Consider the following 113750-nt stretch of genomic DNA (forward strand, 5'->3'; position numbering starts at 1 on the left):
GCCCGCAGCCCCCCCCGCCGGCGGCGCCGGCGCCGACCACCTTGTTCGGGCCGGGAAGCAGATCCTCGGGCGCCAATTGTATGCCAATGGCCGTCTTTCCATCCGAAGCCTGCGTCAAGGAGCTCGACGCGCCGCCGCCACCACCGATGGATTGCGCGAAGATGCCGTGCGACATCACACCGAGGGTGGTGATGTCGCCGTAATTCGTGACCCGCACGGTGCCGCCGTCGGAGCCCCCGGCGCCGGTGCCGCCGAGTTGCACGGTCACGGTTGTATCACCGCCCTTGGCCTGGCTGTTGCCCGCGCCGGCCGACCCGCCGCCGCCGCCCACGGATTGAGCGAAAATGCCGTCCGCATTGTCACCGGCGGTCGTTATGACGCCCCGCGCGTTGTTGGTGACCGTTACGTCGCCACCCTTGCCACCCTTGCCGCCCTTGCCGCTGAGGGAGGCGGCGATCTGATATTCCGCCTCCTCGCTGGTGGTACCCGCAGCTCCGCCACTGCCACCGCCACCGCCTATGGATTGCGCCTGGATGCCATGCGATCCATGACCGGTGCGCGCGCCGGTCAACAGATCTAGAGTCCCGGTCGTGATGATGCCGGAATTCTCGACGATCACGTCGCCGCCGCGACCGCCGCCATCGGCAAAGCCGCCGACGACCAGATTGACGGTCAGTGTATCGCCGGAGCCTCGGCTCTCGCCACCGCCGCCAGCGCCGCCGCTGCCGCCGATCGATTGTGCGAAGATACCGACGGACCTATTGCCCAAGGTGCGGATTTCGGCAGTGTCCGTGTTGGTGACGTGAACGAAACCACCGATACCCGCGGCGCCGCCGAAGCCACCCACCGAACCGCCAATCGCATACTCGGCCTCGACCCCCGAGGATGCCGCGCCGCCGATACCGCCGCCGCCGCCAACGGAACTCGCGGTAACGCCATTCGATTCGTCGCCGTCCGTTTGGATCTTGACGGCGTTTTTCACTTCGATCTCGCCGCCATTGCCTGCGTCGCCGCCCGCCAGTCCGATGCCCGCACCGACCGAGACGGTCGCGCTGCCGCCATATTTGCCCTCGCTGCCCGCGGCCGCCGCGCCGGCCACACCGCCACCGCCGCCAACAGACTGCGCCACGATACCGGCTGATCCATAGCCGCGCGTATGGATGTTGCCGGAGTTGTCCACCTTCACTTTCATGCCGCTGCTGCCGGCATCCACCCCAAGTGCATAGGTGCCCCATTCCGCTCCATTGGTGACACCGTCGCCGTCCCGGTCGCCGTTGGCATCGCCGCCGCCGCCGCCGATTGCGAGGTTCGCGTCGACCGTGGTTCCCTCGCTGCTGCCGAGGTTGAGCGCCTTGGCATCGGCCGACCCGCCGGCGCCGCCGCCGCCCCCGATCGACTGCGCGAGGATGCCGTTGGAGAAATCGCCGTACGTCTCGAGCACACCAGAATTTATGACGGTGACCGCGCCGCCATTGTTGCCATCACCACCTTGGCCGCCGATCGCCACATTGGCATTGACGTTGACATTCGAGCCCGAGTTGATCGAGGCGGTCGTACCGCTGGCCGAGCCGCCGGAACCACCGCCGCCGCCAATCGACTGGGCGAGGATCGCGTTGCTGGTATTGCCGCCTGTCGTGATCGTCGCGGCATTGGTGACATTGACCGTGCCGCCGGTGTTGCCCGAGCCTCCCCAGCCACCAACAGTCACGGTGGCGTTGACGGTAACGGTGCCGCCGAGGCCTCCGGCGCCCGCCATGGAATCGCCGCCATTGCCGCCGCCGCCGCCGACCGACTGGGCGAGGATGCCGTGCGAATTGTTGCCCGTGGTCACGATCGAACTTGTCGGGTCGGAAAGGCCGTAGTTGACGGTAACGGTGTTGCCGCCGCCGCCGCCGCCGCCCTTGCCGCCGATCGAGGCGCCCAGATTGATACTCACCGTTGGGCTGAAACTGCCGGAATAGGTGCGGCTGCGCCCGCCGTCGCCACCGCGGCCACCGACCGACTGCGCCAGTATGCCCCCGCTGTTGTCGGGATTGATCGGCTTGCCATCGTCACCAACCACCGCGGGATTCGGGATCGATGCGATATGGCCGTTCCCGTCAACCTCCACCGTCCCGGCATTACCGCCCGCACCGCCGGAACCGCCGACGGACACCGAAAGCGCGCCTGCGGGATAGGGATACACATTTGCCGCCGCGGCGAGCGCGAACGCGTCGCCGCCGCTGCCGCCGTTCCCGCCTACCGACTGGGCGAAGATGCCCTTGGCGCCGCCGCCACTGACGGTGATGTCGCCCGTATGACGAACAATCACATTGCCGCCGACGCCGCCGCCACCGCCACCGCCACCGATCGAAACGGATATCGCGGCCAAACCGGCCGACACCGAATTCGAGGCGCCGCCATTGCCGCCGCCACCACCGACAGACTGTGCGAGAATGCCGTGCGAAAGGCCGCCATAAGTCCTGATGTTGGCATTGTTGGTAACGTCGACCAGCTTGCCGTCGCCACCCTTCCCGCCACCGCCACCAACCGACACGGCCGCGGTCGTGCCGACCGCATAGCTGAAGCCGCCATCGCCGCCGCCGCCGCCGACCGATTGCGCGAAGAGGCCTATCGAACCATATTTGAGCGTCGTGATGTTGTTGGTGTTGATTGCACGAACCTCGCCACCGCTGCCGCCACCATCGCCGCTGCCCGCGACCGATACAGCCGGCCCGAGACCAGCCGCGATGGAGAATCCGCCGGAACCGCCGCCGCCGCCCACGGACTGCGCCAGGAAGCCGTGCGAGAAAATACCGTCCGTTTTCAACTCCGCGCCATTCGACGCGGTGACGTTGAGTCCGATGCCGCCAACGCTTCCACTGCCACCGACGCCGACATTGACGCCCAGCCCGGCTGCGATCGTCGAGCCTCCGGCACCGCCGCCGCCGCCAATGGATTGGGCGACAAAGGCGTGGGAATATTCGCCTGAAGTCGAGATGCTGCCGCCATGAATCGTGGCGACGACCTCGCCACCGTTGCCGCCGCCAGCGCCTTTGCCGCCTATGCCGACCGATACGGCCAGGGATCCCGCAAGCGTGAAGCCGCCACTGCCGCCGCCGCCGCCAACCGACTGGGCAAGAACGCCTATCGCGCGGTCGCCACCAGTGACGATCGTGGCGGTACCGACATCGACGTCGACGCGTTCGCCATTGCTGCCTTTGCTGGAGTTACCTCCGACACCGACAGCAACCCCGGCCGAGATATTGACCGAGAAGCCGCCATTGCCGCCGCCGCCGCCGATCGACTGAACGATGAGACCGGCGGAATCGTTGCCGCGCGTGGTGATCGTGGTGGTGTTGGACGTGTACTTGGCCGTGCTGGTGGCGCCGCCCACACCGCCATTGCCGCCAATGCCGACCGCAACCGCGAAGCTGCCCGTGAACGCGCCGCCGCCATTGCCGCCGCCGCCGCCGACCGACTGCACGATGATGCCCGCCGATCGGTCCTGAAACGTATCGACAGTGCCGTTGAAAGTGGCGTCCGCGGCCATCGACTTGCCGCCGCCGGCACCGTCGCCGCCAACCGACACCGCCGCGGCGACACCGACCGTCCCGGAGAAGCCGCCATTGCCGCCGCCGCCGCCAATCGACTGCACGATCAATCCGGCCGAATCCGTCCCGTGCGTTTCGATGTTCTGGAGGCCGTCGGCCACCGTGCGGAAAAACACCTGGCCGCCATCACTGCCTAAGGCGCCGCTTCCGCCAACGCCGATCGCCGCGCCGAGGCTGCCTGCGATGCTGAAGCCGCCATTGCCGCCGCCGCCGCCTATCGACTGTGCGATCAACCCGGCAGACCGGTCACCACCGGTCTTGATCGACCCGCCACTGGTGACATCGACCAGCTTGGCGCTGCCGCCGGCGCTGCCGCTGCCGCCGACGCCCACGGCCACGCCAAGCGATCCGCTTATGGCGAACCCGCCATTGCCGCCGCCACCGCCAACCGATTGCGCAACCACACCAGCGGAATCAGCGCCAACTGTCGTGACGGTCGCATTGCCAACATTGTAGCGCACCTCGCCACCGTCGCCGCCACGTGAGCCCGAACCGCCAATGGCGACCGAAGCGATACCGGCGGCGGCGAACGCGCCACCGCCATTTCCGCCGCCGCCTCCGACTGACTGGGCCAATATGCCAATGGCGGACCGCCCCGAAGTGGCTACGGTTGGTCCGGCACCTGTGGATTGGTTTACGTTTACGGCCCTGCCTTCACCGGCAGTGCCGCCGCTGCCGCCGATGCTGACCGACACCGAGGTCGGATTGATCGAGAGGGCAAACCCACCATTGCCGCCGCCGCCGCCAACCGATTGGATCAGTACCCCATGTGCGCCATCCCCGCCGGTGGTGACCGAACCCCCAAGGTTTGCGGTCGCGGCGCCCGCATTGCCGCCGCCGCCGCCGCTGCCGCCGACCGACACCACTCCGATGGCATTGCCACCATCGCCGCCGCCACCGCCAACGGACTCGACCAGCATGCCTATGGCTGCAAGTCCGTGGGTCGTGATGTTGCCCGTGTTGGTGCCGGTTGCCGACTTGCCGTCATTGCCGTCAGCACCAGAACCGCCACCGCCCCATGCGCCGAAACCGCTGCCGCCATCGCCGCCGCCGCCGCCGACGGACTGCACGACCATGCCACCGGCGAAATTCCCATAGGTGAATATGTCGCCCGAGTTGACGCCCGTCGCGTCGCCACCGACGGTTGGTGAACCACCATTGCCACCGTCACCGATAATCAGGCCGCCGCCGCTGGCGCCGCCACCGCCGACACCACCCGCCGCGCGCACGAAAAGACCGCGCGCGAAATCGCCCCTCGTTTCGATGAAGCCCTGGTTCTCGCCATATGCGGTGCCTCCGCTACCGCCGCGCCCGCCCTCACCGCCATCGCCGGAGCCGAACGATCCGCCAACGCCGCCGTCGCCTCCATTGCCGCCACTGGCATTGACGAGAATGCCGTGCGCGGAGTTGCCGGTTGTACGTATCTGACTGACTGTCGTGGCGACGGCGCGCGCGCTGCCCCCATTGCCACCATTGCCGCCGGCTCCACCATCCGTAAGGAAGAAGTCCGCCGCCCAACCGCCGTTACCGCCCTTGCCGCCCGACGCGTCGGCGTTCATGCCGTATGATTCTGTACCGGTCGTCCTCAGATCGCCGCTATTGGTTATGTCGACGGTCCCGCCGGGGCCGCCGTCACCGCCATCACCGCCGTCCACGGTCGGCGTCGGCACGCAAAATGGTGGAGGACCGCCGATGCACTGGATCGTCGCGACGGTCCCGCCATCACCGCCATCACCGCCTCGCGCATCGCCGAAATAGGCCGTCACGCCCGAATTGACCGTCGCCGCATTCTGGTGGGGCGGCACATTTGGGCCAGCTACGCCGTCATCGGCGTTCGCGTTGCCGAGGACGTTTGATCCATCGTCGGCCTTGGCCGGTTTTCCGCCAATCACGACCTGAGCAAAGGCAGGTGACGCCAGAGTATACGCGAGCACTCCAAAAACGACTGATCGCGCAACAATGCGCCCTGAAAACAAAGCCATACACTTGCCCCCGTTTGCAGACATCCTGACCCGCCCCCGGGCTTGGCGCCGCAACCACATCTACGTATGCAATGGATATGCAATAAGAATGCTGGCAATCTGCAGTAAGCTCGATGCATCAAGGCCGGTGCTCTTGCGAGTGGTCGAGGAGCGCAGGCCTTTTTTAGAATATACTAACTTGCAACAGATGGAACCGAAAGTTGCGTTTAGGCGATACGCGGGCGGCTGGCATCAGCCATTTGGTGGAGGTCTCCGCAGCTGAAGATACTACGGCCACATCCGTCGGTTCATAGTCGTCATATGACGGTAATGCTCGGATTATACGTCCGAATATGACGGCAACCGCTTGCCGTCCGGTGCGCGGCATCAAATCCATTCTTTTTAGCCATGAAACATCGCATCGCCAGACAGGCGCCCTATATACTGGGGATGAATAGGATCTTTTCGCGGAACGAGCGGATGTCTTTGCGTAGCCCATCGATGATTCTGGCATCGGCAGTGCTGGCCACGCTGGTTCTGGCTGGTGTGCCCGCCTCCGCCGAGGTGTTCATTCCCTCGGCAAACGGCAATGCCCAGATGCAGCAGAACGACCTGCAGGCCTTGCAGAACCGGGTTCAGCGGCAGCAATTTCAGCAGCAGCAGCAGCAGTATCGTGCCCAGGATCGCGTCATCGTCCAGCCGCCGCCGCCTGTCGTTCCGCAGGTCAGGCCGAGTTGCCAGACACAGATAATCGGCAACACCGCCGTCAGCACCTGCCGCTGACAGGTAAAGTCCACTTTTATTTAGCCGACTTACATGATAGGGGCCATTGGGTATCCCTGCGGCAGTTTGCATTTTGCAAAGGCGCCGCATCACGCTATGGGGCATTGCACCGTCTGGATTTTTGCGAATGGTAGCCACCAAGAAAAAGGCTGTACGCCGCGCCAAGAAGGGCGAACGAATCCGCCAGGTGGCGGCGATCCCCTTTCGGCGCAATGCGCATGGCGGCATCGAGGTGATGCTGGTCACATCGAGGACGACGCAGCGCTTCATCGTCCCCAAGGGATGGCCGATGAAAGGCAAGAGCGGCCGCAAGGCAGCCACCATCGAGGCGATGGAAGAAGCCGGCGTGCTCGGCAAGACCCTGAAGGAGCCCGCGGGCACCTACTCCTACTGGAAACGGCTGGCCAACAACTTCATTCGTGTCGACGTCATCGTCTATCTCCTCGAGGTGACCGAGGAACTCGCCAACTGGCAGGAAGCCAGGCGGCGGCAGCGGGCCTGGCTGGCGCCCGCCGACGCGGCAATGCTGATCGACGAGCCGGACCTCTCGACGCTGGTGGCGACATTGACCATTCCGCGACCTGCGCCGATCGGCGCTGCCTGAGGCAGGCTTATCCGCCCTTGCCGTCATCTTCCGGAAAAGGCCGCGCCGGCGGGCCACCATAGGCCCACAGCCATTCGCGCGGCAACGGCCCCTTGTTCCGCTCGGCCTGCTGCGATTGCTCCCAGGCATGCGCCAGGATGCCAACCGACCGCGCCAGCACGAAGAGCCCGCGCGTCAGCGGCGGCGGAAAACCGAGTTCGCCATAGATGACGGCGGTGGCGCCATCGATGTTGAGCGGGATTTTTTTGCCCTTGCGCCGCCCGACGTCGGCCTCGACCGCCTCGGCGATGTCGGCGAAGCGGCCATTGATCACGCCGCGCACGGCAAAATCTCTGACCAGTTCCAGCAGACGCGGCGCGCGCGGATCGACAGGATGGAAGCGATGGCCAAACCCCGGCACATAGCCCTCTTCCTCCGCGAAGAACCGGTCAAGACGTGTCGAGACCGCTTCGTTGAGGGCAATGCCGCCCTCGAGCGCCACGGCAACATCGCCATAGATGGAAAGCGCCTGCTCGCCGGCGCCGCCATGCACGTCGCCAAGCACGTTGATGGCGGAGGCCATGGCGCTGTTGATACCGACGCCGCAGGTCGCAGCCATGCGGGCAATGGCGATCGACGGCGCCTGCGGCCCGTGGTCGACGGCCGCCCCCAAAGCAATGCCGAGCAGTGCCGCCTGGTCCTCGCTGGGCAGTTCGCCACGCAGCATCAGCCAGATCATGGCGGGGAAGCTGACACGGCCGATCAGGTCCTGGATCTCATAGCCGCGCAGCCGGATCACGCCGGGGCTCATCTCGATGATGTCGGTCCGCCACCACTCCTCGCCGCGCTCGCGGCCTGTTTTCCTCTCCACGCCGCTCATGCCCTGGCCTTTGCCTTGGTGCGTGGCGGCAGGCCGGCGAACACCTCGTCCATATGCTCCCCCAGCACCGGCGGCGGCCGTGTCGGCAACGGTGCCGTGCCATCCACCATGAAGCCACCGCGCAGAACGGTGAGCGGCCCGTCCATGCCGGCCACATCGTCGAAACGGGCCGTCACCTGGCGTTCGAGCACTTGGGGTTCGGCCAGCACTTGCGGGATCGTCAGAACCCTGCCCGCCGGCACGCCGGCTCGATTGAGCGTTTCTTCCCAAACCGCCGCAGCAGCGCTGGCCAGAGCGTCCTCGATCTCGACCTTGAGTGCGGCGCGGTTCTTCTTGCGCGTCTCGCGCTCGGCAAAGCGCTGGTCCGACGCCAGTTCCGGCCGCCCGATCAGCACGCACAGCGTCACGAACTGCTCCTGCTTGTTGGCGGCGATGTTGATGAGCCCGTCGCCGGTACGGAAAGCGCCTGATGGAGCCGCCGTCATATTCTCATTGCCCATCGGCTTGGGATCGACCCCTGCCGTCAGATAGTTGGAGACCGGCCAGCCAAGCGCGGAGAGCGTGCATTCCAGCATCGACACGTCGAGGAACGCACCCTCGCCCGACGTCTTCTGCCTGACCAACGCGGCCGCGATCGAGAACGCCCCGACCAGGCCGCCCAGCGTGTCGGCAACGGGATAGCCGACGCGCAACGGCGCGGTTTCCGGCGTGCCGGTTATGCTCATGATCCCGGAAAGGCCCTGGATGATCTGGTCATAGGCGGGGTTGTCGCGCATCGGCCCGCTCTGGCCGAAACCCGATATCGCGCAATAGACAAGGCCGGGCCGTACTGCCTTGAGCTCGTCGTAACCGAGGCCGAGGCGTTTCATCACGCCGGGACGAAAATTCTCGACCAGCGCATCGGCGCTGGCAACCAGGTCGAGGAAGCGCTCGCGATCCGTCGCCTGCTTGAGGTCGAGCATGACGGATCGTTTGCCGGCGTTCTGCGCCAGGAACGACGCGCCCATGCCGGCACCGTTGAGCTTTGGCGAGCCGCCGAGCTGGCGCGCGAGGTCGCCACCTTGCGGCCCTTCGACCTTGATCACGTCGGCTCCCAGCAAGGCCAGTTGATAAGCACAATAAGGTCCGGCGAGCACATTGGTCAGGTCGAGGACGCGGATACCGGAAAGCAGGTCTGTCATATCTTCTCAAATCGCTCAGGCATCGCCCGGCACATGTTCGGGCCCGCGCCGACGCCGATGCTCGATGAAGGCCCAGATATGCGGGCCGGCGAGGCCGATGAAGGCAAGAGTCAACAGGATCAGCGACAGCTTGTGTGTGTAGAACACCGACCAGTCGCCGTTCGAGATGGTCATGGCGCGACGGAACTGCGTTTCGGCGAGCGGCCCCAGGATCATGCCGATAATGACAGGCGCGGTCGGGAAATCGAAGCGCCGCATCAGGAAGCCGGCGGCCCCCAGGAGATAGAGGATGACGAGGTCGATCGGCGACTGCGAAATGCCATAGGTGCCGACGGTGGCGAACACCAGAATCCCGGCATAGAGCTGCGGCGCCGGGATTTTCAAGAGCCGAACCCACAGGCCGATCAGCGGCAGGTTGAGGATGACCAGGATGACGTTGGCGATGAATAGGCTGGCGATCAGGCCCCAGACAAGGTTGGCCTGTGTCGTCAGGAGCAGCGGTCCGGGGTTGATGCCGTAGCTCTGGAAGGCCGACAGCATGATCGCCGCCGTCGCCGAGGTCGGCAGGCCGAGCGTCAGCATCGGCACCAGCACACCGGCGGCGGATGCATTGTTGGCGGCCTCGGGGCCGGCAACGCCCTCGATGGCGCCGACCGTGCCGAATTCCTGCTTGTGCTTCGACAGTTTCTTCTCGATGGCATAGGACAGGAAGGTCGGGATCTCGGCGCCGCCGGCCGGCATGGCGCCGATCGGAAAGCCGATCGCCGCACCCCGCAGCCAGGCCTTCCAGGAGCGCCCCCATTCGGCCGCCGTCATGTAGAGCGAGCCTTTCAGCGGCACGATCTCGTCCTTGCCGGCATAGCGGCGCGAGGCCATGTAGAGTGTCTCGCCGACCGCGAACAGGCCAACGGCGGCGATGATGACGTCGACGCCGTCGAGCAGCTCGGTCATGCCGAAAGTGAATCGCGGCTGGCCCGTCTGCAGATCGACGCCGATCATCCCGATGACAAAGCCGGCAAACAGGCTGGTCAGGCCGCGCACCGAGGACGAGCCGAGCACGGCCGAAACGGTGATGAAGGCCAGCACCATCAGCGAGAAATATTCGGCCGGACCGAAAGCCAGCGCGAACTTGACCACGATCGGCGCCAAAAAGGCGACGCCCAGCGTGCCGAGCGTGCCCGCGACAAAGGAGCCGATCGCCGAGGTGGCGAGCGCGGCGCCGCCGCGACCGGACCGGGCCATCTTGTTGCCTTCCAGCGCGGTGACGATCGTGGCGCTCTCGCCGGGCGTGTTGAGCAGGATAGATGTCGTCGAGCCGCCATACATGGCGCCATAATAGATGCCGGCGAACAGGATAAAGGACGCCTCCGGCGCCACCTGATAGGTGATCGGCAAGAGCAGCGCGATGGTCAGTGCCGGCCCCAGGCCAGGCAGCACGCCGATGGCCGTACCGAGCGTGGTGCCAAGCAGGCACCACATCAGATTGGTCGGGGTGAACGCGACGGCGAACCCGTGTGCGAGATGGCTGAGCGTATCCATGGTCTCAGCCTCCCAGCGTGCTGGTGAAGGCATCGATCACCGTGTTCAGCTGGTTCTCGACGAAACCGGCGCCGATATTGACGCCGAGCGCCTTGGCAAAGCCGAAATAGGCGGCCAGCGCCAGCACCAGGCCGGTCAGCACATCGCGCAGCGTGTGCCGGCTGCCGAAGCCGTAGCAGACGAGAACGAACATGATGACCGAGGCGGCCGTGAAGCCGAGCGGCTGGATGAGCAGAAGATTGGCCACAAGACCGATGACGACGAAGCCCATCGCCTTCCAGTCGGTCGGCGTTTCCTTTTCCTCCTCCGGCTGCCAGCCGCCACGCAATGCGGCGAGGATCAGCAGCAGCGAAAGCACAACCAGGCCGACCATGGTGAGATAGGGAAAGACGGTCGGCCCGACCTTGGAATAGAGCGGCGATACCGGGATCGCCAGCGTCTGCCAGGCGACGGCCCCGGCACAGGCCAGAAGGCCGATGCCGATCAGCAATTCCGGCACGGCAAGGCGAGAGGGCGCCGCCGGCTGGTTGATGGTGCTCATGAACGTCCTCCCCGTTATGGCTGGCCCGTTATGGCTGGCCCGGTACGGTTGGCCGACGCCGGCGGCAGCCCGCGGCCAGCCTTCACCGTACCTCTAGGTGCCGATCGCCTCCCTGCGGCCGGCTGCTATTGAAAAATGAGGGACGGCTCGCGCCGTCCCCCTGGGGAAAATCAGGCGAGGCCGAGATCCTTGAGAATGGCCTCGATGCGAGCCGTGTCCTCGGTGACGAATTTCGCATAGTCGTCGCCGGTGAGCAGGATGGGCGTCCAGTTGCGGTTCTTGCATTCGGTTGCCCAGGCATCGCTCTTGGCCATGGTCTCGACCAGGGTGATCATCGCCGCCTTGTCCGCGTCGGAAACGCCGGGCGGCGCGAAAACGCCACGCCAGTTGAACAGTTCGACATCGATGCCGGCTTCCTTCAGCGTCGGCGCGTCGATGCCATCCTGGCGCTTGTCGGCCGAGATGGCGAGCAGCCTGAGCGCGCCCGCCTTGACCTGTTCGGAGAACTCGCCGAAACCAGAAATGCCGGCCGCCACCTGGTTGCCGAGCAGCGCCGACAAGGCCTCGCCGCCGCCGGCGAACGGCACATAGGAAAGGCTGGGAGCCGGAACGCCAACCGTCTTGGCGATCAGGCCGAACAGGATGTGGTCCGAGCCTCCGGCGGAACCACCCGCGACTGGAACCTTCGTCGGATCGGCCTTGAGCGCGGCGACGAAATCGGCCGCCGTCTTGAACGGCGAGTCCGCCGGCACGACGAGTGCCTCGAACTCACCGGTGAGCCGCGCGATCGGCGTGACTTGCGTCAGATTGTTGGCTGCCTTGTTGGCGATGATGGCGCCGACCATGACCATGCCCGCGACCATCAGCGAATTGCCCTTACCGTTCCACTGGCTGATGAACTGCGGCAGCCCGACAGTGCCGCCCGCGCCACCGACATTGGTGATCTGCGAGCCGGAGATGAGCTTCTCGCTGCGCAGCACCTGATCCATCGTGCGCCCTGTCTGGTCCCAGCCGCCGCCGGGTGCCGCCGGCACGAAAATCTGGATCTGCGGCGCGCCTTCGGCGAAAGCGGGCGTGAAATGAAGTCCTGCGAGGCCGGCGGCGCCGACGGCCGCCGTCCCCGTCAAAAATCTGCGTCTGTTCAGCATGGGATTCCTCCAGATCACGACACCTCCTCCGGTGCCTGCCAAACGCGCCTGAGTTCAGGCCCGTGATCGAGTTCAAGCAGATGTTACCAAGTTCTGTCAACGGGAACGATATTCTGCTGGACAGAACATTCAGGCGGCGCGACACAGTCGCTCCGTTCGGCCTTCTTCGAATTGGGAACCGCAATGGACTTGGCAGGCAAATCGGCTGACGCGGAAATCCGGCGAGCGCCCGCCGAAGGTGTTGCCGCACTCGATCGGGCGGTCGCCATCCTCGACGCCTTCACCACGGCAGACCGCTCGCTCAGCCTGGCTGAAATCGCGACGCGCACCGGTCTCTACAAGAGCACGATCCTGCGGCTGGCGAATTCGCTGCTGCGCGGACAATTGCTCGAGCGCCTGGACGATGGCCGCTACCGCGTCGGACCCGCGACTTTCCGGCTCGGCGCACTCTACCAGCGCTCGGTCGTGGCGGTCGATATCCTGCTGCCGATCATGCGCGATCTCTCCGAAAGAAGCTGGGAGAGCGTTGCCTTCTACGTCCGCTCGGGGGACGTGCGCACCTGTCTCTACCGGGTCGAATCCAAGCATCCGATCCGCTACACGATACGCGAAGGCGACGTATTGCCTTTGCTGGTCGGCTCCGGCGGCCGCGTGCTGGCGGCGTTTTCGGGACAGCAGGGCGAACCCTACGAAACCATCCGCAAAACCTGCAACTGCCTCGCCGTGGGCGATCGCGACCCCGAGACGGCGGGCGTGTCGGCACCGGTTTTCGGGCCGGGACGTGTGCTCCTCGGCGCCTTGACGCTGGCTGGTCCAAGCACGCGCGTCGACGCCGCGTTCCTGCAGCGCATGAAGCGCCCGCTGCTTGAGGCGGCGGCCCGCGCCACCCGTGCCTTCGGCGAGGATGCCACCATGCTGGAGCAGGCGAGTCTCGCGGTCTAGCGCCCGCCAAGTATCGAATACAAACTGATTCAACTAGATATTCAGGACAGCCGCTCCAGCAGGATCATCGGGGCGTCGTGATAGAGGGTTCGCACCACTTCCCGGTAGCCGCATTTCGTCGCGACGTTCAAGGAGGCGGCATTCTCGGGATCGATGATGCAAACGGTTCTGGAGCGCCCGAACGTCTCTTCGCCCCATGCCAGGACACGGCCGACCACCTCGGTGGCAAGGCCCGTCCCGTGCACCGACGGCGCCAGCGCCCATCCTGCTTCGGGGGTGCCTTCGATCGACGGCTCGATATCGCGCTTCAGATCGTGGAACCCGGCCTCGCCGACGAAGCGGCCGGTCGCTTTCTCCTCGATGGCCCAGAAGCCGTAGCCGAGCAGCGACCACAGGCCGGCGTGACGCAGGAAGCGCATCCAGCTTTCCTCACGCGTGCGCGGTTTGCCGCCGATGAAACGGGTGACGACCGGATCGGCCCACATCGTGACATAGGCGTCGAAATCGCCCAGCCGGTGTGCCCGCAGGATGGTTCGCGGCGTCTCGATGACCGGGGCGATGACGGCCTGCGTCGTGCTCATTGGATTTGCCTCGCGTTGCCGCCTGCGGTTAGCAAATCGCCGGCGCGGTGCAAGAGCCAGGGAACAGGGGACCATCATCCAGCACCAAACGCAAACTCCGGCAGCGCTTCACGACATCCAAGCCACGCTATGGGATTTTTGCGCAGGGGTGTTATTTTCGACGTGGGCTGATTCAGCACGCCCGAATTTTGAGGCGCCGGCCGGTGCCGCCGATCCAGGGAAATCCGCATGGACACCACGGACCTCGTGCTCGCCATCATCCACCATCTGCTGGTGTTCTCGCTGGCGGCCATCATAGGCGCCGAATTCGTGCTGATCCGTGGCGACCTGCCCGCAGCGACGCTCAAGCGGCTCGCCGGCATCGACCGCCACTACGGCATCATCGCCGCGCTCATCATCATCGTCGGCATCGGCCGCGTCTTCTGGGGCCTAAAGGGCTGGGAGTTCTACGTCCACAACTGGGTGTTCTGGGCCAAGATGGCGGCGTTCGGCATTGTCGGCCTGCTGTCGATCATCCCGACCGTGCGTTTTATCTCCTGGAACAGGCAGGCCAGCACCAATCCCGCCTTCGCCGTGCCGGCGGCCGAACTGGCCTCGGTGAAGTCCTATATCCGCGCCGAAGGAGCCATCTTCCTCTTGATCCCTGTCTTCGCCGCGGCGATGGCGCGCGGCTACGGAAGCTGATCTTCGGCGGCCGTTTCGAGCGGAGCGATCGGCACCAGCGGCGCCGGAATGCTGGTCGTCTTCACCGCTGCCTTGCAGATATCGGCGATGACGCAGGCCGGGCAATCCGGCTTGCGCGCCTTGCAGACATAGCGGCCATGCAGGATCAGCCAGTGATGCGCGTGGCGCATATATTCGTCCGGGATGATCCTCAACAATCCCTGCTCGACCTGTTCCGGCGTCTTGCCGGGCGCCAGGCCTAGCCGGTTGCCGATGCGCAAGATGTGCGTGTCGACCGCCATCGTATGTTGGCCGAAGGCCATGTTCAGCACGACATTGGCGGTCTTGCGCCCGACACCTGGCAGCTTGACCAGCTCATCGCGGTCGTCCGGCACCTCGCCGCCATGGTCGCGGATCAGCGCCTGCGATAGCGCGATGACGTTCTTGGCCTTGTTGCGCCAGAGGCCGATGGTCCTGATATGGTCGCCAACCTCGGCTTCACCCAGCGCCAGCATCTTTTGCGGCGTATCGGCGGCCTTGAACAAAGCCCGCGTCGCCTTGTTGACGCCGGCATCGGTTGCTTGCGCCGAAAGCACCACCGCCACCAGCAGCGTGAAGGCGTTGACATGTTCGAGCTCGCCCTTCGGCTCCGGCCGTTGCACCGAAAAGCGCCGGAAGATCTCGTGCACTTCCGCCGGGCTGTAGAGCGAACTTGACCGCGCGGGCCTGGGGCGCGGTTTGGCGTTCGAGCCGTCACGGCGTCCGGGCAACGGTTCACTTTTGGGCAGGGACGAATCTTTGGACTTGGGGCGCGCCATTTCCCTCCTATAATAGTCTGTCATGAGCGACACAAACGCCTCGTTTCAGGCTGACGAGCCCTTCTTCCACGCCTTGCTGACCCCACACCGGTCGCTGGGCAGGACGGGCTTCCTGATCCTGATGGGCGCGCTGATGTTCGGCTGGCTGGTGACGGGCGCGTTTTTCCTGTCGCGCGGCGCCTGGCCGGTGTTCGGTTTCTTCGGCCTCGATGTGATCGCCGTCTACATCGCCTTCCGCGTCAACTATCGGGCCGCCCGCGCCCGCGAGGAAGTATCGGTCTCGCGAACCAGCCTCGATATCCGCAAGACCGCCCCCTCGGGAAAGTCGGAAGCGCACCGCTTCAATCCGTTCTGGGCACGGTTTTCGGTCGCCCGGCACGCAGAGATCGGCATCACCAGGATGACCGTGGAAGCACAGGGCCAGAACGTGCCGATCGGCGGCTTCCTCGATCCCGAGTCCCGCGAGAGCTTCGCCACCGCCTTCGCGCGCGCGCTGGCGACCGCCAAGGCGCGCTGATCCCTGCACGCGTGCGCACCGGCCCTTTTATCCCTCGATGGAATTTGCTCGTTCGTCAGCCATCGCCCCCAAGAAGGCAAGTTTCGGGTGGCGATCGGCGCCCCAAGGGGCGATATTCCAGCCCAAGGAGACAGGTCCATGAGCACACACACGGCAGTCCTTAGGAAGGACATCACGCCCGAGGGCAGCGACTACGAAATCGTGCGCCGCGCCATCGAGAAGATCAGCCTCGACTATCGCGACCAGCCATCCCTGGAAGAACTGGCCGAAGAGGTCGGCGAGACGCCGACCGGCCTGCAAAAACTCTTCACCCGCTGGGCCGGCCTGTCGCCCAAGGCCTTTCTGCAGGCGGTGACGCTGGACCATGCGCGCAAGCTGCTCGATTCCGGCATGCCGCTGCTCGAAACCTCTTTTGAACTGGGCATGTCCGGTCCCGGCCGGCTGCACGACCTGTTCGTCACCCATGAGGCGATGTCGCCTGGCGACTACAAGACGCGCGGCGCTGGCCTCACCATCCGCTACGGCTATCACCCCTCCCCGTTCGGCACCGCCCTGATCATGGCCACGGACCGCGGGCTTGCCGGCCTCGCCTTCTGCGACGCCGGCGAGGAGCGCACCGCCTTCGCCGACATGTCGGGCCGCTGGCCCAACGCCCTCTATGCCGAGGACAGGGAAGCGACAGGCCCCTATGCCGCGCGCATCTTCGAGCCGACGCTGTGGCGCGCCGACCAGCCGCTGCACGTCGTCATGATCGGCACCGACTTCCAGGTCCGTGTCTGGGAAGCCTTGCTGCAAATCCCGATGGGCAAGGCCCGCACCTATTCCTCGATCGCCGCCAGCATCGGCGCGCCGAGCGCCAGCCGCGCGGTCGGCGCCGCCAACGGCGCCAATCCGCTCTCTTTCGTGGTGCCTTGCCACCGCGCCATCGGCAAATCAGGCGATCTCACCGGCTATCACTGGGGCCTTACCCGCAAGCGCGCCATCCTGGGCTGGGAAGCGGGGCAGATTTCGGCCTGAATGTCGATATTTGTATTTTCACTCAAGAAATATATCAATCTTCCCCGTTACGAAGTATTCGTGCGGCTTATATTCGGATTTTCTGGATACAACCGGGGACAACCATCGGTTTATTTATCGCTTTTGCTCCAGAGCGTTATTTCAGTTTACGCTAAATTAACCATGATAAAGCGATGATGACCCATATTAAATCGGGCGATCCGACTTAATAGGAGGGTCTCGATGAAGTTGTTTCGCACCACCGTCGGTGCTGCCTTGCTTGCCGTGTGCCTGGACCACGCCGCGATGGCCACGACGCAGAACGTCATTTTCAACGGCACGGTCACCGCGACCTGCACCCTTGTTGTCGGCACCAACGGCACGATGACGGTAAGCGCGGACTTGCAGTCGCTGAGCTCTCACAACAGTGGCGGATCGGCTGGAACTGTCACGCTTACCACCACCGGGGGCGTCTCGCTGAGCGTCGATCCGGTGACCCTCACCACCGTGCCTGCCGCCGACAGCACGGCCACCACCTGGACACCGACCTATTCGGCCAGCGGCGCCCATACGATCGCGGAAACGGGATCCGCCACCGCCCTGGCTGCCCCCGGCGCCGACCTTGTCTCGGTCCATCTTGCCGGCGCCAAGGGCGGCAGCAACCGCTTCGCCTCCGGAAACTACCAGGCAACGGTAACACTGCGCTGCGAATAGGCGGTCGCGAAGGAGGGATCCTTGAAATATGCCCGAATCCTGGCGACGGCCCTGGCTGTCGGCCTGCCGACCATTGCCGCCAAGGCCCAGTCGATGTCGCCGATGCGCGGCGAGGTCAACAGTTTCACGGACGTCTTCGCGGTCCGCGTTTTTCCCGCCAATCCATACGACCAGAAGATCAAGGTTGAGATCCACGTCTACGATCAGGATTTTCAGCCGGTGGACGCCAAGATCTCTCCGAGTGTCTTCCAACTGGGGTCGCAGGCTTCCCGCCCAGTCCTTGTGGTCGTGCCCTTCGGCGGCGCCGCCGAGCGTAAAGTGCGTATCTGTACCGAGAGCATCCCCTTTCCCAATCAACAGACGCAGATAAGGGCACAAATATGCGGAAAGTTTTTTGGGCACCGCAAGTCCTGACAGCCGCGTTTGCGGCAATCATGGTGGGGATTTCGCCGGCTCTGGCCGAGGATGTCTACAATCTCAATCAGAACGAGAGCGGCTTCAACCTGCCTGGCGTGACGTTGCCCCAGGGGCAGGACGAGGTCCACGCATCGGACGGCACCACCTGCCGCTCCGCCGTATCGGGCACCGGCGCCTATTTCGACCTCGGTATCATCAGAGGCAACAACCAGTCCAACAATGACGTCGCCACATATGGCCGCGTGGTGATCCCGATCGGGCGGACGCCGAAGCGCGTCGATTGCAGCCGCCTCTACGAGCTCGAGGTCGAGCGCCTGCAACTGGAGCTGAAGCTCCTCAAGATGGGCCTCGGTGCCGACGGTCCGACGGCGAGCGTGACCACCAGCGCTCCCGCTGCCGCGCCCACGGCCGCGTCGCCCGGATGGGCCAACGAAGGCTGGAGCATCAGGACCGGAAATGGCGATGGCAAGAAAAAGAAGAAGAAATAACCACGCGCAGCTCGCGGTGGCGGTACTTGCCGGTTTCTGCTTTCCGGCGCATGCGGCGATCATCGGCACCTGCACCATCATGGTCGGCGCATCGGGCACGATGACGACGAATCCGGCCATCGGCATACTGGGCTCCAAGCAGGCGGGCGGATCAAGTGCCAGCGCCACCGTGGTGGCAAGCTCCCTGCTGTGCTCAATCCTCAACTTGCTTGACTGCTATTCGGTTTCAGCGCCGGCGCCTGCCGCATTCTCGTCCGCGCCGAGCGGCGGCGGCACCAACGTGACCTTCGTCTCGGTCTTCCGCCTCGATGGCTCGGGGGTCGACAACAACGGCAGCGTGCCGCAAAGGGTCGCCAACGGCACCCACCCCATGCAGATCGATCTCACGGCCACCAAGTCGAGCGGTATCTTTCCCGCCGGCAGCTATCAGGGCACGGTCACCGTGCGTTGCGAGTGAGGCGGTAATCGTGCTGGACCATTCGCGTGGTCTGGCATCGAACCGCTTGGCAGGATAGCTTCCGTGCATTCAGCAGGAGGCATTTCTTGATTATCGTAGTCGGCTCGATCAACCTAGACCTCATCGCCAAAGTTGAGCGCTTGCCGAGCCCCGGTGAAACGGTGAGCGGCTCTGGTTTCTCGACGGCGCCTGGCGGCAAGGGGGCCAACCAGGCGCTGGCCGCCGCGCGTGCCGGCGCTCCGGTGCGCATGGTCGGCGCCGTCGGCAAGGACAATTTCGCATCCGAAGCCCTGGCGTTGCTGCGCGAGGCCAAGGTCGACCTGTCGGGCGTGGGAGAAACCTTCGCCTCGACAGGCACGGCCCTGATCATGGTCGGCGATGACGGCGAAAACATCATCGCCGTGGTGCCCGGCGCCAACGCTTCCGTAGTGCCCGGCGACCTCTCCAAGGCTTTTCTGAAGAAGGGCGACGTCGTGCTGCTGCAGCATGAAATTCCGCTCGCCACGGTCGATGCGGCCCTCGACCAGGCAAGGCCGGCCGGGGCGGTCACCGTGCTCAACACGGCCCCGTTCCACGCCGAAGCGTCCGGCTTCCTCGGCAAGGCTGATTACGTCGTCGCCAACGAAACCGAGTTCGACCTCTATGGCGAGGCCCTGGCGCTTAGCGGCCGCGACCGGGCGGCGCGCATGCGCGATTTTGCGGGGAAAACCGGACGCGCCATCGTCGTCACGCTTGGCGGCGAAGGCGTGATGGCGGCGACGCCGAGCGATTTCCTGACTGTTCCCGCGTTGAAGATCACGCCGGTCGACACGGTCGGCGCCGGCGACACTTTCTGCGGCTATTTCGCCGCCGGCCTGTCGGCGGGCCTCGCGCTCGAACAGGCACTTGCGCGTGCCGGCGCCGCCGGCTCGCTCGCTTGCCTCAAGCCCGGCGCTCAGCCGGCGATCCCGCTGGCGAAAGACGTCGACCAGGCCTTGCAAGAGGCCGGTTGATGCGCCCCCGCACGAAGCATGCCGTGCCCGCGGCCAGCGATATCTGCCGCCTGTCGGCTGTAGAACTCGCCGGCGCGATCCGCCGAAAAAAGCTCTCCGTGCGCGAGGTGGTGACGGCGTTCCTCGATCGCATCGATGCGGTCAACCCGCTGGTCAACGCCATCGTCTCGCTGCGCGACCGCGCCGACATCCTGCGCGAGGCCGGCGCCGCCGATGCCGGGCGCACGGATGGAGCCGGCGCCCTCTTCGGCCTTCCCATCGCCATCAAGGACCTTGCCTCCACAACGGGCCTCAGAACCTCGTTCGGCTCGCCCATCTTCGCCGATTTCGTCCCGCAAGAAGACGATTTCTTCGTCGAACGCATCCGCGACGCCGGCGCCATCATCATCGGCAAGACCAACGTTCCCGAATTCGGGCTTGGCTCCAACACCTACAACACCGTTTTCGGGCCGACGCTGAACGCTTTCGATCCGGCGCTCACCGCTGGCGGCTCGAGCGGCGGGGCGGCGGTGGCGCTGGCGCTGGACATGCTGCCCGTCGCCGATGGCAGCGATTTCGGCGGCTCGCTGCGTAACCCGGCGGCCTGGAACAATGTCTACGGCTTTCGGCCCTCGCAGGGGCTGGTGCCCGGCGGTCCCGACGTCGAGGTCTTCCACGCGCAGATGGGCGTCGAAGGGCCGATGGGCCGCAATGTCCGTGACATGGCGCTGTTGCTCGACGTGCAGGCCGGGTACCATCCGCAAGCGCCTCTCTCCTATGAGAAGCCGGGATCCTTCCTTGACGGGCTCACGACGGCGACCACCGGCGGCCGCGTCGCCTGGCTTGGCGATCTCGGCGGCCATCTGCCGGTCGAGCCCGGCATCCTCGACCTGTGCGAGGCGGCGCTCGCACGATTCGCGGATGCATCCTTCGTGACCGAGCCCTTGCTGCCGGACTTCGATGTCGAGGCGCTGTGGCAGGCCTTCGTGACCTTGCGCCAGGCCAGCAGCGGCTGCGCGCTGAAAGTGCACTATGACGATCCGGCCAGGCGTGGCCTGCTGAAGCCGGAAGCCATCTGGGAAGTGGAAAACGCCATGCGGCTAACGGCGCCGCAAATCCGCGCGGCCTCGGTCGTGCGCACCTCCTGGCACCGGACGCTATTATCGATCTTCGAACGCTTCGACCTCATCGCGCTGCCGACCGCGCAGGTCTTCCCCTTCGATGTCGGCACCCATTGGCCGCGCGAGGTCGCCGGGCGGGGAATGGATAGCTATCATCGCTGGATGCAGGTTTCGGCCTTCGCCACCTTGGGCGGTTGTCCGGCGGTCAACGTCCCGGTCGGCTTCGACGACAGCGGCCGGCCGATGGGCATGCAGCTCATCGGCCGCCCCCGCGGCGACCTCGCCGTGTTGCAGGCCGCGGCCGCCTACGAGGCGACGCTGCCCTGGCCGGCAGGGGCTTGAACCCAGCGCGTCGCGCCAGCTTGCGTCGTCCTCACCACTATGCATTGATTGCCCGAAGCCGCCGCATCGACGGCGCGCCCGAGGGAAAATCATGTCGCTGGAACTCTACGCCGCCTATGTTCTTGCCTGCATCGTCATCATCCTGGTGCCGGGGCCGACGGTCACCTTGATCATCGCCAATAGCATCCGTCACGGTTCCCGCGCCGGTCTCGCCAATGTCGCCGGCACGCAAGCCGGCCTTGCCGTCATGATCGCCATCGTCGGCATCGGCCTCAACACGCTGATCTCGGGCATGGGACATTGGTTCGAATGGGTGCGGCTGATCGGCGCCGCCTACCTGATCTGGATGGGCGTTCAGATGTTCCGCGCCAAGGGCACGCTGAACGCCGACGGCACCGCCCGGAAACCGCGTGGCGGCTTCTTCCTGCAGGGCTTGGCCGTGGCGCTGAGCAATCCAAAGACGCTGATCTTCTTCGGCGCCTTTTTCCCACAGTTCATCTCTCCCGTCGGCAACTACCCGCTGCAGATCGTCATCATGGGCCTCACCGCCATGATCTTCGCCGCCATGTCGGACTCGACCTATGCACTGGCCGCCGGCCGCGCCGGCCGCATGCTGTCGGCCAGCCGCATCAAGCTACTGTCCAGGATCAGCGGCAGCTTCATGATCGGCGGCGGCCTGTGGCTGGCGTTTTCAAGGTCCAAGTAACGGCAGCCGAGGCCGGCGCCGCGTTAAAGCTGCGTCGCCGGCTGATTGAAAGTCTACTTTCCAGCTACCACATGAATCGACATTGAGGGATCATGCATCCACCGTCGGCTTATGAGGGTTTGAAGAGGAACGCGCCTAGCGTGGTCTTCTTCGCCGGTTTTTTTGCGATAATGTTCATATTGGCCCAGAGTGAGTGGGAGAATGACGCAGCGCCGATTCGATCAATTGACCCGATCGACGCTACGATCGAAGGCGTTTACTGGCACAGGACCAGCACGTCTCAATATGGATTGTTCCTAGAGAACAATGCTCTGGTTTTCGTTGACGACGATCGACCCCGCCTGATTGGCTCCCGTGTCAAAATTGAGCGCGTCACCCGCGACAATGGCTCCGTCTTCTACCGGTTTGCCGATTGAGGGGCGGTTCGTCGTGTGCCGACACGCCATGAACTACCAGGTCAGACTACTCAATCGCCGAGAATGGGGCTCTAAAGCCGCTCCAATCTCTCCACCAGCAGCGCGAAAAACCCATCATGGTCGATGTCGCGCATCACCATGGCGTTCTTTTCCCGCTTGGTGACGCCCCACCAGTCGACCACGGTCATGCCCATGGTCAGTTCCGAGGCGGTCTCCACGCTGACGTTGCAGTGGCGCCCCTTGAACAGCTCCGGCTTCAAGAGATAGGCGATGACGCAGGGGTCGTGCAGCGGCCCGCCGTCTGTGCCGTATTTGCCCTCGTCGTAGCGTTCGAAGAATTCCAGCATCTCGGCGGTCGCGGTGCCGACCTTGGTGCCCAGCGCGCGAAAAGCCTGTATGCGCTTGGTGGTGGTCAGCGCCTTGTGGGTGACGTCGAGCGGCATCATCACGATCGGGATACCGGACTTGAACACCAGGTCGGCGGCCTGTGGATCGACATAGATGTTGAATTCGGCCGCCGGAGTGACGTTGCCGCCTTCGAAGAAACCGCCGCCCATCAGCACGATTTCCTTGATGCGCGGCGCGATGCGCGGCTCGCGGATCAGCGCCAGCGCGATGTTTGTCAGCGGCCCGAGCGGGCACAGCGTAATCGTGCCGCTCTCTTCTCGCATCAGCGTCTCGACGATGAAGTCTACCGCATACTGGTCCTGAAGCTTCATCGTCGGCTCCGGCAATTCCGGCCCGTTGAGGCCGGTCTTGCCATGCACTTCCTCGGCGGTGACCAGTTCGCGCGCCAACGGACGGATGGCGCCGGCATAGACCTTGACGGCCGGCCGGCCGGCCAGTTCGCAGATCTTGCGGGCGTTCTTTTCGGTCAGTTTCAGCGGCACGTTGCCGGCAACGGCGGTAATGCCGACGATGTCCAGTTCGCTACTGCCGAGCGCCAGCAGAATGGCGACGGCGTCATCCTGGCCGGGATCCGTGTCGATGATGATCTTTCGGGATTGGGGCATTTCAATTCCTTGTTTGGCTGGCCGCGAGCTCACCGGGCCGGTCGCACGCCTGGAGGGCGACCTTGGCGCTTCTCCTTGCATCCGAGCGCCGTTTCAAGCGCCATGTCGATTATTCCTGTGAGTCCACGACCTGATCCTTTTTTGGCTATTCCTGTGAGTCCAAGGCCGGGTCTTTTGGGCGGGTCTTCCGATGGCTTGAACTTGGTCGCGGGGCGGACCATATCAAGACCATCGGGAAAAATGCCATTTGGGTTTTTCCAGTTTATGTCGCTCTTGAGAGGACAGTGTAACATGAGCCGAATGACGCCTTTCTCCAGCCCGCTTCTCCTGGGTTTCGACGCCATGGAAAAGACGCTGGAGCGCCTGGCGAAGTCCGGCGACAGCTACCCTCCCTACAACATCGAGCGCCTCAGCGGTGCCGACGGCAAGGCCGAAAGGCTGCGTATAACACTCGCCGTCGCCGGTTTCGCCGAAAGCGATCTCGATGTGACTACGGAGGAAAACCAACTGGTCGTGCGCGGCCGCCAGACCGACGACACCGAGCGCGAATTCCTTCATCGCGGCATTGCCGCACGCCAGTTCCAGCGCTGTTTCGTGCTGGCCGACGGCATGCGCGTGATCGCGGCGGAACTGAAGAACGGTCTTTTGTCGATCGATCTCGATCGGCCGGAGTCCGAACGGCTGGTACGGAAAATAAATATATCGGTGAAAGACTGATCTTCACCGATGGCTCTCATGCGGGATGGCCTTGAGCGGCGTCCTCGCGCCAAGGAGGCTTGAAATGACCAGAACTGACGAAACCATCACCATGACCAGCGGCGAGTTCGCCCATCTCGGCGAAGGCTCTGTCGCCTATCTGCGCAAGGTCTCGAGCGACGAACTGCTCGGCCGCTTCCCCAACATCGGCGAAATTGCGCCCGGCATGGAACTGTGGGCCCTGTTTGCCGCCAACGGCCAGCCGATCCTGCTGTCCGATGCGCGCGACCGTGCCCTGGCCGGCGCCATGGAAAACGACCTGACCACCGTCGCCATTCATTAAAGGCGGTTGGCAGGCTGAAACGAGAAGGGCCGCTCACAGCGGCCCTTGGAGTGGTCTCTTAAAAAAGATGGCTTCAGGCCGCGTGCGAGGCCTGCGTGTCCGACAACAGCGCGTGGATCGCCGTGGCATCACGTGTTCCCCTGATCTTAGCCACCGTGTCGGCGTCGCGCAGCACGCGCGCGATGCGCGACAGCGCCTTGAGGTGATCGGCACCCGCGCCTTCCGGCGCCAGCAGCAGAAACACCAGATCGACCGGCTGGTCATCCAGCGATTCGAAATCGACCGGCGTTTCCAGCCGCGCGAAAACGCCGGCGATGCGCTTCACGCCGGCAAGCTTGCCATGCGGGATGGCGATGCCATTGCCGACGCCGGTCGAGCCCAGGCGCTCGCGCTGCAGGATGGTGTCGAACACTTCCCGCTCCGGAATGCCTGAAATCGCCGCGGCCCTTTCGGAAAGCAATTGCAGAAGCTGCTTCTTCGAGTTCGCCTTCAACGCCGGCAAAATCGCCGGAACGCTGATAAGATCGCTCAGATCCATGCTTGAAAATCCTTGTTCGCCTGCCGCGCCAGTCCCCACCCCTCGTGCGGCTGGCTTTTATCCCTGTGCGACTTTGGTCGTGGATGGGTCGATCCAGCCGATATTTCCGTCGGGCCGGCGATAGACGATGTTGAGATGGTCGGTTCCGGCATTGCGGAAAACGAACACCGGGCTGTCCTTGGTGTCGAGTTCGATGACGGCCGAGGCCACCGACATGGTCTTCAGCGTCATGGTCGATTCGGCGACGATGGCGGGCGCGAAATCCTCCGGGATTTCCTCGTCGTCATCGGCAAGCGGCGCCATCACCGTATAGGCGATGTCGGTCAACTCGCCATTGCCATTGCCGGAATTGTGGGATTTCAGACGGCGCTTGTAGCGCCGAAGCCGGGTCTCCAGCCGATCGGCCGCGGCCTCGAAGGCGAGCGTCGGATCCTGGGCATCGCCGGTGGCCTGCAGCGAGGCGCCGGAATCCAGCCGGATCATGCAGTCCGCCTGATAGCGCGAGCCCGATTTGATGACGGTGACATGCCCCGCGAAGCCCCGATCGAAATATTTGCCGATCGCTTCACCGACACGATCGTTGATGCGTGTGCGGAACGCATCGCCGATATCCATGTGCTTTCCCGATATGCGCAGATTCATCTGAAAACTGACCTTCCTTGCTCAGGCTTCAAACTGGCCCGAGTTTATACTCGTGATCCGTGCGCACAAGCTTTGCGGCGTCACTCGCGCCGATTTAAATCCGAACTTTCCGGTTGATCACAAGCCGCCTTCTTGACCGTCCCGAGGCCATTGTCGTGACGGACCATCCGCTAGCGGGCAACAGCCCGTCTCATGCGGGCGGGCTTCTAGCCACTTCACCGCAGCTTGTCAATGAAACTCGAAAGCTGTGGAAATCGCAACCGTATCGAGCTGTCCATCGTTTCACGGAAACGCAGAACCGCTCCATCTCTTTGTCTTGGCGCTTTTCCCAAGGGAAAGCGCCATGCGCTTTCCCTGGATTGCTAGCGGCCGGCGCTGGCGAGTGCCCGTTTCTCGCGCCGGCGCTGTACCGACGAGGGAATATTCATGCCTTCCCGGTATTTGGCGACCGTGCGCCGGGCGATATCGACGCCGCTTTCTTTCAGCATGTCGACGATGGCGTCGTCCGACAGCACGTCGACCGGCTTCTCCTCGTCGATCATCTGCTTGATGCGGTCGCGCACCGCTTCGGAGGAATGCGCGTCGCCGCCTCCCGAGGCGGCGATCGAGGCGGTGAAGAAATAGCGCAGTTCGAACACGCCGCGCGGGGTGAGCATGTATTTGTTCGCGGTGACCCGGCTGACGGTCGATTCGTGCATGCCGATGGCGTCGGCCACGGTGCGCAGGTTGAGCGGCTTCAGCTGGCGTACGCCATGGACGAGGAAGGCGTCCTGCTGGCGCACGATTTCCGAGGCCACTTTGAGGATCGTCTTTGCCCGCTGGTCCAGGCTGCGCGTCAGCCAGTTGGCGTTCTGCAGGCACTCGGCCAGGAAGTCCTTTTCAGCCTGGTTCTTCGCCTGCGGCGACACCTGGGCGAAATAGATATGGTGGACCAGCACGCGCGGCAGCGTTTCGGCATTGAGTTCGACGGTCCAGCTGCCGTCATTGGCCGCGCGAACCTCGACATCGGCGACAATGGCGTCGCTGGCACCGCCCGAGAACGCCATGCCAGGCCGCGGGTCGAGCGCCCGGATTTCGGCCAGCATGTCGAGCAGATCCTCCTCGTCGACGCCGCAGAGCCGCTTCAGCGCCTGGAAATCGCGCCGTGCCAGCAGCTCCAGATTGGCGACCAACGCCTTCATCGCCGGATCGAGACGGTCGCGCACGGCAAGCTGCAGCGAAAGACATTCGGCAAGATCGCGGGCGAACAGGCCGGACGGCTCGAACGTCTGGCACACCGCCAGCACCTTGCCCACGGCGGCGGCGTCGGTGCCCAGGCGCGCGGCTATCTCCGCCGTATCCGCGCGCATGTAGCCGGTTTCGTCGAGGCCATCGGCGAGTTCCCCGGCGATCAGCCGCGCGGCAGGATTGGTGAAGGCGAGCGCGACCTGCTCGCCGACATGGTCGCGCAGCGTAATGGCGCTCGCCGCCATGTCGCCGGCGTCGAGCCCCTCGGACGAGGAGCCGCCGCCATTGCCCGAAGCCGATTTCCATTGCGCCGTCAGGTCGGGCCCGAGCCGCTCGCTGGTGCCTGGATCATCGGGAAACAGATTTTCCAGCGATGTGTCGAGCTTTTCCGAGATTGCCTCGGCACTCCATCCCGCCTCGCTCTCGAACCAGTCGCCGCCATCGGCGGCCGCTTGTGGCTCCGCCTCGGGCTTTTGCGCCTGGTCGCTCGCGGCATCGTCCTGCGGCTCGGCGCGCTCCAGGAGGGGATTGCGCTCGATCTCCTCGTCGATGAAGTGCTCGAGTTCCGTATGGGTGAATTGCAGCAGTCGAATCGACTGCATCAGCTGCGGCGTCATCACCAGCGACTGCGACTGTCGGAGCTGTAGTTTCGCCGCCAACGCCATGGCTAGGTTTCAAACGCCTCCTGAACGCGTCCGGACTTCCGGAATGAATTTCACGGCGGGCATAGAAACTGGCCCGGCTTTTGCTTGTCAAGGCAAAGCCTAGCAAAACCCGCTTACCGGAGCGTTATCCCGGAGCAAAATCGCGGAAAAACAGGCCGCACCGCCCAAAAAATCGTGTCAGGAAACAAATTTCACGCTCAGGCCGATTCCGGCGGCGGGAAAACTCCGACCGGAATTCCCTAAAAAGAGACGGAGCCGTTCGCGGTTTCAGGCCGTGAACCGCTCAGAGCGTGAAGCCCTCGCCGAGATAAAGCCGCCGCACGTCGGGATTTGCCACCACTTCGTCGGCGCGGCCATGGGTCAGCACCTGGCCGGCATGGATGATATAGGCCCGGTCGATCAGGCCGAGCGTCTCGCGCACATTGTGGTCGGTGATGAGGACACCGATGCCGCGCGCCGTCAGGTGACGCACCAATTGCTGGATATCGGCGACGGCAATCGGATCGATACCGGCGAAGGGTTCGTCGAGCAGCATGTAGGCCGGACGCGTCGCCAGCGCGCGCGCGATTTCCAGGCGCCGCCTTTCGCCACCGGAGAGCGACATGGATGGCGCCTTGCGCAAATGGCTGATGTGGAACTCCTCGAGCAGTTCGTCGAGGTTGCGCTCGCGGACCTTGCGGTCCTTTTCGACCACTTCGAGCACGGCGCGGATGTTCTGCTCGACATTCAGGCCACGGAAAATCGAAGCCTCCTGGGGCAGATAGCCGATGCCGAGGCGCGCGCGGCGGTACATCGGCATCGAGGTGACGTCGAAGCCGTCTATCTCGATCGTGCCTTCATCCACCGGCACCAGGCCGGTGACCATGTAGAAGCAGGTCGTCTTGCCTGCGCCGTTGGGGCCGAGCAGACCGACGGCCTCGCCGGCGCGCACGCCGATGGTGACGCCACTGACGACCTTGCGGCCCTTGTAGCTCTTGGTCAGGCCCTTGGCGATCAGGGTTCCCTTGAATTTCCCTGCATCGACGGTGACCGTGGCCGGCGCAGAAACCTTGCCGGCGGCACGTCCCGGAAGACGCGCCGTCAGCGATGACAGGCTGGCCATCAGGGGTTCGTCGCTCCCGATTTCGATGCATCCGATTTCGGCGGTGGTGTGATCGACATCTGGACACGCTGTCCGGCGCATGGATCGACCTGGGCCAGCCCGCTTTTCATCTGCACGGTGAGCTTGCAGCCGACCAGGACATTGTCGTTCTGCGACAGGACGACCTTTTTGCCCGACAGCACCAGCACCTGGCTCTTCATGTCGAAACTGCCCTGATCGCCGGTGGCGACCTGCTGGTCCGACTTGATGTAGACCTTGTCGGAGATCTCCAGGTGGTCGATGTTGGCCGAACCGGTCATGGCGGCCGCCCCGGCGGCTTCAGCGCCCTTGGCGCCCGCGTTGGGATCCTTGACGTAGTAGACCAGCATCTTGCCGGCTTTCATCAGCGTCGGCCCCTGGACGACGGTGACGTTGCCCGTGAAGATGGCGACGCTGTCGGCCTGGCGGACTTCCAGCTTGTCGCTTTCGATCTGGATCGGCTTGTCGCCGGCCAGTTTGAGACCCGACACCTGGCTGGCCGCCCCGGACTGCGCCAGCGACGGCGTCAGGCTGAGCAGGAACAGCGCCGAAGTTGCGGCCGCAAGCCGTGTCGAACTATTGAGCCACATTCGCTTCTTCGCCCTTTGCCTCAGCCGCCTTCAGAACGGCGGGATCAATGTTGACACGCACTTTGTTCTCGAACACCAGGATCTTGCCATTGTCCTGGACCGACATCGAAGCCGCCGTGATCTGTGACCCGCCACGGCTGACATCGACCGGATCATCCGTCTTCATAGTGCCTTTGCCCATGTCGAGGAAGACCGATTTGAACTTGGCTTGCAGCCCGTCGGTCGTGGTGATGGTGACGTCGCTGTTCAGTTTCATCGTATTGCCGTCGCGGTCGTAGGTGCCGCGCGAGGCTTTCACGGCCGCGACATTGTCGGGAGCGATCGGCACCTTGGCGTCGATGCCCTCGAGTTCGATGATGCCTTGCGTGCTCACATCCTGTATGGCCCGCAGCGCCGTCATCGAATAGGGCTGCTTCAGCTTGGTGAAACCGTTGAGCTTGGGATTGGCCATCACCAGCTTGCCATTGGAAAAGGCCGTACCTTCCGCCTGCACCGCGACGGAGGCGGGCGCGGCGAGATAGGAATAGACGGGAAAGGCGACGGCGATCAGCGCCGCGGCCAAGGGCAACGCGAATTTGAGCACGCGCACGCGGCGCGAATGACGCTGCGCGCGGTCGAAGGCCTCGCCACGCGTCCAGCCATCCGCCGGGGGATCCAACTCCGTCTCCGGGCTGGTCGGTTCGTTCGGTCGCGCTAACATGACTGCTTTCTTCTAAAACCCTGCCCCCGGGAGCACCGCCTATAGGTGGGACGCCAGCGCCCTCAAGCAAGCACAAGCCGACGAAAACCGCAAAAATGTGACAGCTGCCGTTGCACAAACGAAACCCGGGTCAGCGCAACAGCCAGTGCTTCATAGCAGAAATCGACGCCCTTGCGTCATTTTTCCTCACCGAAGTTCTTCCCACTTACCTTGGGTCCCTCGTACAGGCCAGTAACAAAATAGACAGCATGGGAACGCTCGCGCGCGGATTGCCGCGCCATGCGCGGGACGGAACTGCTTCCCGATGAGGACATCATGGTCTAAAAGCGTCTCTTCCCGCTGACTGTGAGGCTGACGATGGCATTGAGAGCCGACGACCTGATCGACCGACGCCGCTTGCGGCGCAAGCTGACTTTCTGGCGTGTCGCGGCCTTTGCCGTCGTGGCGCTCGGCGTGATTGCACTGTCGGCCTGGTTCTATCGCGACGATCTCGGCGGCTCCGCCGTCGACCACATCGCCAAGGTCAGGATCGAAGGCACCATCACCGAGGACGACGAACTGATCAAGCGGCTGGAGACGATCCGTCAGTCGTCGAAGGTCAAAGGCGTGATCCTTGTGATCGATTCTCCTGGCGGCACCACCGTCGGTGGCGAATCGATCTACGAGGAGGTGCGCAAGGTGGCCGCCGACAAGCCGGTCGTGGCCGAGGTCGGCACGCTCGCCGCGTCGGCGGGCTACATGATCGCAAGTGCCGCCGACCATATTGTCGCCCGCAAGACCTCGATCGTCGGCTCGATCGGGGTGCTGATCCAGTATCCTGACGTCAGCGGCCTGATGGACAAGCTCGGCGTCAAGCTGGAGGAGGTTAAATCCTCGCCGCTGAAAGCCTCACCCTCGCCCTTCAAGCCGACCAATGACGATGAGCGCGCCATGGTCCGCAAGCTCATCCTCGACAGCTACGACTGGTTCGTCGGCATCGTCGCGGAGCGCCGCAAGATGACCCGCGAACAGGCGCTGGCGCTCGCCGACGGTTCGATCTTCACCGGCCGCCAGGGTGTTGCCAACGGGCTGATCGACGCTGTCGGCGGCGAGTCCGTGGCGATCGACTGGCTGGCGACCAAGGGTGTCGATGCCAAACTCAAGGTCGTCGAGTGGAAGGACACGGAACGGCGCGGCGGCTTCCTGTTCTCGAAGGCGATGGCACGAACGGTCGCCGGCGCGCTCGGCCTGCCGGACTCCGGCGGCGACGTCATCCATGAACTTGGCGCCGACCGCTTGTTTCTTGACGGTCTCGTTTCCGTCTGGCACCCTTGAGACGCGTTGGGACAGCTGAAAAAGCAAATAAAATCATCCTGATAAATTGACCGAACTGCTTTCACGGGGACCCGTCTGATGATCAAGTCCGAGCTTGTGCAGATTATTGCCACGCGCAATCCGCATCTTTTCCTGCGCGACGTCGAAAACATCGTCGGCGCGATCTTCGATGAAATCACCGACGCGCTTGCCGAGGGCAACCGGGTCGAATTGCGCGGTTTCGGCGCTTTTTCGGTGAAGAACAGACCCGCCCGCACCGGCCGCAACCCGCGCACCGGCGAATCCGTCGAGGTCGAGGAGAAATGGGTGCCGTTCTTCAAGACCGGCAAGGAACTGCGTGAAAGGCTGAACGGCGGCAAGTAGGCGCGTCGGCGCCGGACGGCCTTATCGCGGCACGCTTGCGACGGAAAATATCATGCTCAATCGTTTCATGCTCATCGTGGTCTTCGTGCCCCTGGCGATCATTCTGATCGCGCTGGCCGTCGCCAACCGCGAACTCGTCGCCTTCACGCTGGATCCTTTCAATCCCGGCAATCCGAAGCTGACGCTGACCTTGCCGCTGTTCATCTTCCTGTTCGTGGCGCTCGCCATCGGCATGATCGTCGGCAGCCTGGCAACCTGGGTCAAGCAGGGCCGCTACCGCAAGCTGGCGCGCCAGCGTGGCGTCGAGGCGGAAAATCTGCGCCAGGCAGTCAGCCGCGCGCCGACGGCGCCGCAGGCCCCGGTCCAAGGGCAGGCATTGCCGAAGCCGACCAGTTGAAGCGCAGGCCGGCGCGGTTCTTTTCACGGAGCCTTTCATGCTGACCATTTCGGCCGCCGAGGTCGATCGTGCGCTGACCTTTCCTGGACTGGTCGAGACGCTGCGCACGGCTTTTCGCGACGGCGCGGTGCAGCCGTTCAGGCATCATCACGCGGTGGAAAGGCCGGATGGCGCGGCGTCGACCTTGCTGCTGATGCCGGCCTGGACCGATTTTCACGCCGCCGGCGGTTCGGCCGGTGGTCATATCGGCGTCAAGATCGTGACCGTCTCGCCCGACAACAATGCCATCGGCAAGCCCGCCGTGATGGGGCTCTATCTCCTGCTCGATGGCGGCACCGGCGAACCGGAGGCCCTGATCGACGGCCAGCGGCTGACGCAGTGGCGCACGGCCTGCGCTTCGGCGCTGGCGGCATCCTATCTCGCGCGCGCCGACGCCTCGCGGCTGCTCGTGGTCGGCGCCGGCGCGCTGTCGCCCTTCCTCGCCAGGGCGCACAGCGCCGTGCGGCCGATCAAGACCATCCGCATCTGGAACCGCACCCCGGGCAACGCCGAGAAAGTCGCGGCCGATCTGCGCGCCGAAGGTTTCGCCGCCAGCGCCGCGACCGATCTCGATGCCGAGCTTGGCCAGGCCGACATCGTCTCCTCGGCGACGATCACCACCACGCCGCTGGTCAAGGGTGCGCTGCTGCTGCCGGGAACCCATGTCGATCTGGTTGGCGGCTTCACCCCGACGATGCGCGAAAGCGATGACGACGCGATCAGGTGCGCCCGCGTCTATGTCGACACCCGCGCCGGCGCCACCAAGGAAGCGGGCGACATCGTCCAGCCACTGGCCTCCGGCGTGCTGAAGCCGGAAGCCATCGTCGCCGACCTGCACGAACTGGCGCGCGGCCAGAAGCAAGGCCGCGGCGGCGCCGACGAGATCACGCTCTTCAAATCGGTTGGCGCGGCACTAGAGGACTTGGCCGCCGGCATTGCCGTCTACGAAGCGCTCAAGCGATAGCGCCCACAAGCTTCGCCGCAACGCTCATGGCGTCGGCGATCAGATGAAAATCATGCGCGGCGATTTCGAAAAGACCAAAGCGCAGCTGGTAACCCCAGTTCGATTTGCCAGCGGTGAACTCCAGCCTGTCGAGTAACGGCTTGATCGGCGTTTCCTGCGCCTGCGCCCAATCGACATCGCGGCGGTATGGCGTGAAGCCGCCGCCCATGATGCCTTGATAGGGCTCTCCTTCCCGCACGATGCCGATCGCCGTGAACGCCTGCAAACCGTCTTTCTCGCCCAGGACCGTGGTTGGCGAGTAATAGACGATGCCATCGCCGGGCCTGATGCGGCGCAACGGTGCGGCCTTGCCGTGATTGACCTGCATGAAACCGTCGTTGCGGCCGCGCCGCACATGCTGCGCCGACGCGACCGCGATCCAGCAGGCGTTCATGCCTGTTCTCCGTCGTTCAGCCAATAAACGCGCAGACGGTGATTGTCGGGATCGAGCGCGACGAAAGTGCGGCCGAAATCCATGTCGGTCGGCGCCTGCAATATTTTCAGGCCGCGCCCGGCCCAGTCGGCATGCGTGGCGTCGACCGCGGCAGGCGTCTCCAGCGCAAACACGATCTCGGAACCGCCACCGGCCGCTTCTGCCGCCGGCTCGACCGTATGGCGCGACCACAGCCCGAGCTTGAAGCCGCCATCGAGCACGAACAGCACGAAGGTCGGCGCGCTTTCGACCGGCTCCCGTCCCAGCAGCGCGCTGTAGAAGGCGCCGCTCTCGAGCGGCCGGTCGACATAGAGAATGACGAAGTTCGGGCTGGTCATGTCTGATCTCCAAGGGTCAGCGTTTCGATTGGCAGACCCTAGAACAGGCTACTGTCAGATTCTGGCAGTAGCCATCATGAGCCGCGCGGCTTGTCGAGCGTTGCCCGCCATTCCTTGAGCATCGCCTGGCGTCGGCGTGGATAGCGTGTATCGATCGGCGTCAGCTCGGCGATGCGATCCGTGCGAAAATGCCGGAAATCCTGCCGCGTCTCGCACCATGCCACCACGACCCGCACCTTGTCGAAGAAGCCGAGCGCGAACGGCCAGACGACGCGCTGCGAAGCGGCGCCGCCCGCGTCGCGGTAGCGGAAAGCGAGCTTGCGTTCATTGCGGATGGCCTGTCGCACCAGGCCGAGATCGATGCCCTCGATGACTGCGGCCGGCGGCCCGACCAGCAGCGTCGAGGCGTCGAGATCCTCACGCAAATCGTCCGGCAGCACGGCCGCGATCTTGGCCAGCGCATTGGCGGCGGCGGCAGAAAGACGCCGGTCCGGCTGCTTGGCCACCCAGCGCGAGCCGAGCACGATGGCTTCGATCTCCTCGTCGCTGAACATCAGCGGCGGCAGCATGAAGCCAGGCTTGAGCACATAGCCAAGCCCTGCCTCGCCTTCGATCGGCGCGCCTTGCCCCTGCAACGTTACGATATCGCGGTAGAGCGTGCGGATCGAGATCCCGAGTTCATCCGCCAATGCTTGCCCGCTCACCGGCCGGCGGTGCCGGCGAAGCGACTGGATCAGATCAAGCAGGCGTTCGGAGCGCGACATCCGGCAGATTTGCCTGTTTCTTTGACATTGGTCCATCGCTTGCCGACATGAACGAGAAGCACGGCGAAGCGGACTTGGTTGCGAAGCCGGTTGCCCTATGCCAAAAGCGGCCACGCCGCTCGGAGATGCTCCCGCTTGAAGTCTTTTCGCGACAAACGCCGCGACAGCCGCCCGCCTGCGAAAGGCGGTGCGCAACAGGCGCGTCCGCACGACCGCGCGGCGGCAAGGCCGCAAGCAAAGCCACGCGAAGAACAGACCGGCAAGCCGGACAACCAGTCCGCACCGAAATCCGCCCCGCGCAACCTTGCCCGTCGCGACGGAGCGCTGCCGGCCGAACACCTGCCGCTGATCCTCGAAGTGGCGCCGAACGCCGATTATGCGTTGCTCGACAGCGGCGCCGGACAAAAACTCGAACAATACGGCCCCTACCGCATCGTGCGCCCCGAGGGCCAGGCGATCTGGCAGAAGGCTCTGCCGGCCAAGGACTGGGAGCGTGCCGACGCGATCTTTACCGGCGACACCGACGAGGAAGGCATCGGTCGCTGGCGTTTTCCCAAGACGCCACTCGGCGAAACCTGGCCGATGAAGCATGACGGCATCGACTATCTCGGCCGTTTCACCTCGTTTCGCCATGTCGGCGTCTTTCCCGAGCAGGCCTCGCACTGGGACCATATGGCAGGGCTGATCGCGGCGGCCAGGCGGCCCGTCAAGGTGCTGAACCTGTTCGGCTATACCGGTCTCGCCTCGCTGGTGGCGGCGCGTGCGGGCGCTGAGGTCACCCATGTCGACGCCTCGAAAAAGGCGATCGGCTGGGCCCGCGAAAACCAGGAGATGGCCGGGCTTGGCGGCAAGCCGATCCGCTGGATCGTCGACGACGCGGTGAAGTTCGCCGAGCGCGAGGAGCGTCGCGGCAGCCGCTACGACATCATCCTGTTCGATCCGCCGGCCTATGGCCGCGGTCCCAAGGGCGAGGTCTGGCAGTTGTTCGAGGACCTGCCTGATCTGACCGACCTCTGCCGCTCGATCCTGACGCCGAAACCGCTTGCCGTGGTGCTGACCGCCTATTCGATTCGCGCCTCCTTCTTCGCCATCCACGCCCTGATGCGCGACACCTTTGCCGGCATGGGCGGCAAGGTTGAATCGGGTGAGTTGATCATCCGTGAGAAGTCCGCCGGCCGGGCGCTTTCGACTTCACTGTTTTCGCGCTGGGTGGCCTGACATGAACGAACGGCATGCCGGCGCACCCGGCCAGGTGAAGGAAGTCACCAGCCTCGCCAATCCGCTGGTCAAGGACATCAAGGCACTCGCCTTGAAGAAATTCCGCGACCAGCAGAACGCCTTCATGGCCGAAGGGCTGAAGCTGGTCATCGATGCGCTCGACCTGGGCTGGCAGATCAGGACGCTTGTGTTCGCCAAGGCCGGACGCGGCAATCCGGCCGTGGAAAAGGTCGCGGCGCGCACGGTCGCCGCCGGCGGCATGGTGCTCGAAGTCTCGGAAAAAGTGCTTGTCGCCATCACCCGCCGCGACAATCCGCAGATGGTGGTCGGCGTCTTCTCGCAGAAATTCCTGGCACTGAAGGACATCCGTGCCGACAATGGCGATGTCTGGGTCGCGCTCGACCGGGTGCGCGATCCCGGCAATCTCGGCACCGTCATCCGCACCGTCGATGCCGTCGGCGCCAAGGGCGTCATCCTGGTCGGCGACACCACCGACCCTTTTTCCGTCGAGACGGTGCGCGCTACCATGGGGTCGATCTTCGCCGTGCCGGTTGCAAGGGCGACGACCGAGGCATTCCTCGCCTGGCGCGGTGGCTTTTCGGGCCTCGTCGCCGGCACGCATCTGAAAGGCGCTGTCGACTACCGCTCGGTCGATTTTTCTCGTGGACCGGTGCTGCTGATGATGGGCAACGAGCAGCAGGGACTGCCCGAAAGCCTGGCGGCGAGCTGCGACAGGCTGCTCAGGATACCGCAGGCGGGCCGCGCCGATTCGCTCAACCTCGCGGTCGCCACCGGCATCATGCTGTTCGAGATCCGGCGCGGCGCGCTGAAACTCGAACCAATTCCGGACCAGCAATGAAGGTTGCCCAATCGTGAAATCATGGTCTCCCTACGCGCTGCTCGTCATCGTGGCCATCGCGCTCGACCAATGGATAAAGACGCTGGTCGAGGCCGGCCTGCCCTTCCAGGAGAAGCTCGACCTCCTGCCCTTCCTGGCGCTGTTTCGCACCTACAACACCGGCATCGCCTTTTCGATGTTCTCCTCCTTCGGCGACACCGGCCTCGTGGTCATCGCCGTCCTGGTCGTCGCTTTCGTGCTTTACCTTGCCACGCGCACGCCTGCGGGCCATGTCATCGCCCGCATCGGCTTTGCGCTGATCATCGGCGGCGCGCTGGGCAATCTGATCGACCGTGCCGTCTACGGCCATGTCATCGATTACATCCTGTTCCACACGCCGGTCTGGTCCTTCGCCGTCTTCAACCTCGCGGACGCCTTCATTTCCGTCGGCGCGGCGCTGGTCGTCTTCGACGAACTCATCGGCTGGCGGCGCGAATCCACGCCTCCGAACGCCAAGCCTTCCAAGGATTGACCCCGCGCGACCGTCGCCGCACAGTCAGACGCCAAGCAAGTTCGCGGAGAGAAAGATGCCCGAAACCTTCAAAGCCATCCTCGTTTCGCGCGACGCCGAGAAAAAACAGTCGGTCGCCGTGACCGATCTCACCGACGCCGATCTGATGGAGGGCGACGTCACCATCGCGGTCGAGGCGACGACGGTGAACTACAAGGATGGATTGGCCATATCGGGCAAGGCGCCGGTGATCCGCCGATGGCCGCTTGTGCCGGGCATCGACCTCGCCGGCACCGTCATCTCCTCTTCCAATCCCGACTGGCGCAAGGGCGACAAGGTCATCCTGAATGGCTGGGGCGTTGGCGAAACCCATTTCGGCGCCTATGCCGGGCGCGCCCGTGTTAAGGGCGACTGGCTGGTGCCCTTGCCGGAAGGCATGAGCGCGCATGACGCCATGGCGGTCGGCACCGCCGGCTACACGGCCATGCTCTGTGTCATGGCGCTGGAGCGGCACGGCATCGTGCCCGATCGCGGCCCTGTCGTGGTGACGGGCGCTGCCGGCGGCGTCGGGTCGGTCGCGGTCTCGATCCTGTCCAGCCTCGGCTACCATGTCATTGCCTCGACCGGCCGCAACGCCGAAAGCCCTTATCTGATCAACCTTGGCGCCGCCGAGGTGATATCGCGCGACGAACTCAACCAGCCCGCCAAGCCGTTGGCCAAGGAGCGCTGGGCCGGAGGCATCGATTCGGTCGGCAGCCACACGCTGGCCAACGTGCTGTCTATGACGTCCTATGGTGGCGCGGTCGCGGCCTGCGGCCTGGCGGGCGGCATGGATCTGCCGTCGAGCGTGGCGCCCTTCATCCTGCGCGGCGTCTCGCTCCTCGGCATCGATTCGGTGATGGCGCCGAAGGCCGTGCGCCTCGAAGCCTGGCGGCGCATCGGCTCCGATCTTGATGTGGACAAGCTCGCCAGCCTGTCCACGACCATCGGCTTTGACGGCATCATCGGTGCCGCACGCGACATCGTCGACGGCAAGATCCGCGGCCGCGTCGTCGTCGACATGTGACGGCTTAGGGATCGCAGGCAGCGGACGGAATTGCCACATCGGCCGGCAAATCCGTCGCCGCGGGGCAAAAACGCGCTATCCGCTAAAATTCGAACGATCCCCCGCAATTTTCCATAATCTCTGTCTGGCAAAGGATTTCGCATGATCGCGGAATCCGACAGCCAACAGGCCGACGCTGGCGACGACATCGATGCGGCACCGGCGCACGCGTCGGCATCGGTGCGACGGTTTATCGCCGCGCCCCCGCTGGTGCCCGATCAGCAACCGGTCAAGCGCGAGGGCCTGCCGATCCTGGCCTTCGTTGTCATGGCGCTGGCCGGCCTCTCCTACCTGACCGGGGCGCCGCCCTTCATCAGCCTTGCCTTGCTGGCAACAGGCCTTGCCGGCTTGGCCATGCATCTGCACGCCAGGCGCGGCGTACGCCACACAACGGTCCTGCTCGACGAGACCACCGCTCGCAACCGCGCCGAGATCGAGACGCTGGCCGACCGCATGTGGGAGATGCAGGAAAGCGAGGAGCGCTTTCGCGGTCTCATCGACGCCCTCGGCGACCTCGTCATCCATCGCGACCGCGACGGTCACATCGTCTATGCCAACAAGGTGTTCGCCGACCTCGTCGAAACCGATCAGCGCGACCTTGCCGGCAAGACGTTGGCCGAGCTCGGCATCGAGGTCGGCATCGTTCCCGATGCCGCTTTCTCAGACCATGAGTGCCTGAGTTCCACCGACGTCGCCATCCGCACGCCCACCGGCCCGCGCTGGTTCTCGTGGATCGAACTGTCGGTGCGCGACAAGGACAGCGGTGCCGTCTCGCATCGCGCCATCGCGCGCGACATCACCGCCCGCAAACGGGCCGAATCGTCCATGATCACCGCGCGCGAGCGGGCCGAGTTCGCAAGCCAGGCCAAGTCGCGCTTCCTGGCCACCGTCAGCCACGAGATCCGTACGCCGATGAACGGCATCATGGGCATGGCCAGGCTGCTCGCCGACACCAGCCTGTCGCCGGAGCAGCAGACCTATGTCGGCGCCATCTCGACCTCGGCCAGCGCCTTGCTGGCCCTGATCGAGGACCTGCTCGACTATTCCAAGATCGAGGCCGGGCGCTTCGATCCCGAACCGCAGCCCATGTCGGTGCGCGAGATCGCCGACAACATCATCGAGTTGATGGCCGCGCGCGCCTTCGCCAAGAATATCGGCCTCGGCTGCCATGTCGAACCGGATGTGCCGCAATTGATCACCGCCGATCCAGGCCGGGTCAGGCAGGTGCTGCTCAACCTCATCGGCAACGCCATCAAGTTCACCGACAGCGGCGGCGTGCTGGTCACCGTCGCGCGCGCCCGAACCGAGACCACCGACCGCATCTGCTTCACCATCGCCGATACCGGTCCCGGCATGCGCGACGAGGACATGGAGCGCATCTTCGAGGAGTTCGAGCAGGCCGACGGCACCTCGACGCGCACGCATGGCGGTGCCGGACTGGGACTTGCCATCTCCAGGCGCCTGGTGGCCGCCATGGGCGGCACGATTTCGGTTTCCAGCCGGCTTGGCCAGGGATCGGAGTTCGTCTTCGAGATCCCCGCCATATCAGCCACCGAACCGCCGCAGGGCCGGATGAACGCGCTTGCCGGCCGACGCGCCGTGATCCTGTCCAAGAATACCGTCGAAGCCGACGCCATCGCCCTCACCATCCGCGCCAATGGCGGCGCGGCCGGCATCGCCACCACCGTGGCCCAGGCAGCGTCCTTCGCCGACGGCTGCGACGTGCTTCTGGTCGACGCAGCCATGGAGGAGAGTGACGGAAGGCTGCTCAAACGGCTCCGCCAGCATGGGTTTTCCGATTGCGAAGCCGTCACGCTGATCGCCCCCACCGACCGCGGCATGCTTGGCGAGTTTCGCGCCAGCGGCTACGCGACATTCCTTGCCCGGCCGGTGCGTGGGGGAACACTTTTGCGTGTCCTTTTGAGCAGCCATGCACCGGTGCAGGCCCCACCGCAGTCGGAAAAACGCCGCGCACCGGCACATCGTGCCGCGGGCGAACGCCAGCAGGGCCTGTCCGTGCTGATCGCCGAGGACAACGACATCAACGCCATGCTGGCCCGCGCAACGCTGTTGAAGGCCGGGCATCGCGTCAAGGTGGTCGGCAACGGCAAGGCCGCCGTCGAGGCGGTCACCGGCGCCGGGCACAACCGCCGCTTCGACGTGGTGCTGATGGACCTGCATATGCCGGTCATGGACGGGTTGGACGCCATTGCCGCGATCCGCCGCCATGAAGAGGAAACCTCCGTGCCGCCGGTGCCGATCATGGTTCTGTCGGCGGACAGCCAGGAAAAGACCCGCCATACGGTGCTTGCCCACGGCGCCAGCGGCTTCGTCACCAAGCCGCTCGATCCCGACGCGCTGGTCAGTGCCGTCGAGGGCCAGGTCGCCGCTTAGCCACCTTTTCCCGGTGCGTGGCTGACAAGACCACCAAAAAAGCAGCCCGGTTTCGGCGCCCGCGAACGCAAAGCGCATAGGGCTCTTGTGACGCAACATAGCCGGTTGACCGTTTTCGCCAGCCGACGAAGTATTGCCCGCGACGCCGTATCACGGTACTGTCACAATCCTGTTGCACCTACACCGTATCCCCGTGCCAAGAGGGATGGCTCGAAGGAGAATCACTCGTGCATACAGTTATGCCGGAATGTGACACTCGGCCGAACGCCAGCAGCGCCTTGCTCGCCGGACGTAATGTCGATTCCGTCATAAAAGGCGCGGCACTCGGCCGTATCGGCAATCTCGAAGTGCGGCTCGCCCGCAACGAGGCCGAGATCGCGGCCGCGCAGGAAGTGCGTTACCGCGTATTCTATGACGAGCTTGGCGCCAGGAAAGACCTTTTCCAGGCGCAGGATCGCCGCGATGCCGATCGCTTCGATCCGCTCTGCGATCATCTGCTCGTCCTCGATACCTCGCTTTCCGGCCCCGAGCATCGCCGCATCGTCGGCACCTACCGCTTGCTGCGGCAAGAAATCGCGGCAACCGCCGGAGGCTTCTATTCCGAAGGCGAATTCGAGTTGACCAAGCTCATCGCCCGTCACCCCGGCCAGCGTTTTCTCGAACTCGGCCGCTCCTGCGTTTTGCCGCAATATCGTTCGAAGCGCACCATCGAAGCGCTGTGGCAAGGCATCTGGGCCTACATCAACCACTACGAAATCGGTGTGATGACCGGCTGTGCCTCCTTCCACGGCACCGTACCGGCGGCGCATGCAGAGGCACTGACCTATCTCGCCCATCACTGCCGCACCAATTCGGCCTGGGATGTGCGCGCCGTGTCGGGGCGTTATTGCTCGATGGACCTGATGCCGATCGAGGCGGTCAACACCAAGGCGGCGATCGCGGCGATGCCGCCTCTGGTCAAGGGCTATCTGCGGGTCGGCGCCCGCATCGGCGATGGTTGCGTCATCGACCGCGAATTCTCGACCGTCGACGTCTTCGTCGTGATGCCGGTCAAGGAGATCGGCGCCCGCTACGTCAACTATTATGGCGGGGAAGCGCAGCGCTTCGCGGCTTGAAGTGAGTGGTGCGTGATGAACGCTACGCAGCGACATCACGGACTGGCTACTGACTACTGACTATTCCCTACCCACTCACGGAATGTCTTCGGGCCGCCGGCCGGGGCGGCTCTTGTAGGATGGGAACGTCCAACCGAAACGCAGCGCACCGCCACGCACCGCGAAGGCAGCGGCGAAGCCGGCCACCTCCGAAACGATCGGCGGCAATCCCGCGACGTCGCCAGCCGTGAAGATGGCGGCGCCTACCAGAGCCGCGGTAACGTAGATTTCCGGTCTCAGCAGCACAGAGGGTTCGCCGGCCAGCAGATCGCGCAGGATGCCACCAAACGTGGCGGTGAGCACGCCGGTGATGACGGAGACAACCGGTGAGCCGGTAATTGCCAGCCCCTTGGCCGCCCCCATCACCGAAAAGGCCGCCAGCCCGATCGCGTCGAGCCACAGCAGCCATTTCCACCGGGATTCGACACGATGCGCACCAAAGAACACCAACACCGCGACCGCCGCGCAGATTAGCACGTAGCTGGAGTTGGCGACCCAGAAGACCGGCAGATTGAGGATCACGTCGCGAAGCGTGCCACCGCCGATGCCGGTGACGCTGGCCAGGAACAGGAAGCCGATAATATCGAGCTGTTTGCGCGAAGCCGCCAATGCCCCGGTCGCCGCGAAGACGGCAACGCCGGCATAGTCGAGAAGGGCGATGGGATTCATGGAGTGAGTAGTGAAGTAGTCGGTAGTGAATGGCAATTGGCGAAGCAGGCGCTACCCGACCCGGTCCTTGCTACTCACTACTCTCTATTCGCTACTCACGCATCCTTCTCCGCCTGCTCATTGACCGGCCCCGGCTCGACCGGCGCCTCGGCGGCGATTTTGGGGCCTCCCTTGGCGACGCCGACCATGGCCGGGCGCAGCACCCGCTCGCCGATCGAATAGCCCGGCTGCACGACCTGGACCACGGTGTTGGCCGGGACATCCGGATTGGGCACTTCGAACATGGCCTGGTGGAAATTGGGATCGAACTTCTCGCCTTCCGGGGCGAGTTTCTTGACCCCATGCCGTTCCAGCGCCGACAGCATGGCGCGTTCGGTGAGATCGACGCCTTCGATCAGCGCCTTGAAGCCGGCGTCGCCCGACGCCTTGGCCTCGGCGGGAATGGCATCCAGCGCGCGGCGCAGATTGTCCGACACCGACAGCATGTCGCGGGCGAAATTCGCCACGGCATAGGTGCGCGCGTCATGCACGTCGCGCGCGGTGCGGCGGCGCAGGTTCTCCATCTCGGCCGCGACGCGCAGCGCGCGGTCCTTCAGCTCTTCATTTTCCTTCAGCAGCCGCACAAGCGCTTCGTAGTCGCCGTCGATCCCGCCTTCCGTGCGCTCGGCATTGGCCTCGGCCGTCTCGGCTTCACTGGGCGCGCGTTCGTCTTTTGCCTGGTCGCTCATCGCCGTTTCCCGTCATCTCGAATGGTGTGGATTTTGTGCCCGATATCGAGGTTCGCAGGCCAAAAATCAAGGGGAAAGCGACCGCAAGGCCCTTTGAACGGACCTGGAAGGCATCAGGACGATGCTTCGATTTTAATTCAAATTTTACCGTACTTGCCGGCTTTGCTTGCCCCAAGGGCGTGATGGGGGAACCATTCCCTTGCTGGAGGAGTTTCGGAGCCGACGCAGGATTTTTGAGATGATGACCCGCAACAAGCTTGAAAAAGGCGAAGGGCTCGCCGCGGAGGTTCGGCGCCAGCTCGGTGCCGAGACGATGGCGCGCTTTGTGCGCACCTTGCCAACCTTCCGCGCCGAGACCGACATACCCGATCGATTCAGGCAATTGCTCGACCGCCTTGACCGGGTCGAGAACGGCGACGTCTGGCGGCGGCAATAGCCTCGTCGTCCGGCCTTACGCGACAATTACGCACAGTAACTTTACGTGATGGCCGGCTTGCGGCGGCGGCGCGCCCTGCCTATGCTTCCTGATGAACATGATTTCCCCTGAAGTGGCGGCCAACAGCAAGCGCGCCTGGCTCAAGATTCTGGCACGCTACAAGAAGCCTGACAGGCGGCGCAGCGCGCTCGAACTCGCCATTACCCTCATCCCTTTCGCCACACTGTGGGCTCTGTCTTCCGCCGCCTATGCGTACGGCCATTGGTGGGGGCTGGTCCTCATCCTGCCCGCGGCCGGCTTCCTGGTGCGGATCTTCATGATCCAGCACGATTGCGGCCATGGCTCGTTCTTCGCCAATCGCATCGCCGACGACTGGATCGGCCGTGCGCTTGGCGTCCTGACGCTGACGCCCTACGATTGCTGGCGGCGTGCCCACGCCGTGCATCATGCCAGCGCCGGCAATCTCGACGAGCGCGGCATGGGCGACATCACGACGCTGACCGTCGCGGAGTACCGGCGCATGTCCTGGCGCGGCCGCCTGGCCTATCGCCTCTACCGCCATCCGCTGGTGATGTTCGGCCTCGGGCCGATCTGGCTGTTCATCTTCTCGCAAAGGCTGCCGATCGGCATGATGCGTGGCGGACTGACACCTTGGGTGTCGTCGATGACCACCAATCTCGCCATTGCGCTCGCGGCGGCATTGCTTGTCTGGGCCGTCGGTCCAGGCGCGTTCCTGATCGTCCATCTGCCGATCGTCATCCTCGCCGGTTCGGCCGGCATCTGGCTGTTCTACGTCCAGCATCAGTTCGAGGAGACGGAATGGGCGAAGGATGAGGAATGGCAGTTCCAGCATGCCGCCCTGCACGGCTCGTCCTACTACGACCTGCCTCCGGTGCTGAACTGGTTCACCGGCAATATCGGCGTCCACCACGTCCACCATCTCTCCGCCAAGGTCCCCGGCTACCGCCTGCAGGAAGTGCTGCGCGATTATCCGGAACTGCGCGGTATCGGCCGCGTCACGCTGCTCGACAGCCTGCGCTGCGTCAAACTGGCCTTGTGGGACGAAAACCGCCGCAAGCTGGTATCGTTCCGCGAGGCACACGCGGCCCTGTAGAGCAATCCCGGAACCACGGGCACGGTTTTTGTCCGCGGTTGCGCAACACCAGCAGAAAAGCGGGGCAGCGTTTCCGTGAAACGGCGACCCGCTCAGGGATCAGCGCCGCGCCGCGGGCGCGGCGGGCCCGGCGACGCCGCTGTGTTCACGCTGCTTGCCGCTCTTCGCGCATCAGGATCTCGCCATGGCGGATCTCCGTGCCCAACACCTTCAGGCGTTCGCGGATGAAATTGGACAGGCCCGGCCAGCCCTTGGCCGACACCAGATTGCCGTCGACATGGGCCCCCGTCGGCGCGACGTCGATATAGATGCCGCCGGCCAGCGTGACTTCCGGCTCGCAATAGTGAAGCGCCGCCACTTCCCTGCCCCGCACCACGCCGTCGACCGCGATCAGGATCTGCACGCCATGGCAGATGGTGAAGATCGGCTTGCCGGTCTCATGGAAGTGCCGCACCAGCGCCTGCACGCGCTTGTCGATACGGATGTATTCGGGGCCGCGTCCGCCCGCTGCGTAGACGGCATCGTACTGGGCCGGGTCCACCTCGGAAAACGTCTTATTCAGGATATAGTCGTGGCCGAGCTTTTCCGTATAGGTCTGGTGGCCCTCGAAATCATGCAGCGAGGTCTTCAGCACGTCGCCGGCCTTCTTGTCCGGGCACACGACATGCACCGTGTGACCAACGGCATGCATGGCCTGTTCAAAGACGAAAATCTCATACTCCTCGCTGAACTCGCCAACGAGCATCAATATCTTCTTGCCAGCCATTCCCGGATCCTCCCTTGTGGCCATTTATTTCGGATCGCGAAATAAATGCCCTATGCTAAGGGCAGGATGATGAAAGGGAAAGCGCAAATCGCTCTATTGGTAAGCGATAGCACAAGGCTCCTGTTGCTCGGCGACCCGCAACGGCCCATCGCCGCCATGCAAGGCATCCGCGCCGCGCTGGTTGCCCTCGGAGCGCCGGAAATAGGGCAGCACCTCGTCCCATGACCACCCGTCGCAGCCAAGATCGGCCCATTCGTCATAGTCGCGGCGATGGCCGCGTGCGTAGAGCATGGCGTTGATGGCACTGGAGCCGCCCAGCGCCTTGCCGCGCGGCTGGTACCCCTTGCGGCCGCCAAGCCCCTGCTGCGGCACCGTTTCGAACGCCCAGTTGTTGATCTTCGGCCGACCCGGCAGCAGCGCGATGACGCCAGCGGGCGCCCGGATCAGCAGACTCTTGCCGGCGCCGCCTGCTTCGATCAGGCAAACCGTTTTCGACGAATCTTCGGAGAGGCGCGCGGCAAGCGCGCAGCCGGCGGAGCCGCCGCCGGCGATGACGTAGTCGTAGCCATGAAGACCCCTCCCGACCGTCAGGCGGATATCTCTATCCGGACGACCAGAAAAGGCCCGATCGCGGGCGATGTAAAGACGTACGGAACTGCCCCCGCGTCAGCTGGTGCGAAGGCGCCGCCAGGAATATTTCGGTCCCTTGGGCTCCGCTATGGCGGCCGGCTGGTAGTAAAGCCCCAAGCCACCGGTACGGCCCTCTTCCAGGCGCTTCAGAAGCACCGGATTCGAGATCTCGAATTCGTCGAAGCCGAGCCGCAGCATATGCGGCAACGGGTCGACCAGGACCTGCCCGGTGGCACGCAGTGCGCCTGTGAAGTGATAGCGGTTGCGCAGCAATTCGCCCTTGGAGAAGGACCGGCCGTCGCCGAAAGCCGGGAAGGCCAGCGCCACCAGCGACAGCTGGTCGAGCAGGCCGGCGATCTTCTCGAGCTGATCGCCGGGTTGCAGCACGACGCCGAGCCGCTCCTTCGCCGAGCGGCGCACCTCCGGATCGAGATCGAGGAACGCCTGCAGCGGCAGGATGAAGCGGCCATTGCCGGAAAGCGCGTCCGCGCTCTCGGCATGCGTCCACTCATCCTCGCGGAAACCCGTCGGGGTCCAGAGGCGGGTTTCCGGTGTCGTCGGTTCAGTCATCAAAATTCCTAAAGATTCAAAGCTCAGCGTGTTGAGGTCCAGGTCAACCGGAGCGGAGCGTACTTGAAGTACATAAGCACCGGAAGCGCAGGAAGCCGCCGTGCGCAGACCGGCTGACCTGAATTGTAACATACCTATAGTGATGCGTCGGTCAGCGACACTTCCAGCCCCGACAGGTGAATGCCGCACTCGGTCTTGGCGTGGCCGGCCCAGCGGCCGCTGCGCGCGTCCTCGCCCGGCTGCACCGGCTGCGTGCACGGGAAACAGCCTATCGACAGATAGCCATAGGCGACCAGCGGATTTTCGCGCAGCGCATGCGCGCGCATGTAATCCGCCTGGTCCGACGTCGTCCAGCGTGCCAGCGGATTGATGCGAATGCGCGGTCCCACCGCCTCGAACACAGGCAGTGCCGCCCGTGTCGAGGCCTGGAAGCGCTTGCGGCCGGTGAACCAGGCGCGGAACGGCGCCACGCCCCGTGCCAGCGGCTCGACCTTGCGCACATTGCAGCAGGCATCGGTGTCGCTCTGGTGCAGATCGCCGGTCGGGTCGATCCGTTCGAGCGCCGCATCCTCGGGCTTGATGACCTGGATGTTGGTCAGCCCGAAATCGGCGACCAGCGCGTCACGATAGCCCAGCGTTTCCTCGAAATGCTTGCCGGTGTCGAGGAAAATGACCGGCAGCGTGCGGTCGATCTCGGCGATCATGTGCAGCAGCACGGCGGAATCCGCACCGAAGGAGGATACGGCGGCAATCTCGTCGTGGAAAAATTCGCGGGCCGACCGTTCAATGATTTCGAGCGGCTTCAGGTGACCGTAGAGCGCGTCAAGGCCCGCCGCCTTGGCGGCGGCGCCGTCATCGACGTCGGCAATATGGTCAAGCGGCCTTGGCTTCGCCAGCATAGAGCGCCTCCTTGAACGGCGCGGGACCGACACGGCGGTAGGCGTCGATGAATATTTCCTGAGGGTTGAGCCGAAGGCCGAGATAGGTATCGACGATTGTCTCGATGGCGTCGGTGATCTCCTCCGACGAGAAGCCGCGGCCGATGATCTCGCCGACGGAGGTGTTTTCGTCGGCCGAACCGCCGAGCGTCACCTGGTAGAGTTCGGAGCCTTTCTTCTCGACCCCGAGGATGCCGATATGGCCGACATGGTGATGGCCGCAGGCATTGATGCAGCCGGAAATCTTGAGCTTGAGCTCGCCGATCTCGCGCTGTCGCTCCAGCGAGGCGAAGCGTTGCGAGATTTCCTGCGCGATCGGGATCGAACGCGCCGTCGCCAGCGCGCAATAGTCGAGGCCCGGGCACGAGATGATGTCGGAGATCAGGTTGGAATTGGCCGTCGCCAACCCGATATCGACCAGCGCGTCATAGACGGCCTTGAGATCGGCGCGCGCCACATGCGGCAGGATCAGGTTCTGCTCGTGGCTGACGCGAAGCTCATCGAAGGCATATTTCTCGGCAATGTCGGCCACCGCTTCCATCTGGCTGTCCGAGGCATCGCCCGGCACCTCGCCGATACCCTTGAGCGAAATCGTCACCGCCGCGTAGTCGGGGTGGCGGTGTGTCACAACGTTCTGGTCGAGCCACTCGGAGAAGCCCTTGGAATCCAGCCGCGCCACCTTCACGGCCGCGTCGCCATCGGGCCGTATCGTCAAGGCCGGCGGTGCGAAATAGGCCTCGATGGCGCGGATATCCGCCTCCGGCAGCTTCAGTTCCGCGTCCTTCAGCTCCTGCCACTCGGCCTCGACCTGGCGGGTGATTTCCTCGACGCCGGTCTCATGGACCAGGATCTTGATGCGCGCCTTGTACTTGTTGTCGCGGCGGCCATAGAGATTGTAAACGCGCAGGATCGCCGTGCAGTAGGACAGAAGGTCGGCCTCCGGCAGGAAGTCGCGGATCTTGCGCGCCACCATCGGCGTGCGGCCCTGGCCGCCACCGACATAGACGGCGAAGCCAAGCTCGCCGGCTGCGTTCTTCTTCAGGTGCAGGCCAATGTCATGCGTCTGGATGGCGGCGCGATCGCGCTCGGCTCCCGTCACCGCGATCTTGAACTTGCGCGGCAGGAACGAGAATTCCGGATGCACCGAGGACCACTGCCGCAGGATTTCCGCATAGGGACGCGGATCGGCGACCTCGTCGGCTGCAGCCCCGGCAAAATGGTCGGCGGTGACATTGCGGATGCAGTTGCCGCTGGTCTGGATGGCGTGCATCTCCACGCTTGCCAGGTCCGCCAGGATCGCCGGAATGTCCGACAATGCCGGCCAGTTGAACTGGATGTTCTGGCGCGTGGTAAAATGACCATAGCCCTTGTCGTATTTGCGGGCGATGTGGCCGAGCATGCGCAGCTGCTTGCCGTTCAGCGTGCCGTAGGGCACGGCGATGCGCAGCATGTAGGCGTGCAGCTGCAGGTAGACGCCGTTCATCAGCCGCAACGGCCGGAACTGGTCCTCGGTGATCTCGCCGGACAGCCGGCGCTCGACCTGATCGCTGAACTCGGCAACGCGGGCCTGGACAAAATCGTGGTCGAACTCATCGTAACGGTACATGCTTCGTCTTTCAGGGCGCGTCCGCCCATGCCTGGTGTCTTGTCAGGCTGCGTGCGCAGCCTGCTTGCCGAGATCGTTGCGGATGGTGGGACCGGCGGCGCGGATCTTCTCGCGCAAGCGCAAAGGTTCGACGACGCCGCCGACGACTTCCGCGTCGATCAGATTGACGTCGACCACTTCATTGTCGGCATAGGCCTTGGCGCCGATCGCCTCCAGCCGATCCTCGGCGGCCTTGTCATGGGCAAGGTCGGCCTGGCCAACTGTTTCCGCCCAGCCGCCATCGGCGTACCACACGGCAATGCCGTCGGTGAGGCGGTTTGCGGTCAGTATCTTCATGGTTCGACCTCCACGGCAGCCACGTTGGCGGCGCTCTCATGAGTATGTGCCGCGAGCGGCTCTGAACGTTCAAAGTTGGCGCCGGCAACCGCGTCGCCAATGATGGTCATCACCGGGCCGGTGAGATCGACTCGTGCTTCAAGCGACGGCAAATCGGCCAGCGTGCCGTGGAAACGGCGGCGGTTCCGCAGGCTGGCGTTCTCGACGACGGCGACCGCCGTGTCCGGCGACAGGCCGGCTTCGATCAGCCGGCCGGCGACTTCGGCCGCGACCGAACGGCCCATATAGACCGCAACGGTGGCGCCGGAAATGGCGAGCTTGGCCCAGTCGGGCAATGAATTGCCCTTGAGATCGTGGCCGGTCGTGAACACCATCGAGGACGAAACGCCGCGCAGCGTCAGCGGCAGTTCGAAATCGGCGGCGGCGGCGAAGGCTGCGGTGACACCCGGAACCACCTCATAGGCGATGCCGGCATCGCGAAGTGCGGCCATCTCCTCGCCGGCGCGACCGAACACCAGCGGGTCGCCCGATTTCAGCCGCACCACACGTTTGCCCGCACGGCCAAGCTCCACCAGCAACGCATTGATTTCGGCCTGGCTCTTGGTGTGGCAGCCCTTGCGTTTTCCCACCGGCAGACGCTCGGCATCGCGGCGCCCCATGGCGACTACCGCCTCCGGGACCAGCGCGTCATGGACGATGACGTCGGCCTCCATCAGCAGGCGATGCGCCCGCAGCGTCAAGAGATCCTCGGCACCGGGACCGGCGCCCACCAGGGCGATGTGGCCCGAGGCGGGTACATTTGAGAGCAGCAGATCGGTCGCGGCTTCGCGCGCCCGCGAAAATTCGCCGGCCTCGACAGCGCGCGCCGGCGCTCCGCCGAAGAAGTCACTCCAGAAACGGCGGCGTACATTGCCCCTGGGCAATCTCTCGGCGGCATTGCGGAACGACGCGGCGAGCGCCGCCAGCGGCCCGAGCGACGGCGAAAGCATGCGGTCGATGCGGCCGCGCAGCATCTGGGCAAGCACCGGGCCGGCGCCTTCCGTACCGATCGCCACCGCGACCGGTGCGCGGTTGACCAGCGCGGGCGTGAAGAAATCGCAGAGCTCCGGCCGGTCGACGGCGTTGACCGGAATGCCCAGCCGGCGCGCGTCGGCGACGACGCGACGATCGAGCGTCTCGTCGCCGCTGGCGGCAAACACCATCACGGCGCCTCCGAGCCGCGAAGCGTCATAGGCGGCGGCTACATGGTTCGCGCCGGTCTCGGCGATGAAAGCCAACAGCTCCGGCTCGGCATTCGCGGCGATGATATGCAGGACCGCGCTCGACTGGGCGATCAGCCGCGCCTTGGCCAGGGCTTCCTCGCCGCCGCCGACAATGGCCACGGCTTCGCCCTCGACCCGCACGAAGACGGGAAAGGCATTGAGCTTGGTGGTGTCTTGCGGCATCAGAAAAGCAATCCGGAAACAGTATCGCAGTTTTACGCCCGGGCGTAAAAAAGCAGAAGCAAAGCACTCGCGCATCCGGTGATGGCAGGCAATCGCTTTTTCGCAACCGCGAAAGGCAGGAGAAAAATATTCCACCCCCGCGCATTGGGCGCGCTCCGACCGCTGAAACGGGCCTTGATTTCAGGTGCTTTTAACCGCCAGCGATCCATCCGACAAAACAGTTTTTTCTATTTTCTACCAATTTAGTAGATTAAAGTCGTCCAGCGGCGATCGTCCCTTCAGGCCTGTCCGCACAACCGTCCGGTCTCGCCATATCGGTGGAACGTTGACGGGCCAGAACGCGTTCCCGGCATAGCCACTATTCAACAAGGAGCGTTCCCATGAACACGATCAAACTGAAGCATGGCATTTGGGTTTTGGTGGCCGACGGCGAAAAGGCGCTCCTGCTCAAGAACGCCGGCGACACCAAGTTTCCCAACCTTGAAGTCGTGCAGGTGATGGAACAGGAGAACCCGCCCACACGCGAACAGGGAAGCGATAGCCCCGGTCGATACAATGACGGCCCATCCGTGCATCGCAGCGCGGTCGAGGAGACCGACTGGCATCGCATCGGCAAGGAGCGCTTCGCCGAGGAGATTGCCGCCCGCCTCTACAGGCTTGCACATGAGGGTGCATTCGACAGCCTTGTGCTTGTCGCCCCGCCAATGGTGCTCGGCGCGATGCGCAAGAAGCTGCATAAAGAGGTTGGCGACAAGGTGACGGCCGAAATCCCGAAGACCATGACCAACCACGCCATCTTCGAGATCGAGGCCCTGCTGCAGGCAGCCTGACCACGGGCGGCGAAGGGGCGCAGCACGGTTACCACTGAACCCAGGCACTTGCCGGCAGTCACTCAGCTGCCGGCCAAGTTTTTTCCGTCTCGACGTTGATTTCGCGGCTTTGCGGGTTGCATCGCCGACACCCCGTCCACCATATTGCAAACGGGCGGCGGCTTAGGGCGGCGCATATCCGACATCGCTAGCTTGAAAGGCGCTCCATAGACAATGCCGCATGACACGCCCCTTATCGCCACCATCGTCGCCGGTCTGGGGCTGGCTTTCGTCTTCGGCGCTCTCGCCAATCGTTTCCGCATTCCCCCATTGGTGGGCTATCTCGTAGCCGGCGTGCTGGTCGGGCCGAACACGCCCGGCTTCGTCGCCGACGCGGGCCTTGCCAACGAACTGGCCGAGATCGGCGTCATCCTGCTGATGTTCGGCGTCGGGCTGCATTTCTCGCTGAAGGACCTGCTGTCGGTCCGTGCCATCGCCGTGCCAGGCGCCATCGTGCAGATCGGCTTTGCCACCGCGCTCGGCGCCGGGCTCTCCTGGATGCTCGGCTGGTCGATGGGCGCGGGCCTGGTGTTCGGGCTTGCGCTGTCGGTCGCCTCGACCGTGGTGCTGCTGCGCGCGCTTCAGGAGCGCCGCATGATCGAGACGGAGCGCGGCCGCATCGCCGTCGGCTGGCTGATCGTCGAGGATCTGGCCATGGTGCTGGCGCTGGTGCTGTTGCCGGCCCTTGCCGGCGTGCTCGGCGGCCAGGAACAGGCCGAAGCCCATTCGAGCGGTTTGCTGTCGCTGCCGGCCAGTTACGGCATCTGGGGCGTCGTCGGCATCACGCTGGCCAAGGTCGCCGCTTTTGTCGTCGTCATGCTGGTGGTCGGCCGCAGGGTCATTCCCTGGATCCTGCACTATGTTGCCCATACCGGGTCGCGCGAACTCTTCCGGCTCTCGGTGCTCGCCATCGCGCTCGGCGTCGCCTTCGGCGCGGCAAAACTGTTCGGCGTCTCGCTGGCGCTGGGTGCCTTCTTCGCCGGCATGATCATGAGCGAATCCGAACTCAGCCACCGTGCGGCGGAAGAATCGCTGCCGCTGCGCGATGCCTTCTCGGTGCTGTTCTTCGTCTCCGTCGGCATGCTGTTCGACCCATTCAGCCTGTTCAGCAACGGCCTGCCGATCCTGGCGACGCTGGCCATCATCGTCATCGGCAAGTCGCTGGCGGCGTTCGTCATCGTCGTCGCCTTCGGCTATCCGCTGGCCACGGCCTTGATGATTTCGGCCAGCCTCGCCCAGATCGGCGAATTCTCCTTCATCCTGGCCGAACTCGGCGTCGGGCTGAAACTTCTGCCGGAACAGGGACGAGACCTCATTCTGGCCGGCGCCATCCTGTCGATCGTGCTCAACCCGCTGATGTTCCTGATCATCGATTGGATGAAGCCGTGGCTCGAGGCCCGCGCCGCCAGGACGGCACCACCGGCGGACGCCAAGCCGGTTGGTCCAGCGACGGAACCGGGCCAGGTCGCCTCGGTCGCCGTAGCGTCCAAAAAGGAAGACGGCCCGCCACCAAGGACGGCGCTCACAGGTCATGCCATCCTGATCGGCTACGGCCGCGTCGGCGGCCTCGTCGGCGCGGCGTTGAAAGAAGCAGCACGGCCTTTCCTTGTCATCGAGGACGCCGACAAGACGCTGGCGAGGCTGAAAGCAGACGGCATCGAAACCGTCGCCGGCAACGCCGCCAACGCCGAAGTCTTCGCTGCCGCCAATCCCGAAGGCGCCACACGGCTGATCCTTGCCATCCCCAATGCCTTCGAGGCCGGCCAGATCGTGCTGAGGGCGCGCGCCGCCAATCCCAACATCAACGTCGTCGCCCGCGCCCATTCCGATGCCGAGGTCGAGCATCTGAAGGTGCTCGGTGCCGATACGGTGATCATGGGCGAGCGCGAGATCGCCCGCGGCATTGTCGAAGAGGTGCTTGGCCACAAGCAACAGGTGGCTGAGCCGTCCGCTGCCTGAGCCAACCCGCCCACGGGCGTATTGATCAAGCCACGAAGGCCCAGCCGCCGTTTTGCGCGACACTGCCGAGGTATTTTGCTGGCGGCGTGCCAAGCGCCTTCTTGAACATGGTGATGAAGGCGGTGACCGAGCCATAGCCGAGATCGCCCGAAACCTGCTGCACGCTGGCGCCGGCGGCGAGTTCCCGAATGGCGACGATCAGGTGCAATTGCTGGCGCCAGCGCCCGAAGCTCAAGCCAGTCTCCTTGACGACGAGGCGAGCCAGACTGCTTTCGCTGAGCGCGACGCGCTTTGCCCATTCGGCAAGCGTGCTGCGATCGGCCGGGTTCTGCGACAATGCGGTGGCGATCCGGCTGAGGCGCGGCTCGGATGAAATCGGCAGATGCAGCTGCTGTACGGGCATGCGCGGCAGCTCGTTGAGCAGCGTCGTCGTCAAGAGCTCATCCCTTGCCTGGTCGTCCCGCACGCTGTCGGCCAACTCGATGATCAGTTCGCGCAGCAGCGGCGAGATCGAAAGCGTGCAGCATCGGTCGGGCAAATCGGCCGCTCCCGGCTCGATGTAGACGAAGAAAATCCGGGCATTGGCCGTCGCGATGTTGCTGTGCTCCATGGCGCCGGGGATCCACACCCCGCAATGCGGCGGCACCATCCACAGTCCGCTCGGAACGCGGCATGTGACGCCGCCTCCGAGCGCGAAGACGAGCTGGCCCTTGCGGTGCCAATGAGCCGGCACCTCCGCTCTGGTCTCGGTGACGTCGACACGAACGGCGATGGCCGGCGCCACCACATCATCGACATCGAAATTGAGCCAAGGGTAGCGAAGGGGCTGTCTCATGATGACTGCTTTTAGCGATTAAATGCCATGATAGCTAAATTTTTCCAGCTGCGAAGTCGATAAGATCCGATGACCAGCAAGGAGGTACGTGCCCATGCTCGCCTTAGTCATATCTTCCGACAGTGCCACGCGATTGAGGCTAGCCGAGGTGGAAGAGCCTCGGCCCCTCGCGGACGAAGCGCTCGTCTCGGTTCACGCGACCTCGCTGAACCGCGGCGAACTGCGCCTGCTCACCATCCGCCCCAACGGTTGGATACCCGGCCAGGATATCGTTGGAATTGTCGAACGCGCAGCCGCCGATGGCTCCGGGCCGGCAGCGGGCACGCGCGTCGCGGCTCTGGTCGACCAGGCCGGCTGGGCTGAACGCGTCGCCGTTCCGACCGACCGCCTCGCCGGCCTGCCGGAGGAGGTCGGTTTCGTCTCGGCAGCCACGGTCCCGGTGGCGGGCACGACGGCGCTCAGGACTTTGCGCCATGGCGGCGATCTGGCCGGCCTAAAGGTCCTGATCACCGGGGCAAGTGGTGCCGTCGGCCGCTTCCAGATCCAGATCGCCCGCGAGCAGGGTGCTTCGGTGACCGCCATCGCCGCCGCCCGGCACCATGAGGACCTGCGTGGACTGGGAGCCGAGCGGATTGTCGAAGCGATCGAGCAGGCGGAAGCGCCGTTTTCCCTGATCACCGAGTCGGTTGGCGGCAAAAGCCTCGCCGACGCGATCGAACGCGTCGCCCCTGGCGGGACAATCGTCATCTTCGGGTCGAGCAGCGGCGAACTCACGCCGGTCGGGTTCCGTCAGTTCGTTCCGGGTCACGAGGGGGCGAGGCTGCAGACATTCGCCTACTACACGTCAGGCTCGGCCATCGGCGCGGATATCGCCGCGCTGCTCGCGCTGGTCGCCGCTGGTAGGTTGGAAACCCGCGTGGCGATGACCGTGCCGTGGACGGACATCGGCCAAGCCCTGGACGCACTGCGCCAGCGAAGCTTCAGCGGCAAGGCCGTCCTCACCCTCACCGGATGAGCGGGCCTTGGCTCGACCGGCTCACACGTGCTGGCCGCCATTGATGTGGATTTCCGAGCCGGACACATAGGACGACTGGGCCGAGCACAGGAAGAAGATGATGTCGGCGACCTCCGCCGTGGTGCCCAATCGTCTCAGTGGAATCGTCTCGACGATTTTTTCCGTGCCCGGCGACAGGATCGCGGTGTCGATCTCGCCGGGCGCAATGGCGTTGACGCGGATGCCGTGCGGGCCGAAATCATGCGCCATTTCGCGCGTCAGCGAGCCGAGTGCGGCCTTCGACGTCGCATAGGCGGTGCCGGCGAAGGGATGCACGCGGGTGCCGGCGATCGAGGTGACGTTGACGATCGAGCCCTTGGCCGAAGCCAACTCCTTGAACAGGCCGCGTGCCAGCATGATAGGCGCGAAGAAATTGACCTGGAACACGTCGCGCCAGACATGCATCGGCGTGTCGATCGAGTTCATCCGGCTGTTGCCGTCCTTGAGCTTGGGCGAAATGCCGGCATTGTTGACCAGCGCATTGAGCTGGCCCCCATGCGCCTCCAGCCGGTGACGAATCTCAGACACCGCGATGCCGACATCTTCCTGATCGGCGAGATCGACCTTGATGTGGTCTTCGGGGCCGGCCGGCCACGGGCAATCCTCGGCAAAGGCCTGGCGCGAGCACGTAATGACGCGCCAGCCCTCGCGCGAAAAGCGCTTGACCGTGGCGTGGCCGATGCCGCGGCTGGCGCCGGTCAGCACGATGGTTTTTCGGGTGTCGAGTTCAGCCATGTCGCGGTCTCCGGCCGGAGGTGTAGCCGAACACCGTGGCGCTGGCGAGAGGCGGATTGACGCTCAGCCGCCACCGAGAATGTCGAGGATCGAGGTCCGCTTCTTCTTCAACGGACCACCAACGCTGCCGGGCGGCACCGGATGGCCGACGGAAGCAGTCGTGCCGGAATCGCTTGGCATGTTGAAGTCGCCATCGGCATCGACGGTCTGGGCAGGCCGCGCCGCGCGGACCGGCGCAGGCGTCGCCGGTGCTGTCGCCTGCGCGGCCGGCGCCTGCTGGCCGACGGGCGCCGACGGGACAGGTGCCGGCTGGTTGTTGTCGGCCGAGGGAATGTCGTCGGGCACGACCGTGTCGGGCGGCGTCGACTTCCAGGTGCCGGGCAGCGGCCGAACCGGCACGCCCTCATGCGCGGCGACCATGAACTCATGCCAGGCCTGCGCCGGCAGCGCGCCGCCGGTGACCTTCTTCATCGCCGTGCCATCATCATTGCCGAACCACACGCCGGTGGTGAGATTGGCGGTATAGCCGACGAACCAGGCGTCGCGCGAATTCTGGCTGGTGCCGGTCTTGCCCGCCGACGGCCAGGCGAAAGCCGCCTTCTTGGCCGTGCCGACCTCGACCGTGCCGGTCATCATCGAATTCATCATGCCGACGATTTCGGGCTTGATCACGCGCGGTGCGCTGCCGCCGGCGCTGTCATAGAGCACCTTGCCGTCCGACGTCGTCACGCGGCGGATGAAATGGATGTCGGGCTTGTAGCCGCCATTGGCAAAGGGCACATAGGCCGAGGTCAGCTCCAGCGGCGTCACCTCCGAGGTGCCGAGCGCGATCGAGGTGTTGGCCTGCAGATCGGACTGGATGCCCATGCGATGCGCGGCTTCCACCACCGCGTTCGGCCCGACTTCCATGGTCAACTGCGCAGCCACCGAGTTCAGCGACTTGGCCAGCGCGGTCGCCAAGGTGACCTTGCCGAAATACTTGCCGCCGTAATTGTCGGGCGTCCAGTTGCCGATCTTGATCGGCGCGTCGTTGCGCACGCTGTCGGGCGTACGGCCGGCCTCGAGCGCGGCCATGTAGACGAACGGCTTGAACGCCGAGCCGGGCTGGCGGCGCGCCTCGGAGGCGCGGTCGAACTGGCTGGTCGAATAGTCGTAGCCGCCGACCATGGCGCGCACCGCGCCGGAATCGTCGATCGACACCAGCGCGCCCTGGGTGACGTTGAGCTTCTTGCCGCTTTCATCGATCAGCCGGCGGATCGACTGTTCGGCGAGCTTCTGCAGGTTGAGGTCGACTGTAGAATCGATGACGATATCGCCGCGCACGTCGCCGATCAGGTCGGGCAGTTCTTCCATGATGGTGTCAGCGACATAGTTTTCCGAGCCGGTCCAGTAGGATGGCGAGCGCGTCGCCGGTGCGCTCAGCGCCGTCTTCAGCTCCTTCTCGCTGATCTTGCCCTCCTCGCGCATGGCGGCGAGCACCAGCTGCGAGCGCTCCTCGGCGGCCTTGGGATCGCGCGCCGGCGACAGCCGCGAGGGCGCCTTCAACAGGCCGGCCAGCAACGCGGCTTCCGACAGGGTGACGTCGCGCGCGCTCTTGCCGAAATAGCGCCGCGAGGCCGCCTCGACGCCATAGGCGCCGGAGCCGAAATACACCCGATTGAGGTACATTTCGAGGATCTGGTCCTTGCTGTGCTTGTGCTCCAGCCACAGCGCCAAAAGCACCTCCTGCACCTTGCGCTCCAGCGTACGGTCTGGCTTCAGGAACAGGTTTTTCGCCAATTGCTGCGTCAGCGTCGAACCGCCCTGCGAGAAATGCCCGCCGAGCACGTTGGTCACCATGGCGCGCGACAGGCCGATCGGATCGACGCCGAAATGCGAATAGAAACGGCGGTCCTCGATGGCGATCACTGCCTCGGGAATATAGGGCGACATCTCGTGCAGCCCGACGGCCTCGCCACCGCTCATGCCGCGATTGGCGAGCAGCTGCCCATCGGCCGAGACGATCTTGATGTTGGGGGCGCGGTCAGGGATCGACCAGGTCGTGGCCGCCGGCATCTTGGCGCCGTAGTAGATGACGACACCCGCCACCGCGATGCCGCCCCAAATGGCGAGCACGAAGCACCAGTAGACCAGCCGGCCGAGCACGCCGAACAGGCCACGCCCGCTTCCGCCGCGCCTGCCCCGTGACGATTTCGCCTTCGATGATTTGCGTTTGGCGGAGGCTTTGCGATTGCTCGGCACGACGCGGTCCTCCTCGCTCACCGACAGACCCGTCTGGGATTTCGCCCGTGGCGGTCCCTCGAAGCTGGGTTCGATGCGACTGTCTCTGCGGTTCGCCATGCGCTGCGCTGATATCCCCGGTGCCAATGGCGCTCGGGTTGAAGAGTAGATGCGGCGATTTAAGGGCGGGTTAAGCAGGCCTTCGGCCAACCCGTTGAATTTCGTTAGGAATTTGTTAATCCTGTGGGCCGCGACCGGATGACAGCCGGCTTACGCGACGCCAAGTCCGCCGGACCTCATGGCCGCCATGAACGCCTCGTTTGCCTTCTTGACGGTTTTCGATCTCATAGGTCAGCCATCGGCAGAACATGCCGACGATCGACGCCGCGGCGCCGAAAAGTAGACAAATGGTCAGCAGCGGGCTTTTGGAAGCGCTCGACCAGCTGACGATGGCCAGCAACACAACACTCAAGGTTGAAATCAGATAACCCACGCCCTTGAGCAAGTGCAAAGAGGCTTTTGTCATACCTGAAATCTCCTCGGCCTGCCCTTCGGAACATTCATTACGCCTTGGAGTTCCATCCCGGACCAACCCGGAATGCGACAGAGCAACCTCATGCCCGACTATCTCAAGTTGCCAACGACGACGAAGGGTCTTGTCAGGGTCGTCATCGAAACACCGCGTGGCGCCGCGGCCAAGGTCGCCTATGAGCCGGCTACGCAGGTATTCGGCTATGTCCGCCCTTTGCCCGTCGGGATGATCTATCCCTACGATTGGGGGTTTATCCCCTCCACGTTGGGGGAGGATGGCGATCCACTGGACGGACTTGTCATCCATCAGGCCGCCACGGGTTCGGGCGTCGTCATCAAATGCGACTTACTGGGCGCGCTGCGGGTTGAGCAGACGGATCAGGGCGGTAAGCCGCTCCGCAACGACCGCTACGTTTTCTGCCCTCACAGGGAGGATGCGGTGGACGAGCCCGTGGCGGCGGACCAAGTGCCCGAGCATCTCAGGCGCGAGATCGAACAGTTCTTTTTGTCGTCGGTGCTTGGAACGGGCAAAACCATCAAATTCAAAGGCTGGCAGGATGCCGATGAAGCGCACAGGGCGATCAAAAAGGGCATGAAGGCCTTTGCCGCCAGGCCGCGGAAGTAGGCATGGTCGCTTTCTGGCGCCTTGTTGCATTCGGTCGGATGCTCAAGGGGCCAAGCCCGGCCCGATCCCCGACCCCAAGACCGACGCCAGCGGATAGAAGGCCAGCGCCTGCTCCTCGCATGTGACCGCAATGACACTGTTCGAGCGGTCGATGTCGAGGCCCTTCGGCCCGCCTTCCTCGACACTGGCCCTGCCGCGCTGGAAGGTCTCCTCGTCGAGCACGCCGACTGACCGCGCCGGGCCGCGACGCCCGGTCCAGCTGTCGCCGCGTTCATAGACGTGCACCGCCGGACTGCCGGCATCGGCCACGATGATATGCCGGTCATCCCCGGTGAAGCGCAGGCCATGTGGAAAGCCGGCGTCTTGCAGGGTGCCGACCGGCTCGGTCTTCGGCCCAAGCGATGGGGACGTCCGGTAAAGCTTCACGTCCCTGGTGCCATGGCTGCTCACGGCAATCCATTGGCCGTCATGGCTGATTGCGATGCCGTCGGGTATGTCGAGGCCGTTGCCGAGCAATGGCTGGTCCTGACCGTCCGGTAGCCCAGCCAGCGGATGGCCACGTGCCGGGTCACCAGATGCGTATAATTGTTGCACACCAGCAGGCTGACGCGGCCGCCGGACTCGCGCCGGGCAACCACCGATCCGGGTGTCCTGAGTTTGCAGAAAGGCTTGCCGTCGATCCGCCGCAGCGCGGTGATTTCCCGATGCTGGCCCGCCATGCTTTCAACGGGCAGGGCAAAGATCGCAAGCTGTCCATCGCGATTGGCGACCACCAGGGTCCGGTCATCGATGAAGTCGAGGCCATGGACCTCGCCTATGCCGTCCGACCTCAGTTCCACGAAATCATGGATGGTGATGCCGGGACCATCGGGGCGCATCTCGATATCGATGCGCAGGAGCAGGCAGCGCTTGCGCGCGAAGCCCGCGATCGCCAGCAGCCGGTTGTCGGGCGAAAAGCGCAAATCCTCGGTGCGTCCGAGCGCCGAAAGCGCTGCCCGAACGGCTTGGCTGGCCCTGAACGCGACGGGAGGTATGGTCATGCGCTTCCCGCCGGGATCGAGCGTTGGAGGATCGGTCTCGCAGGCCCGTTCCATCGGCGAATTCCTGCCTCGTTTCGATAGGGTGTCAGAGGCCCGCCGCCTTCGCCAGATACGGCGCCAGCGCCAGCGCGTAAGTCGCCGTCATGTGGTGATAGTCACGCCAGACGATGATGTTGCCGACGACCGCGGCGCACGTTTCCTTGCCACACAGCGCGTCGTTCATGTCGACCACTCTTACATGGTCCAGCGACGCCGCGGCCAGCGCGAGGATATTGATACGCTCGCCGTCTTTTCGCGGGGTGGCACATTTGTCCGGATTGGCGGCCAGGCAGTCGCCCGGGTCAAATCTTATGAAAGGGGTGTTGCGTATGGCGATGGTCCGCACACCTTCCTTGCCGAGTTCGCCCCAGACGCTGCGCAGCCCTTCGACCATCACATCCTGTGGGACGTTGTCATAGTTGGACTGGCTGGTGAACATCAGCGCCGGTCGCAGCTTGCTTATCTCGGCCAGAACGTTGTCGCGCCATTGCGCGCAGGCTGGATAGGGCTTGCCATTATCGGTCACCGGGGCACGGGTGAAGGGGCAGGCCGCCTTGGTGAAGGTGACCAGTTTCCATCCACGCTCCCTGGCGATCCTGTCGATGGCTGGAATCCATTGCGCCGCGTGAGAATCCCCGGTGACGACAACGGTCCTGGTTCCCCGGGGGTCGCCAAGGATGCAACTCGCCGGCACGGTGCTGTCCTGCCCCTGGTGGCATTTCAGGACGTAGACGATCGGCATGTCCCGCTTCAGCTTGCCAAGCGGCGGAAGCAGCTCCACGCCGGCCGGAACGGCGGCATTGGCAAGCAGCGCGGCGGGTCCCGGATATCGGGCGGTTCCAATCAGGCTGACATCGACGCCTTGACGGTCGAGCGCGTAGCCGAGCCCGCCGGATGCCGCCACGCAGACGGCAATCGCCATCGAACCATAGGCCAGCGGGCGCCATTCCGCGCCGGCCAACGGCCGGCGGTAGCGCTGTTCGACAAAGCGGTATGACAGCTCCGAGACGCCCAGCGTCAGCGCCATCAGTGCAAGGCCCGCAAGCAATCCGACAGCCGGGCGATGCGCCGTATAGAAGACGATCAGCGGCCAGTGCCAGAGATAGATGGAGTAGGAGCGGTCGCCTATGGCGCGCAGGATCGCGACGTCGAGGCCACGGAACCGGCCAAGCCGGATGCTACCGGCGGCTATGACCAGCACGGCGCCCAGTGTCGGCGGCAAGGCGTGGAGGCCCGGAAAAGGCGTTGCGTCGGAAAACAGCAGCGCCGAAGCCACTATGGCGCCGATGCCCGCCGCCATCATGGCAAGGCGCAACCGCGCGGCTGGCGAAACCCGCTCCCCAGCCAGCGCCAGCAGCCCGCCAAGCGCCAGTTCCCAAAGGCGTGTGTGGGTGACGAAATAAGCCCAGGCCGGATCAGCCTGGGTGACGACCACCGAAGCGGCCAGTGACCCAGCGAAAACAAGCGCCAGCGCCACGATCAATGCACCCTTCGGGGGATATCCGAAACGCCGCGCCAGCCAGATGGCGGCCGCCATCAGCAATGGCCAGACGACATAGAACTGCTCTTCGATCGACAGCGACCAGTAGTGCTGCACCGGGCTTGGCGCTTCCGCCGCGCCGAGATAGTCGACCGCCTGCAAGGCAAGCCACCAGTTCTGCACATGCAGCGCACTGGCCGCGACCTGGATCGCCGTTTCCTCCCATCGCGCCTTGGACAGAAACAACAGCGTCCCGGCAAGCGTGACGAGAAGGGCCAGGATAGCCGCCGGCAAAAGGCGCCGCACCCGTCGCGAATAGAATGCAAGGAGCCAGGCGTGGCCACCGGCGGTCGCCATGCGGGCGAGCAGACCGGTGATGAGAAAGCCCGAGATGACGAAGAACACGTCCACCCCGACATAGCCGCCGGGAAGCGCCGCCGGCCAGAGGTGGAAAACCACCACCAGGGCGACGGCAACCCCGCGCAGCCCCTGGATTTCGGGCCGCCAACCATGCTCCTCGCGCTTGTCGATCAAGGCTGCCCGCCATCCGGAGAATCAAACGACATGCCAATCGGTCGCAGCCTCAATTCTGCTGGATCGAAATACCCTTGTCGTCGATCTTGAGTTCGACGCCCTTCGGCCTGGTCTGCTCGCGATAGACATAGACGCCGAGTGCGATGACCGCGACGACGAGCGCGCCAATGATGAGATAGAGCGTGTTCTGCTTCATGGCGCGTCCTTTGTCGTACCGAGCCTCACGCTCGCTTCAGCACTTTGACCAGTACCAGAAGGATGATGGCGCCAATCGTTGCATGGATGATGGAGGCGAGAACGCCGCCGCCTATGGAAAAGCCGATCCGAGGGAACAGCCAGCCGGCGATGAACGCGCCGACGATGCCGACAATGATGTTGCCGATCAGGCCGAAGCCGAAGCCGGAAACGATGAGACCAGCAAGCCAGCCGGCAATGGCACCAATGATGATGAAGACGAGAAGGCTTTCGGCGCCCATGGCGATTTCCTCCGAGCAAGAGGGCGACAACGGAGCGGAAAGCTCCGAATCGGCCTCGATATCAACGATTTCAAGCTATTCGAAAGCAGGCTGCGCCGCCAGCGGCACACCTATTCGTCGTCTTCACCGGAAGCAGGCCGCCAGCTGGTCGGCTGCACCTTCTTCTGCGTGTCGCTGTCGGTGTAGACCCACCAGCCGTCGTCGCGGTATTGCGCGATGGATTCGTTGAGGACGCCGTCACTGTCCTTCCAGGTAACGCTGACCTTGGAACCGTCGGTCGGCGCCGTCGATATCGGCTTTCTGTCCGCCATGTCATCCCCCTCAGAGCAATTCCAGTGTGTAGCGGTTTTCGTCCGGAACTGCGCAAACCAAGTCGTTCGAGCCGACAAACGCGACGGCTGGCACCTGGTTCCAAACCGGCGGCGAGACGCAGGTCGTCGCCAGGACGTCAGCTGTGGGCGAAGATATCCTCTTCGGCCCAGCCCATCAGGTCAAGCTTGGACCGCGTCGGCAGGAAGCGGAAACAGGCGTCCGCCTCCTTGGTGCGTCCCTCGCGCGCCAGCCGCCCGGCCAGCGCATCGCGCAACCGATGCAGATAGAGCACATCGGAGGCGGCGTATTCGAGCTGTTCGGGCGACAAGGTTTCGGCCGCCCAATCGGACGATTGCTGCGCCTTGGACAGGCCGACACCGAGAAGCTCGAAACATATGTCCTTCAGCCCGTGCCGGTCGGTGTAGGTGCGCGTCAGCCGCGAAGCGATCTTGGTGCAGAACACCGGCTCGGCCATGACCCCAAACGCATTGTAGAGCACCGCGATATCGAAGCGTCCGTAGTGGAACAGCTTGGTGATGGCGCGGTTTCTCAACAGACTGACGAGGTTCGGCGCCTTTTTCTGGCCCGGCGCGATCTGGATGACATCGGCGCTGCCGTCGCCAGGCGAGATCTGTACGACGCAGAGCCGGTCGCGATGCGGGTTGAGGCCCAGCGTTTCCGTGTCGATGGCCACCGCCCCGACATTGTAAAGCGAGAGGTCGGGCAGATCGTTCTTATGGAAACGGATGTCGGCCATTGTCTTCTCCGGTCGAGCCTCGGGTATCCCTTGCCACGCAAGGGATACCCGACATTTTTGTCTCGTGGCCCGTCCTCGCCGCGATCCGATGAAAAATCAACAGGAAACGTTATTTCCCGCCGTTTCAGCGCGTCAGCGCATCCAGAATGCGCGCCCAGGAGCGCTGGCCCTTGTGGAAGGAGCTGAGTTCGTATTTTTCGTTGGGCGAGTGGATGCGGTCGTCGTCGAGGCCAAAGCCGACCAACAGGGATTCCATGCCGAGATAGGTCTGGAAGTCGCCCACCACTGGAATGGAGCCGCCGCTGCCGGTCGTCACAGCGGGCTTTGGCCATTCGTCGGAAAGTGCGGTCTTGGCCTTGGCCAGGAAGGGCGAGTCGTAGGACAGCTGGATTGCCGGCGAGCCGCCATGGGCGTGGAATTCGACCGAACAATCGGCCGGAATGCGCTCCTCGACGAATTTGCGGAAGGCCGCGCGGATCTTCTTCGGATCCTGCCTGTGGACGAGGCGGAACGAAACCTTGGCCGACGCCTCCGCCGCGATGACGGTCTTGAAGCCCTTGCCTGTATAACCGCCGATGATGCCGTTGAACTCAGCGGTCGGCCGCGCCCAGGTCAGTTCCAGCACCGAACGGCCCTTTTCGCCCGAAGGGATCGACAGGCCGACAGGTCCGAGGAAGGTCTCGGCCGTCTCGCCCAGCGTCTCCCATGATTGCAGCACCTGCGAGGGCGTCTCCTCGACGCCGTCATAGAAGCCCGGGATGGTGATATGGCCGTCCTTGTCGTGGATGTCGGCCAGCACCTTGGCTAGGATGCGGATCGGATTGGCGGCAGCGCCGCCATAGAGACCCGAATGCAGGTCGCGGTCGGCTGCCTTCACCGTGATCTCCTCGCCGACCAGACCGCGCAGCCCGACGCAGATCGACGGCGTGTCGCGGTCCCACATGCTGGTATCGCAGACCAGCGCGAAATCGGCCTTGAGCTCCTCGGCATTGGCCTCGAGGAACGGCTTCAGCGAAGGCGAGCCGGATTCTTCCTCGCCTTCGAACAGGATGGTGATGCGGCATGGCAGACTGCCATGCACCTGTTTCCACGCGCGGCAGGCTTCGACGAAGGTCATCAGCTGGCCCTTGTCGTCGGCCGAGCCGCGCCCGGTGATCACCTTGTGACCGGGTGCGACGTCCTTGAGCGCGGGTGCGAAGGGGTCGTTTTCCCACAGTTCGATCGGGTCGACCGGCTGAACGTCGTAGTGGCCGTAGAAGAGCACATGCGGCGCGCCCGCCGGCCCATCATGATGCGCAACCACCATCGGGTGGCCTGGCGTGTCGCGCACGCTGGCCTCGAAGCCGATCAGCCTGAGTTCCGCCACCAGCCATTCCGCCGCCTTGCGGCAGTCGGCGGCATAGGCCGGATCGGTGGAGATCGACTTGATCTTGAGCAGTCCGAAGAGCCGCTCCAGGCTCTGGTCGAGATTTTGGTCGAGACGGTCGAGGACGGGGGAGATTGCGGACATTTGGCGAGCCTTTCGATTCAGTGCCGGAACCGTAAAGGCAGAGCGGCGAAACGAAAAGCCCGGGACGATTGGACCACGGCCCGCATGGCGCCATCGGGCAAAAAAATGCCGCCGTGGTGGAGGGGGGACCACGGCGGCGTTTTACTCGAAACGATGCGGCAGCCCGGAGAGGGGGGATAGGCTGCCGCAGTTGTCCGGGATAGGCGGGGGACGGGCCTTGCTCCGGACTCGGCGAAAACTGCCGATGACGTGTATTTGGGTCTCTGAACGTGGCGATTCAAGGGCGTCAACGTTACACTTTTGTAACGTGACCGTGAGCAGGCCTGCGGAACCCGATCTGTCAGGGTGTTGACGGAACCTATATCGCGCGATGTCTTTGGCATGGACCAAGCCATCGTGCCGCGCTATCCCTGCCGGCATGAAAAAAGGCGATCATCTCTTCCTCATTGACGGCTCCGGCTACATCTTCCGTGCCTACCACGCATTGCCGCCTCTGACCCGCAAGTCGGACGGCCTGCCGGTCGGTGCCGTTTCGGGCTTCTGCAACATGCTGTGGAAGCTGATGCAGGATGCCCGCAACACCGATGTGGGGATCGTGCCGACGCATTTCGCCGTCGTCTTCGACTATTCCTCGAAAACCTTCCGCAACGATCTCTATCCCGAATACAAGGCCAACCGTTCGGCGCCACCCGAGGATCTGATCCCTCAGTTCGGCCTGATCCGACAGGCAACCAGGGCATTCAACCTGCCTTGCGTCGAGATGGAGGGCTTCGAGGCCGACGATCTCATCGCCACCTATTGCCGCCTGGCCTGCGAGGCCGGCGGCGACACCACCATCATCTCCTCCGACAAGGATCTGATGCAGTTGGTTGGCGACACGGTCGGCATGTACGACCCGATGAAGGACCGTCAGATCGGCATTCCCGAAGTCATCGAGAAATGGGGCGTGCCGCCGGAAAAGATGATCGACCTGCAGGCGCTGACCGGCGATTCCGTCGACAATGTGCCTGGCGTGCCCGGAATTGGCCCAAAGACCGCGGCGCAACTGCTCGAGCAGTTCGGCGATCTGGACGGATTGCTCGCCCGCGCCGGCGAGATCAAGCAGGAGAAAAGGCGTGAATCGATCATCGCCAACGCCGACAAGGCGCGCATCTCGCGCCAGTTGGTGACGCTGAAGAACGACGTGTCGGTGGCCGAGGGGCTGGACGATTTCGTGCTGCATGCCCCCGACGGGCCGAAGCTGATCGGCTTCCTCAAGACCATGGAATTCACCTCGCTGACCCGCCGCGTCGCGGAAGCGACCGGCACGGAGGCCGGCGTCGTCCAGGCCGCGGCGGTCACCGTCGAACGCGCCGACAATGCACATGGCCCCGATGTTGGCGCGGGAGCACCACCCGTTGCCCGCAACGGCGCGGGCTCCGGGCTTGGCCAGACTGCTGAAACCGAGGCGACGGAGACGCCGAAACAAGGTGACACCCCTTCCCTCCTGGCCGCATTGCGGCTGGAGGGCGCGGCCACCGCCAAGATCGATACGTCGGCCTACCACTGCATCCGCGATATCGCGACGCTCAAAGCCTGGGTGGCCGAGGCGCGGGAGGCCGGCATCGTCGCCTTCGACGTCAGGGCGACGTCAGCCGATCCGATGCAGGCCGAACTGATCGGCATGGCAATGGCCACGGCCCCTGGACGCGCCGGCTACATTCCCTTTGCCCACAAGAGCGGCAATGGTGACCTGCTCGGCGGCGGCGCGCTCGAAAACCAGATTCCGCTTCGCGAGGCGCTGGCGGTGCTGAAGCCGCTGCTTGAGGACGGATCGGTCCTCAAGGTCGCGCAGAACCTGAAATACGATCTCGTCATCATGAGCCGCTACGGCGTCGATGTCGCGCCATTCGACGACACCATGCTGATCTCCTACGTGCTCGACGCCGGCACGCCGCACGGTCACGGCATGGATGCCCTTGCCGACAAATGGCTTGGTCATGCGCCCCTCCAGCTCAAGGATGTAACCGGCTCCGGCAAAAATTCGGTCGGCTTCGACCAGGTCGACATCGACAGGGCGACCGCGCACGCCGCCGAGGATGCCGACGTCACGTTGCGGCTCTGGCTGGTGCTGAAGCCCAGGCTTGCCGCCAAGGGGCTGGTATCGGTCTACGAACGCCTGGAACGGCCGCTGGTGCCGGTGCTGGCGCGCATGGAACAGCGCGGCATTTCGGTCGACCGGCAGATCCTGTCGCGGCTGTCGGGCGAACTGGCGCAAGGTGCGGCCCGGCTCGAGGAGGAAATCTACCAGCTCATCGGCGAGCGCATCAACATCGGCTCGCCTAAGCAGCTCGGCGACATATTGTTCGGCCGCATGGGCCTGCCCGGCGGCTCGAAGACCAAGACCGGCCAGTGGTCGACCTCGGCGCAGCTGCTCGAAGACCTTGCCGCCGAAGGCCATGAATTGCCGCGCAAGATCGTCGACTGGCGCCAGCTCACCAAGTTGAAATCGACCTACACCGATGCGCTGCCCGGCTTCGTCAATCCCGACACCAAGCGCGTCCACACATCCTACGCGCTGGCCGCGACGACGACAGGCCGGCTGTCGTCGTCCGACCCGAACCTGCAGAACATTCCGGTGCGCACGGCTGAAGGCCGCAAGATCAGGACCGCCTTCATCACCGACAAGAGCCATCGGCTGGTCTCGGCCGACTACAGCCAGATCGAACTGCGCGTGCTCGCCCATGTCGCCGAAATTCCGCAATTGCGGCAGGCCTTTGCCGATGGAGCCGACATCCATGCCATCACGGCGTCCGAGATGTTCGGTGTCCCGGTCGAGGGCATGCCTTCGGAGGTGCGCCGCCGCGCCAAGGCGATCAATTTCGGCATCATCTACGGCATCTCGGCTTTCGGCCTCGCCAACCAGCTGTCGATCCCGCGCGAAGAGGCGAGCGCCTATATCAAGAAATATTTCGAGCGTTTCCCGGGCATCCGCGACTATATCGAGGAGACCAAGGCCTATGCGCGCGAGCACGGCTTTGTCGAAACGATCTTCGGCCGCCGCATCCACTATCCCGACATCAGGTCGTCGAACCCGTCGCTACGCGCCTTCAACGAGCGCGCCTCGATCAACGCCCGCCTGCAAGGCACCGCCGCCGACATCATCCGCCGCGCCATGATCCGCATGGAGGAAGCCTTGGACAAGGCCAGGCTGTCCGCCCGCATGCTTCTGCAGGTGCATGACGAGCTGATCTTCGAAACGGTCGAGGCCGAAGTCGAGGCGACAATCCCGGTCGTGCGCCACGTCATGGAAAACGCGGCGATGCCGGCGGTCTCGATGTCGGTCCCGCTCCATGTCGACGCGCGCGCCGCCAACAACTGGGACGAGGCGCACTAGCGCCTAACCTTCGTTCGTCCACGGGCGAAGCAAAAGGTCTAGGCCGCCTCGGCCCGGCACTTCGCACAGGTCCCCCGAAACTCGATCACCGCCTTCTTGGCGGCGAAGCCGGTGGAACTGACCCATTCGTTCAGCCGGTGGTCGACGTCGTGGTCGGACATTTCGGTCACCTGCCCGCATGTGTCGCAAATCGCGAACGCGGTCATCGCATGGCTGTGGTCATGCGGCTCGGCGCAGGCGACGAAGGAATTGATGCTTTCCAGCCGGTGCACGAAGCCGGATTTTACCAGCGTGTCGAGAGCGCGATAGACTTGCAATGGCGCACGAAAACCGCGCTCGCGAAGCTGGTCGAGCAGTGTGTAGGCGCTGAGCGGCCCGCTGGCGGTCTCGAGCTTCTCGAGCACGCACAACTGGTTTTTCGTCAGCACATCCCTTGCCGCCATGGTCCTGTTCCAACTCGTCCTGCGTCACGCGCGGTTGTCTGCACGTGCAAACCGCCTGATCCCAATCAGATAGCGGCGAACCGCGGTCTTTGCTACTCTTCTGTTGTAGCCGGACCAATCGACGACGTGCCGATGTAACGGCAGTGGCGGGATTGATAGCGGAGCGGCATTCAAAATACTGACAAAATCTTCGGCGAAGTTTGCCACGCTTGGGAAATTGGTTCGGGCTTGGGGAAGCAACATGATCAAATTGACACGGCGGACGCTGCTTGTCGGCACGTCCGCGCTGATGGCCGCCGGTGCGGTGTCGTTCCGCGCGCGGGCCGCTTCGCGCACCTACCATGCGCTGCTGGTCGCCTGCACCGAATATCCTGCTTTGCCGCAGCGAAACTGGCTGATCGGGCCGAAGAACGATGCCGGCCTGGTGCACGAATATCTCTTGAAGAACGTGCCTGATCCGGTGCGCTTCGCGCCGGAGAACGTCACGCTGCTGGCCAAGGACGTGCCCGGCGCCAAGGACCTGCCGACCCATGCGGCGATCAAGGCCGGGCTGGCGGACCTGGCGGCCAAGGTTCAGCGCGACGACTTCGTCTACCTGCATCTGTCCGGCCACGGCGCCCAGCAGCCTGAGAGGGTCAAGGGCGACGAGACCGACGGCCTCGATGAGATTTTCCTGCCGGTCGACATCGAGAAGTGGATCAACAGGGACGCCGGTGTGCCGAACGCGCTCGTCGACAATGAGATCGGCGACGCGCTCGACGCCATCAGGAACAAGGGCGCCTTCGTCTGGGTCGTGTTCGACTGCTGCCATTCCGGCACGGCAACCCGCGCGGTCGATGTCGAAGACGAGTTCGAACGCAAGGTCGAGTTCGCTGATCTGGTCGGCGGCGACGAGGACGCCAGGGCGGCGGCCATCAAGACCTATGAGGACACGGTCGCGAGCGCATCGCGCGGCCTCGACGAGAACGGTCAGCGCAAGCCTGCCTTCAACCTGACGCCGACCGGCGGCGAGCCGATCACCAAGGGCAAGCTGGTCGCCTTCTATGCCGCGCAGACGGTCGAGACGACGCCGGAGATGCCGCTGCCCAAGGGCACGCCCGATGCGCCACGCTTTGGCCTGTTCACCTTCACCATCCTGTCGAAGCTCGCCGAAAACCCCGACATCACCTACCGGCAGCTCGGCCAGGCCGTGCTGCAGCAATATTCTGCCGACAGCCGCACCCGGCCGACGCCGTTGTTCGAAGGCGAACTCGACGCGCGCGTGTTCGGCACCGACAAGACCGATGCGATCATGCAGTGGCCCATCGTCGTCAAGGACGGCGAGGCGACGATAGGCGCCGGTCTGCTGCATCGCCTAACTCCCGGCAGCAAGCTCGCCATCCTGCCGTCGGCGCTGTCGTCGCTGTCCGACGCGGTCGGCTATCTCGAAGTGCAATCGGCGAAGAACCTGGAGAGCCGCGTCAAGACGGTCGAATTCGACAAGAAGCCGGCGCTGAAAGTCGCCGATATCCCCGCCCACGCCTATGCCCGGGTGGCGGAGATCGCCGTCGACTACAGGCTCGCCGTCGCGCGGCCGGCCGCGACCAAGGGATTGGAGGCGGAAACAGCACTCGTCAATTCGGTTCTCGACGAACTGGCCGCGGCCAAGGAGACCGGCTTCAACATCGAACTGGTCGATCCGGGCAAGAGCGCCGAGCTTCGCTTCGCGGTGATGCGCGAGAACGCCATTGCCGGCGCCGACAAGAACGCCACCGACAAGCCGGCTCTATGGTTCCTGCCGGCCTCGGGCGAAGTGACCTTCAAGGATGGCAGCAAGCCGCCGCTGATCATCATCCACGCCGACGACCGCCAGAAACTCGTCGATGCGACGACCAGGAATTTGCGCACCATCTTCCGGGCCACCGGGCTTTCCAGGCTGGCCGCGGCCTCCGACTACAAGCCCGAGGACGTCGACGTGCAATTCCAGGTCAAGCGTCGCGACAAGGAGGGCCTCGAACCCTTGCAGGCTTCAGTGGTGCCACGCGTCTCACCGGACGACCAGGTGCATGTGCTGGCCAAGAACAGTTCGGACCAGCTGGTCGACATCAATGTGCTCTATGTCGGCAGCGACTATTCGATCACCCACATCATAGCCGAGCGGCTGGCGCCGCAAGCAACGCTCGAGCAGGGGTTGCTGAAATTCTCCGACGTCAGTTTCGGCATGGAACGGATGATCGCGGTGCTGACCGAGGCACCGCCGGAGAGCGAGAAGGAGGACCTGAGCTTCCTGGAGCAGGATGGCGTCGCCTCGGCGACACGCGGGATAGGCCCCGCCGGCTTCTCCGACATGCTCGCCGATATCGGCATGGCGCCGTCGACCCGATCGGTGATGCGGCTTGCCGACAAGAGCGGTCCGAAGGGCGCGGTAATGATCTTCCCGATAGAGACAGTGCCGCGCGCCTGAACTCTGGCGCCAGCGCCGCTCGGCCCTGCCGCGCCGGCCCTTGCGCGATCGGCGCGATATGAGAACATTGCAGGCTGCGGCCCTTGGGGCATGACGGCCGCATGAAGCGGGTGGGATCGATTGTGAAAAAGTCCGTATTTTCCTGGCGCGCGACGGTTGCCGGTCTTGCCGGCGGCATGCTGCTGATCGCGAGTGCGTCGGCGCAGGACGCCTGCGGCCTCTGTGCCAAGCAGGTGGTCATCAATTCGGAACTGGCGAGCTGCTTTCTCGACCAGTACGACCAGTTCGCCAAGGCCAGCAGCGACGCGATCGTGGTCGACCTATCAGGCTGCGCCTCGCGCGGCATCGTCGAGGCCTTGCCGTCGCCGAACAAGGCACCGGCGGAGCCGGACATGCAGTTCATCGTTTCGCGCCCGCAGCTGGCCTGCCTGAAGAAGCAGCTCGAGACGCCGGGCGTCGTGCTTGATCCCTCCGCCACCATCGAACTGGACAGCTGCAAATGAAGAAACCGGCGGGGGCGCCCAAGCAGACAGCGGTTGCCGTGCCGGCAAAAACGGCGGCGAAGCAGGCCTTGCCGGAAACCACGGAAGGTTTCCCCTGGCCCAGCGCCCATGAGATCAAGAAGGAAAGCAACCCCTTCACCGACCGGGACTGGCGCATGCTCGTCTATGCCTGGTCGGGCATGCTGGTCCGCTTCGCCATCATCTTTACCCTGGGATTCTCGGTCTATCAGTTCCTGGCCAATCAGGAACAGAAGCGCGTCGAGCAGACCATGTCGCTCGTCGAGCTATGGGAGACCAAGGACTATCAGCAGGCGCAGCGGGCGCTGAAAGACCGTCTCGCGGCCCTCAATGCCAAATATGACAATCTGCTCAGCGCCAACCCTTCCTCGACCGAGGAGCAGGTCTTCAGGCAGCGCATCGGCATCGAGGCGATGAGCGCTTCGGGCGGCGACATGCCGCTGGCCGACTTCAATGAGAATTTCGACCGCATCGTCTATTTCCTCAACCGGCTTTCCTTCTGCGTCGATGGCGACCTGTGTTCGCGCAAGGTGACCGACGCCTATTTCCGCGACTATGCCGTCTCCTTCTGGAGTTATTTTGCTGGCTATATCGACAGGCAGCGCAAGGCGGGCTCACCCACTTTCGCCACCGCGATCGAAGCCTATGTGCGCAGCGGGCAACCGTCGGCTGAAACCAAATAACGATGACAAGGCCGTGGATGACAAGGGCCGGGATGACAAGGGCCGGGGTGAGCTTCCGCCTCATGCGCGCCTGCCGCTGGCTCGCCATGGCCGGAGCCCTGGTCTCGGCGTCGGTCGCCCATGCCGAGGACGCCCCGGATTTCCACCTCGATCTCGACACCGGCGGCCACAGCGCCCGGATCAGCGATCTCGCCTTCACGCCCGATGGCGAGGAACTCGTCTCGGCCTCGGACGACAAGACCATCCGCGTCTGGGATTGGCAAAGCGGCGTCAGCCTGCGCACCCTCCGTGGCTACCTCGGCAACGGCAATGACGGCAAAATTTTCGCCGTCGCGGTTTCGCCTGACGGCAAGACGATCGCCGCCGGCGGCTATTTCGGCGCCGGACTCGGCGACAAGCCGCCCTATGGCGACATCAGGCTGTTCGACGTCGCCACCGGCAGGATGAGAGCCGTGCTCAAGGCCGCCGATTACGCGACCTATGACCTTGCCTTCTCTCCCGACGGCAAGACCCTGGCTGCCGGCGGCGCCGACGGCGTCGTCTATCTCTGGAAGCTCGACGACAAATCCGCGGCCGGGTGGACGCTGGACAAGAAGCTCGACGCCGATTCCTGGCACATCGACAAACTGGCTTTCGCCGCGGCGGGAACCCGGCTGGCGGCGACGACGACTGACAATGGGATCCGGCTCTGGGATATGACGAAGGGCGAGGAGATCGCCTTGCCCGCCGACGCCGATCCGCTGCGCGACGTCGGCGTCATGGCGCTCGCGGTTTCGCAGGATGGCCGCCTGTTTGCCACCGGCAGCGGGGACGGACAGGTCCAGCTGAGGAATGCGGCTGACGGCAAGCTGGTGCGCACCATGCCGAAGCAGGATTTCCTCATCGGCTCGCTGAGCTTCGCCAAGGGATCACGCCTGGTCGCCTCCTGCGGCTATCGTTGTGCCGACAAGCATCGCTCCATCGTCTGGAACACCGGCACCGGCGACAAGGTGCTCGACTATGCCGGTCACGATGGCACCGTCTATGCCAGCACCGCCATTGCCGACGGCTCGCTGGTGGCGACCGCCGGCGGTACCCGCAACGCCATCCAGATCTGGGATCCGGCGACGGGCGAACGCAAGGCCTTGCTGCAGGGATCGGGCGAACCGGTGACCGCGGTCGGCATCGATGCGGCCAACGGCGTCATCGCCTGGGGCGATGCCAACCCCTGCCCCGAGCGCATTGCCTGCCCGGAACAATTGGGGGCGCTGGATCGAAGACTGGACCTGCCCACCGCCGAGCGGTTCTTCGATGGCCCGCAGCCGCTGACGGAGCCGAACTCCTTTGCCCGCGCCATGCTGAGTGACGGACAATGGTCGCTGCACGCCACGGCCGGCGGAAAGGATGCGCTGGAAAACGCGGTTCTGGAGATCGTCCATGACTGCAAGGTCGTGCGCACGATCGAGAACGACGCCACCAACGGCTTTGCCCATTCCGCCTACACCCTGATCGACAACGGGCTGGGCCTGATCACTGGCGGCAATGACGGCACGCTGCTGGAATACAAATCCGCCACCGCCAGGGTATCGGGTGAATTCACCGGTCATACCGGCGAGGTCAACGCCATGGTCGCCTCGCAAAAGGCCGGCCTGCTGGTCACCGGCAGCGCCGACCAGACGCTCCGGCTCTGGAACCTGAAGACGCACGAACTGATCGTGTCGATGTTCTTTACCGGGTCGCAATGGATCGCCTGGATGCCGCAGGGCTATTATTATTCCTCCGACGAGGGCGACAAGCTGATCGGCTGGCACGTCAACCAGGGCCGCGACCATGAAGGCCGCTTCGTCCGCGCCGGCCAGCTGAAAAAATATCTTTGGAGCCCGGAAATGGTGCGCCGCGCCATCATCCTGCGCAGCGCCAGGCAGGCTGTCCAGGAGATGCGGCCGGGTGTCGACAATGAGCTGCGGAAGCTTCTCCAGCGCAAGCCGCCGGAATTCGGCATCCGCGTCGCCGACGACCAGAGCAAGGTTCGCGACGGCTACGTCGCCGTCGAGATCACGGGCGCCAGGGAGGCCGGCGCTGATGTCGCCGGCTTCTCTATCCTGTCGAACAGCCGCAACGTCGGCGACATCGCCACCCGCTCGGCCGATGGCGACAGAACCATTGTCGAGGTGCCGGTCGAGAATGGCCAGAACACCATCCGCGTCACCGGCACCAACGAATATGGCTATCTGACCGAGCGCAGCGTGACCGCGCTGGCGAGGAAGACCGAGAAGGCCGAGGCCAAGGGCAAGCTCTATGTCGCGGTCATCGGCGTCGACAAATACCCGTTCCTGACCGATGCCTGCTCCGGTCGGGCCTGCGACCTGCGCTACCCCGTCGACGACGCCACCGAATTCCTCAAGGTGGTCGCGCAGAAATCGGCGCCCTTGTTCTCGTCGATGGAGACGCTGGTGCTGGTCAATCGCGAAGCGCTCGACGAAAACCCCGACAAGGCACAGCAGACCTACAAGGTTGCCAGTGCCGACAAGATCATGGAGCCGGACTCGCACACAATCGACGACCAGCTCGCCGACTTCCTCGACAGGCCGGGCGAACATGACACCACCCTCGTCTTCGTCGCCGGCCATGGCATCAACATCGACGAGGACTACTATTTCATCCCGACCGACGGCCGCAAACAGGATGCGGAGCGCTGGAAGCGCTCCTCGCTGGTCGATTGGTCCGACATCCAGAAATCGGTCGAGCGGGCCAAGGGCATGCGCTTCATGCTGCTCGACACCTGCCACGCCGCCAACGCCTTCAATCCGCGCCTGGAAAAGGACGCGCAGGACGCGCGCATCGTGGTTTTCTCGGCCACCGCCGCCAACAACACCGCCGCCGAATTGCCCGAGCTCGGCCACGGCGTCTTCACCTACTCGATCCTCGAGGGCCTGCGCGGCAAGGCGAGGACTTCCGATGGCGGCGTGACACTGTTCGGCCTCGCCGATTTCATCTCGCGCGAGGTGGTACGGCTGACCGCTTCGAAGCAGAAGCCGTTTTATTATGTCGGCGGCGTGGAGAACATCGTGTTGGCCGAGCCATGAGCATCAAAAGTCGGCGCCCAGACACCCCTCTCGCGCGAATCTGGCCGGCTATGGCAATCCTGTTCTTCCTCCCCCTCCCAACCCTTGCCGCACCCGTCACCTGCCCGCCCGGCATGGAAAACTTCCCGCCATTCTACGACGACGCCACTCTGTTCAAGGATGCCATCGCCAATGTCGCCAGTGTCGAGCCCTCAAACCAGCGGCTGACCGGCATCACCGTGCCGCATCATCTCCTGGCCGCCGATCTGGTGGCGCTGGGGTTCCACGCAGCCTCGGGCTTCCGCTACAAGCGCATCGTCATCCTGTCGCCGGACCATTTCCACAAGACGCACAAGCTCTATGCCACCTCCATGCGCGGCTTCGACACCGTGCTTGGCCCGGTCATGGCCGACACCGACGCCGTGCGCCTCCTGGAGAAGAACGGCGACATGGTCGAAGAATCCTGCCTGTTCGACAAGGAACATGGCGTGCGCGCCATGCTGCCCTTCCTGCATCACTATTTCCCCGAGGCGAAGATCGTTCCGGTGGCGATGTCGGTGAAGGCGAAGCGCGGCGACTGGGACAGGCTTGCCGAGGCGCTCAAGGCCATCGTCGACCAGGACACACTGATCGTCGAATCCACCGACTTCTCGCACTATCTGCCGCAGCACGAGGCACGCCGTTTCGACCAGCAGTCGATCAACATGCTGGCCGCCGGCTCTCTCGACGGCATCGCGGCGCTTCGCCAGCCCGATCACGCGGACTCCGTTGGCGCGCTCTATATCCAGACCAGGCTGCAGCGCCAACTGTTCGGCGCCCAGCCGCTGGTCGTCGCCAGCGAGAATTCGCAGGAACATACGTCCGACTATGTCGAGCGCACCACCAGCTATGTGGTGGCGCTGTTCGGTACCTTCGGCCCCGGTTTCAACAGCCCGGCACGGCCGAAGGACAAGATCTATTATATCGCCGGCGACGTGAATTTCGGCCGCGCCATGAAGAGGATTTTGCTGCGCGACGGCATCGCCGACCGGATCGTCGACAGCATCCTGTCCTTGACCCGTTCACAGCCGCTCATCGTCAATCTTGAAGGCGTCATCCTGCCCAACGTGCCGGAAGCGATCGACGACATGACGCTGGCAATGCCGCAGGGCCTGGCTGTCGAGATGCTGAAGCGGCTGCATGTCGCCGGGGTCGGCCTCGCCAACAACCACGCCTATGATCTGGGACCGTCGGGCTATGCCGAGACGCTGCGCGCGCTGGACGAGGCGGGCATTCCGCATTTCGGCCAGGGCGAGACGCTGGCGCTTGCCGATCTCGACCTTGTCGGCCTGACCGACATCGACACCAACGGGTCTGATAACACCGACTTGCTCACCCCTGCCTTGCTCGACCGGTTGCTGCACGAGAATGCCGTGCGGCCGGTGGTCGCCTTCGTCCACTGGGGCCGTGAGTACAAGACCGAACCCTCGGCACGCGAAGCCAGGCTAGCCGACGAGATGCGTTTGCGCGGCGTCACGGCCATCGTCGGTGGTCATCCGCATGTGTCGAGCGAGGCGATCGTGCCGCTTGCCGGCGGCGATGTGGCGGAGGTCTATTCGCTCGGCAATTTCCTGTTCGACCAGAGCGCGCAACGCTCGTCGGGCTCGATGCTGGAACTGCGCGTCTTCGCCCAGGGCACGATCTTCACCAGGCTCATCCCGCTACCCAACTATTTCGAAATGGGCCGCAAATGGCCGCCCCCAGCCTGGAATTCATTTCGATGGGAAGCACCGTAGGGTGTGTCGAGATTCAGGTCAGGCCGCGTCGAAAACGGTGGGTTCTGAGAACCGGAGCGGAGCGTACTAAAGTACGTGAGCACCGGAAGCGCAAGAAAACGCCGCTTGCAGGCCGGCCTCACCTGAATATCGACACACCCTCTAGCCGCAGCCGATCATCTGGCGGGGCAGATAGCACGCCGTCGGCTCGGTCTTGGTTTCGAACAGCGACTGCTTAGGCCGGAAATAGAAGAAGCTCACCGGCTTGCTCTCGCGCACACTGCCGTCGGCGAAATGCGCGGCGATGCTGAAGCGGTGGATCGACGACATCGCCGACCACATTTTCAACCGCGCCGTATAGGCGCTGACGTTCTTGTTGCCGCGCACCGGCATGGCAATGGTGTAGTCATGCTTGCCGATCGGGAACTCGATGTTCTGGTAGCGCATGGCTTCCGGGCTACCGCCACCGCCGTCGCCGCATTCGGCCATCGATTCGGGAACCTCGAAGACGGCCATGGTCATCTGTGCGCGAAACGGCTCGCTCTGCTGATAGACATTGCCCTCATCGTCCGCCCAGGAATAGTCGAACTTGCCGATCGCGTTCAGCGTCATCGCCTGGTTGAAAATGCCGAGATAGTCGCCAACCTCGCCGAACTTGATCTTGTTGGTGAGCTGGCTGCGGCAGACATTGAGACTATCGACCGACGGACAGGGGAAACGCCCTGTTTCCAGGCTCGCCGTGTCGACGCCGGCCTCGTCGAGGACGCTCTTGATCGACACATCGACGCCGTCGCCGAAAGCACCGACATCCTTCGTGAACATGCGGCTCGGCTGGCCGGTCGGATTGCCCTCTTCGTCCACCGTGGTGAACTGGATCGACATCTTCATGTCCCTGGCCTCGCCCCAGCCACTGTTCATGACCGAGAAATCAGGCCGGAAGCCGACGCAGCCGAAATGCTCGGAGATGGAGAGCATCGGCTTGCGGTAGGCGTCGCTGGCCGCGACCTTCATCTCCAGCCTGTCGAGCTTGACCCTGGACTGGTCCGTCGTGCTCAGATCGACCTCGGCAAAGGCCGGCGTGTCCTCCCAATCCAGACGTTCATGGACATTGGTCGTATTGATCTGCCCGGTGCCGTTCCAGGCGTCGTTGTAGAGGTTGTCCTCGGGATAGATCGCGACGTCCTCGTCGCGCACCAGATGCTGGTATTTCATGTCGGCCTGCTGGGTCATGCGCTGGTCAACGATGACGCCGATCTCGACCTTGTCGGCATCGCCGCCGCCGGCCTGTGCCTTGAGCAGTCCGCCCACTTTGGCGTTGGCCAGAACGTCGGGCCGCGTGCCGCCGATTTCCTTGCCCATCATCCATTGGGATTCGTAGACCGTACCTCCAGCGAGCCGTGTGCGGCCCTTGCCGTTCTTTACGCCATCGACAAATGAGCCGGCAAAGATTTCGCCGGTCTTCGACAGCAACCTGCCCTCGCCGTTCGGGACACCCTTGACGAATTGTCCTTCATAGCGATTGCCCTCGGCATCGACATGGATGCCCTTTCCGTCGAGTTCTCCTTCGAGCCAGTGCCCATCGAAGAACTCGCCCGAGCGCAATTCGAGCCTGCCTTGCCCGTCGGGCCGGCCGTTTATGATGTCACCGAAATAGCTGGAATAGACGGTCTTGGGATCGTAGCTCGCCGAACCACGCACACGCCACACCAATCGGCCCTTGCCGTTGATCGTCCCATCCTGAGCGATCGTCCGGTCGGGCGACTGGCCCGCCGCCGGCTCCCAGGTGAAGTCGAGGCCCTTCTCCGGATGGAAATCCCACACCCGCACCGCCCTGCGCAGCACCGAGCGCGTGTCGCTCTGGTAGAGGATCTGCACGCGTTCCGCCCAGGCGCCGGGGATGGTGGCCGAATCGGCGAAAGCCGGTGAAAGCGTCGGCGTGGCCAGCATGAATGCGGCCGCGATACCAAGCACTGCCCTTGCCCGCGCCATGCTCCTCGCCCCCTTTGGATGCCCAACCCCTTGGGCCGATCAAGCGTAGTCGGGGCGCGGTCCGCGTGCAAGAGAAGCCGCACGGAGGGGTCGGCATGAAAAAGGCGGCGGGATTGATCCGCCGCCTTCCTGTAACTGCCGTTACGAGTATTACTTGTAAAGGCTGTTGATCCACTGGATGTTGGCGGCGTTCAGGCGCACCGCGGTGTTCGCGTCGGGGCTCTCCGCCACGTTGACGCCAGTGATGATGCGCTGCTTGGAGTTGTTGTCATAGGCATAGACCGAGCTGCCGCTCGACCCCGGGAACGTATCGCAGTCATACTGGAAATATTCCGGGGCGATGTTTTCGGCATGCACCTCGCAGCTTGCCTTCCACATCGTGCCCATCGGCTTGTCGCCGGGATAGCCGACGAGATTGGCGGTGAAGTCGCCGAGATCGTCATAGTTGGCGTAGCCCAGCCAGCCGAGATTGGTGCCGACATCCTGCTTCAGCGTGATGATGCCGAGATCCCATGGAATCACCGAACCGTAATAGCCCTGGTAGTTGTCGATGAAGCCCTGCAGCACATAGGCGCTTTCAAAGGTGAAGGCGCCGAACGGGGCGTCATCGGCGGTGCTGCCGTTGAGACCTGGCACGAACAGATAGTCCGCCAGCCAGTCCTTGTCCTCATGGCTATAGAGGCAATGCGCGGCGGTGAGCACCGTGCGCGGACCGATCAGCGTCGCCGAGCAGCTACCAAAGCTGCCGGTTTTCGGCGATTTGGCTTCGAGATAGCCGATGGCCGAGAACGGATAGGTCTTGGTGTTCTTGACCTGCACGCGATCGTCGGCGCCGAAAACCTGGCGACCGGCTTCGCCTTCGCCAAGATCAGGATCCTCGGTCTTGCGCTGGGTGCCTTCCGGCCCATCGGCCGGGGCGTTCAGTTGCTTGATGATCAGTTCCCGCAGCGCCTCGCTCGGCTCGATCTTGATCTCCTTGCCATCGGCGGACCGTCCGACGATGCCATAGGATTTGACAGCCGTCGCTTCGTCGGTGAGCGGCGCGGCGCGGCTGTCTTCATCGGTAAGTTTCGGTGTCGTGATCGGTTTTGCCCGCCCCGGCTTGAAGTCGCCCGAAGTCACGTCCCGCATGCTTTCCCCGTTGCCGGAACTGGCTGAGCCAGGATCGGCGAAAGCAGGAACCGCCCACATCGCCGTGGAAAGCAATGCGGATGCAATCATAGCGTATGTCAGTTTTGTCATGGTGAGACTCTCCCAAAAAGTCAGCAAGGACTGGATCAAAATACAGAAATATTGTCGAGATCGTGGTGGCGCCAAAAAATGAGCAAGCCTGGCGACGCGCCCACCCGGTCGTTGTTTACCATGGTCAATCTAAAGCCCCCACAAAAAGACCGGTCAGCGATATACTGCCTAAAATAATCCAACATTGGCAATGACAAATCGCTTCCACGTAGCCCGTGGGGGGCTATAGAGTTTTGCGCGGGTTCTACTCGCGGGCACGGTTAGCAAAAGTGGGATTCGGTTTTGTGACCGATCGCGCGCCGTTTCGATACGGCACGTGTGCGGGCTCGTCGAACCGGAACCTCCTTGCACAATGCCCGGCGTCGATCCGCGCGGGAGAATTGTCTCAGGAGGTTCAGGTGCACATCACAAATCGGTTCGGGCCAATCGTTGCCGCATCGCTGCTTGGCATCGCCGCTGCCGTCACTTCGATCGACACCGGGCGGGCGGACGAGGCCGCCGTCAGGCCGGAAGCGGCGGTCTCGCCGATGCAACGGGTGAACGAAGCCAGGGCCAAGGCAGCGGCTGAGAATCCCGACGGCGCCGATCGCGTCTATGGCGGCAACCAGGCCGAGAAGGGCGCCTATCCATTCCAGGTCGCGCTTCTCACCAGCAACCGGCTGGACGAGAACCCCGCCTCGCAGGCAAACGCGCAGTTTTGCGGCGGCAGCCTGATCGCGCCGCAATGGGTGCTGACCGCCGCGCACTGCCTCAACGACAAGGGCCGTCCGATCTCACCCGACACTGTGACCGTGCTGACCGGAGCCACGGATCTCAGCGAAGGCAAGCGCCACAAGGTGATCGAAGTCATCGTCAACGAGGGCTACAGCGAGCAGACGCTCGACAATGATCTCGGCCTGCTGAGGCTGGCCGAACCGGCAGATGCGCCGACGATCAAGCTGACCCATGAGGCGACGCCCGAGGCCGGCAAGACCACGGTCACCGGCTGGGGCAAGATGCAGGACGGCACCTTCCCGACCACGCTGATGGTCGCCGATCTCGACCTTCAGCCGAACAGCGCCTGCAACAGCGGCATCAAGGCCATCTACGCGCATGACCTCAAAGCCGCGCTCGGCGACCTGTCGCACCGCATGCGCTATTCGGAAAAAGGCATCGACGACGCCGCCAACGCGATCGCCGCCGACATGACCGACCCGCTGACATCAAACATGATCTGCGCTGGTACCACGAGCGGCGTACGCGATGCCTGTAATGGTGACAGCGGCGGCCCGCTGTTCATGACCGGCAGCGACGGTCCGGTCCAGGTCGGTGTCGTCTCCTGGGGCGAAGGGCCGGCCGACGGCAGTGCCGCCTGCGGCCATAAGGACGCCTATGGCATCTATACGCGGCTGGCCAACTACACCGGCTGGATCGATGAGAAGATGAAGACCAAGGCTCCAGCTCCGGAAAAGCCGAAGCCGGGCCTGGGCACGGCCATGAAGCCAAAAACGCCCTGAAGCCAAAGTCACCTCGGATAAGGAAACGGCGGGAATGCTCCCGCCGTTTCGGTTTGCAGGCTTCTGGGCCCCGCTATTTTCTCGGCGGGCCTTTGCGCTCGGCGGAGGCCGCCCACAGATTGATGTCGGACTCGCGCGCGTAAGTGTCGATCTCGGCGAGTTCGGCGTCGCTGAAATCGAGCACCTTCAGCGCCCCGACGCAGTCTTCCACCTGTTCGGGCCGGCTGGCGCCGATCAGCGCCGACGTCACCTTGCCCTTGCGCAGCACCCAGGCCAGCGCCATCTGCGCCAGCGTCTGGCCGCGCTTGGCCGCGATCGCGTCGAGCGCCTTGATGTTGGCGATGGTGCGGTCGTTGATGAAAGCTGTCTTCAGCGACTTGCCTTGCGAGGCTCGGCTGCCATCGGGAATGCCACCGAGATATTTATCGGTCAGCATGCCTTGCGCCAGCGGCGAGAACACGATCGAGCCGACGCCGAGCCCTTCGAGCGTGTCAAGCAGCCCGTCCTCCTCGACCCAGCGGTTCAGCATCGAATAACTTGGCTGGTGGATGACGCAGGGCGTGCCGAGTTGCCTCAATATGTCGGCGGCCTCGCGGGTGCGCTGCGAATTGTAGGAGGAGATGCCGGCATAGAGCGCCTTGCCCGAACGCACGGCATGGTCGAGCGCGCCCATGGTTTCCTCGAGCGGCGTGTCGGGATCGAAGCGATGCGAATAGAAGATGTCGACATAGTCGATCCCCATCCGTTTCAGGCTCTGGTCGAGGCTGGCCAGCATGTATTTGCGCCCGCCCCATTCGCCGTAGGGGCCCGCCCACATCTCGTAGCCGGCCTTGGTCGAGATGATCAGTTCGTCGCGATATCTTGCAAAATCGGTGCGCAGGATCTCGCCGAAAGCGGTCTCGGCCGAGCCGGGCGGCGGGCCATAATTGTTGGCGAGGTCGAAATGGGTGATGCCGAGGTCGAAAGCCTTGCGGGCGATCGCCTGCTTGGTCCGATGCGGCGTGTCGTCGCCGAAATTGTGCCACAGCCCGAGCGAGATCGCCGGCAGCTTGAGGCCGGACCGTCCGCAACGGTTGTAGATCATTTTCTCATAACGGTTTTCAGCGGCGATATAGGGCATGGGAGATCCTCGAATCTGAACGGAAGGGGTACCGTCATCGCAGCCGCGACGAGCGTACCCGTCCCCATCCTTACCCTCTCCCCGGGGGAACGGGGAGAGGCTAGGAGGAAATTATCGATAATCCACGCGCCTACTTTTTCTTGGCCAGCAGTTCCTTGGCTTGCTTGACGCCAAGCGCGGCAGGCCGCTCGCACGTCGTCTGCATGGCGACGTACTTCCCGGTCTCGCCGGAGCGCAGGATGCCTGTCATGACATCAACCGCATGCAGCGCCAGTTCCATGGAACAGCGGTGCGGCCGCCCTTCGGTGATCGCCAGCGCCATGTCGGCGAGGCCTGCTGTGCGGTAATTGGCCATCATGCCCTGGCCGTGCATTTCGTTCGGGACGCCAAGCGGGTGCTTCCATTTCGGCAGCTTCTTGACGGGCTTGCCCTCTTCGGTGAAGCGCACCTCGCCGCCGAAAAAGTTCGGATCCGGCACGAACACGGTTCCGGCCTCGCCATAGAGCTCCATCGGAGCATGGCCGTGAGCCCACACATCCCAGCTCGTGTTGAGCGTCACCACGGCGCCGTTCTCGAATTCGAGCAGTCCATGGATGGTGGTCGGCGTGTTGACCGGGATCTTTTCTCCCGCGCGCGGTTTGGAGCTGATGGTCCGCTCCTTGGCCGGCGTCGTTGCAAAAGCTGCCACCTGCTTCACCGGCCCGATCAGCTGGATCAGGTTGGTGATGTAGTACGGCCCGATGTCGAGGACCGGCCCCGCGCCCGGCTGGAAGAAGAAATCCGGATTTGGGTGCCAATGCTCCATGCCGTGGCCCATGACATGGCAGGTGCCGCTGGTGATCTTGCCGAGCTTCCCCTCGTCGATCAGTTCGCGCACCAGCTGGTGCGCGCCGCCGAGGAACGTGTCCGGTGCCGAGCCGATGCGCAGCCCCCTCTTCTCGGCCCGCGCCTTGAGGTCCTGGCCTTCCTTGAGCGACAGCACGAACGGCTTTTCAGAATAGACGTGCTTGCCGGCGTCGAGCACCTGCTTCGACACTTCGTAGTGCACGGCCGGAATGGTCAAATTGACGATGATGTCGATGTCGTCGGCCTTGAGCAGATCCTCGACGGTCTCGGCGCGCAGCTTGAACTCCTTCGCCCGCGCCTTGGCCGCGTCCATGTTGAGGTCGGCGCAGGCGCGCATCTCGATGCCGCGAAACAGCGGCGCCAGCGAGAAATACGCCTTCGAGATGTTGCCGCAGCCGATGACGCCAATACCCAGTTTTTTTGCCATTGTGGTTGTTCCTAGTAGCTCTTGACGGTTGCGATCGAGCGGCGGGCGAAGCGCTCGATGTCGTTGGGATTGTCCTGTTCCATGACAAAGTATTTTGCAGCGCTCTTGGCACGCAACACCTTGATCAGGCCGGCCCAGTCTATCGTGCCGTGGCCGACATCCGACCAGCCATCCTCATCCAGCCCCTCGCCCGGCTTCGCCATGTCCTTGACATGCACGGCACTGATGCGCTGGCCGTGCTTTTCGATCCAGGGCAACGGATCGGCGCCGCCGCGCACGACCCAGGCAACGTCCATTTCCCAGCCGATATTGGGGGCGGACGACAGGATATGATCCTGCGGCACCGAGCCGTCGGCGAGTGCCTGGAACTCGAAATCATGATTGTGCCAGGCAAAGCCATAGCCTGCCTTCGAGGCCACCTCGCCGACCTTGGCCAGGCGTTCGCCGAAGCCGCGCCAGCCGGCGATGTCGGATGGCCTGTCCTCCGCCATCAGATAGGGGCAGATCAAGAGCTTGACGCCGAGCGTTTCGGCGATCCTGCGCACGCCATCGAAATCATTTTCCAGCGCGTCAATTGAAAAATGGCCGGTCGGCATGGCCAGGTCGTTCTTGTCGAGTTCGGCGCGGAAGGCCTTGGGATCGTCATAGACGCCGCCAAAACCTTCGACCTCGGCGTAACCGAGCTTGCCGAGCATCTCGAGCACATCGGTCCACGGCAAGAAATTGCGGGCGCTGTAAAGTTGGAATGACCAGTTCATCGTCTCTGTCCGTTCTGCTTGGGGATTGTCTTTGGGAGGATGGTTTTCTCGGGAGCTACATGCGGTTGCCGGATGGGGTGTCGAACAGCGAGGCGCGTGCGGGATCGAAGCCGATCCGGATCGGTTCGCCGTTGCGCAGCGTCTTTTCCGCCTCGACGCGGAAGGAAAAATTGCGGCCGCCGAGCTTCGTCCACACCAGCGTATCGGAGCCCATCGGCTCAACGATCTCGACGGCGGCATCGGCGGCAAAGGGCATGGCGTTCGCGGCCTCGCCAAAGGCAACGTGCTCGGGCCGGATCCCGAACACGCAAGGCCCGCCCTTGTTGCCGGCGCCGTCGAAGCCGTAGCGATCGAGCGGTACGGTCAGATCCCCGGTCTTGAACACCGCCGCTTCCAGCTGCCCCTCGACGAAATTCATCGCGGGCGAACCGAGGAACCCTGCGACGAACCGGTTGACCGGGCGGTTGTAGATGGTCTGCGGCGCATCGAGCTGCTGGATGACGCCACCCTTCATCACCGCGATGCGGTCTGCCAGCGTCATCGCCTCGATCTGGTCATGGGTGACGTAGATCATCGTGTTCTGCAGCTTGCGGTGCAGAAGCTTGATCTCGACGCGCAGTTCCGAACGCAGCTTGGCATCGAGGTTGGAAAGCGGTTCGTCGAACAGGAAGACATCGACATCGCGCACCAGTGCCCGCCCGATCGCCACGCGCTGGCGCTGGCCGCCGGAGAGTGCGGCCGGCTTGCGCTGCAAAAGCGGCTCGATCTGCAGGATCTCGGCGGCACGCGCGATGCGCCTGGCGATCTCGTCCTTGGCGATGCCGGCGACGCGCAGCCCGAAGGACAGGTTTTTCTCCACCGTCATTTGCGGATAGAGCGCATAGGACTGGAAGACCATGCCGATGCCGCGGTCCTTGGGCTCTTCCCAGGTGACGTTCTTGCCCTTGATGAAGATGCGGCCTTCCGAAATGTCGAGCAGGCCGGCGATGCAGTTGAGCAGGGTCGACTTGCCGCAGCCGGAAGGCCCGAGCAGCACGATGAATTCACCCTCGGCCACATCGAGGTTGAGCGTCTGCAGCACCGAGACCGCGCCGAAGTTCAGCGACAGGTCCTGGATCGAAACGCTGGTGCCGTTCGCCGCCATCGCCATCACCCTTTCACCGCGCCGGCGGCGATGCCGCGCACGAACAATTTGCCGGAAATGAAGTAAACGATCAGCGGCACCAGCCCGGTCAGGATGGTGGCGGCCATGTTGACATTGTATTCCTTCACGCCCTGCACCGAGTTCACGATGTTGTTGAGCTGCACCGTCATCGGATAGGTGTCTGGACGGGTGTAGACGACGCCGAACAGGAAGTCGTTCCAGATGCCGGTCACCTGCAGGATGATGGCGACGACGAAGATCGGCAGCGACATCGGCAGCATGATGCGCAGGTAGATGCCCCAGAAGCCGGCGCCGTCGACGCGCGCCGCCCGGAACAGCTCCTCCGGCATGGAGGTGAAATAGTTGCGGAACAGAAGCGTCAGGATCGGCATGCCGAAAATCGAGTGCACGATCACCAGGCCGCTCAGGCTGCCATAGAGGCCGATCTCGCGCAGGATGATGACGATCGGATAGATCATCACCTGGTAGGGAATGAAGGCGCCGACGATCAGGATGACGAAGAATGTGTCGGCGCCCTTGAAGCGCCAGTTGGCCAGCGCGTACCCGTTCACCGAGGCGATGGCGATCGACAGGATCACCGAGGGAACGGTGATGCGCACCGAGTTCCAGAAACCGCGCGACAGCCCGTCGCAATTGAGGCCGGTGCAGGCCTGCGACCACGCTTTGACCCAGGGCTCGAAGGTGATCTCCATCGGCGGCGAGAAGATGTTGCCGAGGCGGATCTCCGGCATGCCCTTGAGCGAGGTGACGACCATCACATAGAGCGGCAGGAGGTAGTAGAGCGCGACCACGACAAGCGTACCGTAGAGGAAAATATTACGGCGCGAAAACATGTGTCGCGGCTTCGGTCCGCTCGGTCCGGAGGCATCGGCGCGGATGGCGGCGCGGGAAGCAGCCAGGGAGACGGCATGATCAGACACGCTTGCGGCCTCCGAATTCGAGATAGGCCCACGGCACGATGACGATCATCACCGACAACAGCATCATGGTCGAGGCGGCAAAACCCTGGCCGAGGTTCTGGGCGAAGAACATGTAGTCGTAGACATATTTCGCCGGCACTTCGGAAGCGATGCCGGGACCGCCGCTGGTCTGCGCCACGACCAGGTCGTAGACCTTGACGATGCCGGACGCGATGATCACCAGCGTGGTGATGAAAACCGGCCGCATCATCGGGATGATGATGAACAGATAGGTCTTCCACATGGGAATCCCGTCGACCCGCGCGGCCTTCCAGATATCCTCGTCGATGCCGCGCAGGCCCGCCAGCATCAGGCACATGATCAGCCCGGTGCCTTGCCAAAGCGCGGCGATCGATATGCCGTAGATGACGATGCTGGAATTGTAGAGCGGATTGAAGTCGAAGCTGGTCCAGCCGAGGCTTCGTACCACGCCCTGGACGCCGAAATCCGGATTGAGGAGCCACTGCCAGACAAGGCCAGTGACGATGAAGGACAGCGCGAAGGGGTAAAGGAAGATGGTGCGGAACGTGTCCTCGAAACGGATCTTCTGGTCGAGCAGGGCTGCCAGCAGAAACCCGATCACCAGCGAGAACACCAGTGAGATCACGCCATAGATCAAGAGGTTTTCGATCGAGATCAGCCAGCGTGGTGTCGCCCACAGCCGGTAATACTGGTCGAGCCCGACGAAATTCAGCCGCGGCAGCAGCTTCGAATTGGTGAAGGAATAAAGCACCGTCCACGCGGTGCCGCCGACAAAGACCACCATTGCGGTGAGGATCATCGGGATCGAAGCGACCTTCGCATTGAGATTGCGGAAGAGTTGGCTCGGGCGTTCGCTCTTGCTCATCGGTACAGCCGTGCTGGATCGGATAAGGGCGGAAAGTCAGCGCGCCTGGGCTCCCGGCCCTGTCTGGCAAGGTCGGGAGCGAGGCGGCTCGTCGGTCGTCAGTCAGCCGAAGCGATGATGTCGGCGAAGCGCTTCTGCGCATCTTCGAGGCTCATGTCGGGCTTGGCGAAGAATTCCGAGAAAAGATCCTCCTTCTGCTTCTGGCTGTCCTGCGAGAGCAGCTGATCCGTCCATGGGATGACCGCGCCCTTGGCCAGGATGGCGAGGCCCTTCTTCATGCAGTCATTGGCGGCGTTGAGGTCGACGTCGCCGCGCACCGGCAGCGAACCCTTCTTGAGGTTGAAGGCGACCTGGGTCTTGGGATCGAGCAGCGTTTCGGCGAGCACTTCCTGCGCCTTGGCCTTGTCGGCGTCCTTGAGCAGCGGGAAGTAGAAGGCGTCGCCGCCCGTGGCGATGACCTCGTTCAGGCCAAGGCCGGGAAGGCAGGTGTAATCCTTGCCGGCGGCCTTGCCGGCGACCTGGAACTCGCCCTGCGCCCAGTCGCCCATGATCTGGCCGCCGGCCTTGCCGGTGATGACCATGTTGGTCGCCTGGTTCCAGTCCTGGACGTTGGTGTTCTTGGCCATCTTGCGCGCATCGTCGGCCGCCTTGAAGACCTTGGCGACTTCGGGGCCGGCTGCGAACTTGGCGTCCTTGTCCTTGTAGACCTTGAGGAAGGTGTCGGTGCCGCCGACCGCGGCAAGCAGCACGTCGAAGGCGCCCGATGCCTGCCAGGCCTGCCCACCGACCGCGAGCGGCACGATGCCTGCCTTCTCCAGCGCCGGAGCGGCGGCCACATATTCATTCCAGTTCTTCGGCACCGGAACCCCGGCCTTCTCGAAGGCCGCGTTCGACAGCCACAGCCACTGCCAGGAATGGATGTTGACCGGTACGCAATAGATCTTCCCGTCGATCGTGCAGGAGTCGAGCAGGCTCTTGGGCCGCACCACTTCCGTCCACTTGCCCTTGGTGGCGACATCGGTGAGGTCGCGCATCAGGCCGGCCTGCACCAGCTCCTCCGCCTGCCGGCCATGATTGAACTGGGTGGCCCCCATCGGATCGCCGCCGGTGATGCGGCTGATCATGATCGGCCGCGCCGTGCCGCCGGATCCGGCGATGGCGCCGTCGACCCAGTGATTGCCTGTGGCGTCGAATGCCTTGGCGAGTTCGGCGACCGCCGCCGCCTCGCCGCCGGAGGTCCACCAATGGGTGACTTCCAGATCGGTCGCGGCCGCCGGTCCGGCGACGTTGAGCGCAACCGTCGCTGCAAAGGCAGAGGTCAGGAATTTGTATCGCATTTCGGCTTCCTCCCAGAAATCTGAAACGTTACAGATTTTCGATACGGCAATTGAAGGGATGGCGCAACCCCGAGCATGCGGGCGGTCTTACATTTTTTCGAGTCGCGAACAAATTCTGGAGCGAATCGGCGGTGCTGCGCTGCAACATGCAGTCGCTGCGGCGCAAAATTACCACGAGAGGCAGTTTGCCACGGATTCCAAAGGAATTTGCCCGCCAGAAGTCCGCTGTCCTATTCATCGCCCGGCAGGCGACATTGGCAATCTGTAACGTTTCAGTATATTGGAACGACGCCGGGCTCGAAATCACGCCTTGTTGCGGATTGCGGCGATTGCCGACCCGGCCTGTGGCTGCTATGCGCCTGACGGGCGGGACGAATGGACAGACAGCGGACGGAAAAGAACGAGGACGCGTCGGCGCGAGAGCGGCCGACGTTGAAGACGCTTGCCTTCATGACCGGGCTCGGCGTCACCACCGTGTCGCGCGCGCTGAAGGACGCGCCGGAAATCGGCGCCGAGACCAGGCGCCGCGTCCAGCTCGTCGCCAAGCAGATCGGCTACCGGCCCAATCGCGCCGGTGTGCGCCTGAGAACCGGCAAGACCAACGTCATCAGCCTCGTGCTCAACACCGATCAGGAGATCATGAGCTTCGTCTCCGACATCATCTATGGCGTGACGGAAGTCATCGCCGACACGCCTTACCACCTGATCGTCACGCCTTACTCGCGCTCGCAGGATCCGCTGGATCCGGTTCGTTATCTCGTCGAAACAGGCTCGGCCGACGGCGTCATCATTTCCCGCACGCAACCGAACGATCCCCGCGCCCGCTACATGCTGGAGCGCGGCATACCCTTCGCCACGCATGGCCGCACGGATATGGGGCTGGTTCATCCCTATCATGATTTCGACAACTACGCCTTCGCGGCCGAGGCGGTACGCCATCTCGCCGGCATGGGCCGCCGACGGCTGGCTTTGGTGACGCCGCCGGTCGGTTTGAGCTACTACCGTCACACGGTCGACGGCTTTGCCGACGCGCTGAGCGAAGCCGGCGCCAGCGAGGTGCCATTCAACATCGTCTCGATCGACCACTCGATGGAGCAGATCAGGACGAGGACCGCGCAGCTGATGCGGCGCGACATCAGGCCGGACGGCATCATCAGCAGCGCCGCGGCCGCGACGCTCGCCATCGTCGCCGGTATCGAGGATGCCGGCCTCAAGCTCGGCCACGATGTCGACGTGGTGTCGAAACAGTCGTCGGACCTTTTGCATCTGTTCCGGCATGAATTGCTGGTCGTCAACGAAGACTTCCGGCTGGCCGGCTCCGAGCTCGCCCGCTCGGTGCTCGGCTGGATAGGCGGCGCTGCGCCCGGCTCTCTGCAGAGCCTGAGCGAGCCGAAGGGGGTTGTGGCCTATCGGGGCTCCGACTGAGCGTCTGTCTGGATCGACGCCCGCAAATCCGCGTGCGTTGCGTGAAACAATGAACCGTTCTGGACGGCCGCGCCGCGGTTCACATGGAGGTCGAAGCCTGCTGCTCCCGGATCGCCCAGTTCGGCACGAAGCCGCATGCTCGGGATCAGGTAATCACCACCATTCTGCCGCCGGTAGGGAATGGGTGCGGTGGTCGCCAGTGTTCGCATCCGTTCGCGCAGGCGTTCGGCGATGGGCTCGAAGCCAGCTTCGTCGAGACGGTCCACGCTGTAGATCACGAACGGCGGAAGCACGTCGTAGCCCGGATAATAGAGGATTCCGTGATTGATCGGGAACAGCAGGTCGTCGATCGGCCCGTTGACCCCACGCGCGGAATAATGATCTTCCCAGCCGCCGGCCGTCACGATCAGCATTGCTCGCTTGCCGGCGAGAGTGCCCTCGCCGTACCGGTCACCCCATCGCTTGTCGCTGTGTTCGCCGACACCATAGGCGAAGCCGTAGGCAAAGACCCGATCGACCCAGCCCTTCAGGATCGCCGGCATGGCGAACCACCACAGCGGAAACTGCAGGATCAGCGCATCGGCCCAAAGCAGCTTCTCGATCTCGGTCTTGACGTCTTCAGTCAGCGCATTGGACTCGTATGCCTGTTTGGAGGCCGCCACCGGCACCAGCCGCGCTTCTGACGAAAGCGCGGGAAAATCAGCACGGTCGACCTCCGATTTCCAGCCGTCGGCATAGAGGTCGGACACGCGCACCTCGTGGCCTTGAGCCTGGAGTTCCTTGACGGCAACGTCACGGAGCGCGCCGTTGAGCGAGCGCGGTTCGGGATGGGCAAAGACAAGCAGGACTTTCATGATTCATCGATCTCCGTTGGAAACGTTGACCCTGAGATAGCCAATGGCGGAATCATCCGCTACATATAGGGAATGCATAATATTCTGCCGATTAATGGATAAATCAGCTGTCACGCTGGAGCGCATGCGCACCTTCGTTCGCGTTGCTGAACGAGGCAGCCTGTCGGCGGTCGCGCGTGACCTCGGGATCGGCCAGTCGACAGTCACGCGCCATTTGAGGGAACTGGAGGAAGCCGTCGGCGTGGCCTTGCTCAGCAGGACCACCCGGCGTGTCGCCATGACCGACGAGGGCAGCCGCTACTATGCCGACAGCGTGCAAATTCTGCGCCTTGTCGAACAGGCGGGCGACGAGGTTCGCGGCACGCGAGGAGCGCCGGCCGGCACGATCCGGCTCTCCTGCACCGCGGCCATCGGGGTTCTACATGTCAGCCGGCTGATCTTCGCGTTTCAGGATCGCTACCGCGACATCGGCGTCGATCTCAGCCTCACCGACGAGCGCATCGACCTTGTCACGGAAGGCGTCGACCTCGCGCTTCGTCTCGGCCCGCTCACCGACAGTTCCATGAAGTTGCGGGCGCTCGGCCAGTCGCGGCGGCTGCTCGTCGCGGCGCCGGGCTATCTGGCTGAGCGAGGCAGGCCTGCGGATCCCCGGGACCTGGCCGGTCACGAGGGCATCCGCATGTCAAACGTTGCCGGCAGCGACACCCTTGTCCTGCAAGGACCGAACGGCGAGCGCCATGTGGTGCCGTTTGCCGGACGCCTTCGGGTCGACCACGGACTTGCCGCACGCGAAGCCTTGCTCGCAGGGCGCGGCATTGCGCCCGCCCATCAATGGCTTGTCGGCGATCTCCTGGCGTCCGGCCGGCTCGAGGCAATCCTGCCGGACTATGCGCTGCCGTCTGTTCCGCTCAGCATGCTGATCGTACCCGAGCGGGCGGCCATCGCCCGGGTCCGGCTGCTGGTCGATTTTCTCGCCCAGCAGATCGGCGGCATCCCCGGGATCGAGTAGCCGCATGTCGAGCGTTAAGTTTCTTTAGGCGGAGCCGGCAAGGAATGCCGGCTGCTTGATGAGCATGATCTAACCCGCCGCGCCGCTGCCCCAAGGCCCGTGAAAGGCACCCTGCTCGCCGATGCGCTCGAAACCATGCGCGCCGAAGAAGTCGCGCTGCGCCTGGATCAGGTTCGAAGTGCCCCGCCCCTGGCGGTAGCTGTCGAAATAGGCAAGCGCCGAAGACAGCGCCGGCACCGGCGCACCGGCTTCGGAAGCCTTTGCCACGATGCGCCGCAGCGACGGATGCGCCTCCTGCATCAAGCTGATGAAAGCCGGGGCCATCAGAAGATTGGTCGAGGCGCCGCCACTGCTGAAGGCCTCGGCCATCGTGTCGAGCATTTGCGAGCGGATGATGCAGCCGGCGCGCCAGATCTTGGCGATGGTCGGCATCGGCAGGTTCCAGTTGAACTCCTTCGAGGCGCCGGCCATCACGGCAAAGCCCTGCGCGTAAGCAGCGATCTTGCCGGCGAACAGCGCCAGTTCGAGATCATGCAACAGCGCGTCCTTGTCGCCGGAAATCTTCGTCACGCCGCTATTGCCATAGGCCTTTTCAGCCGCCTGCCTTTCGTCCTTGATCGACGACAGCACGCGCGCCGCCACCGCCGCCTCGATCGCGGTCGCCGGAATGCCGAGCTGCTGCGCCTCGATGACGGACCATTTGCCGGTGCCCTTCTGGCCGGCGCGGTCGAGGATGATATCGACCACCGGCTTGCCCGTCTTCGCATCGTCGGCGGCCAGTACCTTGGCGGTGATCTCGATCAAATAGGAATTGAGCCGGCCCTTGTTCCAGTTTTCAAAGACCGTGCCGATCTCCTTCGGCCCCATGCCCAGGCCATCGCGCAGGATGCCGTAAATCTCGGCGATCATCTGCATGTCGGCATATTCGATGCCGTTGTGGATGGTCTTGACGAAATGGCCGGCGCCATCGGTGCCGAGCCAGGCCGCGCAGGGCTCGTCCTTGAATTTGGCGGAGATGGCGGTCAGCACCTTCTCGACACGCTTCCAGGAATCTTCCGTACCGCCGACCATGATCGAAGGTCCATGGCGCGCGCCTTCCTCGCCACCGGACACGCCCATGCCGATAAAGGTCAGGCCAGAGCCGGACAGTTCGGAGAAGCGCCGCATTGTATCGCGGAAATTGGCATTGCCGGCATCGACGACGATGTCGTTGGCCGACAGCACGCCGCGCAGCGCCTCGATCTGCTCGTCCACCGGCTTGCCGGCCAGCACCATGATGATGATCGGGCGCGGCGGCCGGATCGCGGCGGCGAGCTCTTCCAGGCTGTAGCAGGGAACGACCATATCCCTCAGTGCACCGGCATTCTCGACGAAAGCGTCGGTGCGTGCCCTCGTGCGGTTGAAGACGGCGATGCGGTGCCCGTGCTCGGCGATGTTCAGCGCCAGGTTGGAGCCCATCGTGCCAAGGCCGATCAGGCCGATTTCGGCTTTTTCCATCGTTTCTTCCCTGTTTCCGGATCTGGTGTTTTCGAGCTCGCGCTCTTCGTTGGCTGGATGCCGGTTATTGCGCGGATGATTGACGGGCCTTCAGGCCCGCGTCAACCGCCTCGCCCAATTGTGTTGCCGGGACCATTACGGCCTGATGTCGATCGGCGCCTCGATCTTCACCATCTCGAAGTCCGAGACCAATATGTCTACGCGCACCGTCCAGCGGCCCGAAACCGGGATGACGAGATTGTCGACACGCCAGCTGCCGTCGCCGGGCTTGGTCGCCGCGCGCTTCAGTGGCTCGATGCCGGAATCGGGCTTCGACAGCACCAGCGTCACTTCCTTGGCGTCGAGCGGCCCGAAATCCCCGGTCATGATGATCATCGAGGCGACGACCGGCCCGGCATGGCCAGGCGTGATGCTGAGATCGGCCATCGCCTGCAGCGCGTGGATGTGGACCGAAACCGGCTGCGCCGCAGCGATCGCCAACGCCCGTGGCGGCGGCGTGAAGCGCCAGCCGGCGGCGACCCCGAAGATCGCCAGCACGATCAGCACTTCGACGCCGACCGAGCGCGTGAGCCTGCGTTGCACCTCGGTCGCGCCCGCCTCGGCCGAAGCGGTGAGCTTCCAGCGATTGACGGCGGCCAGCGTGAACAGGAAGACCAGCAGCGCGAGCTTGACCAGCAGCAGCCGGCCATAGGCAGTGTTGACCAGCGCCGAGGGCGTCCCCACCTGGATCACGGCCAACACGATGCCCGCCGCGGCAAGCAAGGCGACCACGGGCAGGATGGCCCATGAGAAGCGGCGCAGGAATTCAACGGCGCCGGCCGCTTGACGCTTCAGCGCGAGGCCGAGCGGCACCAGCGCGCCGGCCCAGAAAGCGATGCCGACGCCATGCACGAAAACCAGCGGCCGTGTCAGCCATTGCGGCTCGGCGGCACTGGCGTGGCCGCTCGCGGCGAGTGCCGCACCCACACCGGCCAGCCCGGCAAGGGCAAGCGGCCTGGCAGCCGCGCGCGGCGCGGCCAGCGACAGCAGGCCAAGCCCCAGCGCGATCAGGGCGAGCAACACCGTCCAGCCGAAGCTGGTGCCGAGCGCGGTGCGCCAGACAACCGGCTGCGCCAGGTGGGAGAGCGGCGCGCCGAGCGCATCCAGTCCCTGGAAGCTCAGCGACAGCGGCGCAGCCAACAGCCCGCACAGGATCGTCCCGGCAACAAAGCGCTGACCGGCGCGACCACCACCGGCCAGCCAGGCAATAGCGTAGGCGCCGCCGACACCGAGGAAAAGACCCGCGTAGAGAAGGACTTTCCCAATCCAGATCGCCGACCGCAGCGGCCAGTCGACCGCTCCGGACACGGCCGGCGGCTCACTCGGCGCGCCGATGGAAAACAAGAGCGAGCCGCCGACCGGATGGCCGTCGGCGGAAATGACGCGCCAGCTCAGCACATGCGTGCCCGATTTGAGCACCTGCGGATTGTCGATCTCCAGCGTCTGGTCGGTGAGCCGGAAGGATGTCAGCGCGACCGGCGTGCCGTCGGGTGTCACCAGGGTCAGCACCAGCGGCGAGACCGGCTCGCTGAAGGTCAGCGAGAACCGTGCCGGCGCCTGCGCCAGCACCGCCCCGTCGGCCGGGTCAGTCTTGATCAGCGCCGCATGGGCAAAGGCCTGGCCTGTCGCGGCCATCATTATGAACGCGATGATCATCGCGAAAAGCCCAGCAACCCAATTGAAGCGTTTGCGGGTCGTTGCCGTCCTTTGAAATGGGATTATCGCGTTCATGCTGTCGCCATGGAATTGGCGGCGCGCCTTTGCCGACAGGGCGCGCCGCCGGAAAATCATTTCTTCGGCGTAAGCTTGATGCCGGGCGCCGGGGTCTCCAGTGCGTCCGCGTCCTGTCCGGTCGCCGGAATCTCGATCCAGCGTTCGGTAGCGCCATCGCATTCCTGCACCACGGGGAAATAGAGCTTCTGGCCGACAGGCAGATCCGCCGTGAGCATCGCGCGGAAGACGAACTCGTCGTAGAATTCATCCGGCAGATTGCCGCCGCTCCAGTCGACTTCCTTGACCCCATCGGCAACCGGCTGGCCGTAGAGCTGGTACGATTTCTCGTATTTGCCCTTCTTGGTCTGCAGCGTCCAGCCGGGCTTCGGCATCGGCTTCACCGCGATCACCCCTTCTGGAATCTGCACGCGCACGGCGGTCGTCGCCTTGCCGTCGCAACCATGCGGCACGCGCAGCACAGCCTTGTAGGTCGAGCCGACCGCGGCCTCCTGAGTCTCGAGCGTGATGTGCGCGAAGGCGGCATTCGTCCCCAGCACGAGAAACGCGCCGGCCGCCAAAAGAAACTTGTTCATGATGGTCCCTCTAATGTCAAAATTGGTGGATTGGCACGATCAATTGGCGTGGTCGTCCATGCCGCCCATTTCGCCCATGCCTTCGACGGCGAATTCCACGCTGACGGTGCCGGCTTTCTCGAAGGTCAGCGTGGCGGCGAATTTTTCGCCCTGCTTGGGCTGCCGTTTCAGGCCGATGAACATCAGGTGATAGCCACCGGGCGCGAGCGCGACCTTGCCGCCGGCCGGGATTTCCAGGCCACCGTCCACTGGCCGCATGGTCATGACGCCGTCCTTGACCCCCATTTGATGCAGCTCGGCCTTGTCGGAGACATCGGAGGAGATCGACAACAGCCGGTCCGCGGCGCTGCCCTTGTTGAGGATGGTGAAATAGCCGCCGGCCACCTTGGCGCCGGCAGGCGTGGCGCGAGACCAGGGATGTTCGATTTCGAGATCGCCGACCTTGAATTCATGCGCCAGCACGGCCTGGGCACCGACAAACACCAGGGCAAAGGCCAGGGCGACAATGCCGAGACGCGCCTGGAAACGACACAGGGTGCGGTCGAACAGAGTGCCCGCCGCTATGAGGAAAGAATGGGACATGGTTGCTCCATGACGTGATGATCGCGCCGTCGCCGGTCGCGAATGGTTTGATCCTGGATGAGTACGCTCGCGAAAGGTTCCGCAAGCAAGCTGGCTCAAGCCGCCAGCGGCGGCGCGCGCGGGTTCGACGGCGAGCGTTCGCGGGCGAAGTCGAGATGGGTGGTCGCCGGGAAGACGAAGGCGACGGTCTCGAAGGAAAGGGATGCAAGTGCAAGCCCGGCATCGGGCGGCGGCGCATAGGCCGGCGAAAACATGCTGCAGCCGAGTGTGCAGCAGGCCGGCAAATGGGACGGATGCTGGTCGCCGCCGGGAAGCTGGGTGGCGCCGTCGTGGGTGCAGATGACGTTGCCGAAGGCGTCGAGCTGCGCGGCACTCGGCCCGGAGCCGAAGGCGAACGCACCAAGTGTCGACTGGAGCAACAGCAGATAGGCCGCGACAAGCGCGACCGGTATGCTCCACCGTCTCCCGTTCTTGTTCAAATGACTTGCCCGATCAAACCATCTGTCTCTTCAACAATCGATGACGATATCTAGCACGGCCGGGAAAGGTCGAAAATCGCCAATTCAATGCTGCGGCAACACGGCAGGATCAGTTCTTTTGGGATGGCCGACTTTCCGGGATGGAGGTGAGCAATGTCTGGCGCGCCGACTTCAGATGCTTGCGGCAGGCGGCATCGACCTTGCCGAGGTCGCGCGACTTGAGAGCCTCGATATAGGCAAGATGCTCGCCTATCGCGACTTCGTTGCGCTCGCGTTCCTGCGCCTTGTTCCACTGATAGTGGTAGTGAAAGATCATGGCGATGACGTCGTAGAAATCGACGATGAAGCGATTGTGCGAGGCGCGATGGATCAACCGGTGCAAGCGTTCATCCAATTCCGAGAACGCGTTGAAACGCGTCGCGATCTCGCGCTGCAGGACACGATGCTCCTCTTCCAGGCGGTCCAGATCGCCCCAGACCGGGCTGTCCGGCGGCAGCGCGGCGAAGGCGGCGGCCGAGCGCAATTCGAACATCTCGCGGATCTCGGTCAGTTCCAGCGCGAAGGCGCGCGTAAAGCCCTTCAGCACCCAATGGCTGTTGCGGCGTTTTTCGATCAGGCCAAAGCGGGAGAAGCGGATCAGGAACTCGCGCACGCTGGTCGTGCCGACGCCGATCTCGCGCGCCAGTTCGAGCTCGTTGATCTGCATGCCGGCCTCGGCGCCGCCGGCCAGCAGCCTGCGCATGAACGAGCGCTCGATGATCTCGGCCAGCGTGTCGGTCTCTTCCTCGGGGAAGAAATCGTCGGGACGCGGGTCGCGCAGCACCGTCTTGGCGCGCTTGTTCCAGGCGATCAGCCCGGTTTCCTCCATGCGCGCCAGGATGCTGCGCACGGTCGTGCGGCTGACGCCGAGCAAGGCGCCAAGCTCCGGCTCCGACGGCAGGCTGCGTGTCTCGTCGAGCAGCCTGAGGCAGCGGTTATAGGCGTCCTTGTAGACGTTGTTGCTCTTCGACATCCCCTGACCCATTCATGCCGGCGCTTGCGGCGGCCGGCTTGAAGCGCAATATGACGTTCCCACGACCCTGAAAAGCGGGAAACGCTTTAACTGGGTCCGGTTCATGTCCCGAGCGCTACCACTTACCCAGGCGGACCGCGGCGAAAAAACAATTGACGCAAAACTGTTTTTTCACGATAAAAGACATTAACTCTTAACAAGCGCGTGTCAATCCGCGCATCCCAGGATCACCCAGGAAACGCCCGTGAACGTCTCGAACACCATCCTTCTGTCCACCGCCGACAATGTCGCCGTTGCCAATGGCCGCATCGAGATGGGCACCGCGCTGCCGGGTGGCGCGCTCGCCGTCGCCGTCATCGAGCCCGGCCACAAGGTGGCCATCAAACCGATTGCCACGGGTGAAGCCGTGGTCAAATACGCCCAGGCGATCGGCCGCGCCACACAGGACATCGCGCCCGGCGAGCATGTCCATTCGCACAATCTGGTTTTCGAGGCCGGCCGCCTGCCGGTGGTGCCGCCGAGCGAGGCCGAGCATGCGACGGAGGCCGACCGTGTCAGAACCTTCATGGGCTATCGCCGCGCCGACGGCCGCGCCGGCACGCGCAACTTCATCGGCATCATCGCCAGCGTCAATTGCTCGGCCACGGTCTGCCATTCGATCGCCGACACCGCCAACCGGACCCTGCTGCCGAAATATCCCGGCATTGACGGCTTCGTGCCCATCGTCCACGGCCAGGGCTGCGGCATGAGCGGCACCGGCGACGGCATGATGGTGCTGCATCGGACCTTGGCCGGCTATGCCCGCCACCCGAATTTCGGCGGCGTGCTGATGGTCGGGCTTGGCTGCGAGGTCAACCAGCTCACTCTCTACGGCCAGAAGGGTGCCGCCGCCGGCAAGCGTCATTTCAACATCCAGGATGCCGGCGGGTCGCGCAAATCCGTCGAAAAGGCGATGGGCGTGCTGGCCGAGATCGCCGAGGAGGTCGGCCAGCTGAAGCGAGAGCCGATCCCGGTCAGCGAGATCGTCGTCGGCCTGCAATGCGGCGGCTCCGACGGCATGTCGGGCATCACCGCCAATCCGGCACTGGGCGCGGCGGTCGACATCCTCGCCGGCGTCGGCGGCATCGGCATCCTCTCCGAGACGACCGAAATCTATGGCGCCGAACATCTGCTCGCCTATCGCGCGGCAACGCCGGAGATCGCCAAGAAGCTCGATGGCTATGTGAAATGGTGGGAAGATCATGTCGCCAAGCATGGCGCCTCGATCGACAACAACCCGTCGCCCGGCAACAAGCGCGGCGGTCTCACCACCATCCTTGAAAAGTCGCTCGGCGCCGTCGCCAAGGGTGGCCAAACCCCGCTCAACGGTGTGTTCGGCTATGCCGAGAAGGTCACCGGCAACGGGCTGGTGTTCATGGACACGCCCGGTTACGACCCGGTCTCGGCCACCGGACAGGTGGCTGGCGGCGCCAATGTCATCGTCTTCACCACCGGCCGCGGTTCCTGCTTCGGCTGCCGGCCGACACCGTCGATCAAGGTCGCCACCAACTCGACCATGTATCACCAGATGGAAGAGGACATGGATGTCAATTGCGGCGTCATCGCCTCGGGCGAAAAGACCATTGCCGGCATGGGCCGCGAGATCTTCGAGATGATCGTCGAAACGGCTTCGGGCCGCAAGACCAAGAGCGAGGATTTCGGTTACGGCGACAACGAGTTCGTGCCCTGGCATCTCGGCGCGACACTCTAGGTTTCGACGCATATCTGGTAGACTTGCCGAGCCGCGCAACGGCCGGCCACGGGGAGGGTTTGCATGGAAAGACGCCGCATCGGCCAGACGGCACTGGAGGTCACCGAGGTCAGCTTCGGCGGCGCCGCGATCGGCGGCCTCTACCGGGCCTGCTCGCGCGAGGCGGCGATGGAAACGCTGCAAGGCGCCTGGGAGGCGGGCTTGCGCTATTTCGACACCGCGCCCTTCTACGGTTTCGGCCTGTCGGAACGGCGCTTCGGCGATTTCCTGCGCTACAAGCCGCGCGATTCCTACGTGCTGTCGACCAAGGTTGGACGCCTGTTACACCCGGTGCCTGAAGACAAGGTGCCCGACCACTCCTATGTCGATCCGCTGCCCTTCGCGCTGGACTACGATTATTCCTATGACGGCATCATGCGGTCGGTCGACTTCAGCTACGCGCGCCTCGGGCTAAACAGGATAGACATCCTGTATGTGCACGACATCGGCGTCTACACGCATGGCGCCGAGAAGACCAAACTGCATTTTCGCCAGCTGATGGACGGCGGGCTCAAGGCGCTCGAGGAGTTGAAGCGGGACGGTACGATTGCCGCCTATGGGCTCGGCGTCAACGAAGTCCAGATCTGCCTCGACGTCATGCGCCGGGCGCCGCTCGACTGCATCCTGCTCGCCAGCCGGTACTCCTTGCTCGACCGTAGCGCGGAAGTCGAATTGCTGCCGCTGTGCCGGGCGCAACAGACGTCGCTGGTCATCGGCGGCGTTTTCAACTCCGGCATATTGGCGACCGGGCCGGTGCAAGGCGCGCATTTCGACTACCAGCCCGCCAACCGCGATATGCTCGACCGGGTCGACGCCATGGAGAAGATCGCAGGCGAAGGCGGCTACCCGCTGCCGGCGGCCGCCTTCCAGTTTCCCTTGCACGAACCAGCCGTCGCCACCGTGCTGACCGGCACCGCAAAACTGGCGAACCTGACGCGCAACCTCGAACTGCTCGATATCGACGTGCCGGAGACGGAATATGCCAAGTATCGTCCCTACACTGTGACGCAGGAACTGCCTTGAGGACCATACCCTCGCGATATGCACAATCGCGGTCGGCTTCACAATGCCGCGATCCTATGAAAAGAATGAACATTCCATATTGACTGAGGTATGGAATTAATATTCCATACCTCTATAGAACGGACGGAAGCACCTGACCACGGCAAGGGAGGAACCACGCCAGCGGGTGAGTCATTGCCAGACCGTTTGGGATGACTGACTGGAAACACCGCTTGCATCAGCCGGACCGATGCACTATCAAAACAGAGCAACTGTTTTTTATTGATAAAGTTCTGTTTGGGCCACGCCTATCCGAACGGAGCTTCCGTAAACGTTCACCGGGCGACTTAGGGAGGATCCTATGAAATTCGTGACCAGCATTCTCAACCGCCGCGCCGTCATGGCCCTTGCGGCAGCCTCGATGCTCACCGCCGTCATGCACAGCGCACCGGTTTCGGCGGCTGACGTGACCATCCCGATCATCGTCAAGGACACCACGTCCTTCTACTGGCAGATCGTTTTGGCCGGCGCCCGCAAGGCCGGCAAGGATCTCGGCGTCAATGTGCCGGAACTCGGCGCCCAGGCTGAAACCGACGTCAACGGCCAGGTCTCGATCCTCGAGAACGCTGTCGCCAGCAACCCGGCCGCGATCGTGATCGCGCCTACCGAGTTCAAGGCGCTTGGCAAGCCGATCGATGAAGCGGCCGCCAAGGTCAAGGTCATCGGTATCGACTCCGGCGCCGACTCCAAGGCCTTCACCTCGTTCCTGACCACCGACAACGTGCAGGGCGGCCGCGTCGCCGCTGATGGCCTCGCAGCCGCCATCGGCGCCGCCAACGGCGGCAAGATCGAGGGCGACGTCGCCCTGATCACCAACGCGCCCGGCGCCGGCTCGCTCGAACAGCGCAAGCAGGGCTTCACCGAACAGCTCAAGGCAAAGTATCCGGGCCTGAAGCTGGTCGCCGACAAATATGCCGACGGCCAAGCCACCACCGGCCTCAACATCGCCACCGATCTGATCACCGCCAATCCGAACCTCAAGGGCATCTTCGCCTCCAACCTGATCATGGCGCAGGGCGTCGGTCAGGCCGTCGCCGAGAACAACCTTGGCGGCAAGCTGGCGCTGGTCGGCTTCGACAGCGACGAGAAGCTGATCAAGTTCCTCAACGACGGCGTCATTTCCGCCCTCGTCGTCCAGGACCCCTACCGGATGGGCTATGACGGCATCAAGACCGCGCTCGCCGCCTCCAAGGGCGAGAAGGTCGAGGCCAATGTCGACACCGGCGCCAACCTGGTGACCAAGGACAATATGAAGGACCCCAAGATCGACGCCCTGCTCAACCCGAAGCTGAAGTAAGGGCAGGCAAGATCGAAATCGTTTCCGGGGCCTCCTCGCCCCGGAAACATCCCGCAGCGGCTTGGGAATCGGCGGGCTCGAACTAATCTGATTTCAACGAGTGGAGAGCCGCATCGCCGCCGCCACTCGAAAGACCAGTCTGGGAGGATTGTCATGACGCCGACGGCGCAGGAACTGCATCCGGCCCCCGTTCTGGAACCCGGCAGGACCATCCTCGAACTGCGCGGGCTGGAAAAACGCTATCCCGGCACCCATGCGCTGAAGCCGGTCAATCTTGCCTTCAGATCAGGCGAAATCCACGCCATCGTCGGCGAAAACGGCGCCGGCAAATCGACCCTCATCAAGCTCCTGACCGGCGTCATGCCGCGCACCTCGGGCGAGGTCTTCTGGGAAGGGCAGCCGGCAGCCCTGGCGACGCCGCATGAAGCGATGGCGCTCGGCATCAATGCCGTGCATCAGGAAGTCGTGCTGTGCCGTCATTTGTCCGTCGCCGCCAACATGTTCCTAGGCGAGGAGAATTCGCGTTTCGGCATCCTGCAGCAACGCGCCATGGTCAGGGAAGCGCAGAAGATCATCGACGATCTCGGCTTCGACCTGCCGGCGCATGTCGTGCTGGGTGACCTCACCATAGGCCAGCAGCAATTGATCGCCGCCGCCCGCGCCACGGTGCGCGGCACCAAGTTCCTGATCTTCGACGAACCCACGGCCTATCTCACCCGCAAGGAGGCCGACCAGCTCTTCACGCTCATCCGCCGTCTGAAGGGCGAAGGTGTGACGATCATCTACATCAGCCACCGCATGGAAGAGGTGTTCGAACTCGCCGACCGCGTTTCCGTGCTGCGCGACGGCACGCTGGTCGGCACCAGAAGCATCGCCGAGACCAACGACGCCGAACTGGTCAAGATGATGATCAACCGCTCGATCGAGCAGGTCTACCACAAGGAGCATTTCACGCCGGGCGCTCCGATCGTCGAAACAAGGAACCTGTCCGGCAAGGGCTTCGAGAACATCTCGATGACGGTGCGTGCCGGCGAGATCGTCGGCCTCTATGGGTTGATCGGCGCCGGGCGCAGCGAGTTCGTCACCTCGCTCTATGGACGTCACAAAAAGTCGGCCGGCCAGATCCTGTGGGAAGGCAAGCAAGTCCAGATCAACTCCGAGCATGACGCGATCAAGCTCGGCATGGCGCTGGCGCCGGAAAGCCGCCGCGACCAGGGTCTTTGCCTCAATTTGCCGGTTGGCCTCAACCTCAATTTGCCGATCTACAAGCGCATCTCCAGCAATCTGTTGATCTCGAACGCGAAAGAGAAGGCCGAGGCCGACCGCCAGATCGCTGGCCTGAGAATCAAGACGCCGACGCGCGGCGCGCTGGCGTCGAGCCTTTCGGGCGGAAACCAGCAGAAGATCGTCATCGGCAAATGGCTGGCCCACGGCGCCAAGCTGTTCATCTTCGACGAACCGACGGTCGGCGTCGATGTCGGCACCAAGGCCGAGATCTATCGCCTGTTCGGCGAATTGTTGTCCAAGGGTGCCGGCATCATCCTGATCTCGTCCTACTTGCCGGAGGTCTACGAACTGGCCGACACGCTGCATGTGTTCCGGCGCGGCAAGCTGGTCGCCACGCACGGGTTCCACACCGCCAGTCACGAGGACATTCTCACGCAGGCGCTCGCCGAGAAACAAGAAAAACTGGGAGGACAGACATGAGCATCGAGGCGATCCCCGCCGAAAAACCGAAGCGCAACTACAACGTCCTGTTCGGGCTGACGCTGCTGGCGCTGCTGGTGCTGCTCTGGATCGTCCTGTCGCTGGCGACGCCAAGCTTCGCTTCGGGCAACAACATCGCCAATCTTCTGCGTCAGGGCTCGATGATCGCCATCATGGCGGTCGGCCAGACCTTCGTCATCATCACCGGCGGCATCGATCTTTCCGTCGGTGCGGTGGTCGGTTTCGCCACTGTCGTCGTCGCCCTGCTGATCAATGCCGGCGTACCGATCGCGCTCGCCATCCTGATCACCTTGCTGGTCGGAGTCGCCATCGGCCTTTTCCACGGCTTCGGCATCGTCAAGATGGGCCTGCCGCCCTTCATCATCACACTGGCGACGCTGACCTCGTTGCGCGGCATCGGCCTTCTGATGACCAACGGCAACTCGATCAACATCAACAGCGACAGCTTCACCGCCTTCTCGCGCAATTCCTTTATCGGCATCCCCAATCTGTTCTGGATGGTGATCCTGGTCGGCGTGCCCGCCTATGTCTTCCTGCATCACAGCCGCTGGGGCCGGTACCTGTTCTCGGTCGGCTCCAATGCCGAGGCCTCGCGCCTGTCGGGCGTCAATGTTCAGCGCACCATCTACATGGCCTACACGCTGTCCGGCCTGTGCGCGGCTTTCGTCGGCGTGCTCTTGGCCGCCCGCATCGGCATCGGCAACCCGACCCAGGCCGAGGGCTGGGAACTGCAGGCGATCGCCTCCTCCGTCATTGGTGGCACCTCGCTCTTCGGTGCGGTCGGCTCGGTGCATGGGCCGCTGCTCGGCGCCTTCATCCTTGCCACCATCAACAATGGTGCCAACCTGCTCAACGTCAACTCGTTCTGGCAGCGCATCATCACTGGAGCGCTGATCATCATCATCGTCTACTTCGACGGACTGCGCCGCCGCGGCAAATAACGCATTCCAATCGATCGCCGGCCTGACGCGGGCCGGCGATTTCGCGAACAGACTGGATCAAAGCATGAAAGCCGTCGTCTGCCGCTCGCCCGGCGACCTAGTCGTCGAAGACCACCCTGCTCCCGGCGCTCCGCCTCCCGGCTGGGCTCTGGTGGCGGTCAGCCATGTCGGCATCTGCGGCACCGACTACCATATCTTCGAGGGCAAGCACCCGTTCCTCGCCTACCCCCGCATCATGGGCCATGAAGTATCGGGCACCGTGATCGGGACAGGCGAAGGCGTCGGCCTCGACATTGGCGAGCCGGTGATCATCAACCCCTATCTTTCCTGCGGCGAATGCATCGCCTGCCGGCACGGAAAACCCAATTGCTGTGTGCGCATCGAAGTGCTCGGCGTCCACCGCGACGGCGCCATGTGCGAACAGATCCTGGTGCCGGCACAAAACCTCTATCCCACCAATGGCCTGTCGCTGGCCGACGCCGCCGCCGTCGAATTCCTGGCCATCGGCGCGCATGCCGTGCACCGCGCGCGTTCCGAGCCCGGCGCCCGCACGCTGGTCATCGGCGCCGGTCCGATTGGGCTTGGCACCGCCATCTTCGCCCGCATTGCTGGGCTCGAGGTCAGCTTGCTCGACATGAGCAGCGAAAGGCTGGGCTTCGCGGCAAGCGAATTCGGCTTCTCGATCCTTGACGGCTCACAGACACCCGTGTCCGATCTGGTGCGTGATGTGACATCAGGCGAAGGCTTCGACGTGGTCTTCGACGCCACCGGCAACACCCCCTCGGTGCAATCGGCCTTCGCTCATGTCGCGCATGGCGGCACGCTGGTGCTGGTCAGCGTCGTCAAGGACGACATCGTCTTTTCCGACCCCGAGTTCCACAAGCGCGAGATGACGCTGGTTGGCAGCCGCAACGCCTTGCGCGCCGATTTCGACCACGTCGCCGCCTCGATCCGCGACGGCGCCGTGCCGCTGGCCAAGCTCGTCACCCATCGCACCACGCTCGAAGGAACGCCAAGGGATCTCGCACGCTGGGCGCACGAAAAGTCGGGCCTGATCAAGGCCGTGATCGAGATCGGATAGTCAGGGCGTTACAGTGCCGACAACTTCAGCTCCACTCGCTCCGCGGGAAAACGCGACTCCGAGAACTGGATCGGCTGGCCGTCGGGCGTGACGTTGACCGCCACGGTGACCAGCACGATGGCGCCCGGCTGCAGGTCGAGATCGGCGAGATCGGCGGCGTCCGCATGGCGGGCCGACAGCACGGTCGATTGCCTGAGATAATCGTCGACACCGAAACGGGCGAGCGAAGCGGTGATCGACCCGGTTTGCGCCATCGCCTTGTCGATGCCGGCAAAGCGCCTGGCCTCGAACCAGGCGGCAGCGCGCGACACCGGCCGGCCGTCGGCCTCGCCGCGTGTCTCCAGCCGGATCACCTCGCTGCCACGGGCCAGACGGAGCCCCTCGGCGACGCGCGGGCTGGCGGGCTCGATCGATGAGGCAAGCAACACGATGTGGCGCTCCGAGGTCTGACCCTGCAGGCCTGTCGAAAAGCGCGTGCGCGCGCCGATCGGATAGGACAGCCGCTTGCGCGACAAGACGAAAGTGCCACGCCCCTGCTCAGCCCGCAGCACGCCCTCCTGCACGAGGGCGGATATGGCGCTGCGCACCGTGTGACGGTTGACGCCATAACGTTCCGCCAGTGCGACCTCGGGCGGCAGCGCGGCGTTCTCGGCGAAATCGCCAGTGGCGATCGCTTGCAGGATCCTGTCGGCGATCTGGCGCCACAGCGAGACGCCGCTGCGCCGCTCGATGCTGTCGGCCACATCATGTCCCGTCATGTTTTTGCCCTGCGGCCAATCCTGTCACGCACCCGTCATGGACTCGCGCTAGGTAATATGTATAATTTGTATAGTTGTCTATATCAATAGACAAATTTGGCAACGAGGAAATCAGTCGATGCGAGGACAGGAAGCCCGCGACCAGGCCGAGCGCAAGGCTGCCATGGCCACCTTGGCGCAATCCAGCGGCGACGACATCGTGCGGCTCTGGAACGAGGCAGGTCTGCCATCGCAAGCCGAGATGCTGCGCGGCCCCGAGACCGGCCTGGTCACGCTGCGCGGCCGCATCGGCGGCGGCGGCGCGCCCTTCAATGTCGGCGAAGCGACCGTCACCCGCGCCACGGTCCGGCTGCCGTCAGGACAGGTCGGCCATTGCTACGCGCTTGGCCGCGACAAGCAGAAGGCGAAGCTCGCGGCCATCGCCGACGCTCTCTGGCAGGACCCTGCCCGCCGCGCCGAGGTCGAGACCAGGCTCATCGCGCCCTTACGCTCGGTCCTGACCGTTGCCCACGAAAAACGCCGCGCCGAGACGGCGGCGACGAAGGTGGATTTCTTCACCATGGTTCGCGGAGAAGACTGATGGAGATCGCAGCGCAATCGATCGAGGGCGGCTTCGCCGATCCGGTGTTCAATGCCCAGACCGTTTTCCGCGCGGTCATGGATGCGATGGCGCGGCCGGGCAGCGTGCAGCCTTTGCCGGCCCTGGCCCACCCACCGGCGCCGCTGTCGGCTACATCAGGCGCCATTGCCCTGGCGCTGTGCGACAACGACACGCCGCTCTGGCTCGACCCGGCCCTGCACGTCTCCGCGGCGATCGGCTCTTGGCTTGGTTTTCACACCGGTGCGCCACTGGCCAACACACCGGCCGACGCGCATTTCGCATTTATCGCCACACCGGCCGAGATGATGGCGCTCGACGGCTTCTCACAAGGCACGCAGGATTATCCCGATCGATCGACGACGCTGATCCTGCAGGTCGGCGACCTCACTTCGGGGGCCCCGCTGTTGCTTGAGGGCCCCGGCATCGAAACCAGCGCCACGATCGCGCCGGCGCGGATGCCGCGCCATTTCGTCGAGCAGTGGAAGCAAAACAACCAGCGCTTTCCACGCGGCGTCGACATCGTCCTCGCCACACCGGACGGCATCGCCTGCCTGCCGCGCACGACGCGCATCAAGACGATGGAGGCTTGACCATGTATGTCGCGGTAAAAGGTGGCGAAGCCGCCATTGCCAACGCTCACAGCCTGCTTGCCGACCGCCGGCGCGGCGACCGCTCGGTGCCGGCGCTTCGCCTCGACCAGATCGTCGAACAGCTGGCGCTCGGCGTCGACCGGGTGATGAGCGAAGGCTCGCTCTACGACCGTGAACTGGCGGCACTCGCCATCGTTCAGGCGCGCGGCGACATGATCGAGGCGATTTTCCTGGTGCGCGCCTATCGCACCACATTGCCGCGCTTCGGTTACACCAGACCGATCGACACCAGCGCGATGCTGGTCGAACGGCGTGTCTCGGCGACCTACAAGGACCTGCCTGGCGGCCAGTTGCTCGGTCCGACCTTCGACTACACGCACCGCCTGCTCGACCCCGAGCTGGCCGCCGGCGCCGATGTCGCCGAACCGTTGCAGCGCGCCGGCCAGGCCGAGCCCATGCCGCGTGTCTCGGCCATCCTCGCCCGCGAAGGCCTGATCGAGCCCGATGGCGACATGCCTGGGGATCACATTCCCGGAGACATCACCCGCGAGCCGCTGGAATTCCCGATGGCGCGCGACATCCGCCTGCAGGCACTGTCGCGCGGGGACGAGGGTTTTCTGCTGGCGCTCGGCTATTCCACGCAGCGCGGCTATGCCCGCAACCATCCCTTTGTCGGCGAGATCCGCATTGGCGAGGTGGAGCTTGAGCTTGACGTTCCCGAGCTGCCCTTCGCGGTGCCGCTCGGCACGGTGCGGGTCACCGAATGCCAGATGGTCAACCAGTTCAAGGGCTCGGCCAAGGCGCCACCGCAATTCACCCGTGGCTACGGCCTCGTCTTCGGCCAGAGCGAACGCAAGGCGATGGCCATGGCGCTCTGCGACCGGGCGCTACGCGCCTCCGAGCTCGGCGAGGACATCGTCGCCGCAGCCCAGGATGAGGAGTTCGTCATCTCCCATTCCGACAACGTCCAGGCGACCGGCTTTGTCGAGCATCTGAAGCTGCCGCACTATGTCGATTTCCAGGCCGAACTCGACCTCGTGCGCCGCATGCGCGCCGAATACGAGGCCCGCGAAAATCCAGCAAAGACCGAAGAAAAACGGGAAGCGGCGGAATGACCCTAGCTGCCACCATGCCCGCCGTCGACGCCGCCATGGCCACCGGTCCCGCTATAGCCCGAAGCGCCGGCCACGGTCTCACCCTGCGCGCCGTCCCTCGGCGCGGGCAAAACCATGCTCCGAAGGACAAAGGCAACTGCGCCGATAAAAAGCAGCAGCAGGATTCCAAGGTGCATCCATCCGGCAGCGGTCATCTGAAGCTGTCCCGTTTCCAGCATCCTATCAGTCAAATTCCTAGCACGAAGCGGATGTGATCGCCATGACCGACATCGCCACCTACAACTTCGCCTATCTTGACGAACAGACCAAAAGGATGATCCGCCGCGCCATCCTCAAGGGCATCGCCATCCCCGGGTATCAGGTGCCGTTCGCCTCGCGCGAAATGCCGATGCCCTATGGCTGGGGCACTGGCGGCGTCCAGGTCACCGCTTCGATCATCGGTCCCGACGATGTGCTGAAGGTCATCGACCAGGGCGCCGACGACACCACCAACGCCGTCTCGATCCGTGCCTTCTTCAAGAAGGTCGCCAATGTCGCTGTCACGACCGACACGGCCAGCGCCACCATCATCCAGACCCGCCACCGTATCCCTGAGCATCCGCTGACGGCAGGCCAGGTGCTGGTCTACCAGGTGCCGATCCCGGAGCCGCTGCGCTTCCTCGAGCCGCGCGAGACCGAAACGCGCAAGATGCATGCGCTGGAGGAATACGGCCTCATGCATGTCAAGCTCTATGAGGATATCGCCAAGCACGGCCGCATCGCCACCACCTATGCCTATCCGGTGAAGGTCGAGGGCCGCTATGTGATGGACCCATCGCCGACGCCGAAATTCGACAACCCAAAGATGCACCGCTCGCCCGCCTTGCAGTTGTTCGGCGCCGGCCGCGAAAAGCGCATCTACGCCGTGCCGCCCTTCACCGATGTCGTCAGTCTGGACTTCGAGGATCATCCGTTCGAGGTCCAGACCTTCGACCAGCCCTGTGCGCTGTGCGCGGCCGAGAATGTCTATCTCGACGAGGTCATCCTCGACGACCATGGCGGCCACATGTTCGTCTGCTCCGACACCGACCACTGCGAGAAGCGGCGTGAAGAGGGCCATCGCGGCCATCTTGCCCCCGAGATGATGGAGCCGGCACAATGACCGACGAACCGCTGCTGCGCGTCTCGGCGCTCTCCAAGTTCTATGGCTCGCGCGTCGGCTGCGACAACGTCTCCTTCGACCTATGGCCGGGCGAGGTTTTGGCAGTCGTCGGTGAATCCGGTTCCGGCAAGACCACGCTGCTCAACTGCCTGTCGACGCGGCTGCTGCCCTCCTCCGGCACCGCCAGCTACCGCATGCGTGATGGCCAGTTCCGCGAGCTCTACCGCATGAGCGAGGCCGAGCGCCGCTTCCTGATGCGCACCGACTGGGGTTTTGTCCATCAGAACCCGGCCGACGGCCTGCGCATGACGGTGTCGGCCGGCGCCAATGTCGGCGAGCGTCTGATGGCCGTCGGCGACCGCCACTACGGCAAGATCCGCGCCACGGCCGTCGACTGGCTGTCGCGCGTCGAGATCGAGCAAGACCGCATCGACGACGAACCCCGCGCCTTTTCCGGCGGCATGCGCCAGCGCCTGCAGATCGCCCGTAATCTCGTCACCGGTCCACGGCTGGTGTTCATGGATGAACCGACCGGCGGTCTCGACGTCTCGGTGCAGGCGCGCCTGCTCGACCTCTTGCGCGGGCTCGTCACCGATCTTGGCCTTGCCGCGATCGTCGTCACCCACGACCTCGCGGTGGCCCGGCTTTTGTCGCAACGCATGATGGTGATGAAGGATGGCCGCGTCGTCGAAAGCGGCCTCACGGACCGCGTTCTCGACGATCCGCGCGCGCCCTACACGCAACTGCTCGTCTCTTCCATTCTGCAGGTGTAACGATGCCGACCCCTCTCGTTGTTTCCGACGTCGCGAAAAGCTTCACCATGCATCTGCGCGACGGCATCAAACTGCCTGTCGTCTCCGGCGTCTCCTTCTCCATCAAGGCGGGTGAATGCACCGTGCTCGGCGGCCCCTCCGGTGCCGGCAAGAGCTCGATCCTGAAAATGCTCTACGGCAACTACGCCGTCGACGAAGGCCAGATCATCGTCACGCACGAGGACGGGCTGATCGACCTCGCCCACGCCAATCCTCGCACCGTGCTTGCCATACGTCGGCAAACGATCGGCTATGTCAGCCAGTTCCTGCGCACCGTGCCGCGCGTCTCGGCGCTCGACGTGGTCGCCGAACCGCTGGTCGAGCGCGGCGAGGAGCGCGAGACGGCAAGAGGCAAGGCACGGACCTTGCTGGCCCAGCTAAACCTGCCGGAAAAGCTCTGGATGCTGCCGCCGGCAACCTTCTCAGGCGGCGAACAGCAGCGCGTCAACATCGCGCGCGGCTTCATCACCGAGCATCCGATCCTGCTGCTCGACGAGCCGACCGCATCGCTCGACGCCACCAACCGCGACGTGGTGATCGAACTCATCGCCGCCAAGAAGACGGCGGGCGTCGCCCTGCTCGGCATCTTCCACGACCATGATGTGCGCGAGGCGGTGGCCGACCGCATCATCGACGTCACCGCCTTCGCCCTGGGAAAACTCGCCGCATGACCAGGAAATTGTCGGAGACGCCGCTTGTCCACCCCACGGCGGAGGTACACAACTCGACGCTCGGCCGCTGGACCGAGATCGCCGACCGCAGCCGGGTCTCGGAAAGCGAACTCGGCGACTATTCCTACATGATGCAAGACTGCGCCGTCTGGTGCGCGACGATCGGCAAGTTCGCCAACATCGCGGCAAGCGTGCGCCTCAACGCCACCAATCATCCGACCTGGCGGCCGACGCTGCACCACTTCACCTATCGCGCGTCGGACTATTGGGACGACGCCGAGCATGAACGCGAATTCTTCGCCGAGCGTCGCGCCAAACGCGTCACCATCGGCCACGACACGTGGCTCGGCCACGGCTCGACCGTCCTCCCCGGCGTCACCGTCGGCGATGGCGCGGCGGTTGGCGCCGGGGCGGTGGTGTCGAAGGACGTCGCGCCCTACACGATCGTCGCCGGCGTGCCGGCCAAACCGATCCGCGAGCGTTTCGACCGCCGCACCGCCGAGCGCTACCAGGCGCTTGCCTGGTGGGACTGGG

At 64.1% G+C, this 113750-nt stretch carries 112 protein-coding genes and 1 pseudogene (1 of these 113 running past the window's edge); 56 read left to right on the top strand and 57 right to left on the bottom strand.

Going from position 1 to position 113750, the window contains the following annotated elements; translation table 11 throughout:
- Positions 1-5398: beta strand repeat-containing protein (locus LB569_RS31865; protein ID WP_411970249.1), on the bottom strand; the 5398-nt coding region annotated here is incomplete at its 3' end.
- Between the two features lie 675 nt (positions 5399-6073).
- Here LB569_RS31865 and LB569_RS23875 point away from each other — a divergent pair.
- Together LB569_RS23875 and LB569_RS23880 are read left to right on the top strand one after the other, a co-directional pair.
- Positions 6074-6337 carry a hypothetical protein gene (locus LB569_RS23875; RefSeq protein ID WP_411970250.1) on the top strand — a complete coding sequence of 88 codons (264 nt, stop codon included), beginning with the start codon at positions 6074-6076 and terminating at the stop codon, positions 6335-6337.
- A gap of 127 nt (positions 6338-6464) precedes the next feature.
- Positions 6465-6941, top strand: coding sequence for an NUDIX hydrolase (locus LB569_RS23880; protein ID WP_224694331.1), 477 nt, complete (start codon positions 6465-6467; stop codon positions 6939-6941).
- A 7-nt stretch (positions 6942-6948) separates the two neighbouring features.
- Here LB569_RS23880 and LB569_RS23885 read toward each other — a convergent pair whose 3' ends face one another.
- The 5 genes from LB569_RS23885 to LB569_RS23905 all read right to left on the bottom strand — a co-directional run bounded on the left by LB569_RS23885 (position 6949) and on the right by LB569_RS23905 (position 12209).
- A complete protein-coding gene (locus tag LB569_RS23885; RefSeq protein ID WP_224694332.1) occupies positions 6949-7800 on the bottom strand; it encodes a citryl-CoA lyase in 852 nt (283 codons plus the stop codon).
- Positions 7797-8981, bottom strand: a complete 1185-nt coding sequence (locus tag LB569_RS23890; protein ID WP_224694333.1) for a CaiB/BaiF CoA transferase family protein — start codon at positions 8979-8981, stop codon at positions 7797-7799. The genes LB569_RS23885 and LB569_RS23890 overlap by 4 nt, the downstream gene beginning before the upstream one ends.
- Positions 8982-8996: 15 nt before the next feature.
- Positions 8997-10520 carry a tripartite tricarboxylate transporter permease gene (locus LB569_RS23895; RefSeq protein WP_224694334.1) on the bottom strand — a complete coding sequence of 508 codons (1524 nt, stop codon included), beginning with the start codon at positions 10518-10520 and terminating at the stop codon, positions 8997-8999.
- A 4-nt stretch (positions 10521-10524) separates the two neighbouring features.
- The gene (locus LB569_RS23900) at positions 10525-11061 is read right to left on the bottom strand and encodes a tripartite tricarboxylate transporter TctB family protein (RefSeq protein WP_224694335.1); all 537 of its coding nucleotides are present in this window, start codon (positions 11059-11061) and stop codon (positions 10525-10527) included.
- 170 nt (positions 11062-11231) lie between these two features.
- Entirely contained in the window at positions 11232-12209 is a 978-nt protein-coding gene (locus LB569_RS23905; RefSeq protein ID WP_224694336.1) for a Bug family tripartite tricarboxylate transporter substrate binding protein, read from the bottom strand.
- A 183-nt stretch (positions 12210-12392) separates the two neighbouring features.
- Between LB569_RS23905 and LB569_RS23910 the strand changes: the two genes are divergently transcribed.
- Positions 12393-13151, top strand: coding sequence for an IclR family transcriptional regulator (locus tag LB569_RS23910; RefSeq protein ID WP_224694337.1), 759 nt, complete (start codon positions 12393-12395; stop codon positions 13149-13151).
- A gap of 41 nt (positions 13152-13192) precedes the next feature.
- Here LB569_RS23910 and LB569_RS23915 read toward each other — a convergent pair whose 3' ends face one another.
- Positions 13193-13732, bottom strand: a complete 540-nt coding sequence (locus LB569_RS23915; protein WP_224694338.1) for a GNAT family N-acetyltransferase — start codon at positions 13730-13732, stop codon at positions 13193-13195.
- Positions 13733-13960: 228 nt separating this feature from the next.
- On the opposite strand from LB569_RS23915, the gene LB569_RS23920 reads away from it, so the two are divergent.
- On the top strand, positions 13961-14416 hold the full coding sequence (locus tag LB569_RS23920) for a DUF2214 family protein (protein WP_224694339.1): 456 nt from the start codon (positions 13961-13963) through the stop codon (positions 14414-14416).
- On the opposite strand, the gene nth is transcribed toward LB569_RS23920, so the two are convergent.
- Positions 14404-15213: an endonuclease III gene (gene nth, locus LB569_RS23925; RefSeq protein ID WP_224694340.1), complete on the bottom strand. Its 810-nt coding sequence runs from the start codon at positions 15211-15213 to the stop codon at positions 14404-14406. The two genes, LB569_RS23920 and nth, sit on opposite strands and share 13 nt — an antisense overlap.
- A 22-nt stretch (positions 15214-15235) precedes the next feature.
- Between nth and LB569_RS23930 the strand changes: the two genes are divergently transcribed.
- The 10 genes from LB569_RS23930 (at position 15236) to LB569_RS23975 (ending at position 22358) form a co-directional block, all read left to right on the top strand.
- Positions 15236-15730: a DUF2244 domain-containing protein gene (locus LB569_RS23930; RefSeq protein WP_140704199.1), complete on the top strand. Its 495-nt coding sequence runs from the start codon at positions 15236-15238 to the stop codon at positions 15728-15730.
- Between the two features lie 138 nt (positions 15731-15868).
- Positions 15869-16747 carry a methylated-DNA--[protein]-cysteine S-methyltransferase gene (locus LB569_RS23935; protein WP_140704197.1) on the top strand — a complete coding sequence of 293 codons (879 nt, stop codon included), beginning with the start codon at positions 15869-15871 and terminating at the stop codon, positions 16745-16747.
- A gap of 222 nt (positions 16748-16969) precedes the next feature.
- Positions 16970-17440 carry a hypothetical protein gene (locus LB569_RS23940; protein WP_224694341.1) on the top strand — a complete coding sequence of 157 codons (471 nt, stop codon included), beginning with the start codon at positions 16970-16972 and terminating at the stop codon, positions 17438-17440.
- Between the two features lie 21 nt (positions 17441-17461).
- Entirely contained in the window at positions 17462-17854 is a 393-nt protein-coding gene (locus LB569_RS23945; RefSeq protein ID WP_140704194.1) for a hypothetical protein, read from the top strand.
- Positions 17821-18345, top strand: a complete 525-nt coding sequence (locus tag LB569_RS23950; RefSeq protein ID WP_224694342.1) for a hypothetical protein — start codon at positions 17821-17823, stop codon at positions 18343-18345. The genes LB569_RS23945 and LB569_RS23950 overlap by 34 nt, the downstream gene beginning before the upstream one ends.
- Positions 18320-18802: a hypothetical protein gene (locus LB569_RS23955; protein WP_224694343.1), complete on the top strand. Its 483-nt coding sequence runs from the start codon at positions 18320-18322 to the stop codon at positions 18800-18802. Before LB569_RS23950 ends, LB569_RS23955 begins: the two co-directional genes overlap by 26 nt.
- A gap of 86 nt (positions 18803-18888) precedes the next feature.
- Positions 18889-19794, top strand: a complete 906-nt coding sequence (locus LB569_RS23960) for a ribokinase (RefSeq protein WP_224694344.1) — start codon at positions 18889-18891, stop codon at positions 19792-19794.
- Positions 19791-21236 carry an amidase gene (locus LB569_RS23965; protein ID WP_224694345.1) on the top strand — a complete coding sequence of 482 codons (1446 nt, stop codon included), beginning with the start codon at positions 19791-19793 and terminating at the stop codon, positions 21234-21236. The genes LB569_RS23960 and LB569_RS23965 overlap by 4 nt, the downstream gene beginning before the upstream one ends.
- Before the next feature lie 91 nt (positions 21237-21327).
- On the top strand, positions 21328-21942 hold the full coding sequence (locus LB569_RS23970; protein WP_224694346.1) for a LysE family translocator: 615 nt from the start codon (positions 21328-21330) through the stop codon (positions 21940-21942).
- A 140-nt stretch (positions 21943-22082) separates the two neighbouring features.
- Positions 22083-22358 carry a hypothetical protein gene (locus LB569_RS23975; protein WP_224694347.1) on the top strand — a complete coding sequence of 92 codons (276 nt, stop codon included), beginning with the start codon at positions 22083-22085 and terminating at the stop codon, positions 22356-22358.
- A gap of 71 nt (positions 22359-22429) precedes the next feature.
- Here the strand turns inward: LB569_RS23975 and LB569_RS23980 are convergent, their stop codons facing one another.
- Positions 22430-23371 carry a nucleoside hydrolase gene (locus tag LB569_RS23980; RefSeq protein WP_224694348.1) on the bottom strand — a complete coding sequence of 314 codons (942 nt, stop codon included), beginning with the start codon at positions 23369-23371 and terminating at the stop codon, positions 22430-22432.
- A gap of 291 nt (positions 23372-23662) precedes the next feature.
- Here LB569_RS23980 and LB569_RS23985 point away from each other — a divergent pair, with 291 nt between their 5' ends.
- Together LB569_RS23985 and LB569_RS23990 are read left to right on the top strand one after the other, a co-directional pair.
- The gene (locus LB569_RS23985) at positions 23663-24088 is read left to right on the top strand and encodes an Hsp20 family protein (protein ID WP_013893014.1); all 426 of its coding nucleotides are present in this window, start codon (positions 23663-23665) and stop codon (positions 24086-24088) included.
- A gap of 64 nt (positions 24089-24152) precedes the next feature.
- Positions 24153-24410 (top strand): DUF1150 family protein, encoded by a 258-nt coding sequence (locus LB569_RS23990; protein WP_137932812.1) that lies wholly within the window; start codon positions 24153-24155, stop codon positions 24408-24410.
- A 73-nt stretch (positions 24411-24483) separates the two neighbouring features.
- Here the strand turns inward: LB569_RS23990 and ptsN are convergent, their stop codons facing one another.
- From ptsN to lptC, 6 genes are all read right to left on the bottom strand, one after another.
- On the bottom strand, positions 24484-24948 hold the full coding sequence (gene ptsN / locus LB569_RS23995) for a PTS IIA-like nitrogen regulatory protein PtsN (RefSeq protein WP_010911486.1): 465 nt from the start codon (positions 24946-24948) through the stop codon (positions 24484-24486).
- 57 nt (positions 24949-25005) lie between these two features.
- On the bottom strand, positions 25006-25590 hold the full coding sequence (gene hpf, locus LB569_RS24000) for a ribosome hibernation-promoting factor, HPF/YfiA family (RefSeq protein WP_137932810.1): 585 nt from the start codon (positions 25588-25590) through the stop codon (positions 25006-25008).
- Between the two features lie 362 nt (positions 25591-25952).
- Positions 25953-27482: an RNA polymerase factor sigma-54 gene (gene rpoN / locus LB569_RS24005; RefSeq protein WP_224694349.1), complete on the bottom strand. Its 1530-nt coding sequence runs from the start codon at positions 27480-27482 to the stop codon at positions 25953-25955.
- 283 nt (positions 27483-27765) lie between these two features.
- Complete coding sequence (gene lptB, locus LB569_RS24010; RefSeq protein ID WP_140704177.1) at positions 27766-28584, bottom strand: LPS export ABC transporter ATP-binding protein; 819 nt, start codon at positions 28582-28584, stop codon at positions 27766-27768.
- Positions 28584-29192: an LptA/OstA family protein gene (locus LB569_RS24015; RefSeq protein WP_224542021.1), complete on the bottom strand. Its 609-nt coding sequence runs from the start codon at positions 29190-29192 to the stop codon at positions 28584-28586. The genes lptB and LB569_RS24015 overlap by 1 nt, the downstream gene beginning before the upstream one ends.
- Entirely contained in the window at positions 29179-29892 is a 714-nt protein-coding gene (gene lptC, locus LB569_RS24020) for an LPS export ABC transporter periplasmic protein LptC (RefSeq protein WP_224694350.1), read from the bottom strand. The genes LB569_RS24015 and lptC overlap by 14 nt, the downstream gene beginning before the upstream one ends.
- A gap of 357 nt (positions 29893-30249) precedes the next feature.
- On the opposite strand from lptC, the gene sppA reads away from it, so the two are divergent.
- From sppA to LB569_RS24040, 4 genes are all read left to right on the top strand, one after another.
- Positions 30250-31206 (top strand): signal peptide peptidase SppA, encoded by a 957-nt coding sequence (gene sppA / locus LB569_RS24025; protein WP_224542019.1) that lies wholly within the window; start codon positions 30250-30252, stop codon positions 31204-31206.
- Between the two features lie 78 nt (positions 31207-31284).
- Positions 31285-31569 carry an integration host factor subunit beta gene (locus LB569_RS24030; protein ID WP_006200394.1) on the top strand — a complete coding sequence of 95 codons (285 nt, stop codon included), beginning with the start codon at positions 31285-31287 and terminating at the stop codon, positions 31567-31569.
- 52 nt (positions 31570-31621) lie between these two features.
- Positions 31622-31966 carry a DUF1049 domain-containing protein gene (locus LB569_RS24035; RefSeq protein ID WP_224694351.1) on the top strand — a complete coding sequence of 115 codons (345 nt, stop codon included), beginning with the start codon at positions 31622-31624 and terminating at the stop codon, positions 31964-31966.
- Between the two features lie 37 nt (positions 31967-32003).
- Positions 32004-32969 carry an ornithine cyclodeaminase family protein gene (locus LB569_RS24040; RefSeq protein WP_224694352.1) on the top strand — a complete coding sequence of 322 codons (966 nt, stop codon included), beginning with the start codon at positions 32004-32006 and terminating at the stop codon, positions 32967-32969.
- Here LB569_RS24040 and LB569_RS24045 read toward each other — a convergent pair.
- The 3 genes from LB569_RS24045 to LB569_RS24055 form a co-directional block, all read right to left on the bottom strand.
- Entirely contained in the window at positions 32959-33402 is a 444-nt protein-coding gene (locus LB569_RS24045; protein ID WP_224694353.1) for an EVE domain-containing protein, read from the bottom strand. The genes LB569_RS24040 and LB569_RS24045 overlap by 11 nt on opposite strands.
- Positions 33399-33779 carry a VOC family protein gene (locus LB569_RS24050; RefSeq protein WP_224542011.1) on the bottom strand — a complete coding sequence of 127 codons (381 nt, stop codon included), beginning with the start codon at positions 33777-33779 and terminating at the stop codon, positions 33399-33401. Before LB569_RS24050 ends, LB569_RS24045 begins: the two co-directional genes overlap by 4 nt.
- Before the next feature lie 74 nt (positions 33780-33853).
- Complete coding sequence (locus LB569_RS24055) at positions 33854-34543, bottom strand: helix-turn-helix transcriptional regulator (protein WP_224694354.1); 690 nt, start codon at positions 34541-34543, stop codon at positions 33854-33856.
- Between the two features lie 135 nt (positions 34544-34678).
- Between LB569_RS24055 and LB569_RS24060 the strand changes: the two genes are divergently transcribed.
- The 6 genes from LB569_RS24060 to LB569_RS24085 all read left to right on the top strand — a co-directional run bounded on the left by LB569_RS24060 (position 34679) and on the right by LB569_RS24085 (position 41724).
- Positions 34679-35761, top strand: a complete 1083-nt coding sequence (locus tag LB569_RS24060) for a class I SAM-dependent rRNA methyltransferase (RefSeq protein WP_224694355.1) — start codon at positions 34679-34681, stop codon at positions 35759-35761.
- A gap of 1 nt (position 35762) precedes the next feature.
- The gene (locus LB569_RS24065) at positions 35763-36620 is read left to right on the top strand and encodes a TrmH family RNA methyltransferase (RefSeq protein ID WP_140704159.1); all 858 of its coding nucleotides are present in this window, start codon (positions 35763-35765) and stop codon (positions 36618-36620) included.
- Positions 36621-36633: 13 nt separating this feature from the next.
- Positions 36634-37131 carry a signal peptidase II gene (gene lspA, locus LB569_RS24070; protein WP_224694356.1) on the top strand — a complete coding sequence of 166 codons (498 nt, stop codon included), beginning with the start codon at positions 36634-36636 and terminating at the stop codon, positions 37129-37131.
- A 55-nt stretch (positions 37132-37186) separates the two neighbouring features.
- Complete coding sequence (locus LB569_RS24075) at positions 37187-38176, top strand: MDR family oxidoreductase (RefSeq protein WP_224694357.1); 990 nt, start codon at positions 37187-37189, stop codon at positions 38174-38176.
- Between the two features lie 141 nt (positions 38177-38317).
- Positions 38318-40609 (top strand): PAS domain-containing hybrid sensor histidine kinase/response regulator, encoded by a 2292-nt coding sequence (locus tag LB569_RS24080; RefSeq protein WP_224542002.1) that lies wholly within the window; start codon positions 38318-38320, stop codon positions 40607-40609.
- A gap of 239 nt (positions 40610-40848) precedes the next feature.
- Positions 40849-41724, top strand: coding sequence for a GNAT family N-acetyltransferase (locus tag LB569_RS24085; RefSeq protein WP_224542095.1), 876 nt, complete (start codon positions 40849-40851; stop codon positions 41722-41724).
- A 75-nt stretch (positions 41725-41799) separates the two neighbouring features.
- Here the strand turns inward: LB569_RS24085 and LB569_RS24090 are convergent, their stop codons facing one another.
- Both LB569_RS24090 and grpE read right to left on the bottom strand, forming a co-directional pair.
- Positions 41800-42432: a trimeric intracellular cation channel family protein gene (locus LB569_RS24090; RefSeq protein WP_224694358.1), complete on the bottom strand. Its 633-nt coding sequence runs from the start codon at positions 42430-42432 to the stop codon at positions 41800-41802.
- Between the two features lie 95 nt (positions 42433-42527).
- Complete coding sequence (gene grpE / locus LB569_RS24095) at positions 42528-43160, bottom strand: nucleotide exchange factor GrpE (protein ID WP_140704147.1); 633 nt, start codon at positions 43158-43160, stop codon at positions 42528-42530.
- A 238-nt stretch (positions 43161-43398) separates the two neighbouring features.
- Between grpE and LB569_RS24100 the strand changes: the two genes are divergently transcribed.
- Both LB569_RS24100 and LB569_RS24105 read left to right on the top strand, forming a co-directional pair.
- A complete protein-coding gene (locus LB569_RS24100; protein WP_140704145.1) occupies positions 43399-43596 on the top strand; it encodes a hypothetical protein in 198 nt (65 codons plus the stop codon).
- A gap of 91 nt (positions 43597-43687) precedes the next feature.
- Positions 43688-44710 (top strand): fatty acid desaturase, encoded by a 1023-nt coding sequence (locus tag LB569_RS24105; RefSeq protein WP_224694359.1) that lies wholly within the window; start codon positions 43688-43690, stop codon positions 44708-44710.
- 145 nt (positions 44711-44855) lie between these two features.
- On the opposite strand, the gene LB569_RS24110 is transcribed toward LB569_RS24105, so the two are convergent.
- The 7 genes and pseudogenes from LB569_RS24110 to cysG all read right to left on the bottom strand — a co-directional run bounded on the left by LB569_RS24110 (position 44856) and on the right by cysG (position 51001).
- On the bottom strand, positions 44856-45476 hold the full coding sequence (locus LB569_RS24110) for a DJ-1/PfpI family protein (RefSeq protein WP_224694360.1): 621 nt from the start codon (positions 45474-45476) through the stop codon (positions 44856-44858).
- Positions 45477-45590: 114 nt separating this feature from the next.
- A pseudogene (locus LB569_RS24115) lies at positions 45591-46067 on the bottom strand (GMC family oxidoreductase); the annotation flags it as partial.
- 75 nt (positions 46068-46142) lie between these two features.
- Positions 46143-46676 (bottom strand): DUF934 domain-containing protein, encoded by a 534-nt coding sequence (locus LB569_RS24120; protein WP_140704139.1) that lies wholly within the window; start codon positions 46674-46676, stop codon positions 46143-46145.
- A 134-nt stretch (positions 46677-46810) separates the two neighbouring features.
- On the bottom strand, positions 46811-47575 hold the full coding sequence (locus tag LB569_RS24125) for a phosphoadenylyl-sulfate reductase (RefSeq protein WP_140704137.1): 765 nt from the start codon (positions 47573-47575) through the stop codon (positions 46811-46813).
- The gene (locus LB569_RS24130) at positions 47550-49220 is read right to left on the bottom strand and encodes a nitrite/sulfite reductase (protein WP_224541988.1); all 1671 of its coding nucleotides are present in this window, start codon (positions 49218-49220) and stop codon (positions 47550-47552) included. The genes LB569_RS24125 and LB569_RS24130 overlap by 26 nt, the downstream gene beginning before the upstream one ends.
- 42 nt (positions 49221-49262) lie before the next feature.
- On the bottom strand, positions 49263-49556 hold the full coding sequence (locus LB569_RS24135; RefSeq protein WP_140704133.1) for a DUF2849 domain-containing protein: 294 nt from the start codon (positions 49554-49556) through the stop codon (positions 49263-49265).
- Complete coding sequence (gene cysG / locus LB569_RS24140; RefSeq protein WP_224694361.1) at positions 49553-51001, bottom strand: siroheme synthase CysG; 1449 nt, start codon at positions 50999-51001, stop codon at positions 49553-49555. The genes LB569_RS24135 and cysG overlap by 4 nt, the downstream gene beginning before the upstream one ends.
- 380 nt (positions 51002-51381) lie before the next feature.
- Here cysG and LB569_RS24145 point away from each other — a divergent pair, with 380 nt between their 5' ends.
- Together LB569_RS24145 and LB569_RS24150 are read left to right on the top strand one after the other, a co-directional pair.
- Positions 51382-51831, top strand: coding sequence for a host attachment protein (locus LB569_RS24145; RefSeq protein ID WP_224694362.1), 450 nt, complete (start codon positions 51382-51384; stop codon positions 51829-51831).
- Between the two features lie 213 nt (positions 51832-52044).
- A complete protein-coding gene (locus LB569_RS24150) occupies positions 52045-53829 on the top strand; it encodes a cation:proton antiporter (RefSeq protein WP_224694363.1) in 1785 nt (594 codons plus the stop codon).
- 25 nt (positions 53830-53854) lie between these two features.
- On the opposite strand, the gene LB569_RS24155 is transcribed toward LB569_RS24150, so the two are convergent.
- Entirely contained in the window at positions 53855-54664 is an 810-nt protein-coding gene (locus LB569_RS24155; RefSeq protein ID WP_224694364.1) for an AraC family transcriptional regulator, read from the bottom strand.
- A gap of 94 nt (positions 54665-54758) precedes the next feature.
- Between LB569_RS24155 and LB569_RS24160 the strand changes: the two genes are divergently transcribed.
- Entirely contained in the window at positions 54759-55679 is a 921-nt protein-coding gene (locus LB569_RS24160; RefSeq protein ID WP_224694365.1) for a zinc-binding dehydrogenase, read from the top strand.
- A 21-nt stretch (positions 55680-55700) separates the two neighbouring features.
- On the opposite strand, the gene LB569_RS24165 is transcribed toward LB569_RS24160, so the two are convergent.
- The 3 genes from LB569_RS24165 to LB569_RS24175 form a co-directional block, all read right to left on the bottom strand.
- Entirely contained in the window at positions 55701-56453 is a 753-nt protein-coding gene (locus LB569_RS24165; RefSeq protein ID WP_224541977.1) for an SDR family NAD(P)-dependent oxidoreductase, read from the bottom strand.
- 63 nt (positions 56454-56516) lie between these two features.
- Positions 56517-58793, bottom strand: a complete 2277-nt coding sequence (locus LB569_RS24170; RefSeq protein WP_224694366.1) for a transglycosylase domain-containing protein — start codon at positions 58791-58793, stop codon at positions 56517-56519.
- Positions 58794-58908: 115 nt separating this feature from the next.
- Positions 58909-59199, bottom strand: coding sequence for a hypothetical protein (locus LB569_RS24175; RefSeq protein ID WP_224694367.1), 291 nt, complete (start codon positions 59197-59199; stop codon positions 58909-58911).
- Between the two features lie 90 nt (positions 59200-59289).
- Between LB569_RS24175 and LB569_RS24180 the strand changes: the two genes are divergently transcribed.
- Positions 59290-59829: an inorganic diphosphatase gene (locus LB569_RS24180; RefSeq protein ID WP_224694368.1), complete on the top strand. Its 540-nt coding sequence runs from the start codon at positions 59290-59292 to the stop codon at positions 59827-59829.
- Between the two features lie 42 nt (positions 59830-59871).
- Here LB569_RS24180 and LB569_RS24185 read toward each other — a convergent pair whose 3' ends face one another.
- The 8 genes from LB569_RS24185 to LB569_RS24220 form a co-directional block, all read right to left on the bottom strand.
- Positions 59872-60279, bottom strand: coding sequence for a hypothetical protein (locus LB569_RS24185; RefSeq protein WP_224694369.1), 408 nt, complete (start codon positions 60277-60279; stop codon positions 59872-59874).
- Positions 60276-60923 carry a hypothetical protein gene (locus LB569_RS24190; protein WP_224694370.1) on the bottom strand — a complete coding sequence of 216 codons (648 nt, stop codon included), beginning with the start codon at positions 60921-60923 and terminating at the stop codon, positions 60276-60278. The genes LB569_RS24185 and LB569_RS24190 overlap by 4 nt, the downstream gene beginning before the upstream one ends.
- 31 nt (positions 60924-60954) lie before the next feature.
- A complete protein-coding gene (locus LB569_RS24195) occupies positions 60955-62922 on the bottom strand; it encodes an acyltransferase family protein (protein WP_224694371.1) in 1968 nt (655 codons plus the stop codon).
- Positions 62923-62971: 49 nt separating this feature from the next.
- Positions 62972-63118, bottom strand: coding sequence for a hypothetical protein (locus LB569_RS24200; protein WP_140704116.1), 147 nt, complete (start codon positions 63116-63118; stop codon positions 62972-62974).
- Between the two features lie 25 nt (positions 63119-63143).
- Positions 63144-63398, bottom strand: coding sequence for a GlsB/YeaQ/YmgE family stress response membrane protein (locus LB569_RS24205; RefSeq protein ID WP_111548817.1), 255 nt, complete (start codon positions 63396-63398; stop codon positions 63144-63146).
- Between the two features lie 110 nt (positions 63399-63508).
- Positions 63509-63709, bottom strand: coding sequence for a hypothetical protein (locus tag LB569_RS24210; protein ID WP_224541965.1), 201 nt, complete (start codon positions 63707-63709; stop codon positions 63509-63511).
- A 137-nt stretch (positions 63710-63846) separates the two neighbouring features.
- Positions 63847-64467 carry a ribonuclease D gene (locus LB569_RS24215; RefSeq protein ID WP_140704112.1) on the bottom strand — a complete coding sequence of 207 codons (621 nt, stop codon included), beginning with the start codon at positions 64465-64467 and terminating at the stop codon, positions 63847-63849.
- A gap of 124 nt (positions 64468-64591) precedes the next feature.
- Positions 64592-65977, bottom strand: coding sequence for a M20/M25/M40 family metallo-hydrolase (locus LB569_RS24220; RefSeq protein WP_224694372.1), 1386 nt, complete (start codon positions 65975-65977; stop codon positions 64592-64594).
- 418 nt (positions 65978-66395) lie between these two features.
- Between LB569_RS24220 and polA the strand changes: the two genes are divergently transcribed.
- Positions 66396-69353, top strand: a complete 2958-nt coding sequence (polA, locus tag LB569_RS24225; protein ID WP_224694373.1) for a DNA polymerase I — start codon at positions 66396-66398, stop codon at positions 69351-69353.
- A gap of 38 nt (positions 69354-69391) precedes the next feature.
- Here the strand turns inward: polA and LB569_RS24230 are convergent, their stop codons facing one another.
- On the bottom strand, positions 69392-69796 hold the full coding sequence (locus LB569_RS24230; RefSeq protein ID WP_140704106.1) for a Fur family transcriptional regulator: 405 nt from the start codon (positions 69794-69796) through the stop codon (positions 69392-69394).
- Positions 69797-70037: 241 nt separating this feature from the next.
- Between LB569_RS24230 and LB569_RS24235 the strand changes: the two genes are divergently transcribed.
- From LB569_RS24235 to amrB, 5 genes are all read left to right on the top strand, one after another.
- Complete coding sequence (locus tag LB569_RS24235; protein ID WP_224694374.1) at positions 70038-72239, top strand: caspase family protein; 2202 nt, start codon at positions 70038-70040, stop codon at positions 72237-72239.
- Positions 72240-72361: 122 nt separating this feature from the next.
- The gene (locus tag LB569_RS24240) at positions 72362-72742 is read left to right on the top strand and encodes a hypothetical protein (RefSeq protein WP_140704102.1); all 381 of its coding nucleotides are present in this window, start codon (positions 72362-72364) and stop codon (positions 72740-72742) included.
- Complete coding sequence (locus LB569_RS24245) at positions 72739-73443, top strand: hypothetical protein (RefSeq protein WP_140704100.1); 705 nt, start codon at positions 72739-72741, stop codon at positions 73441-73443. The genes LB569_RS24240 and LB569_RS24245 overlap by 4 nt, the downstream gene beginning before the upstream one ends.
- Before the next feature lie 47 nt (positions 73444-73490).
- Positions 73491-76508, top strand: coding sequence for a caspase family protein (locus LB569_RS24250; RefSeq protein WP_224694375.1), 3018 nt, complete (start codon positions 73491-73493; stop codon positions 76506-76508).
- A 50-nt stretch (positions 76509-76558) separates the two neighbouring features.
- Entirely contained in the window at positions 76559-78262 is a 1704-nt protein-coding gene (gene amrB / locus LB569_RS24255) for an AmmeMemoRadiSam system protein B (RefSeq protein ID WP_224694376.1), read from the top strand.
- Between the two features lie 141 nt (positions 78263-78403).
- On the opposite strand, the gene LB569_RS24260 is transcribed toward amrB, so the two are convergent.
- Positions 78404-80230: an MORN repeat-containing protein gene (locus tag LB569_RS24260; RefSeq protein WP_224694377.1), complete on the bottom strand. Its 1827-nt coding sequence runs from the start codon at positions 80228-80230 to the stop codon at positions 78404-78406.
- A gap of 150 nt (positions 80231-80380) precedes the next feature.
- Positions 80381-81361 carry a trypsin-like serine peptidase gene (locus tag LB569_RS24265; RefSeq protein ID WP_224541952.1) on the bottom strand — a complete coding sequence of 327 codons (981 nt, stop codon included), beginning with the start codon at positions 81359-81361 and terminating at the stop codon, positions 80381-80383.
- Between LB569_RS24265 and LB569_RS24270 the strand changes: the two genes are divergently transcribed.
- Both LB569_RS24270 and LB569_RS24275 read left to right on the top strand, forming a co-directional pair.
- Positions 81360-81554, top strand: coding sequence for a hypothetical protein (locus LB569_RS24270; protein ID WP_224694378.1), 195 nt, complete (start codon positions 81360-81362; stop codon positions 81552-81554). The genes LB569_RS24265 and LB569_RS24270 overlap by 2 nt on opposite strands.
- A 316-nt stretch (positions 81555-81870) precedes the next feature.
- Complete coding sequence (locus LB569_RS24275) at positions 81871-82968, top strand: S1 family serine peptidase (RefSeq protein WP_224694379.1); 1098 nt, start codon at positions 81871-81873, stop codon at positions 82966-82968.
- A gap of 73 nt (positions 82969-83041) precedes the next feature.
- Here LB569_RS24275 and mgrA read toward each other — a convergent pair whose 3' ends face one another.
- The 7 genes from mgrA to LB569_RS24310 form a co-directional block, all read right to left on the bottom strand.
- Complete coding sequence (gene mgrA, locus LB569_RS24280; protein ID WP_140704090.1) at positions 83042-84088, bottom strand: L-glyceraldehyde 3-phosphate reductase; 1047 nt, start codon at positions 84086-84088, stop codon at positions 83042-83044.
- Positions 84089-84218: 130 nt separating this feature from the next.
- Positions 84219-85361: a Gfo/Idh/MocA family protein gene (locus tag LB569_RS24285; protein WP_224694380.1), complete on the bottom strand. Its 1143-nt coding sequence runs from the start codon at positions 85359-85361 to the stop codon at positions 84219-84221.
- Positions 85362-85372: 11 nt separating this feature from the next.
- On the bottom strand, positions 85373-86119 hold the full coding sequence (locus LB569_RS24290; protein ID WP_224694381.1) for a sugar phosphate isomerase/epimerase family protein: 747 nt from the start codon (positions 86117-86119) through the stop codon (positions 85373-85375).
- A gap of 55 nt (positions 86120-86174) precedes the next feature.
- Positions 86175-87269, bottom strand: a complete 1095-nt coding sequence (locus tag LB569_RS24295) for an ABC transporter ATP-binding protein (protein ID WP_411970251.1) — start codon at positions 87267-87269, stop codon at positions 86175-86177.
- Positions 87269-88204 (bottom strand): carbohydrate ABC transporter permease, encoded by a 936-nt coding sequence (locus tag LB569_RS24300; protein ID WP_411970252.1) that lies wholly within the window; start codon positions 88202-88204, stop codon positions 87269-87271. Before LB569_RS24300 ends, LB569_RS24295 begins: the two co-directional genes overlap by 1 nt.
- Positions 88197-89090: a carbohydrate ABC transporter permease gene (locus tag LB569_RS24305; RefSeq protein ID WP_015315676.1), complete on the bottom strand. Its 894-nt coding sequence runs from the start codon at positions 89088-89090 to the stop codon at positions 88197-88199. The genes LB569_RS24300 and LB569_RS24305 overlap by 8 nt, the downstream gene beginning before the upstream one ends.
- Before the next feature lie 98 nt (positions 89091-89188).
- The gene (locus LB569_RS24310; RefSeq protein WP_224541941.1) at positions 89189-90427 is read right to left on the bottom strand and encodes an ABC transporter substrate-binding protein; all 1239 of its coding nucleotides are present in this window, start codon (positions 90425-90427) and stop codon (positions 89189-89191) included.
- 375 nt (positions 90428-90802) lie between these two features.
- On the opposite strand from LB569_RS24310, the gene LB569_RS24315 reads away from it, so the two are divergent.
- Entirely contained in the window at positions 90803-91852 is a 1050-nt protein-coding gene (locus LB569_RS24315) for a LacI family transcriptional regulator (protein WP_224694382.1), read from the top strand.
- On the opposite strand, the gene LB569_RS24320 is transcribed toward LB569_RS24315, so the two are convergent.
- Positions 91834-92706, bottom strand: a complete 873-nt coding sequence (locus LB569_RS24320; protein ID WP_224694383.1) for an NAD(P)H-dependent oxidoreductase — start codon at positions 92704-92706, stop codon at positions 91834-91836. The genes LB569_RS24315 and LB569_RS24320 overlap by 19 nt on opposite strands.
- A gap of 94 nt (positions 92707-92800) precedes the next feature.
- Between LB569_RS24320 and LB569_RS24325 the strand changes: the two genes are divergently transcribed.
- Positions 92801-93715, top strand: coding sequence for a LysR family transcriptional regulator (locus LB569_RS24325; RefSeq protein ID WP_224694384.1), 915 nt, complete (start codon positions 92801-92803; stop codon positions 93713-93715).
- Between the two features lie 69 nt (positions 93716-93784).
- Here the strand turns inward: LB569_RS24325 and gndA are convergent, their stop codons facing one another.
- From gndA to LB569_RS24355, 6 genes are all read right to left on the bottom strand, one after another.
- Positions 93785-95212, bottom strand: a complete 1428-nt coding sequence (gene gndA, locus LB569_RS24330) for an NADP-dependent phosphogluconate dehydrogenase (protein ID WP_224694385.1) — start codon at positions 95210-95212, stop codon at positions 93785-93787.
- Between the two features lie 135 nt (positions 95213-95347).
- A complete protein-coding gene (locus LB569_RS24335) occupies positions 95348-96907 on the bottom strand; it encodes a copper resistance CopC/CopD family protein (RefSeq protein WP_224694386.1) in 1560 nt (519 codons plus the stop codon).
- Positions 96908-97038: 131 nt separating this feature from the next.
- On the bottom strand, positions 97039-97557 hold the full coding sequence (locus tag LB569_RS24340) for a YcnI family protein (protein WP_224694387.1): 519 nt from the start codon (positions 97555-97557) through the stop codon (positions 97039-97041).
- A 39-nt stretch (positions 97558-97596) separates the two neighbouring features.
- Positions 97597-98139: a copper chaperone PCu(A)C gene (locus LB569_RS24345; protein ID WP_224694388.1), complete on the bottom strand. Its 543-nt coding sequence runs from the start codon at positions 98137-98139 to the stop codon at positions 97597-97599.
- Positions 98140-98234: 95 nt separating this feature from the next.
- Positions 98235-98591: a DUF2946 family protein gene (locus LB569_RS24350; protein ID WP_224694407.1), complete on the bottom strand. Its 357-nt coding sequence runs from the start codon at positions 98589-98591 to the stop codon at positions 98235-98237.
- A gap of 136 nt (positions 98592-98727) precedes the next feature.
- On the bottom strand, positions 98728-99630 hold the full coding sequence (locus tag LB569_RS24355; protein ID WP_224694389.1) for a GntR family transcriptional regulator: 903 nt from the start codon (positions 99628-99630) through the stop codon (positions 98728-98730).
- A gap of 244 nt (positions 99631-99874) precedes the next feature.
- On the opposite strand from LB569_RS24355, the gene LB569_RS24360 reads away from it, so the two are divergent.
- From LB569_RS24360 to LB569_RS24385, 6 genes are all read left to right on the top strand, one after another.
- Positions 99875-101380 (top strand): UxaA family hydrolase, encoded by a 1506-nt coding sequence (locus tag LB569_RS24360; protein WP_224694390.1) that lies wholly within the window; start codon positions 99875-99877, stop codon positions 101378-101380.
- 63 nt (positions 101381-101443) lie between these two features.
- Positions 101444-102442, top strand: a complete 999-nt coding sequence (locus tag LB569_RS24365; RefSeq protein ID WP_224694391.1) for an aldo/keto reductase — start codon at positions 101444-101446, stop codon at positions 102440-102442.
- 340 nt (positions 102443-102782) lie between these two features.
- Positions 102783-103778, top strand: a complete 996-nt coding sequence (locus LB569_RS24370) for an ABC transporter substrate-binding protein (protein WP_140704063.1) — start codon at positions 102783-102785, stop codon at positions 103776-103778.
- A gap of 153 nt (positions 103779-103931) precedes the next feature.
- Positions 103932-105485 carry a sugar ABC transporter ATP-binding protein gene (locus LB569_RS24375; protein WP_224694392.1) on the top strand — a complete coding sequence of 518 codons (1554 nt, stop codon included), beginning with the start codon at positions 103932-103934 and terminating at the stop codon, positions 105483-105485.
- Positions 105482-106447 carry an ABC transporter permease gene (locus LB569_RS24380; protein ID WP_140704060.1) on the top strand — a complete coding sequence of 322 codons (966 nt, stop codon included), beginning with the start codon at positions 105482-105484 and terminating at the stop codon, positions 106445-106447. Before LB569_RS24375 ends, LB569_RS24380 begins: the two co-directional genes overlap by 4 nt.
- A 64-nt stretch (positions 106448-106511) precedes the next feature.
- Positions 106512-107528, top strand: coding sequence for a zinc-binding alcohol dehydrogenase family protein (locus tag LB569_RS24385; protein ID WP_224694393.1), 1017 nt, complete (start codon positions 106512-106514; stop codon positions 107526-107528).
- Positions 107529-107536: 8 nt separating this feature from the next.
- Here the strand turns inward: LB569_RS24385 and phnF are convergent, their stop codons facing one another.
- Entirely contained in the window at positions 107537-108286 is a 750-nt protein-coding gene (gene phnF / locus LB569_RS24390) for a phosphonate metabolism transcriptional regulator PhnF (RefSeq protein ID WP_224694394.1), read from the bottom strand.
- 118 nt (positions 108287-108404) lie between these two features.
- Here phnF and phnG point away from each other — a divergent pair, with 118 nt between their 5' ends.
- The 8 genes in view from phnG to LB569_RS24430 are tightly spaced (at most 5 nt apart) and all read left to right on the top strand, a layout consistent with a single transcriptional unit that may run on beyond the window.
- Positions 108405-108866 (top strand): phosphonate C-P lyase system protein PhnG, encoded by a 462-nt coding sequence (gene phnG, locus LB569_RS24395; RefSeq protein ID WP_224694395.1) that lies wholly within the window; start codon positions 108405-108407, stop codon positions 108864-108866.
- On the top strand, positions 108866-109477 hold the full coding sequence (gene phnH, locus LB569_RS24400) for a phosphonate C-P lyase system protein PhnH (RefSeq protein WP_224694396.1): 612 nt from the start codon (positions 108866-108868) through the stop codon (positions 109475-109477). Before phnG ends, phnH begins: the two co-directional genes overlap by 1 nt.
- A gap of 2 nt (positions 109478-109479) precedes the next feature.
- Entirely contained in the window at positions 109480-110592 is a 1113-nt protein-coding gene (locus LB569_RS24405; RefSeq protein WP_224694397.1) for a carbon-phosphorus lyase complex subunit PhnI, read from the top strand.
- Positions 110589-110846: a hypothetical protein gene (locus tag LB569_RS24410; protein ID WP_224694398.1), complete on the top strand. Its 258-nt coding sequence runs from the start codon at positions 110589-110591 to the stop codon at positions 110844-110846. Before LB569_RS24405 ends, LB569_RS24410 begins: the two co-directional genes overlap by 4 nt.
- 5 nt (positions 110847-110851) lie before the next feature.
- Entirely contained in the window at positions 110852-111733 is an 882-nt protein-coding gene (locus LB569_RS24415) for an alpha-D-ribose 1-methylphosphonate 5-phosphate C-P-lyase PhnJ (RefSeq protein ID WP_140704051.1), read from the top strand.
- Entirely contained in the window at positions 111730-112506 is a 777-nt protein-coding gene (phnK, locus tag LB569_RS24420; RefSeq protein WP_013892928.1) for a phosphonate C-P lyase system protein PhnK, read from the top strand. The genes LB569_RS24415 and phnK overlap by 4 nt, the downstream gene beginning before the upstream one ends.
- A 2-nt stretch (positions 112507-112508) precedes the next feature.
- Positions 112509-113216 carry a phosphonate C-P lyase system protein PhnL gene (gene phnL / locus LB569_RS24425; protein ID WP_224694399.1) on the top strand — a complete coding sequence of 236 codons (708 nt, stop codon included), beginning with the start codon at positions 112509-112511 and terminating at the stop codon, positions 113214-113216.
- Positions 113213-113750, top strand: the 5' portion of a protein-coding gene (locus LB569_RS24430) for a DapH/DapD/GlmU-related protein (protein WP_224694400.1). It continues 101 nt past the right edge of the window; 538 of the gene's 639 nt are visible here — the first part of the coding sequence; its start codon is at positions 113213-113215; the stop codon falls past the right edge of the window. Before phnL ends, LB569_RS24430 begins: the two co-directional genes overlap by 4 nt.

The sequence above is a fragment of the Mesorhizobium sp. BH1-1-4 genome (assembly GCF_020165665.1).
In the GTDB taxonomy this organism is placed as follows: domain Bacteria; phylum Pseudomonadota; class Alphaproteobacteria; order Rhizobiales; family Rhizobiaceae; genus Mesorhizobium.

Coding starts and splice junctions, on each gene's coding strand:
- LB569_RS24320 (WP_224694383.1), bottom strand. CDS start 92,706: ATGAAAGTCCTGCTTGTCTTTGCCCATCCCGAACCGCGCTCGCTCAAC.
- LB569_RS24210 (WP_224541965.1), bottom strand. CDS start 63,709: ATGGCGGACAGAAAGCCGATATCGACGGCGCCGACCGACGGTTCCAAG.
- LB569_RS24120 (WP_140704139.1), bottom strand. CDS start 46,676: ATGACTGAACCGACGACACCGGAAACCCGCCTCTGGACCCCGACGGGT.
- LB569_RS24355 (WP_224694389.1), bottom strand. CDS start 99,630: ATGTCGAAGAGCAACAACGTCTACAAGGACGCCTATAACCGCTGCCTC.
- LB569_RS24080 (WP_224542002.1), top strand. CDS start 38,318: ATGATCGCGGAATCCGACAGCCAACAGGCCGACGCTGGCGACGACATC.
- LB569_RS24235 (WP_224694374.1), top strand. CDS start 70,038: ATGATCAAATTGACACGGCGGACGCTGCTTGTCGGCACGTCCGCGCTG.
- phnH (WP_224694396.1), top strand. CDS start 108,866: ATGGAGATCGCAGCGCAATCGATCGAGGGCGGCTTCGCCGATCCGGTG.
- LB569_RS24375 (WP_224694392.1), top strand. CDS start 103,932: ATGACGCCGACGGCGCAGGAACTGCATCCGGCCCCCGTTCTGGAACCC.
- cysG (WP_224694361.1), bottom strand. CDS start 51,001: ATGCCGCAAGACACCACCAAGCTCAATGCCTTTCCCGTCTTCGTGCGG.
- LB569_RS24340 (WP_224694387.1), bottom strand. CDS start 97,557: ATGAACAAGTTTCTTTTGGCGGCCGGCGCGTTTCTCGTGCTGGGGACG.
- sppA (WP_224542019.1), top strand. CDS start 30,250: ATGGCATTGAGAGCCGACGACCTGATCGACCGACGCCGCTTGCGGCGC.
- LB569_RS23955 (WP_224694343.1), top strand. CDS start 18,320: ATGGCAAGAAAAAGAAGAAGAAATAACCACGCGCAGCTCGCGGTGGCG.
- polA (WP_224694373.1), top strand. CDS start 66,396: ATGAAAAAAGGCGATCATCTCTTCCTCATTGACGGCTCCGGCTACATC.
- LB569_RS24145 (WP_224694362.1), top strand. CDS start 51,382: ATGAACACGATCAAACTGAAGCATGGCATTTGGGTTTTGGTGGCCGAC.
- LB569_RS24415 (WP_140704051.1), top strand. CDS start 110,852: ATGACCGACATCGCCACCTACAACTTCGCCTATCTTGACGAACAGACC.
- LB569_RS24260 (WP_224694377.1), bottom strand. CDS start 80,230: ATGGCGCGGGCAAGGGCAGTGCTTGGTATCGCGGCCGCATTCATGCTG.
- LB569_RS24295 (WP_411970251.1), bottom strand. CDS start 87,269: ATGGCGATGGCGGCGAACGGCACCAGCGTTTCGATCCAGGACCTGTCG.
- LB569_RS24335 (WP_224694386.1), bottom strand. CDS start 96,907: ATGATCATCGCGTTCATAATGATGGCCGCGACAGGCCAGGCCTTTGCC.
- LB569_RS24310 (WP_224541941.1), bottom strand. CDS start 90,427: ATGCGATACAAATTCCTGACCTCTGCCTTTGCAGCGACGGTTGCGCTC.
- LB569_RS24150 (WP_224694363.1), top strand. CDS start 52,045: ATGCCGCATGACACGCCCCTTATCGCCACCATCGTCGCCGGTCTGGGG.
- LB569_RS24175 (WP_224694367.1), bottom strand. CDS start 59,199: ATGACAAAAGCCTCTTTGCACTTGCTCAAGGGCGTGGGTTATCTGATT.
- LB569_RS24180 (WP_224694368.1), top strand. CDS start 59,290: ATGCCCGACTATCTCAAGTTGCCAACGACGACGAAGGGTCTTGTCAGG.
- LB569_RS23970 (WP_224694346.1), top strand. CDS start 21,328: ATGTCGCTGGAACTCTACGCCGCCTATGTTCTTGCCTGCATCGTCATC.
- LB569_RS24290 (WP_224694381.1), bottom strand. CDS start 86,119: ATGAACTGGTCATTCCAACTTTACAGCGCCCGCAATTTCTTGCCGTGG.
- LB569_RS24090 (WP_224694358.1), bottom strand. CDS start 42,432: ATGAATCCCATCGCCCTTCTCGACTATGCCGGCGTTGCCGTCTTCGCG.
- LB569_RS23950 (WP_224694342.1), top strand. CDS start 17,821: ATGCGGAAAGTTTTTTGGGCACCGCAAGTCCTGACAGCCGCGTTTGCG.
- LB569_RS24380 (WP_140704060.1), top strand. CDS start 105,482: ATGAGCATCGAGGCGATCCCCGCCGAAAAACCGAAGCGCAACTACAAC.
- LB569_RS24265 (WP_224541952.1), bottom strand. CDS start 81,361: ATGCGGGACGTGACTTCGGGCGACTTCAAGCCGGGGCGGGCAAAACCG.
- LB569_RS24130 (WP_224541988.1), bottom strand. CDS start 49,220: ATGTACCGTTACGATGAGTTCGACCACGATTTTGTCCAGGCCCGCGTT.
- LB569_RS24230 (WP_140704106.1), bottom strand. CDS start 69,796: ATGGCGGCAAGGGATGTGCTGACGAAAAACCAGTTGTGCGTGCTCGAG.
- LB569_RS24160 (WP_224694365.1), top strand. CDS start 54,759: ATGCTCGCCTTAGTCATATCTTCCGACAGTGCCACGCGATTGAGGCTA.
- LB569_RS24125 (WP_140704137.1), bottom strand. CDS start 47,575: ATGCTGGCGAAGCCAAGGCCGCTTGACCATATTGCCGACGTCGATGAC.
- LB569_RS24075 (WP_224694357.1), top strand. CDS start 37,187: ATGCCCGAAACCTTCAAAGCCATCCTCGTTTCGCGCGACGCCGAGAAA.
- LB569_RS24110 (WP_224694360.1), bottom strand. CDS start 45,476: ATGGCTGGCAAGAAGATATTGATGCTCGTTGGCGAGTTCAGCGAGGAG.
- LB569_RS24135 (WP_140704133.1), bottom strand. CDS start 49,556: ATGAAGATACTGACCGCAAACCGCCTCACCGACGGCATTGCCGTGTGG.
- LB569_RS24365 (WP_224694391.1), top strand. CDS start 101,444: ATGGAAAGACGCCGCATCGGCCAGACGGCACTGGAGGTCACCGAGGTC.
- LB569_RS23905 (WP_224694336.1), bottom strand. CDS start 12,209: ATGCTGAACAGACGCAGATTTTTGACGGGGACGGCGGCCGTCGGCGCC.
- LB569_RS24200 (WP_140704116.1), bottom strand. CDS start 63,118: ATGAAGCAGAACACGCTCTATCTCATCATTGGCGCGCTCGTCGTCGCG.
- phnL (WP_224694399.1), top strand. CDS start 112,509: ATGCCGACCCCTCTCGTTGTTTCCGACGTCGCGAAAAGCTTCACCATG.
- LB569_RS24385 (WP_224694393.1), top strand. CDS start 106,512: ATGAAAGCCGTCGTCTGCCGCTCGCCCGGCGACCTAGTCGTCGAAGAC.
- LB569_RS23900 (WP_224694335.1), bottom strand. CDS start 11,061: ATGAGCACCATCAACCAGCCGGCGGCGCCCTCTCGCCTTGCCGTGCCG.
- LB569_RS23915 (WP_224694338.1), bottom strand. CDS start 13,732: ATGAGCACGACGCAGGCCGTCATCGCCCCGGTCATCGAGACGCCGCGA.
- LB569_RS23880 (WP_224694331.1), top strand. CDS start 6,465: ATGGTAGCCACCAAGAAAAAGGCTGTACGCCGCGCCAAGAAGGGCGAA.
- LB569_RS24155 (WP_224694364.1), bottom strand. CDS start 54,664: ATGAGACAGCCCCTTCGCTACCCTTGGCTCAATTTCGATGTCGATGAT.
- rpoN (WP_224694349.1), bottom strand. CDS start 27,482: ATGGCGTTGGCGGCGAAACTACAGCTCCGACAGTCGCAGTCGCTGGTG.
- LB569_RS24325 (WP_224694384.1), top strand. CDS start 92,801: ATGGATAAATCAGCTGTCACGCTGGAGCGCATGCGCACCTTCGTTCGC.
- LB569_RS24345 (WP_224694388.1), bottom strand. CDS start 98,139: ATGTCCCATTCTTTCCTCATAGCGGCGGGCACTCTGTTCGACCGCACC.
- LB569_RS24370 (WP_140704063.1), top strand. CDS start 102,783: ATGAAATTCGTGACCAGCATTCTCAACCGCCGCGCCGTCATGGCCCTT.
- LB569_RS24035 (WP_224694351.1), top strand. CDS start 31,622: ATGCTCAATCGTTTCATGCTCATCGTGGTCTTCGTGCCCCTGGCGATC.
- LB569_RS23940 (WP_224694341.1), top strand. CDS start 16,970: ATGAAGTTGTTTCGCACCACCGTCGGTGCTGCCTTGCTTGCCGTGTGC.
- LB569_RS24190 (WP_224694370.1), bottom strand. CDS start 60,923: ATGGAACGGGCCTGCGAGACCGATCCTCCAACGCTCGATCCCGGCGGG.
- LB569_RS23920 (WP_224694339.1), top strand. CDS start 13,961: ATGGACACCACGGACCTCGTGCTCGCCATCATCCACCATCTGCTGGTG.
- LB569_RS23990 (WP_137932812.1), top strand. CDS start 24,153: ATGACCAGAACTGACGAAACCATCACCATGACCAGCGGCGAGTTCGCC.
- LB569_RS24220 (WP_224694372.1), bottom strand. CDS start 65,977: ATGTCCGCAATCTCCCCCGTCCTCGACCGTCTCGACCAAAATCTCGAC.
- gndA (WP_224694385.1), bottom strand. CDS start 95,212: ATGGAAAAAGCCGAAATCGGCCTGATCGGCCTTGGCACGATGGGCTCC.
- LB569_RS23890 (WP_224694333.1), bottom strand. CDS start 8,981: ATGACAGACCTGCTTTCCGGTATCCGCGTCCTCGACCTGACCAATGTG.
- LB569_RS24165 (WP_224541977.1), bottom strand. CDS start 56,453: ATGGCTGAACTCGACACCCGAAAAACCATCGTGCTGACCGGCGCCAGC.
- LB569_RS23930 (WP_140704199.1), top strand. CDS start 15,236: ATGAGCGACACAAACGCCTCGTTTCAGGCTGACGAGCCCTTCTTCCAC.
- LB569_RS23980 (WP_224694348.1), bottom strand. CDS start 23,371: ATGCCCCAATCCCGAAAGATCATCATCGACACGGATCCCGGCCAGGAT.
- LB569_RS24085 (WP_224542095.1), top strand. CDS start 40,849: ATGCCGGAATGTGACACTCGGCCGAACGCCAGCAGCGCCTTGCTCGCC.
- lptC (WP_224694350.1), bottom strand. CDS start 29,892: ATGTTAGCGCGACCGAACGAACCGACCAGCCCGGAGACGGAGTTGGAT.
- mgrA (WP_140704090.1), bottom strand. CDS start 84,088: ATGCCCTATATCGCCGCTGAAAACCGTTATGAGAAAATGATCTACAAC.
- LB569_RS24105 (WP_224694359.1), top strand. CDS start 43,688: ATGAACATGATTTCCCCTGAAGTGGCGGCCAACAGCAAGCGCGCCTGG.
- LB569_RS23910 (WP_224694337.1), top strand. CDS start 12,393: ATGGACTTGGCAGGCAAATCGGCTGACGCGGAAATCCGGCGAGCGCCC.
- amrB (WP_224694376.1), top strand. CDS start 76,559: ATGGCAATCCTGTTCTTCCTCCCCCTCCCAACCCTTGCCGCACCCGTC.
- LB569_RS24405 (WP_224694397.1), top strand. CDS start 109,480: ATGTATGTCGCGGTAAAAGGTGGCGAAGCCGCCATTGCCAACGCTCAC.
- hpf (WP_137932810.1), bottom strand. CDS start 25,590: ATGAATCTGCGCATATCGGGAAAGCACATGGATATCGGCGATGCGTTC.
- LB569_RS24055 (WP_224694354.1), bottom strand. CDS start 34,543: ATGTCGCGCTCCGAACGCCTGCTTGATCTGATCCAGTCGCTTCGCCGG.
- LB569_RS24215 (WP_140704112.1), bottom strand. CDS start 64,467: ATGGCCGACATCCGTTTCCATAAGAACGATCTGCCCGACCTCTCGCTT.
- nth (WP_224694340.1), bottom strand. CDS start 15,213: ATGGCGCGCCCCAAGTCCAAAGATTCGTCCCTGCCCAAAAGTGAACCG.
- phnG (WP_224694395.1), top strand. CDS start 108,405: ATGCGAGGACAGGAAGCCCGCGACCAGGCCGAGCGCAAGGCTGCCATG.
- ptsN (WP_010911486.1), bottom strand. CDS start 24,948: ATGGATCTGAGCGATCTTATCAGCGTTCCGGCGATTTTGCCGGCGTTG.
- LB569_RS24040 (WP_224694352.1), top strand. CDS start 32,004: ATGCTGACCATTTCGGCCGCCGAGGTCGATCGTGCGCTGACCTTTCCT.
- LB569_RS24015 (WP_224542021.1), bottom strand. CDS start 29,192: ATGTGGCTCAATAGTTCGACACGGCTTGCGGCCGCAACTTCGGCGCTG.
- lptB (WP_140704177.1), bottom strand. CDS start 28,584: ATGGCCAGCCTGTCATCGCTGACGGCGCGTCTTCCGGGACGTGCCGCC.
- LB569_RS24205 (WP_111548817.1), bottom strand. CDS start 63,398: ATGGGCGCCGAAAGCCTTCTCGTCTTCATCATCATTGGTGCCATTGCC.
- LB569_RS23935 (WP_140704197.1), top strand. CDS start 15,869: ATGAGCACACACACGGCAGTCCTTAGGAAGGACATCACGCCCGAGGGC.
- grpE (WP_140704147.1), bottom strand. CDS start 43,160: ATGAGCGACCAGGCAAAAGACGAACGCGCGCCCAGTGAAGCCGAGACG.
- LB569_RS24030 (WP_006200394.1), top strand. CDS start 31,285: ATGATCAAGTCCGAGCTTGTGCAGATTATTGCCACGCGCAATCCGCAT.
- LB569_RS24410 (WP_224694398.1), top strand. CDS start 110,589: ATGACCCTAGCTGCCACCATGCCCGCCGTCGACGCCGCCATGGCCACC.
- LB569_RS24045 (WP_224694353.1), bottom strand. CDS start 33,402: ATGAACGCCTGCTGGATCGCGGTCGCGTCGGCGCAGCATGTGCGGCGC.
- LB569_RS24100 (WP_140704145.1), top strand. CDS start 43,399: ATGATGACCCGCAACAAGCTTGAAAAAGGCGAAGGGCTCGCCGCGGAG.
- LB569_RS23885 (WP_224694332.1), bottom strand. CDS start 7,800: ATGAGCGGCGTGGAGAGGAAAACAGGCCGCGAGCGCGGCGAGGAGTGG.
- LB569_RS24305 (WP_015315676.1), bottom strand. CDS start 89,090: ATGAGCAAGAGCGAACGCCCGAGCCAACTCTTCCGCAATCTCAATGCG.
- LB569_RS24170 (WP_224694366.1), bottom strand. CDS start 58,793: ATGGCGAACCGCAGAGACAGTCGCATCGAACCCAGCTTCGAGGGACCG.
- LB569_RS23895 (WP_224694334.1), bottom strand. CDS start 10,520: ATGGATACGCTCAGCCATCTCGCACACGGGTTCGCCGTCGCGTTCACC.
- LB569_RS23985 (WP_013893014.1), top strand. CDS start 23,663: ATGAGCCGAATGACGCCTTTCTCCAGCCCGCTTCTCCTGGGTTTCGAC.
- LB569_RS24315 (WP_224694382.1), top strand. CDS start 90,803: ATGGACAGACAGCGGACGGAAAAGAACGAGGACGCGTCGGCGCGAGAG.
- LB569_RS24270 (WP_224694378.1), top strand. CDS start 81,360: ATGCTTTCCCCGTTGCCGGAACTGGCTGAGCCAGGATCGGCGAAAGCA.
- phnF (WP_224694394.1), bottom strand. CDS start 108,286: ATGACGGGACATGATGTGGCCGACAGCATCGAGCGGCGCAGCGGCGTC.
- LB569_RS24065 (WP_140704159.1), top strand. CDS start 35,763: ATGAACGAACGGCATGCCGGCGCACCCGGCCAGGTGAAGGAAGTCACC.
- phnK (WP_013892928.1), top strand. CDS start 111,730: ATGACCGACGAACCGCTGCTGCGCGTCTCGGCGCTCTCCAAGTTCTAT.
- LB569_RS24050 (WP_224542011.1), bottom strand. CDS start 33,779: ATGACCAGCCCGAACTTCGTCATTCTCTATGTCGACCGGCCGCTCGAG.
- LB569_RS24285 (WP_224694380.1), bottom strand. CDS start 85,361: ATGGCAAAAAAACTGGGTATTGGCGTCATCGGCTGCGGCAACATCTCG.
- LB569_RS24245 (WP_140704100.1), top strand. CDS start 72,739: ATGAAGAAACCGGCGGGGGCGCCCAAGCAGACAGCGGTTGCCGTGCCG.